This window comes from Kribbella solani (genome assembly GCF_014205295.1).
GTDB lineage: Bacteria > Actinomycetota > Actinomycetes > Propionibacteriales > Kribbellaceae > Kribbella > Kribbella solani.
Map to the genome: position 1 here is coordinate 6,680,984 of NZ_JACHNF010000001.1, position 113,708 is coordinate 6,794,691.

Below are 113,708 nucleotides of genomic sequence, written 5' to 3' on the forward strand. Positions count from 1 at the left end.
TGGGCCGAACCGGACACGTGTGAGATCGCAGCGGCCGGCTCTATCATCGAGATCCTCCTGTCGAGCAAGAGCACCAACCGCCCGGTGTTGTGGGGCAGCGGGATGTTCTGGGACTCCAGCGGCGTGGTCGCTGCCGACGAGTTCGAGATCACGGCGCTGCGCGGCAGTCTGACCAGGGCGCGAATCACCGACCTGGACACCGAGGTGGCTCTCGGCGACCCGGGGCTACTGGCGCATGCGCTGCTCAAGTCGGCCCCGCGCAAGCAGTACTCGCTCGGGATCGTCCCGCACTTCCTCGACGCGGATCGGCCGGCTGTTACGCAGCTGCGGACCTGGCCGGATGTGAAGATCATCGACGTCACCGATCCGGCGCCCGAGGTCGTGCGGGAGATCGCTGAGTGTCACTACATCCTGTCCTCCAGTCTGCATGGCCTGGTGGTCGCGGACAGTGTCGGTACGCCCAACGCTTATGTTGCCTTCAGCAATGACCATCGGATCGGCGGACCGAACAAGTTCCACGACTACTACTCGGTGTTCGCCGACCCCGGCCGGCAGCTGAGCGTGCCACTGGCCGGGGTGCTGTCCGGCGACACCCGGTCGGTGGCGGCCGAGGTGGAGCGGGGCTACCGCGCCCCGGACGACCTGACGACGATCACCGACCGTCTTGTGAAGGCATTTCCGCGGTAGTGCCGTCGTCAGGCCCGTGCATCAGTCCACCGCGCCGAGAGTCAGGCCGGCTCGCCAGTAGCGCTGCAAGGCGAGGAACGCCCCGATCAGCGGCGCGGTCGACACGAACGATCCGATCACGACGAGCAACTGCACATGAGGATCGAGTTGCGACTGCCCCTTCCAGGCGAACAACCCGAAGGTCGCGGGGTACAGGTCCTGGCTCTGCAGCATCAGCAGTGGAAGGAAGAAGTTGTTCCAGATCGCGACGAAACCGAACAGGTACACGGTCGCCAGACCGGGCAGCATCAGCCGTTGCGCGATCGTGGCGAAGATCCGGAACTCCCCGGCGCCGTCCACCCGGGCCGCTTCGATGATCTCGGTGGGTACGGAGGAGTCGGCGAAGATACGCGAGATGTACACGCCGAACGGGCTGACGATGCTGGGCAGCAGCACCGCCCAGTACGTGTCGACCAGGTGCGCTTTCGAGAAGACGAGGAACAGCGGCAGGGCAAGTACGGCCGCCGGAACCATCACCGCGCCCAGGATCAGCGAGAACAGGAAGCGCCGTCCGCGGAAGGAGAACTTGGCCAGATAGTACCCGGCCATCGACGACAGGACGGTGCCGATCAGCGCGCCGACGCCCGCGTACAGGGCGCTGTTCAGCAGCCATCTCGCGAAGATCCCATGGTCGTAGCCGAAAAGCGCGCGAAGGTTCTCCATCAGATGGAATCCGCTGAACCAGAACCCGTTGGTGGTGGCGAAGTCGCCCTGCAACTTGGTCGCCGTGACACTCAGCCACCACAGCGGCATCAGGAAGTAGGCCGCGAATACGGCGAGAACGATGCCTACGACAACTACCCAGAAGTGGCCGCGGATTCGATCGGCCGGAAGTACCGCGGTGCTCATCGGTCCGCCCTCCGCTGCAGGATCTTGAGAAAGCCGAACGACGCGGCGAACGTGATCACGGCCAGCGTCACCGACAGGGCCGCCGCGTACTGGTACTGGTCGGCCGAGGCGGAGTTGTAGGCCAGCATGTTCGGTGTGTATCCCGAGGTCACCTCGGAGGTGATGGTGCGGAAGATCATCGGTTCGGTGATCAGCTGGAGTACTCCGATCATGTTCAGAATGGCCGTGAACACAATCGCCGGCCGTACCAGCGGGATCTTGATCGACCACGCGATCCGCAGGTCTCCGGCGCCGTCGAGCCGGGCGGCCTCGAACAGTTGCGGCGGTACCGACTTGAGCGCTGCCAGCAGGATGATCGCGTTCGATCCCGCGTAGGTCCAGACCGCCACGTTGCCGATGCTTGGCAGCACGAGGCTTGGACCGAGGAAGTTCACATGCAGCCCGGCCTGGTAGAACGGCGAGGTGCTCGGGTCGAGCAGCGATCCCCACATGATGGCCGCGACCACGCCGGGCACGGCGAACGGCAGGAAGTAGGCCAGCCGGAAGAATCGGCCGAGCCGGACCCGCGGCGAGTCCAGCAGCAGGGCCAGCAACAGTGCGAGTGCTCCCATCAGCGGCACCTGGATCACTCCGAGCAGCGCGACCCGGCCCACGCTGGACCAGAAGTCAGGACTACTCAGCACCGCCGCGTACTGGGTCAGACCGCCGAACTTCGTCACCGTGGTCCCGAAGATTCCCCCCACGCGCTCGGTGACCTGCGTGCTCTGGATCGCCGCGTAGACGACAGGTCCGACGTAGAAGAGCAGGAACGGGACGAAGAAGGGCAACAGGAAGCCCAGGCCGATCAGCCAGGACCTCCGCTTGCCGGGTCGCTGCTCCGCGGCCGGCCGGACGCTGCGATCGAGCGACGGCCGGACGGCGGCGGTACGTTCCCCGCCATGGCGGGAGCGGTGCAAAGTGTCTTCGGCATCGGTCGCCGAGCTGGTTTCGATCATTACTGACCACCGCCCCGCGCATCCACGCCGCGCGCCTTCAGATCGTCGACCGCCTTACGTTGCGCGGTCTCGAGCCCGGCCTGCAAAGTGCCCGAACCTTTGAGCGTGCCGGCGATCGCGTCGCCGACTCCGTTCGCCACCGTGGTCATGTTGGGCGCCCACTGGAAGCTGGTGTCGACGGCCTTCGACGAGTCCCGGAACACCTGCCAGATCGGCTCCGAGCCGAAGTACGCGGGCTTGGCGCTCATCTCCGGCAGGGCGAGCGCGTCGGTCGACGGCGGTACGCTGCCGAGGGCGATCAGCTGCTTCTGTGCCTCCGTGCTGGTCGCGATCCAGGCCGCGAACTCGGCCGCCTCGGCCGGGTGCTTGCTGTCGGTGAAGACGACGTTCGCCGAGCCCCCGTAGTTGGCGCTGGCCGGCTTCGCGACGTCCCATTGCGGCAGCGGCGCCACCGCCCACTTGCCGGATGCGCCGGGCGCGTTGGCCTGCAGTACGCCGGTCTCCCAGCTCGCGCCGATCATCGTCGCCAGCGTCCCGTCGTTCATTCCCTTGAATTCGGCCGGAGTGAAGGGCTGCACGGTGGTTGTGACCAGGCGCTCGTCGACCAGCCGCTGCCAGTAGTCAGCCACTTGGCGTGCCTTGTTGCCGGTCAGATCGATGGTGAGGTGATTGTCCGCGTACTCGAACGGCCGGGCGCCGTTCTGCCACATCAGCCCGAGCAGGATGTACGAGTGACCGGCGGTGAAGTTGGTGAGGTGCGCCGCCGGGTCCGCGGCCTGCAGCCGCTTGCCGACCGCCTCGTACTCGGCCCAGGTCTTCGGCACCGTCAGGCCGTACTTGGCGAAGACGTCCTTGCGGTAGTAGAGCGCCATCGGGCCGGTGTCCTGGGGCATCCCGTAGACGCCACCGCCGCCGAAGGTGATCTGCTGCCAGGTCCACGGTACGAGTTTCGCCCGGGTGTCGGCGATGCCCGGACAGGCGGAGATGTCCTTGAGGCCGTTGATGAGCCGGAAGCCGGGCAGATCGGTGTAACCGATCATGCCGACATCGGGCGCGGTGCCGGCCTTGAGCGCGTTCGTCATCTGCTGGACGGTGTTGACCGAGACATCCTTCATCGTGACGTGGATGTTGGGATGCGACGCGTTGAACGCGGTCACGATCTTCTGCGCGTTGAGGCCGAAACCCCAGTAGGTCAGTTCGACCTTGCCCTGAGACGGTGCGCACGGATTACTGGAAGCGCCGGCAGCGGGACTGTTCCCGCTACTGCCGCAGGCGACAAGGGAGACCATCGCGAAGGTGCTCATCGCAACTGTGGTCAGAGAGAGGCGGCGGTTCATGTCTAGGCTCCTTTGAATGATGCCTGGCGTGGTACCCGGCTCAGGGGCTTTCCCCGGGGGCAACATCCGATGCACTGGACTCCGAGGCGAGTTTGGAGACGTGCCCGGCGGTAGCATCCAGCCGCCCGCGCCGTGAACACACGGTCGCGGGTACTGGCGCGGTGCGCGTCAACGCGCGGGTGGAGTCCCTGCGCTCGATGGTGTGAACGCGCCGATCACATCGAGTTCCGGCATGCTGCGCCGGACACGGTCGCGGTCCGTCATCGACCCACCTCCTCAGGGCTGGAGTTGGCACGGAGCGGTTCGACCCGGGGCCCTCGATCCGGAGCCGCGGCCCGGAAGGGGGCGCGGGAGATCAAGCCTCGTGGTTCATCAATTGAACTCCGTGTTTCATTCCAGTAAATGAATGCTGTCCTGAGCTGTCAAGGGCGGGGCCTGGATGCCCGGTCCTGGCCGGTCGGGGCAGCGACTCAGATCGCGTTGATGTCGCGGGCCGGAACGCCGGCGACACAAGCCCGGGGCGGAACGTCCGCGGTGACGACGGCACCTGCCCCGACCGTCGCGCCGGCGCCGATCACCCGCCGGGGCAGCACCACCGCGCCGGCGCCGATGAAAGCCGCGGCCTCGATCACGACGCCGCCGCCCAGCATCGCGAGCGGACTGAGTACGACGTGGTCGTGGATGTCGCAGTCGTGCCCGACGACCGCGTTCGCGTTCACCAGTACGTGCCGGCCGAGCCGGGCGTCCACCTGGATGCGGGCGCCGGGGAACGCGATCGTGCCGGCCCCAAGAGTCACGTCGTCGTCCAGCGTCGCGTCCGGGTGCCGGAGCGTCACGGGTTGCCGGCCCCAGCGGGTGGCGGACAGGTCGACCTGTCGCCGGACGAGAGGCTTGCCGACGGCAATCACATAGCCGGCATCGGTGCCGGCCAGTACTTCGTCGCCACCGAGGATCGGGACACAGCCGCTCGGTCGCGGCGACCGGGGCAGATCGAGATAGCCGAGGATCCGGTACGGGTCCCCGGCGAGCCCGGCGATCAACGACCGGATCTGCCGGGCGATGGCGCCCGCGCCGACGACGACGAGCGGCCGGGACTGGATTCGCGGGACAGCCATGGCTGTGATCGTGCCTATTGGCCGGACCGGGAACCAGTGGGTCTCTTTTCGCCACCGCCGTGTCCCACGCCCGGCCGCGCTTGCATGGGTCGCGGGGCCACCCTATTCTGCCAAATGAAACCGCGATTTCATTTTGACTGAAAGGTGATGCCATGGCTGACATCCAGGCCGACGGCGGTGAGGTGACCGAGATCCGGCTCGGACCGGTCGCGGACAGTGACGGCTTGGTCGATGTGTGGTTCACCGAACCGGACGGCCGGCGGCTGGTGGTGCCGGCGTTCGCGTCGGGCGGTGAGTGGAAAGTCCGCTACTCGTCGCTCGCGGCGGGGACACATCACTACGAGGTGGGAACCCCCACGGTGCCGAACCTGGCCGGCGTCGCCGGGACGATCGACGTGACCGCGCGGCCGGATCAGCAGAGACTCGCGGCGCGCGGGCCGCTGCGGATCGCACCGGACGGGCGGCATCTCGAACACTCCGACGGGACACCGTTCTTCTGGCTCGCCGACACCTGGTGGTACGGATTCGCCGAGCGGCTGCAGCTCACCGAGTTTCGTGAGTTCGCCGCTGCCCGCGCCGAGCAGGGTTTCTCGGTCATCCAGATCGTGGCCGGCCTCTATCCGGAAAGCCTGCCGCAGGCTGCCGCGGCGCGGAGCCGGAGCGGGTGGGTGTGGGACGAGGAGGCGGGTGCACCGAACCCCGAGTGGTTCGACGAGGCGGATCACCGGATCGCAGCGCTTGCCGACCAGGGCCTCGTACCGTGCATCGTGGGTGCTTGGGGGCACTACTACGAGCTGATGGACAGCGGCCAATTGGCCCGGCACTGGCGGGAGATGATCGCGCGCTGGGCGGCGTACCCGGTTGTCTGGTGCCTGGCCGGCGAAGCCTCGCTGACGCCGGCGGTCGACGTGGACGATCCGGAGCTGAGGTCGGCGCTGGAGGCCGAGACCACCGAGGAGGCCTTGCGGGACCTCGCCGCGCACGAGCACGCGACGATCGAGCATCAGTTGAAGACGCTCAACGATGTGGCTCGGACCGTCCGGTCCGCCGATCCGTTCGGCCGGCTGGTGACGATCCATTCGGTGCCGTTCGCCAAGCCGTGGGAGTTCCTGGAGGACGAGAGCGTGGTGGACTTCTGGCTGCTGCAGACCGGTCACCAGGGCCACCAGGCGCTCGCACCGGCCGTCGACCAGATGCAGGCCGCGCTGGATCACCGGCCGGCGAAACCGGTGATCAACGGAGAGCCGTCGTACGAGGGGATCGCCGGCTCCAGCTGGCAGGACATCCAGCGATTCATGTTCTGGAGCCATGTTCTCTCCGGAGCCGCGGGGCACAGCTACGGTGCGCACGGGATCTGGGGGTTCAACACCTCGAGCGTTCCGGGACTGTACTCCGGACTCGCGCCGCACTGGCGTGATGCCGCCGACCTGCCTGGAAGCCGGCAGCTCGGCCTGGGGCGGCGCATGCTGGCAGCGTTGCCCTGGCACGAGTTCGAGCCGCACCCCGAGTGGCTCTCGCCGTCGGCGCACCCCGGCGATCGACTGCTCCCGTACGCGGCCGGGCTGCGGGAAGGACCCCGGGTGTTCTACTTCCCTCCGAACGCCTACCTCACCAACTGCTTCCGGTACTCGGCCATCTGGTTCCACGAGCTGGGCGACCGCCGGTGGCGGGCCGAGTTGATCGATCCAGTCACCGGAGCCGTGGAACGGGAGTTCGTGGTCGAGCCGGAGCCCGACGGCTCGGCCCGCCTGGTCGGCGGCGCCGGCTTCCTGACGCCACTGCCGAGCTGGGCGGATTGGCTTGTGGTCCTGCACCCCGAGGGAGGGCCGCGATGACGAAGATCGTCGACGTGCGGTGCCGGCTGTTCGAGGCGCCGGGCGGGCCGTACCAGGTGATGTACGCGAATCCCCTGCGGGCCTGGGATGGAGCTCCGGCGGCGGAGGGGTCTTTCGGGTTCCACGAATGGATGACGGTCGAGGTCGAGCTGGCCACCGGCGAGATCGGTGTCGGCAATGCCGCGTTGAGTCCGCGGCTGGCGATCCAGGTGGTGTCCAGGCAGCTGGCACCGCTGGTACTCGGTCAGAGCTCGGCCGACCGGGAAGCGCTGTGGCAGCGGATGTACCGGACGATCGTGCCGTTCGGACGCCGAGGGGTGGGAATCGCGGCCTTGAGCGCGGTCGACATCGCGTTGTGGGACGTGGAGGGGAAGCGTCTCGGCGTACCTGTTTATGACCTTCTGGGTGGGCTGAAGGCGGCCAGGACCCAGGTGTACGCGAGCCAGCTGTACCCCACGGAGGACCTGGAGGCACTGGCCGCCGAGGCGAAGAGGTACGTGGATGCCGGTTTCGGCGCGATGAAACAGCGGTTCCTGTACGGGCCGAAGGACGGCCGATCCGGTCTCAGCCGGAATGTCGAACTGGTCCGCGCGGTCCGGGAGACGATCGGCTTCGACATCGACCTGGCCGCGGACGCGTACATGGGCTGGGATCGCGAGTACGCGTTGCGGATGGTGCGACTGCTCGAGCCCTACGACCTGCGCTGGCTGGAGGAGCCGCTGTTGCCCGACGACATCGCCGGCTACCAGGCAGTGCGGGCGGCGAGTCCTATCCCGATCGCGGCAGGCGAGCACGAGTCGACGCTGCCCGCCTTCTACCAGCTGATCACCAGCGGCGCGGTCGACATCGTCCAGCCTGATGTGAACCGGGTCGGTGGTCTGACGGCAGCGCGGAAGGTGAGCGCGCTCGCCGAGGCCGCGGGCATCCCACTCATGCCGCACGCCGGGCAGGTCCACAATTATCACTTGGTGGCATCGCAGCCCGCCTGTCCGATGGCGGAGTACTTCCCGGTGAATCCTGAACCGCTGGTCGGCAACGAGATGCCGCATCTGTTGTTCGAGGGGGAGCCGAAGGCGGTTGACGGGTACATCGAACTGAGCCGGGCTCCTGGGCTGGGGATCAGCATTGCGCCGCGGAGTCCGGTGCGGGAAGTGGAGTTGGGTGATCGGTCGGAGGATCTTGGATGAGTGGAGTGGCGGATCAGGGGCTTGGGTGTGAGGGGCTGCTTCGGGTTGGGGGTGAGGTTCTGGAAGGGCCTTGCTGGGATGGGCGTACGGGGCGGCTGTGGTTCGTGGACATTCCGCGCGGCACGATCTTTTCGTACGGGTGGGCGGACCGGCGGCTCGAGCGGGTTGATGCCGGGGAAGCGGTGAGTGCGGTGATTCCGCGGGTGGAGGGTGGTGCGGTCGTCGCGTGCCGGCGGGGGGTGGCGACGTTGGCGGGGGATGATCTTCGGCTGGGGATGTTGATCGACGAGGACATCTCCTGGATGCGGACCAACGACGCGAAGTGCGATCCGTACGGGCGGCTCTGGGTCGGCACGATGGCTGATGACGCGAGTCCGCGGACCGGCAGTCTGTACCGGATCTCGGCGGACTGGACGCGTACGACGGTGCTGACCGGGGTTTCGATCAGCAACGGGCTCGGCTGGAGTCCGGACGGCCGCCGGATGTACTACATCGACAGCCCGATCAAGACCGTCGACGTACTCGACTACGACCCGAGCACCGGAAACGCAGTGGCTCGACGAGTTCTGATCGACACGGCGGAGTACCCCGGGATGCCGGACGGGATGGCGGTGGACGCCGAGGGTTGTCTGTGGGTCGCGTTCTTCGGCGGTGGCGCTGTCCGCCGCTTCTCACCTGGAGGTTCCTTGCTCGCAACCATCGAAGTTCCCGATCGCTACGTGACCAGTTGCGCGTTCGCCGGTCCGGAGCTCGATCACCTGGTCATCACCACCGGGCAGGGGCCGGATTCCGCGGCCGGTGGCAACCTTTTCGTGGCTCGTCCGGGCGTACCCGGGTTGCCGACGGCGGCGTTCGCCGGATGACGCGTACGGCGCTGGTCACCGGTGGCTGCAGTGGGATCGGTCTCGCGGCCGCGAACAGATTGCGAGCGGACGGGATTCGGGTCCTGACCGCGGACCTGGCTCCGGATGCGGATGTCGCCGTTGACGTGTCGTCCGCCAAGGACGTCGCGGACGCGGCCGGCTCGATCGGCGCGGTCGACATCCTGGTCAACAGCGCGGGCATCGTCGGTCCGAACGCGCCGTTGTGGGAGATCACCGACGAGCAGTGGGACCGGGTCATCAGGGTCGATCTGACCGGGGTCTTCAACTGCTGCCGAGCGGTGATCCCGGGCATGATCGAGCGCGGCTGGGGCCGGATCGTGAACGTGGCAAGCATCGCCGGCAAGGAGGGCAACCCGAACCTGTCCGCGTACTCGGCGGCCAAGGCGGGCGTGATCGGGCTGACGAAATCACTCGGCAAGGAGCTGGCGACCAGCGGCGTACTCGTGCATGCGATCGCGCCGGCCGTGATCTCGACGCCGATGAATGCCGGTACGGCGCCGGAGACGTTGCGGTACATGATCGACCGGATCCCGATGGGCCGGCTCGGTGAACCGGATGAAGTTGCCGAACTGATCGCCTGGTTGTGCTCGGATCGGTGCACCTTCTCCACCGGATCCGTGCATGACATCAGCGGCGGCCGGGCCACGTACTGACCGAGTGGGGTGAGCTGATGCGAGCGTTCGTGATCGACGGTCCGGGGTCGGGATCGGTTCGCGACGTACCGGAACCGAAGGCGACCGGAAACCGCGTGGTCGTCGACGTCGAAACCGTGGGTCTGTGCGGAACGGACGTCGAGCTGTTCGCGGGGACGATGCCGTACTTCCGCCAAGGACTGCTGACGTACCCGGTCCGCCCCGGGCACGAGTGGGCCGGGACGGTTCGCGAGATCGGGCCCGAGGTGACGTCCGTCCAGCCCGGCGATCGCGTCACCGGCGACACGTTCGTCGGCTGCGGTACGTGCGAACTCTGCCGTACCGGTCGGCATCATCTTTGTCCGGTGCATGACGAGATCGGTGTACGGGACGGGTTGCCGGGCGCCTTGGCCGAGCGGATCGCCGTACCGGAAATCGCGGTGCACAAGCTGCCGCCGTCGATGTCGGCGGCGGTGGGGGCGTTCATCGAACCGGGCTCCTGCGCGTTGCGCGGGGTGCGGGCAGCGCGGGTGCGTGACGGCGCTGCGGTACTCGTTTGGGGTACGGGCACGCTCGGACTGCTCGCGGCGCAATTCGCCCGTGCTTTGGGTGCTTCGGTTTGCGTTGCCGGTGTTGTTGCCGAGCAGCTGGACCTGGCGCGGCGCCTTGGCTTCGACGATGTCGTACGGCCCGAGGACCTGGGTGGCCGTCAGTTCGTCAGCGTCATCGACGCGACCGGAAGCACGACGGTGCCTGGCCAAGCCATGAATCACATCGCTCCAGGCGGTGTACTCGCATTGCTCGGCGTCGCGCCGGAGCCGGGCGTGCTGGACGTGAATCGCCTTGTTCTCAACGACATCAGCGCGATCGGCGTCCTTGGTGGATCGGCCTGCATCGACGATGCGATCACCCTGCTCCAAAGCAATGGTGTCGATGTCCACCCGATGATCGCCGGCACCGTCGCGCTGGATCAGGTGGCCGAGATCCTTTGCAATGGTGGAAAAGTAGCCGGAACATGCGCTCCCAAGGTGCAGGTTGCCCCGTCCGCCTAAGGAGTGCGGTGTAACTAGCCCTGATGAGTTGACCCGCCGCATCGCCGTACGCTCCAGGCACCGTTGGGAAACTCGGGCAGGGGAGCGCCAATGCGAGTCCTGATCACCGGTGGAGCCGGCTTCATCGGTTCGCACTACGTCCGGCGGGTGATGGCCGGCGCGTATCCGGCGCTCCGCGATGCCGAGGTGATCGTGCTCGACAAACTCACCTACGCCGGGAATCTGACCAATCTCGCCCAGGTCGCGGGCAATCCGCGGTTGCGCTTCGTACGCGGCGACGTCTGCGACGCGAGCCTCGCGGCCGACGTGACGACCGGCGCCGACCTCGTCGTGCACTTCGCGGCCGAGTCCCACGTCGACCGCTCGATCCTCGGCTCGGCCGACTTCGTGCTGTCGAACGTGCTCGGCACGGCAACGATGCTGCGGGCCGCGCTCGACGCCGGGGTGGACAAGTTCGTCCATGTCTCCACCGACGAGGTCTACGGCTCGGTCGATTCCGGTGCGTCGACGGAGGAACAGACACTCGAACCCAACTCGCCGTACTCGGCGTCGAAAGCCGCTTCGGACCACCTCGCGCGCGCGTTTCATCGTACGTACGGGCTTCCGGTGTGCATCACCCGCTGCTCGAACAACTACGGCCCACACCAGTACCCGGAGAAGGCCATCCCGCTGTTCGTCACCAACCTGCTCGACGGGCGGCCGATCCCGTTGTACGGCGACGGCCGCAACGTCCGTGACTGGCTGCACGTCGACGACCACTGCCGCGGCATCCAGCTGGTCGCCGAACGCGGCCGCGCCGGCGAGATCTACAACATCGGCGGCGGCACGGAGCTGACGAACCACGCCCTCGTCGGCCGCCTCCTGGACGCTCTGAACCTCGATTGGTCAAGGGTGGAACACGTACCGGACCGCCAGGGCCACGACCGCCGCTACAGCGTCGACATCACCAAGATCAGCACCGAACTCGGCTACCGGCCAACCATCGACTTCACCACCGGCCTCGCCGAAACAGTCCGCTGGTACACAAACCACCGCTCCTGGTGGGAACCCCTCAAACACTCGGCGGATCTGGCGCGCTGATACCTGACAGGAGGCGCTCATGGTGCGCTGGCTGGTGACCGGATCGGGCGGCCGGCTGGGGCAGGAGTTGGTGCCGCTCTTGCCCGCGGCGAACACCTTGGCATTGCGGAGACACGAGCTTGATGTCACCGACAGGTCCGCGGTGCTGGATGCGGTGGCGGGGCAGGACATCGTCGTACACCTGGCAGCTTGGGTGAACGCCGATCGCGCCGAGACGGAGCCCGCGGCCGCGATGGCGGTCAACGTGGCTGGTGCCGCGAATGTCGCGTACGCATGTCAGGTGCACAAGGCGCGGATGATCCACCTTTCGAGCGACTATGTCTTCGACGGGAAGGCGACGGAACCGTACGCCGAAGACGCGCCGGTGCGGCCGATCTCCGTGTACGGCAAAGGGAAGGCACAAGCCGAGCGGGTTGTCATGGAGCAGCTGCCGCGAAGCGGGGTGATCTTGCGTACCGCCTGGTTGTTCGGTGCGTATAGCAACAACTTCGTCACCACCATGCAGCAGCTGGCCGAAGTACGCGACCAGGTGGACGTCGTGGTCGATCAGATCGGGCAGCCAACCTGGACCCGCGATCTCGCCGAGCGAATCGTCGAGGTCGCGCGGATCGATGCGCCGGCCGGCATCTACCATGCGACGAACGCCGGTTCGGCAAGCCGGTTCGAGCTCGCCCGGACCGTCTTCGCGGCCATCGGGCAGGATCCGGCCCGCGTCCGCCCCACCACCTCGGATCGCTTTCAAGGTGCGGCCAGACCCGCGTACTCGGTGCTGTCCCACGCCGGCTGGCAGCGCGCCGGACTGCCGCCGATGCGGCACTGGCGAACTGCTCTGGCCGCCGCGATGCCGGCGATCCGGACGCTACGACCGCCGCGCGCGCGGCACTGATTCGGTCGGCTGAATGCGACTCTGGCGGCGAAGGCGTCCGGAAGGCAGCATCGATAGCAAGGAAATCCGAGCCACGGAAGGCGATTCGCATGAAGGGCATCGTGCTGGCCGGTGGTAGCGGGACGCGTCTCTTCCCGGTGACTTCGGCCGTCTCGAAGCAACTACTGCCCGTCTACGACAAACCGATGATCTACTACCCGCTGTCCGTACTGATGCTGGCCGGCATCAGGGACATCCTGATCATTTCGACGCCGTCGGACCTGCCGAACTTCTGGCGGCTGCTCGGCTCCGGCGATCAGTTCGGAATCCGGCTCAGCTACGCCGAACAGCCCAGCCCGAACGGGCTCGCGGAAGCATTCCTGATCGGACGCGAGTTCATCGGCAACGACGACGTCGGCTTCGTACTCGGGGACAACATCTTCCACGGCCAGGGGTTCTCCGGCCTGATGCGGCGGGAGCTGACCGATCTCGATGGCTGCGTGCTGTTCGGCTACCCGGTCAACGACGCCCGCCGCTACGGAGTCGGCGAGGTCGACGCCGACGGGCGCCTGGTGTCGATCGAGGAGAAGCCGGCCGAGCCCAAGTCGAATCTCGCCATCACCGGGCTGTACTTCTACGACAACCAGGTCGTCGACATCGCGCGCGAACTCAAGCCGTCGGCGCGGGGCGAACTGGAGATCACCGACGTCAACTCCGCCTACCTGCGCAGTGATCGCGCGAAGCTGGTCAATCTCGGCCGTGGGTTCGCCTGGCTGGACACCGGAACGCACGAATCGTTGCTGGAGGCATCACAGTTCGTCCAGGTGCTCGAGCACCGGACCGGCGTACGCATCGCGTGCCTCGAAGAGATCGCGCTCGGGATGGGATACATCAGCGCGGAGGAGTGTCTGGCGCTCGGCCGGAAGCTGTCCACTTCGCAGTACGGCGACTACGTCGTCGCGGTTGCCTGTGCGGCATCGCCAGGGCTGGACCCGCTGGAGCCGATTCGATGAGGGTGCTGATGCTCACGCACTTCAGCCGTGGTGACGTGCAGCCGTTCGCCGCCTTGGCGAAGCTGCTCGAAGAGTCCGGGCACGAGGTGACCGTCGGTGCGCCGGGCACCTCGGACGCGCTGCTTCGGCCGTACACCACCAACCTGATTCCGTTCGCCGACCGCGCCCGTGACATGGCGGTCGCGCCCGATGTGCGGCGCCTGCACGGTATCGGTGTGCCGATGCAGTTCATCCCCAGCGCCAGGCGTGAGCTGGACGGCATGCTCGACGACTTCGCCCGCGCGCTCGACAGCCGGCCCGATGTGGTTCTGCATCATGCCGGCCTCCCCGGACACCAGATCGCGGAAGCACTGGGAGTTCCGTCGATCCCGGTGTGCATGCATCCGTCTTACGTACCGACGAACGCCTTCGCCAACCCGTACTTTCCGTTCCGGGCGCCGCGGGTGTGCAACCCCGCGACGTACGCCTGGACGGGCTTCTATCTGCGAACGCTGTTCCCCGGCATGGGTCGGTGGCGACGCCGGACGCTCGGCCTGGCGCGGCGACGGGATCATCGCGACTCCTTGGTGCGCCCGGACGGCCGACCGGCCACCGTGCTGCAGTGTTTCACCCGTCATGTCCTGCCGGAGCCGCTCGACTATCCGGACAACGTACACACCACGGGGCATTGGCTGCTGCCCGCTGCGGACGGTTGGCGTCCGCCCGAGGAGCTGACCGCCTTTCTCGACCGCGGCGACCCACCTGTCTACGTCGGCTTCGGTAGCTCCGGCTTGACCGACCCGCGCCGCCTGGGCAACCTCGTGGCGGAGGCGCTTCGTCGCGCCGGTGTGCGCGCCGTCGTCGTCGGCGGCTGGGGCGCGATCGATCCGGCCGTACTCGGGAACGACACTTTCTATTTGCCTGAGGCACCGTTCGACTGGCTGTTCCCGCGGATGGCGGCGATCGTGCATCACGGCGGCAACGGCACCATCGGGTACGCGCTCGCGGCCGGCCGGCCGCAGGTCGCCTGCCCGTTCATCTCACCGGACCAGTGGTTCTACGCCCGGCAACTGCACGCGCGTGGGGTCGCACCGCTCCCGCAGCCGCACCGGGACCTGACCGTCGAGGGCCTCACCGGCGCGATCTCGCGGGCGATCACCGATAGCCGGATGGCCGAGCGCGCGGACGAGCTCGGACAGCTGGTCCGGGCCGAGGACGGCACCGCCGGCGCGGTCAAGATCCTCGAATCGATCAGCTGATTCCGGATTTCCGTCCGGTACCCACGGAGGTCGCATGCGGGACGATCCGGCCGTCGAGCCGATGCTGATCAGCGGTGCCTGGAAGTTCATGCCACGGCGTTTCGACGATCAGCGCGGTACATTTCTGGTGCCTTTCCAGCAGGATCTGATGCGGGCCACCGTCGGGCATGAGATCGAGGTCGGGCAGGTCAATTGCGCCATTTCCGCGGCCGGCGTGATCCGTGGCATTCATTTCACCGGCACACCGCCCGGCCAGGCCAAGTACGTCACCTGCCTGGCCGGCGAGGTGCTGGATGTCGTCGTCGATCTGCGCGTTGGTTCGCCGACGTTCGGGCGCTGGGATTCGGCTGTTCTGCAAGGCGTCGGCCGCAGTGCGGTGTACCTCTCCGAAGGGCTCGGGCACGCGGTCATGTCACTGACCGAGAAGTCGGTCATCGCCTACTTGTGCTCAACTCAGTACGCCCCGGAACGCGAGCACGCGATCACCCCACTCGACCCGCGACTGGGAATCGACTGGCCGGCGAAAGGCCCGGCCGGAACCATTCTGAGAATCTGCCTCTCGGACCGCGACGCCGCCGCTCCGACACTCACAACCGCTTATGAACAAGGAATTCTTCCGGCATTCGTTTAGGTGAGGACACAATGCGTGTTGACGAGGTGCTTATCGATCGGCAGGATTCGATCCGTTCGGCGCTGCAGGCGATCGAACTGGCCGGTTCGTCGCGGGCGTTCATTGTCGACGCGGCCGGCCGGTTGCTGGGTGCGGTCAGCGAGAGCGACATCCGCCGGGCCCTGCTCGACGGCGCCGGCCTCGAGTCGTCGTCGTACCCGTTGATGCAGGACGCCGGGGTCTCGACCAAGCCGGGCACCGGCCGCGCGGAGGTACTCGATCTGATGCACGCGCTCGGGGTTCGCGAGTTGCCGGCGGTCGACGCGGACGGCCGCATCGTCCAGGTGCACACCGAACGCGCGGTCGCCGGCATCCGCCGGCGGTACAACAGCGCGGTCATCATGGCCGGCGGCCGTGGCACCAGGCTCGCGCCGCTGACCGACGACGTGCCGAAGCCGATGCTGCCGGTGGCCGGCCGGCCGATCCTCGAGCGGCTGGTACTGCACCTCGTCGGCTGGGGAATCAGCCGAATCTTCATCTCGGTCAACTATCTCGGTGAGCTGATCGAGCAGCACTTCGGTGACGGTTCGGCGTTCGGTTGCCGGATCGACTACCTCCGGGAGGAACGAACGGTCCCGCTCGGCACCGGTGGTTCGCTTCGGCTGCTGGAACAGTACGGCGAGATCACCGAGCCGCTGCTGGTGATGAACGGGGACCTGCTGACGGACTTCTCCGTCGGGGGACTGCTGGACGCACATTCGAGTGAAGACGTCGTTGCCACGGTCGCGACGACGCAGTACCGGCATCAGGTGCCGTTCGGCGTACTGGAGCAGGCGAACGGCCGGCTGGCCCGCATCCTGGAGAAGCCTGCCCCGTCGTGGCCGGTGAACGCGGGCATCTACGTGCTCGATCCGGACCTGATCTCGAAGATCCCGGATGACCGGCTGTTCCCCATCACCGAGTTGCTGGATCAGTGCCTCAAGCAGGGCTGGCCGGTCGGCCTCTGGCCGATACGGGAGCAGTGGCAGGACATCGGCCGGCCACTCGAACTTGCCCAGGCGCGGGGCGAGGGCTAGCCGCCGGAACGACAGGTTCCCGGATGCGTTGCTGACCCCTATATTGGAACGGGAGTTTCGTTTTCTCGTCCAACTGGAAGGGGTGGGAACTTGCCGGCTGTGGGTGAGGTTTGGTTGGGGCGTGAGGTGTTGGTGGGTGGGGCGGTGATGGTCACCCTGGAGGGGGGTGGCGAGGGGCCTACGGTGGCGTTGCTGGGGGGTGTGCACGGGGACGAGGACGAGGGGGTGCTCGCGGTTTGGCGGGTGCTTCGGGAGTTGGAGGGGGTGGGGTTTCGGGGGGTGGTACGGGCGGTCGCGCCGGCCAACCCGGCTGCCTGGGCGGCGCGTTGCCGGCGTACGCCGGAGGATGACGCGGATCTGGCTCGGTCCTTTCCGGGGGAGCGGGAAGGTGCGCCGACCGAGACGCTGGCCGACGGGATCACGGCGGCGGTGATCGAGGGGGCGGATCTGCTGATCGATCTGCACTCGGCGGGGGTGCGGTACAGCATGCCGCTGTTCTGTGGGGTGGGGCCGGACGAGCGCGGGCTGCGGGCCGCGCGGGCGTTCGGGGCGCCGACGATCTGGCTGCATGACACCTGGCCGCCGGGACGCAGTCTGACGGCCGCGAAGGAGCGCGGGATTCCGGCCATCTACGCCGAGTGCGGCGGCGGTGGCGGCGTCCGGAGCGCGGACCTCGACGCGTACGTGACTGGTGTCCTCGCCGTGCTGTCCGACCTGGACATGCTGCCGCCACGGGGTGAGCCGGTGGTGCCGCGGTGGGTTCGGGGATCGGGGGATCTGGATGCGGGGGTCACCTCGACCCGGGCCGGGTTGTTCTCGACCACCGCGGCCGCGGGTGATCTCGTCCCGGCCGGCGGCGAAGTGGGTCGCCTGTACGGGTACGACGGCCGGCTTCTCGAGGTGATCCGGGCCGCCCGCGCCGGCGTACTGATGTTCCTCCGGAGGCAGGCGCGGGTGATGCCCGGAGATGTCCTGTTCGTGTCCGCCGGCGAGTGTGAGGGACCATGACGTCTTGTGTGCTGAACCGATTCACGGGCGACCTGCCGGAGACGAGTGAAACCGTCTGTCTGGGCGAGGGAAATACGCCGGTCGTCGACCTGCCGGTGCTGGCGCGCCGGCTCGGCGTACGGTCGGTGGCCGCCAAGCTGGAGACGGCGAATCCGACTGGCTCGTACAAGGATCGGGTGGCGGCGTTGTCGATGTCGCTCGCGCGGAGCCGGGGGTATCGCGGCTGGGTCGCGACGTCGTCGGGCAACGCGGGGATGGCGATGGCGGCGTACGGCGCGCGGGCCGGGATTCCTGGGTTCCTGTGCTTGGCCGGATCGGTGCCGCCGGAGAAGTCGTTGCCGCTGCTGGCCTTCGGCGCCGGCGCGCTGCAGGTCGTACGCGTCGACGGGGCCGGGCGGCCGGAGGTCGATGGTGCGATGTTCGATCAGGTACGGGAGGCGGCGGCCAGGCACAAGCTCTACCTGGGCGTCACGCTGCACGCGTTCAATCCGGACGGCATGCGCGGCATCGACACGATCGCGTACGAGCTAGCGGAGCAACTGCCCGATGCAACCCATGTGTACGCGCCGGTGGGTGGCGGCGGATTGCTGGTAGCGCTGGCCCGTGGGATGGCCGATCGTGGTTTGGCGCCGCGGCTGATCGCATGTCAGCCGACGGGATGCGCGCCCGTCGTCAGGTACTTGGATGGGCAGCTCCCGGCGGTGACGGTCGAAGGCAGTACGACCGGTATCTCCGCCTTGCAGTTGCCGCGCCCGCCCGATGGCGAGGCGGCGGTCGAGGCGGTGGCCGGTTCGCAGGGCTGGGGGACCGCGATCGACGACGAGGACATTCTGGCCGCGCAGCGCTGGCTGGCGTCGGCGGAGGGCGTGTTCGTTGAGCCGGCGGCGGCCGCGACGGTCGCGGCGGCGCTCGCCGACGCGGACCGCGGCCGGCTGCGAGCGGACGCCCGCCCGCTGCTGATCCTCACCGGCGCCGGCTGGAAGGACCTCGGCCGCTTCGCCCCGGACGCGTCCCGCCTGCCGACCGTCGAAGTCGGCCGGGTCTCCCAGCACGTCGATGACTGGATCGACGCGGTGGGAGCTCGTGTCGCTGATTGACGGATCGGTCGTGCCGCTGCCAAGCTGACTTTGAAACGGCAGTTCCAAAGTCAGCCTTGCGGGCTGTCCTCGACCAGGACGCGTGACCAGTGGCGCAGCGTACGGCTCTTGTAACCGGTGGCTCGACCGGAATCGGCGGCGCGATCACCGATCGGTTGCTGGCCGACGGGATGAACGTGTACGTCGTCCAGCGCACCGAGGACGAAGTGGTCGCGGCCGAGCATCAGCTGCGACTGGCGTCACGGCTCGCGCGCCTTCGGATCGGCGCGCACGACCTGAGCGACGCGAAACAGTGCGCGCGGGCGGTCGAGGCGTGCGTCGCGGAGTTCGGCGCGTTGGATGTCCTGGTCAACAATGCCGGCGTGACCGGCCCTGCCGCCGTCGATGCCCTGGGCAAGTTCACCGACGAGCGGATCGACCAGGTCATCGATGTCAATCTCAAGGCGCCGCTGCGGCTGGTCCGCGAGGCACTGCCACAGTTGACGGGCCGCGGTGGCGTGGTCGTCAACATCGGTTCGATCGCGGGGCGCCAGGCGCAAGCCGACGCCGCGGCGTACGTGGCGAGCAAGGCGGGACTGGACGGCCTGACGCGAGCCCTGGCGTACGACCTGGCGCGCCTCGGCGTACGCGTTGTGTGCGTGGCCCCGGGCGACGTCGAGACGGAGACAAGCCGCGCGGCCGAATACCTGGCCGACCGGGCCGTGGCGTGGGGCAAGGTGACCCCCCTGCGGCGCCCGATCGTGCCGACCGATGTCGCGGCCACGGTCGCCTGGGTGGTGTCCGGCGAGGCCGGCGCCGTCACGGGCTCGACGATCTACGTCGACGGCGGCTTGACGGCCTACTGAGCCGACGCGACTCCACCGTCTCGCCCCTGCCTGCCCTGGCGCGACGGTGACTGAGGGTTTGTCGGTGTAACGCGCCGCCCTTGACCAGGGCTGCGTGCGACCGTAGCGTTGAAATTAATAGCACGGTCATTTCATTCAGTGAAACTGTTGGGGGATAGCTATGACGACAGAACAGCTCCGGCTCGATGTGGGTTCGGAGGGGTTGCGGGCTCGGGCGCTGGTGCGGGCTCCGGGTGGGGTGCACTCCAACGTTCGGCTTCGGGGGCCGCATCCGTTCATTCGGTCCGCGAAGGGGGCGTGGTTGTTCGGTGTCGACGGGCGTGACTATGTGGACTACCTGCTCGGTCAGGGGCCGAACTTTCTCGGGCATGCGCCGGATGCGGTGGTGCAGGCCGTTTCGGCCGCGTGTGAAGGCGGTTTGCTGTACGGGGGACAGCACGAGCTGGAGGTCCAGGCGGCCGAGTTGGTGTGTGAAGTGGCCGGCTGGCCGGAGATGGTGCGGTTCTCGACCAGTGGGACCGAGGCGGTTCAGGCGGCGTTGCGGGTTGCCAGGGCTGCTACCGGACGGACCGAGATCGTCCGTTTTCAAGGGCATTACCACGGCTGGGTCGACAACATCCTGGTCGGCGAGCGCGGTGGGGACTGGGGTGTCGCGAGTGACGGGCAGGTCGCCGACAACCTGCGGCCGTGCCACATCCTGCCGTGGAACGACGCGGAGCTGTTGACCGCGCAGTTCGAGCAGTACGGGTCGCGGCTGGCCGCGGTGATCATGGAACCGATCATGATCAACACCGGGGTGATCGAGCCGAAACCCGGTTACCTGGAGACCGTGCGGGAGCTGTGCAACCGGTACGGGGTGGTGCTGATCTTCGACGAGGTGATCTCCGGTTTCCGGGTCGGCCTCGGTGGCGCGGCGCAACGGTACGGCGTGACGCCTGACCTCGCTACGTACGGCAAGGCGTTCGCTGGTGGGTATCCGGTCGCCGCTCTGGTCGGTCGGTCCGATCTGATGAGTCAGCTCAGTACGGGCGCGGTCAACCACTCCGGTACGTTCAACGCGTCCGTGATGGCAATGGCAGCAGTCACGGCGACACTGACCACATTGCGCGACAGACCGCCGTACGCATCGGTGGAGGAACACGGGCTGGCGTTGATGGCCGGGCTGCGCGACATCGCTGCAAAACATGACGTACAGCTGCGGGTTGCCGGTCTGCCGGCGGCGTTCCACATGTCGTTCGGCGATGCGGATGTGACTGACTATCGTTCGCTGCAAAAGCTCGACCTGGCGCGGTACGAAAGGCTGGCGGCTGCCCTGGTGGACAATGGGATCTGGCTTGCGGGCCGTGGCATCTGGTACGTGTCCGGAGCGCATGGACCACGTGAGCTCGACGTTGCCTTGACCCGGTTCGACAAGACGCTCGGCGAGTGGGCGCTGAAGGTGGAGCGGTAGACGATGCGATTGGCACTCCTCGGGCTGTACCACGAAACCAACACGTTCTCCCCGGTCCGCGCCGATCGCGCGATGTTCCAGAACGGCGGCGTGTGGCGCGGCGGCGAGATCGTCGAGGCGTACGCGACCTCGTCCACCACCAACGGTGGTTTCCTGGCCGGCGCGGCGGAGCAGGGCGTCGAGGTCGTACCGCTGATGTTCGCGTTCGTGACACCGACCGGACGGATCGCCGCGGATGCCTTCGACTGGCTCGTCGACGAGATGATCGGGATGCTGCGCGACCAGGGCCCGTGGGACGGCGTACTGCTCAACCTGCACGGCGCGGCGGTCGCGGAGAACCACGCGGATGCGGACGCGGAGATCGCTGCTCGCGTACGCGCGGTGGTCGGCCCTGGTATACCAGTCGGAACTGTGCTCGACCTGCACGCGAACATCTCGCAGCGCCTGCTGGACGCGTTGACCGTCACGTTGGTATACCAAACGAATCCGCATGTCGACGCGAAGCAGCAGGCGATCCGGTGCACCGAGCTGGTGGTTCGTACGATCCGTGGCGAAATCCGGCCGGAGCAGGCGCTGGTGGCGTTGCCGCTGGTCTGCAACATCGCCTGCCAGGACACCAGCGAGCAGCCGATGGCCGGACTGCTCGAGAAGGCTCGCGAGATCGCCGGCCGGCCGGGCATCCTGTCCGCGAACGTGGTGGAAGGCTTCCCGTATGCGGATGTGCCGCAGGTCGGGATGTCCTGTGTGGTGATCCACGACGGTGACGCGGACCAGGCCAAGCGCGCCGCCGATGAGCTGGCCGGCAGTATCTGGGCGCGGCGGGACGCGCTTCAGACCACCGGGATGACGGTTGACGAGGCGCTCGACATCGCGGTCGCGAACCGGCACGGACCGGTCGTGCTGCTCGATGCCGGTGACAACATCGGCGGCGGTTCGCCGGGGGACTCGACGGTGATCCTTGAGGCCGCCGTCCGGCGCGGGCAGCGCTCGCTCGTACAGACCATCTGCGACCCGAAGGCCGCGCAACACTGCATCGAATCCGGGGTCAACTCGACCGTGAGCCTCGCGGTCGGCGCGTGGCAGTCGCACTCGGCGGGGCGCCCGGTACAGATCACCGGTCGGGTACGCGCCGTGTCGGACGGAAAGTACGAGGAGCCGACGCCGACGCACGGCGGATTCCGGTTCTTCGACATGGGGCCGACGGCCGTGGTCGACACCACCGCCGGGCACACGCTGGTGATCTCGTCGATCCCGGTGATGAGTACGAGCTCCCAGCAACTGTTGTCGGTCGGGGTGACGCCGTCGTCGTACCGGATCGTGGTGGCGAAGGGCGTCAACTCACCGCGGGCCGGGTACGCCCCGATCGCGACCCGGATGCTCGTCGTCGACACCGAGGGCGTCAGCGCGATGGGCCTCGACCGGTTCGACTACCGGCATCGGCGCAAACCTTTGTATCCGTTCGAGCCTGCATCCCTTTGAGGGCGGGGGTTTCACGCCGATGCCGTTCGCCTGATTCAGGCGGTTCCGGTCGGGCTGAGGGTGATCTGGCCGGCGACCTCGATCAGGGTTCGCGCGGTTTTCTCCACGTCCCGCATCGAGAACCGCGCCTCGGGGGCGCTCACGCTCAGGGCGGCCGGCAGCCGGGTGCCGAGGATCGGCACGGCGACGCACCGGCCGTCCGGCTCGTTTTCACGGTTGTCGACCGCGTACCCGAGCCGGCGCACCTTCGCCAGCTCGGCCAGGTAGTCGTCGACGCTGGTGATGGTCTCGGCGGTCCGGCTCGGCATCCCGGCCTCTGACAGCAGCTCGCGGACCCGGTCCTCGGGCAGGTGCGCGGCGATCGCCTTGCCCAGCGCGGTCGAGTGCAGCGGGTCGTGCGTACCCCGGCTGGCCGCCAGCCGGACGCTGCGGCGACTCTCGATGATCTCCAGGTAGATCACGTGGTGACCGTCGAGCAGCCCGAGGTTGGTGGTCTCGTCCAGATCGTCGCGAAGCCGTTCCAGCGAAGGGCGGACGCGTTCGCGCAGTACCTCGGTGTGGCGGGACTGCATGCCGAGGAAACCGAGGCCGATCCGGAACAGGCCGCTGTCGGTGTCGCGCTCGACGTAGCGGCTCTTCTCCAGCGTCCACAGGTAGCGGAACGCCGACGACTTGGGCAGATCCGCGGCGTCGGCGACCTCCTTGAGCGTGACGCCGTCGATCGATTCCTGCAGCAGGTTCAGCACCGAGACGACGCGTTCGATCGAGCGCACCGCGTACACCCGGCCTTCGTCCTCGATGGTCTCGCCGGGCTGCACCCTGTCCTTGGTAACGGCTTGCGGAGTCAGCGGACTCACCCTCTATCTACGTGGGCCCCCGTAAGCCCTCGGCGTGGAATTAGTTTGCTCGTTTCATCCTATGAAACGGCCAAGGGTGGGACAAGGGGCCAATTCCGCCGCCGAGGCCGGCCTGAGTCAGGCGTGTGTCAGGCCGGTACGGCCGCCGGAGCCCCTAGCCACTGGGAGATCTCGGCGAGCAGTGCCTGTTGCACGTCCGGCGGCGCGGTCGAGGCCAGCACCGAGCCGCGGGCCAGGTCGGCCAGCTCGGCGTCGGTGAAGCCGTGCACGCCGCGGGCGGTCTCGTACTGCTCGGCCAGCCGCGAGCCGAACAGGAGCGGGTCGTCGGCGCCGAGCGCGATCCGCGCGCCGGCCTCGTACAGCTCGCGGAGTGGGACGTCCTCGGGGCGGTGGTAGACGCCGAGCGAGACGTTGGACGCCGGGCAGACCTCGAGGGCGATCTGCGCCTCGACCACTCGCTTCAGCAGATCGGGGTCCTCGACCGCGCGGACGCCGTGGCCGATCCGGCCCGCCCCGAGCTCGTCCAGACAGGTGCGTACGGTGGCGGGGCCGCACAGTTCGCCACCATGTGGGGCCGCCAGCAGCCCGGCGTTCCGCGCGATCCGGAACGCCGGCGCGAACTCCGAGGTGGTGCCCCGGCGTTCGTCGTTCGACAGTCCGAAACCGACCACGCCCCGGCCGACGTACTGAGCGGCGAGCCGCGCCAGCGTCCGCGCGTCCAGCGGGTGGCGGGTGCGGTTCGCCGCGATGATGACCTGGACCTCGATCCCGGTCGACGCTGCGGCATCCCGGGCGGCGTCCAGGACCAGGTCGGTGAACTCGGTGATGCCGTGGAAACGGTTCGCGTACCCGGACGGGTCGACCTGGATCTCCAGCCAGCGCGACCCGTCGGCGCGATCGTCCTCGGCCGCTTCGCGGACCAGGCGGCGTACGTCGTCCTCGGTCCGCAGCACCGAACGGGCGATGTCGTACAGCCGCTGGAACCGGAACCAGCCGCGTTCGTCGGCCGCCGAGAGATCCGGTGGCCATTCGGTGCGCAGCGCGTCCGGCAGCCGGACGCCATGCTTGTCGGCCAGCTCGACCAGCGTCAGATGCCGCATCGACCCGGAGAAGTGCAGATGCAGGTGTGTTTTGGGCAGCACCCGCAGATCCCGCTGCGTCATTACCGAAGGTTACGACGCACCCCACCGAGAGAGAAATTGACCGGCGGACGCCCTCACCCCAGCAGCTTGGCGATCCGGCTCAGCCCTTCGGCCAGGTCCGCGTCGCCGAGGGCGTAGGACAGCCGCAGGTACCCGGGCGCGCCGAACGCCTCGCCGGGCACGACCGCCACTTCCGCCTCGTCCAGGATCAGAGCGGCCAGCTCGGCGGACGATTCCGGCGTACGCCCGGCGATCTGCTTGCCGAGTACGCCCTTCACCGACGGGTACGCGTAGAAGGCGCCGGTCGGCTCCGGGCACTCGACGCCGGGGATCTCGTTGAGCATCCGGACCATCGTCCGGCGCCGCCGGTCGAACGCCAGCTTCATCTCGTCGACCGCGCTCAGATCGCCGGACACCGCCGCCAGCGCGGCGCGTTGCGCGATGTTGCAGACGTTCGAGGTCTGGTGCGACTGCAGGTTGGTCGCCGCCTTGATCACGTCCTTGGGGCCGATCATCCAGCCGACCCGCCAGCCGGTCATCGCGTACGTCTTGGCGACACCGTTCAGTACGACGGTCCGGTCCGCGAGTTCCGGTACGGCGACCGGGATCGAAGTGAACGACGCGTCACCGTACGTGAGGTGCTCGTAGATCTCGTCCGTGATCACCCACAGATCGTGCTCGAGCGCCCAGCGGCCGATCGCCGTGATCGCCTCCGGGGCGTCCACCGCGCCGGTCGGGTTGCTCGGCGAACAGAACAGCAGCGCCTTGGTCCGGGGCGTACGAGCCGCCTCCAACTGCTCGACGGTGACGCTGTAGTTCTGCGTCTCGTCCGCGAGTACCTCGACCGGTACGCCGCCGGCCAGCCGGATCGCCTCCGGGTAGGTGGTCCAGTACGGCGCCGGCAGGAGTACCTCATCTCCTGGGTCGAGCAGGGTCGCGAACGCGTTGTACACGGCATGCTTGCCGCCGTTCGTGACCAGTACCTGGGACGGCTCGATCTCGTACCCGGAGTCGCGCTTGGTCTTCACGGCGATCGCCTGCTTGAGCTCCGGCAGGCCGCCGGCCGGGCTGTACCGGTGGTTCTTCGGATCCCGGGCCGCCGCGACCGCCGCGTCCACGATGTAGTCAGGCGTCGGGAAGTCCGGCTCGCCCGCGCCGAAACCGATCACCGGCCGCCCCGCCGCCTTGAGCGCCTTCGCTTTGCTGTCCACCGCCAGCGTCGCCGATTCACTGATGGCGCCGATCCGCGCCGAGATCCTGGAAGCCATACGCCCATCCTGGCACCACGGCGCCCGGTGACCGACCGCGGTTTCAGGAGGTGAACGAGGGAACACGGCAGGGGTGTGGTCCGTTGGGGACCGGTGAAGGCTGTATGGTTCTGACCGCGGTGCGGCGCCCGACCGAGATGGTCACAGCGGGTCGTACGGGTAAGGACCAGGTCGGAGGAAGCCAGGAGGCCGAATTCGATCAGGAGGCCGAATTCGATCAGAAGGTCGAGTTCGACCAGGTGGCTTCGACCCCGTACACTCATCTAGTCCGGGCGTTGATGGCCCTGATCCGGCATGCCCGAGATCAGGTCCGACGCGGCGTCCGGATGGATTGCAGAGGGCACTAGCTCAACTGGCAGAGCATCGGTCTCCAAAACCGAAGGTTGGGGGTTCAAGTCCCTCGTGCCCTGCAAATCCTGACCGGCGCAGGGCCGGTCAGGCCGCCGCTAGCGAAAGAGGTAGGTCGTGACGGAGACGCGCACCCCGGCACCGTCCGGCGCCGGCAAGCCTGCGGAAGGCAAGCAGGGCAGGGGCCTGCTGCGTTTCTACCGTCAGGTGGTCGCCGAGCTCCGCAAGGTGGTTTGGCCGACCCGCAAGCAGCTCTCCACCTACTTCGTGGTCGTCCTGACCTTCGTGGTGTTCGTCATCGCGATCGTCTCGGTCCTCGACCTGGCCTTCGGCTGGGCGATGTTCAAGATCTTCGGCTGAGGCCACCGCCACGACCGCACCCGCAGGTCCCGGGATTCCGGCCCGACCCAGACGCCAGCCACCACCCGATGCACAGATGACGGAGTACGACGTGTCCGAGCGCGACGACGAGGTCCTCGACTACGAGGACGAGTTCGACGTATCCGCCTCCGACGAGGATCTCGACTTCGACGAGAACGCCACCGACGACGACGACCTCTTCGCCGACGGCGATGACGATGACGACGACCCGTTCGCGGACCTCGACGACGAGGACGAGGGTGACGAGGACGACGACGAGTCCGAGGACGACGCGGAGTACGCCGCGGACGACGAGTCCGAGACGCCGCCGGCCGACGCCGACGACTCCGACGACGAGCCGGTGGTCGTGGTGGCCGCGGCTGACGACGCCGAGGCCGCCGAAGTGGTGACCGGGAGCGACGTCGAGGACGCCGCCGAGGAGCTGGCCGAAGAGACCGCGGAGACCGCGCCGGAAACCACCACCGAGCCGCCGGTCGCGGCCGACGAGGTCGTTTTCTCCAGCGACGACGCCGACGCCGCTGATTCGGCCGGCGACGAAGCTGACGACGACGCCGACGTGGATGCGCTGGCCGTCGCGGCCGCCGCCGCGACGGACGACGATGACGACGCGGCCGAGGAGGCGGAGCCGGAAGAGCCGGGCGACCCGCTCGAGGAGCTGCGCAGCCGGCTGCGGTCGCAGATCGGCGACTGGTACGTGGTGCACACGTACTCAGGGATGGAGAACCGGGTAAAGGGCAACCTGGAGAACCGGATCAACTCCCTGAACATGGAGGACTACATCTTCGAGATCATCGTGCCGACCGAAGAGGTCGCCGAGATCAAGAACGGTCAGCGCCGGATGGTCAAGCGCACCGTGCTCCCCGGTTACGTGCTGGTCCGGATGGACCTCACCGACGAGTCCTGGTCGACCGTACGGCACACGCCGTCGGTGACCGGTTTCGTCGGGAACAGCCAGAAGCCGGTCCCGCTCAGCCTCGAAGAGGTGGAGAAGATGCTCGCACCGGCCGTCGTGGCGGCGGCCGAGGCGGCGGCAGCCGAAGCCGGTGCCGCACCCGCCAAGACCGCGGCCAAGAAGAAGGTCGAGGTTGCCGACTTCGGTGTCGGTGACTCGGTCATGGTGGTCGACGGGCCGTTCGCGACCCTGCACGCCACAGTCACGGAGATCAACGCCGAGGCCCAGCGGATCAAGGCCCTGGTTGAGATCTTCGGCCGGGAGACCCCGGTGGAACTCAGCTTCAACCAGATCCAGAAAGTCTAAGGACCCGACAGAATGCCTCCCAAGAAGAAGATCGCTGCCCTGGTCAAGGTGCAGCTCCAGGCCGGTGCCGCGACGCCGGCCCCGCCGGTCGGTACCGCGCTCGGTCCGCACGGCGTCAACATCATGGAATTCTGCAAGGCGTACAACGCCCAGACCGAATCCATGCGCGGCAACGTCGTACCGGTCGAGATCACGATCTACGAAGACCGTTCCTTCACCTTCGTCACCAAGACGCCGCCGGCGCCGGAGATGATCAAGAAGGCCGCCGGTCTGCAGAAGGGCTCGGCCGTCCCGCAGCGGGACAAGGTCGGCAAGATCACCAAGGACCAGGTCCGCGAGATCGCCACCACCAAGATGCCGGATCTCAACGCCCGCGACATCGACGCCGCGATGAAGATCATCGAGGGTACGGCGCGCTCCATGGGCGTCGTCGTCGACAAGTAGGACATCCACCAGGTCCGCCATGGTGGATCAGCAGGTGTGGAAGGGCGCCATCATCGCCCGCCGAACCACAAACCGCGAACGACTCATCATCGTTCGTTGAAGGGAGCACAGCAGTAATGGCACAGCGCAGCAAGGCTTACCGCGCGATCGCGGAGAAGATCGACTTCGATCACCTGTACACGCCGTTGGAGGCGATCCGGCTCGCCAAGGAGGCCGCCGGTAGCAAGAAGTTCAACTCCACCGTGGACGTCGCGATGCGTCTCGGGGTCGACCCCCGTAAGGCCGACCAGATGGTGCGCGGCACCGTCAACCTTCCGCACGGTACCGGCAAGACGGCACGGGTCCTCGTCTTCGCCACCGGTGAGAAGGCCGAGGCCGCGAAGGCCGCCGGCGCCGACTTCATCGGCGACGACGACATGATCAAGAAGGTCACCGACGGCTGGCTCGACTTCGACGCCGTCGTCGCCACCCCCGACCTGATGGGCAAGGTCGGCCGCCTCGGCCGCGTCCTCGGCCCGCGTGGTCTGATGCCGAACCCGAAGACCGGTACGGTCACCCCGGACGTGGCCAAGGCCGTGTCCGACATCAAGGGCGGCAAGATCGAGTTCCGGGTCGACCGGCACGCGAACCTGCACTTCATCATCGGCAAGGCGTCGTTCGACGAGGCCCAGCTGGCGGAGAACTACAGCGCCGCGCTGGACGAGATCCTCCGGCTGAAGCCGGCCAGCTCGAAGGGCCGGTACATCAAGAAGACGGTCTTCTCGACCACCATGGGTCCCGGTGTCCAGGTTGACCCCAACCTGACCCGCAACCTGACCGAGGACCAGGCCGACGCCTGATCCTCACCTCGCACCACCAGCAAGCCCCCGGGACACGTTCCCGGGGGCTTGCTGCTTTCCATAACCTCCCACCGCGCTCACCAAGCTGGGTCTGCACCCGCCTCATCCGCCGGTGCTCACGGGGTGGTGATGGTGGTGATGAGGTCGGCGGTGAGGGAGCTGGGAGAGGTGTGGCCGCTCAGGCGGAGGGTGTGGGCCAGTTCTTCGGCCAGGTCGGTGAGTAGCCGGGTTACGCCGGGGGCGGAGTCCACGGTCAGCGCCCACAGCGCGGGGCGGCCGACGCAGACCGCCCGGGCGCCCAGGGCAAGCGCGGTGAGGATGTGTTCGCCACGGCGGATCCCACCGTCGACGTACACCTCGACCCCGTTGCTGCCGAGCGCCTCAGCCACCTCCGGCAACGCCCGCGCGGTGGAGATCGAGCCGTCGAGCTGCCGGCCGCCGTGGTTGGAGACGATGATCCCGCGTGCACCCGCGTCCGCGCAGCGCTTCGCGTCGTCCCCGCGGAGCACGCCCTTCACCACGATCGGCAGGCCCGTACGCTCGGCGAGCCAGCCGATCACGTCCGGGTTCAGGTCGTCGGCCTTCGCCAGATCGTCGTCGGTCCAGTCACCAGCAGGCAGGTTGGCGAGCAGTTGGCCGGGCTGCACCAGGTCCCAGACGGTGGCGCCCTCGTCCTCCTTGCGCCCGACGACCGGGGTGTCCACGGTCAGTACGATCGCCCGCGCGCCGGCCTCGACGGCGGCATCAAGCATCCGCCGGGTGATGTCCCGGTTCCGTACGACGTAGATCTGCAGCCACCACGGCACACCGGTCGCACCCAGCTCGGCGAACTTCGTACCCGCGTTGCTGGAAACCCCCAGCACCGAGTTGGCCGCGCTGACCCCACGCGCCATCGCGACCTCGCCGTCCGGGTCCGCCATTCGCTGCATGGTCGACGGCGCGACCAGGATCGGCGCATCGACGGGTACGCCGAGAACCGTGGTCTTCAGGTCGACGCTGGAAACATCGTTCAGCACCCGCGGCCGAAACCGGTACGCCGACCAGGCAGCGACGGCCTCACCCACGCTCACCCCCGCGGCCGACCCCTGCCGAAAGTACCGATGCACCGCCTCCGGCAACTTCTCCGCGGCGGCCCCCTCCAGCCCATCAATCCAGCGCATGCGCCCCATAGTCCCACCGCCCCCAACAACTCCGCGACGCCTTTCCCAACCAACCACATCCACCCCGCCACAAACCAACTCCCACTCACATTGACCCATGCCCACCCCCGCCACGTACGAGCAGACGCCCACCCCGGCCCGTACGATCTGATGCCCACCCGCGGTGCGAGCCGGCCGACGCCTGCCCGCGGTGGCGGCTGGGCAATGCAGATGGCCGGCGAGGCGGTCAGGATGACGGGCTGTTGGTCCGCTGTCGTGCTGCAACCCGCCATCGGTCACAAAGCCCGTCAACCATGGCCCCTGCCGTGGCTTCGCTCCGTGTACCCGCTGGCCTTGCGCGCCTTGGGAAGCTGCCGCGCAAGCAAGTCGGCGGCGGAATGGTCCGTGGTTCTCAAAGGCCGCCGCCATCCCTCCTTTGGGAAGCCACCGTGTGTTTTTCGGGCGTGGAAATGCGTGGTGGGTTCTCAAAGCGGGTTGGAGGGGGCGCGCGATCACCCCGGGGGGCGGTGAGGCGCTGTTTGTGGGGTGCTCGGCGGGTGTACTGCGTGGGCCGGTGTGGTGAGCGGTCGAACCCTCTGGCTGAGGGGTGTGCGGGCGGGCGAGCCTTGACCGGGGGTGGTCGGCTCTTCGGAGGTGGGTTTGTGTGTGGTGCCGGCGAAGTTCCGTTCAGGGCGGTGTCGAGCCGCTGCGCGCCGATGGAAGCCGGCTCCGAGTGACCCACACCTACGACACAAGAGCCGGTTAACCACTCGAAGGGCGCCGCCGAATGGAGCCGCCGTGCGAGGCGTTCAGCCACGCCGACGCAAGGCGCCTACCAGCTGACGCCCGCTCGCGGTGCGTACCGGTTGACGCTCGGCGGCAGCGTATACCGGCTGACGCCGACGCACCGCGCGTACCGGCTGACGCCCGCTCGCGGTGCGTACCGGCTGACGCTCGCCGCCCGTGCGGGGCGGTTCACTTTGGCGCTGTTGGGTGGTGAACCCCTCAAATGGTCCGTTCGCCACCTGCATGCGTGTGGTGAACGGGCAACCGGAGAGGTTCACTACTCAAATGGCGCCGGACGGAGCCGCGGCGAGGCGTTCGGCCTGGTGGGGCGGGCAGCGTGCTGCGTTGCTCTGGTCGGGCAGGGAGCCTGGTCGGGCGGAGGTGGAGTGCTTACTGGGTGCGGTTGGCGGCGGGTGGGTGATCGAGATCGTTCGGTTGGTGGGAGGTCATCGCGCTCGGTTGCGGGGGGAAGCGATTGCGTTCGGATGTGGCGGGGAGTTGGTGAGCGGGTACGCTGGTTGTATGACGCAGTACGGGCGGCGATTTCTGCGCCCCGGCCGGCACGACGGTGCCGACGGGGTGAGCTGCTGCTGCGCTCTCTCCTGAGGTGACCGCGGCCGACCGGGGTGGACCCCCGTCGAGACCGTCATCCTGGAGAAAACCATGTCTGCACTACCCGAACCCTCAGCACGACCCGCCGCTTCGGCACGGCCCACTGCTTCTACACACCTAACCGATCCCGCCTCACCCACCGAAGCCGCACCGCCCACCGATCCCGCGCGACCTACTGCCCCTGCACAGCACGGTGATCCCGCATTGCCTGCCGCATCTGCACGATCGAGCGCTTCAGCGTTGTCCGTGGATGCCGCGGGGGGTGGGGTTTCTGTGCTTGCGGTTGGGGAGCTGCATGCTGCTCTGGCGCTTCGTGATCTTAGTGATCCGGGGCAGGGAGGGCATGGGCTGCAGTTGGTTGTTGACTCGGTTGGCAGCGCGTTGCGGAAGGCATGGCCGTACACGGAGGTCTGGACCCGGCGGGATCATCCGGTCGTAACGCTGGCTGACAACTACGACAATCTCGGGTACGCCGCCGACGCGGTGACCCGGGAAGCCCGCTACACGCGCTATGTCTCGGACAACGAGGTGCTGCGGAGTCACACCTCGGCGATGATCCCGCCCGCGCTTCGGGAGCTCGCGCGGTCGGAGTCGTCGGACGTACTGATGATCTGCGCCGGCATTTGCTACCGCCGGGATTCGGTCGACTGGCAGCACACCGGGACTCCGCACCAGCTCGACCTCTGGCGGATCAGCCGCAACGTGACCCTGGGTGAGCCCGAGCTGGAGGACATGATCGCCCGGCTGGTCGACACCGTCCTGCCAGGGCAGACCTACCGCACGGTGCCCGCGGTTCACCCGTACACGATCCATGGGCGTCAGGTCGACGTGCTGCTCGACGACCAGTGGGTCGAGATCGGTGAGTGCGGGGTCGCTGCGCCGCATGTACTCCGCTTGGCCGGCCTGGACGACAGCTGGACCGGACTGGCGATGGGGTCCGGCCTCGACCGGTTGTTGATGCTGCGCAAGGGCATCCGCGACATCCGACTGCTCCGATCGACGGAACCACGGGTGGCGAACCAGATGCTGGATCTGTCGCCCTACAAGCCGGTGTCGGCGATGCCGCCGGTCCGACGGGACCTGTCGGTCGTCGTCGGTCCGGACGCGGACCTGTCGGCCGAGGTGCTGGGTGACAAGGTGCGAGCCGCGCTCGGTGCGGCGGCCGATGCCGCGGAGTCGCTGGAGGTGCTGGGCGAAACGTCGTATGACGACTTGCCGACGGCCGCCCGGGAGCGCCTCCAACTGACCCCGGGGCAACGGAACGTCCTGGTCAGGCTGATCCTGCGACCGGTGGATCGTACTCTCACCGATGCCGAGGCCAACACCTTGCGGGACCAGGTCTACCGAGCGCTTCATGAGGGTCCTGTCCTGGAACTGATCGGCTAGCGCCGGCCGAGCTCGCGGGCAGCGACGACGAACGCGCACACCGCCAGCGGGAGCTCGAGCACCAGGGCCTCGGTCAGCGAGAGCGTCCGGTCGAAGCCGGCCCCCGCCGTACTGACGTCGAACCAGGCGTCGGCGATCAGCAGCGTGCCGGCCGCCATCGCGGACAGAACGGCGTGCTTGTTGCCCTTGTGCAGCAGGTACGCCGTGAGGCCCGCGGCCACCGCCGTCGCGCAGTCCAGACCGATCCAGGTCAGCTTCCAGTTGCCGGCCTCGTAAGTACTCGGCAAAGTGACGGCGAGGATCAGGCACCACGGCAGCAGCACCGCGGCGACACCGGCGGCGACGATCGCCGCGATGCCACCGGGTGACCGCCGGGCGCGAACCCGCCCGTCCAGCCGGCCTTCGGCGATGTAGTCCTCCAGCGCGTCGGCGACGCGGTCGTCGATCGCGTCGCCTAGCTGCCCGTCCATCGCCCGGCCGAGATCGCCGGTCAGTCTGGTGCCGATCACTGTCGTCGTCATGTCATCGAGCATCCCGGGGACGGCCGTTCGGCACAGTCCGGTCAGCCCACGAACCGGGGTGGGGATAACCCCCCGGTGGGCTTCGTGGGATGGCCCCATGCCGGTCGGGTTCCCGGACGTCGTAAGTTGTGACGGCAAGCAGGCGCTGACACGGGGAGGTGATCCGGATGACGGTTGCTGCGACTCCGGTTCCCCGGGCGCCGTGGCGGCTCTGGCGCTCGCCGTACTTGTGGCTGGCAACGATCCATTTGCTCGGTGACGCGGTGGTCGTGCTGACCTCCGGCGTGCTGGTGCTGGCGGCGGTCATGCTGATGCTTCTCGCGTTCCCGCTCGCGATGATCCGCATTCCGCTCACCGTCTGGGCCAACCGCGCGGTGTACGGGATCGCCTCGTGGGAGCGGGCCAGGGCCCGGCTCACCCGTGGTCAGGAAGTGCAGGCACTGGTGCCGCCGCCGCGGACCGGCTCGTGGTCCGAGGACGCGCTGCTCGCGCTCGGTGACCCGGGCGTCTGGCGTCAGTTCACCTACTACTTGATGCTGTTGCCGCTGTCCTTCGCCTGGATCTTCGCGGTGGTGGCGGCCTGGTCCATCCCGCCGGTACTGATGGCCCTGCCGCTGTACTACTACCGGTTCGCGGCGGCGCAGGCACAGCTCGGCCCGTTCACCATCGACACCACGACGAAGGCAGTCGTGGTGGCAGTACTCGCTGCCTTGTTCCTGGCGCTGGTGTCGCCGCTGATGATGCGTTGGGCTTCGGCGTTCGACGGGTGGCTGGCGAAGATGCTGCTCGGGCCGTCCGAGACCGGGGTGCTGGCAGAGCGGGTCAGCCAGCTGGTCGCGAGCCGGCAGCAGGTGGTCGACTCGGTGGAGGTCGAGCGGCGCCGGATGGAGCGCGACCTGCATGACGGCGCCCAGCAGCGGCTGGTGTCGCTGGCGATGACACTCGGGCGGGCGAAGAACCGGCTCGGCGACCGGGAACCGTCGGTCCGGACGCTGATCGAGGAGGCGCATTCGGAGGCGATGCAGGCGATCGCCGAGATCCGCGACCTGACCCGGGGCCTGCATCCACCGGTGCTGACCGACCGCGGGCTGGACGCCGCGCTGTCGGCGGTCGCGGCCCGGTCACCGGTGCCGGTTCGGCTGAGCGTCGACGTCAAGCCACGGCCGTCGCTGACGATCGAGTCGATCGCGTACTTCGTGGTCACCGAAGCGCTGACGAACGTGGCCAAACACGCGGAAGCCGCGCAGGCCGAGGTGCGGGTGACGCGGAAGGGCGATGTGCTGCGGGTCGAGGTGCGCGACAACGGACGTGGCGGAGCGGACCCGGTCCGCGGGAGTGGCCTGCGGGGGCTGACCGACCGGGTGTCCGGTGTCGACGGACGGCTCAGCGTGGACAGCCCACCGGGTGGCGGCACCACGCTGACCGCGGAGGTGCCCTGTGGATGAATCGGCCGGACGGATCGGTGTGATGGAGGAGACTGAGCGGATGCGGGTCGTGATCGCCGAGGACTCGGTGCTGCTGCGTGAAGGCATCGTGCGGTTGCTGGAGGAACAGCGCTGCACGGTCGTCGCCGCGGTCGGCGACGGTGACAGCCTGCTGAAGGCCGTCGAGCTGCACCGGCCGGAGGTGTGCGTCGTCGATGTGCGGATGCCACCGACGTTCACCGACGAGGGGTTGCGGGCGGCGTTGGTGATCCGCGAGCAGTACGCGGACGTTGGCGTGCTGGTGCTGTCGCAGTATGTCGAAGAGCGCTACGCGAGCGAGCTGATCGGTGGGAACCCGGGCGGGGTCGGGTACCTGCTGAAGGACCGGGTCGCGGATGTGGACCAGTTCATCGACGGACTGCGCCGGGTCGCGGGCGGTGGCGCGGCGCTCGACCCGGAGGTGATCTCGCAGTTGCTGGTGCGGTCCAGGAAGGGCGATCCGCTGGCCGTACTGAGCCCGCGGGAACAGGACGTTCTCCGGTCGATGGCGGAAGGGAAGTCCAACGCCGGTATCGCGCAGGCGCTGGTTGTCGGTGAAGGTGCCGTGGAGAAGCACATCAGCAACATCTTCATGAAACTGCAGCTGGCTCCGACCGATGGCGAGCATCGCCGCGTGCTCGCCGTACTGAAGTACCTGGAGACCTGATGCCTGGGGCGGTGGGCGGCGTGCGGATGACCAAAGGGCGGGTGGCGATGCTGCTCGTCGGGGTGGTCCCGTTGCTGGCGGTGCTGGCCGGCGGCGGGCTGGTCACGGTCGGGATGATTCGGGGCAAGCTGCCGTACAACTACTCCGCCGCGTTCACGCCGGGGCCGGCCGGGGTACGGATCGTGGCTGACGTGGCGACGCAGGTCGAGGCGAGCATCGACGGGCAGGTGCACGTCACGGTTGACGGGACGTACGCGGCGGCGAAGCCGGATGTGCGGATCGCGACGACGGGGCAGGAGCTGGTCGTGCAGACCTACTGCCCCGACATACATTGCGCCGTCGATCTGACCGTTGAGGTGCCGGCGGTGAAGATGGTCAAGGCGAAGCTCGACGGGTCGTCGATCAACGTGGTCGGGGTGACGTCGCCGCTGGCGGTCGATGTCAAAAACGGCTCGGTTGATATGGCGCGCGTACGCAGCCCCAATGTGTCGGTGGATGCGCAGGGCGGGTCGGTGTGGATGCTCTTCGACAACCCGCCGAAGCAGGTGTCGGCGACATCCAGCGACGGTTCTATCACGGTGCAGGTGCCGCGTACGGAGAGCTACACCATCGACGCGGTCGCCGCCCAAGGCTCAACAAACGTGAGCGTTCCCAACGACATTACCGCCAGCAACCACCTCTACCTACGCTCCAGCTACGGCAGCATCACCGTCCAGTAGCCCCCTTCACCCCGACGCGGCGTCGCGTCAGGTGATGGTTCGGACGAACCTGCGGTGCTGGCAATTCACCAGCTCGGCACCGCACCTCGCCAACCTCGAGCCCGGTCGCGTCCCACCGGACCATCGATGACGTAGCAGCACCACCCCTGAGCGGTACTCACCAGTGAAGCAGCAGCTCGGCACCGCGCCCCCCGAGCGGTACTCACCAGTGAAGCAGCAGGTCGGCACCGCGCCCCCCGAGCGGTACTCACCAGTGAAGCAGCAGGTCGGCACCGCGCCCCCGCGCGTTATCCACCGGTGAAGCAGCTTGAGCAGAAGCTGGCATCCGGGCCGAGCAGGTCGCGGGCGTCTACAGTCGCTCGAGCAGATGCCCGCGACTGGTTGAGCGGCTGCCCGGCGTCGCGGTGGTTTGCGCGGAAGCTGGTGTGCAGTCGGACGTTGCCTGGTGTCGCGGCTGCTTGCGCAGGAGATGGAGCGTGCTCGCACGGCTGCCCGTGTACGTGCGCGTCCTGGTGGTTGGTTGAGCTGGAGTGGTTGCTGGAGTTGGGGCATGCGGTCGGCGGTAGGTGCCGCCTGAGACGGCTGGCCCCGTCATGCAGCCGACTCACCCAGGCAGTTCGTTCCCGGGGGACTGCTCGCCCAAGCAGCTGTTCCGCGCGGGGGACCGCTCGCCCAAACAACTGCTCCGCGCGAGGGACTGCTCGCTCAAGCGGCTGCTTGACGCGCGGGACTGGTTACCCAGGCAGTTGCTTCGCGCGGGGGAGTGCTCGCCTAAGTCGGGGCTCTTCGCGCGGCTGGCGTGCTTGGTTGGTCTGGGGGTGGTTGCCTGGTCAGATGGTGGGTTGCCTCGTGGAAATTTCAGGGGGGCAAGCCTTCGGGGCAGGGGGCAAGGTCGGTTGAGGGGCGGGTGCATGCACGGGTCGCACCGGCCGGGCGGGTGCGTGCTTGGGATGGATCGGCCGGCGGGTGGGCTTGGGTGGGTGCAGTCTTCCGGGCGGTGCTTGGTGCTCGGGTGCGTGGGTGCTTGGTGTCTGGGGGTTGGTGGTTGGTTGGGGTGGTCAGGGTTGGAGGGTGGCGCGGAAGGATTTGGCTTTGGTGGTGATGGTGGGCCAGTTGGCGGTGGCTACGTCGGTGGGGGAGACGACGTCGGTGCCGGCGCTGACGGCTAGGGCGCCGGCCTTGAGGAAGGCGTGGGCGTTGGTGAGGTTTACGCCGCCGGACGGGATCAAGGGGACGCCGGGGAAGGGGCCGTTCAGGTCCTTGAAGTACTTGGGACCTAGGTGGTGGGCCGGGAAGATCTTCACGGCGGTGGCGCCGAGGGCTAGTGCGGTCATCACCTCGGAGGGGGTGAAGGCGCCTAGTACGAGGGGGATGTCCGCCGTGCGCGCTGTGTCGGCGATCGCGGCGGCTTCGGGGCCCTGACCGGGGGTGACTAGGAACTGGGCGCCGGCGTTGATCGCCTGGGTGGCTTGAGCGGCGGTCTGGACGGTGCCGGCGCCGACGACCGCGCCGGTTTCGGTGGCGGTGGAGGCGGCGCGTTCCAGGTGGCGGGGGAGGTCGGGCGTTGTGTAGGTGAGTTCGACGACGTGGATGCCGCCGGCAACCAGTGCGGCGCAGAGGTCGCGGGCGTCGGAGATCTCCGGTGCGCGGACGACGGTCAGTACACGGTCGGCACGAAGTAGCTCCAGGGTGTTCACAACAGGTTCCTCTCGGGTGGTACGCGGATCGGCGGCGGGGCCGGGGGTTGTCAGGGGGTGCGGCGGAGGGGGTGGCCGGGGAGGGAGGGGGTTCGGTGGGTGTTGTCTATTACGGGGGTGCCGTTGACCAGGACGTACGGGATGCCGGTTGCTGGTTGGCGGGGGCTGGTGAAGGTGGCGGTGTCCTGGATGGTGGTGGGGTCGAAGAGGACCAGGTCGGCGGCGTAGCCGAGTTGGATCTGGCCTCGGTCGGGTAGGCGGAGGCGGCGGGCGGGGCGGCCGGTCAGGTGGTGGATGCAGTCAGGGAGGTCCAGTACGCCGAGCTCGCGGACGTACTGGGCCAGGTAGCGCGGGAACGTGCCCCACGAGCGCGGGTGTGGTTTGCCGCCGACCAGGATGCCGTCGGACCCGCCGGTGTGGCTGGGATGCCGCATGATCGCGCGGACGTTCTCCTCGTGCCCGACGTGCTGCAGGATCGACGTGGCGAGGTCGTCGGCGAGTAGAAGTTCGAAGAAGACGTCAGCTGCCGCCCGGCCGGAGCGTGCGGCGAGCGCGGCGACCGTGTGCCCGACCACGTCGGTCAGCGCCGGATTGCGTACGCCGCCGATCTCGATCGTGTCCCATTCGACGACGCAGCCGTGGCACCCGTCGGTCCCGACCTGTTCCAGCTCGTGCGTGATCCGGGCCCGCGCGGCCGGGTCGCGCAACCGGTCGAGCTGCGCGTCCGGCCCGCCCTCGGCGGTCCAGCTCGGCAGGATCGCCGCCAATGTTGTTGCTCCAGGCAAATAGGGGTACGTGTCGGTGGTGATGTCGACGCCGGACGCGAGCCCGGCGTCGATCATCGCGACCAGGTCCGCGCCGCGGCCGGCGTTCGGCCGGAAGTTCATCACCGCGTGGGTGAGGTGCAACGGGCAGCCGGCGCGGCGGGCCACCTCGATCATTTCCGCGTACGCCTCCAGCGCGCCTTTCCCGTACGAGCGTTGATGCGGCGCGTAGTACCCGCCGTACCGCGCGACGACCTCGCAGAGCGCGACCAGTTCGTCCGTGCTCGCGAACATGCCGGGCGTGTAGGTCAGCCCGCTGCTCATCCCGACCGCGCCGTCACGCAGTCCATCGGCGAGCAGCCGTTGCATCCGGGCCAGTTCGGCATCGGTCGCGGGGCGGTTGGACGTACCAACGACCATCATCCGCAAAGTGCCTTGCGGTACGAGGTACGCGGCGTTGCAGGCGATGCCCTGCCCGAGCCGGTCCAGGTACCCGGCGACCGTCGACCAGGAGAAGTCGAAGTCGTCCGGCTCACCGTTCCAGCCGGCGATCTGGCGGCGTACGACCGCCCGCGTCGGCTCGTCGATCGGCGCGAACGAGAGACCGTCCTGCCCGAGCACCTCGAGCGTGACGCCCTGACTGACCTTCGCGGTGTGCTCCGGGTTGACCAGGATCTGCAGGTCGGAGTGCGAGTGCATGTCGATGAAGCCGGGTGACAGCACCAGTCCGTCGGCGTCGATCGTCCGGTACGCGGCCGGGAGGTCGTTGCCGATGGCGACGATCCGGCCGGCCTCGACCGCGACGTCGGCGTGGTACCCGGGTGCGCCGGTACCGTCGACGACCAGCGCGTCAGTGATGAGTAGATCGATCATTTCAGAAGAACGTCCGGACCAGGTCGACGACGACGGGATCGGCGGCGTCCGGGTCGTCGACGACCGGGATCAGCCCCCACTTGTCGAACGCGGTGCACGGGTGGGACAGGCCGACGCGCAGCTCGTCGCCGATCACCACCGACTGCTCGTCGCCGAACTCCAGGTACCCGTGCTGGTCGTTCAGCTTTGTCACGGTCATCCCGGTGGCCGGCAGGGTCGGCCCGCCGTCGGTCCGCGGCCGGATCAGCTGCGGCTCGGGCAGGTCCTGGTCGAACGGGAAGTCGCGCCGGCCGGCGTCGAAGATCGCCAGGCCGGGCTCGGGCTGGGAGGTGATCCGCATCCAGCCGTGCATCGCGGGTACGAGCTGCTCGCCGTCGGTGCGCGGATTCGCGCCGAGCGGCGACACGCGGCGGTACAGCCCGTCGTCGTGGGTGACGTACGCGCCGGACCGCAGCACGACGCGCGCGCCGTCGCCCGCCTCGGCGGCAAGGACCTTCGCGACCTGCTCGAAGTACTGGCTTCCGCCCGCGCTGACGATCGGTTGCACGTCCGCGTCGTACTGGTCGCGCAGCCGGTGATGCACCGCGGCCAGGTCCCGCAGGTACGCGCGAACCTCTTCGAGATCGGCCTCGTCGACGCCGTGCCCGATCGCACCTTCGTACCCGGCGACGCCGACGAGCCGGAGCGTCGGTGCCGCGGCGATCGCGGCGCCGACGGCCAGCGCGGTCTCGGCGTCCCGGGCGCCGGTCCGGCCGCCGATCCCGCCGACCTCGACCATCACGTCCAGCGGGCGCGCGTCCGGTCCGACGTACGCCGACCGGGCGGCCTCCATCAGCTCGACGGTACGGACCGAGTCCGCCCAGACCATCACCTCGAAGGACGGATCGGCGGCGAGTTCGTCGGCGATCCAGCGCAGTTGCAGCGGGGAGATCACCGCGTTCGCGAGCAGCACCCGCTGTACGCCATAGGCGCGCGCGACGCCGAGCTGGAAGGCGTTGGCCAGCGTGATCGCCCAGGCGCCGGCGTCGAGCTGCATCGCCCAGAGCGCGGGCGCCATCGTGGTCTTGCCGTGCGGCGCGAGCTCGACCCCGTGGCGGGTGCACCAGGTCGCGAGGGTGTCGACGTTGTGCCGCAGGCCGGGCGCGGACAGCGTCATCAGCGGCGTCGGCAACTGTGACAGCCGCGGTCGCGACGCCAGTACGTCGGCGACCGTGCGGCCCCAGAACGCCGGCGGCAGCGCCTTGTCCTGCCAGCTCACCGGCTGATCGGCAAGCGTGGCGACAGCGTTGGCATCGTATCCGGGCATCTGACCCCCTGGGTCTCATAGATTGCAAAATACGCAACGCTCATTGCGCATTCTGACGCGTCGGTTGTAACATCACGGCCGAAGTCGCGTCAACGTACGCCTATCTCATCACCGCCCAGCCGAGGAGTCGCGATGCCTGAACCGCTCCCTGAGACGGCGCCTGGCCCAGAAGCTCTCTGTCTGGGTGAGGCGATGATCATGTTCGCGGGCGGTCCAGGGCCGTTGGCGGACGTGGAGGTGTTCCGGCGGTCGGTCGGTGGGGCCGAGTGCAACGTGGCTGGCGGACTGGCTGCGCTGGGCGTTCCGACCGGCTGGCTCTCTCGGCTCGGCGACGACGGCTTCGGGCAGCACGTGCTGCGGGACCTGCGGGCGCGTGGTGTGGACGTCGGCGGGGTGGAGCTGGATGCGGTCCGGCCGACTGCGCTGTACGTCAAGGAGTCGCATGACGGGCGCTCGCGGATGCACTACTACCGATCCGGTTCGGCAGCGGCGGCCATGGACGAGCAGTTCCTGCAGCGGCCCGAGGTACGGGACCGGCTTGCGCGGGCGCGACTGGTACACACGACTGGTATCACTGCCGCTATCTCCACGACCAGTGCGGACATGCTGGAGCGGCTGGCGAGTGAGCCGCGCGAGTTCCTGCTGAGTGTCGACCTGAACTGGCGGCCGGCGCTCTGGCGCGACAAGGACCCGGAGTCGCTCTGGCGGCTGTTGAAGGCGGCCGACATCGTACTGATCGGTGCGGACGAGGCGGAGGTCTTTGCCGGGACCAGGAACCCTGACGAGCTGTACGAGCGGCTGGGCGCCAAGACGCTGGTAGTGAAGGACGACGCGCACACTGCGCTGGTGATTGAGCCGGGCGGTCGCACTGAGGTTCCAGCTCTGTCGGTTGAGGTGGTTGAGACAGTCGGAGCCGGGGACGCGTTTGCCGCCGGTTTCCTGGCTGCGACGCTGCAGGGACTGCCGATGGTGCAGCGGCTGCGGCTGGGGCATCTGACAGCTGCGGCTGTCCTGACTGCGCCAGAGGACCATGCGCCGCCGCCGGCAGCAGAGGTACGTGAGCGGCTGCTCGCCGCGACTGATGAGGAGTGGGCCGCGACGAAGGTCGGTCCGGCATGAGTCAGAGCCTGGCCAGGGCGCTGCAGATCCTCACCAGCCTTGGTGAGGGCGATCGGACGCTTGACCAGCTCGCTGGTGAGCTGAACGTGCACAAGACCACCGTGCTGCGGTTGCTGCGCACGATGGAAGCAGATCGCTTCGTGCGGCGCGACGACTCGCACCGGTACCGGCTGGGCTCGCGCCTGTTCGCCCTCGCGGACGTTGCCCGCGAGCAGTACGTCGTACGCGAGGTCGCTGCGCCGCATCTGCGCGAGCTGAACCAGAAGACCGGGCAGACGGTCCACCTGGCGGCGTGGGAGAACGGTGAGGTCGTCTACGTCGACAAGCTGGACAGTGTGCGTTCGGTACGGATGTACTCGCAGGTCGGCGTACCGGCCGCATTGCACTGCACAGCCGTTGGCAAGGTGCTACTGGCCGCTCAGCCGAGGCGCTTGCAGGAGGCGATGCTGGCGTCGCTGGACTATCACTCGTACACGCCGAACACGATCACCGACGCGGACCGGTTACGGACCGAGCTGGCGACCACCAAGGAGCGCGGCTGGGCGCAGGACAAGGCCGAGCACGAGGCGTTCATCAACTGCATCGGCGCGCCGTTGAAGGACCGCACCGGTCGCGTAGTGGGGGCCGTGTCGTTGTCTGTTCCGGACGTACTGCTGAACTATGACCAGGTGCTCGAGTTGCTCCCTGATCTGCTCGCCACCGCAGCCGCGATCACAACCGACTACAACTGAGAGGTGTCAGACCTGATGTCCGACAAGACCGCAGTCTCCACCACCGACGCGCCGCCGCCGTTGCCCGTGTTCTCGCAGGGCGTCCGGAAGGGCAACATCCTGCAGGTGTCCGGCCAAGGTTCGGTCGACCCGGCCAGTGGCGAGTTCGTGTTCACCGGTGACGTGAAGGCCCAGACCACCCGGGTGCTGCAGAACATCGAGGCGATTCTGAAGGCCGGCGGCGGGAGCCTTGACGACGTGGTGATGCTCCGCGTCTACCTGACCAAGCGTGAGGACTTCGCCGCGATGAACGAGGCCTACGCCGACTTCGTCACGACCCGCACCCCGAGCGGCGTCCTCCCGTCCCGTACGACCGTCTTCACCGGCCTCCCGCTTCCCGAGATGCTGGTCGAGATCGACGCCCTCGCCGTCCTGAGCTGAGTCTTTCCGGAGCCCGGGCCCTAGGTGGTCCGGGCTTTGGACTGCCTGGAGCGCTTCCCGGATTGTGGGATAGGGTTTCGGGATGCAGGAAACGCGGGATGAGGTACGCCGGGGGTCGGTGCAGTCCATCGATCGGGCCGTGGCGATCTTGCGGTGCTTCGACGTGCGGACGCCGGATCTCGGGATCAGTGACTTGGCGCGGGCGACCGGGTTGTCGACCAGTACGGTGCACCGGTTGTTGCTGGCGATGCAGGAGAACGGCCTGGTTCGGCAGACGGCCCACCGGCGGTACGCGATCGGGCCGCTGGTTGCGCAGTTGGCGCACAGCGGTGGGATACCGGCGGGGCTGCGGGACGCTGCGATGCCGGTACTGCGGGGGCTCCGGGACGACACGGGGGAGACCGCGGCAGTGCATGAGCTGCTCCCGTCGGGGCAGCGGGTAGTGCTGGATCAGGTCGAGAGCCACCACCAACTCCGCCGGACGTACACCGAGTTCGGGCTGCCGGTCGCGTTGCCGCTGGGTGCCCCGGGGAAGGCGCTGCTCGCGTTCCTACCGTTCGAGCAGCAGCAGGAAGTGCTGGCAGGGCCGCTGGAGCAGGTGCTACCAGCCACGATCACCGACCCGGTAGTACTCGCGGAGCAGTTCGCGGAGATCCGCCGGCGCGGGTACGCGATGTCGCGGACCGAGCGGACGCCGGGGATCTGCAGTGTCGCGGCGCCGGTGTTCGGCTACACCGGTCAGGTCGCCGGCTGTCTGAGTGTGTCCGGACCCGAGATGCGGATGCCGGTGGAGCAGTTGGAGGCGTACGGGATGCGGGTGGCTGCTGGTGCCTGGTCGGTGTCCGAGTTGCTGGGAGCCACTCCAGCCGCCCGGGATCGCGGTACGGCGCTGGCCGGCGGCCGGTGATGTCGCAGGCGCGAAGTCTGTGGAAGATCGCACCAGCCGTCTACCTACCTGCCCTGCTCTACGGCATCGGCCAGGGCGCTATCGCTCCTGTAGTGGCCTTGTCGGCTACGCAACGAGGCGCGTCGGTAGCTGTCGCCGGTCTGGTCGTCGCAGCTGCCGGGCTGGGCCAGGTGATCGGTGACATCCCCGCGGGTGCGCTGACGAACCGCATCGGGGAGCGCAGCGCGATGCTGTACGCCACGGTGTTCGTTTCACTCGCACTGGCTGCCTGTCTGGTCGTACCGAACGTCTGGGGCCTGGCCATCGCCATCGGCTGCACCGGACTGGCTGGTGCGGTCTGGGGCCTTGCCCGCCAGGCGTACCTGAGTGAGGCCGTACCAATCGAGCTGCGTGCCCGCGCCCTGTCCACACTGGGTGGCGTACAGCGGATCGGCTCCTTCATCGGCCCGTTCCTCGGCGCCGGTGCGATGAAGTTCTTCGGTACGGACGGCGCGTACTGGGTGCACCTGGTCGCCGCAGTACTTGCGTGTGGCGTACTGGTCAGCCTGCCCAATGTCACACACGCCCGCGGCCGCGGACCAGTCGCTGCACAATCCACCTGGGGTGTCATCCGCGACCACCTGCCTGTACTACGTACGCTCGGCGTCGGTGCACTTCTGGTAGGAGCAGTACGTGCGTCGCGGCAGGTTGTGATTCCGCTGTGGGCACTGCACATCGGACTGGATGCACAGACGACCAGCATCATCTTCGGTCTGTCCGGTGCGGTCGACATGCTGCTGTTCTATCCAGCAGGTTCGGTGATGGACCGCCTCGGCCGGAAGTGGGTCGCCGTACCGTCCATGTTCGTACTGGGCCTGGCGCACTTGTTGCTGCCGCTCACTCACACGACTGCCACGCTGACCGCTGTCGCACTGCTGATGGGCATCGGGAACGGTCTGGGCGCCGGGGTGATCATGACACTCGGCGCGGACGCGTCACCAGCGGTCGGTAGAGCACAGTTCCTCGGGGCGTTCCGCCTCTTCGCCGACACAGGAAACGGCGCCGGACCGCTGTTACTGGCCGGCGCCACTGCCCTGCTGGGGCTGGGCCCAGCGATCGTCATCATGGCCGGCACCGGCTGGGCCGCTGCCACCGCAATGCACCGCTGGATACCCCCACACCCACGTACTACTGCTGTTTGAAGTACCACCGCTGGCAGGGGCCCCCGTGGTAGAACCACGTGATCACTTCCGCGCCGGCTGCCGAGCTACATCCAGCAACATCCAGTGAAAGGCCGGAGCTCACCGCGATCACGCTGTAGCTCCCGTCCGGTGTCGGTTCGATCCGCCAGCGTTCACAGGGCGACGCGTTGCTGGGGAACGCGAAGACGGTCGCACGTGGCAGTTTGGAACAGCCCTGGACCTCCAGTGCGTTCCCGGAGTTCGGGTCGATGATCTTGTACACGTCGTCGCCCAGGCTCTCCAGCTTCCACTTCTGGCACGGACTACCGGTCACCCAGTCCCACATCCGTACCTGCGATCCCGGCTCCTTGTGGCAGTCGGTGATGTCCAGTACGCGCTGGTTGCTGGTCGCCGCCTCAGTCCGGTACCGCCCTGCGCCGCCGGCACCTAGCTGGTCGGCGTTGAACGCAGGCCGCAGGATCCACTGCTGGTTGGTGCTCTGGCCACACGTCTGCTGCACTACCGGCGCAGTGTCATCCAGCCGTGCATCCGCCACCGCCACGCACTTCCCACTGTGCGCCAGCTTCAGCTGTACGACAGTGTCGTACGCAGCCCCATCCACATACGTGAAAGTGACCTGCTGCCAAGCGAACGGTTCACCTGTACCACCGCCGCACGCGTACTGGATCATCTTCGTGTTGTCTTCAGTACTACCGTTCAACGTGTCGAGGCACTTGACCGGACCGTCGCCAACCGCGGTGTGCGCCGGCCGCACGCTGTACTGGTCCGTCCCTGGAACCGGCATCAACCGGAACCGCGCGTTCAGATCCACCGGCAGGCACTGGTACTGGACGAACTCCTGTCCGTCGTTCGGATCGGCGAAATGGACGTTGAGGCACTTCCCGCTGTTCTTGTTGACCAGCTCGTACTGCCGGTGCTCCAGACTGAACTTCGGACCAGTAACCGCGTCCACTGCTCCGCTCCAGGCCAGTGACCTGTCCGCGAACGCAGTACCGGTCGAGCGGAACTCGTACACCTGCCGGCTGCCGTTGTCACCGGCGTACAGGATGGCAGCGTCCTCCTTGTGGTCGCCGTCGTAGTCCCCAGCTACCAGCGTGGCCTTGGCCAGTTCCAGACCGGACGTACGACCCCAGTCCGTCTTGGTGAGTGCAGTGCCGTTCGACTTCAGTACGACCAGGCTGGCGTCGGTGGGTGCGTTCTCGTACAACGCGACGATGTCGTCACGCCCGTCGCCGTCCGGGTCAGCCACTACCGCCCTGCTCTTGTCCCAGCAGTACCCACCCGCACCAGAGTCGTAGATCGTCGTCGGTGCGGCAAACGCAGTACCGGTTGACTTGTACAGGTCAACCGTCGTTCGGCAGCCAGTCTGGTTCCGCATGCTCAACAGGTCCGCTTTGCCGTCACCGTCGATGTCAGCCAGCAGCGGTGTGCTCTGCGACCAGGTGTTGCCAGCCGCAGCCTGCACCCAGCTGACCGGGCTCTTGAACCCGTTGGCGGCCAGGAACACCAGCGCCTGCCAGTTGTCTCCAGTACCTGCCTTCTGCACGACGATGTCGTCCTTCCCGTCACCGTCGACATCAGCAGCGATCGGCCGGGCAGTGTTCAACGGCCAGCCGTTCGGTCCGCTGGTCCACGCGGCAGCCGGTGCCACGTACTCGTTGCCGTCCGACGGGAACGGGTACAGCCAGACCTGCCGCCCGGCGCCTTCGCGGAAGACAGCCATGTCAGTACGCCCGTCGCCGTCCAGATCGCCCTGCACCGGCTTGATGTTCGACAGCGCGAACCCAGTGCCCTCACCGGTGTCCAGAGCCATCACACCGGACGCGAAGCTGTTGTCCTTCGAGGTGATGTTCCAGATCGCCGTCCGGCCGAACCCATGGTCGAGTACGGCGGTCACATCGGCTTTCCCGTCGCCGTTCGCATCGGCGCGTACGTGCGGTGGGGTCGTACCAGGCGCGGGGAACTTCGCGGACAACTCCCACGCCTGCCTGGTCTGGCTGTAGTTGCCCGCTTTGTCGACGGCACGCACGTACAACCGCAGCGCCGGTACGCCAGTCTCCGGATCGGGATGCACGGTGATCGGAATCGTGGCGGTGCCGTCGGCGTTCGCCTTCACCCGCGCGGTCAGCGTGTCGCCCTGGAACCCGTAGTTGTACTCGGCCACGTCCGTGTCAGCCGGTGTACCTCCCGGCTTGAAGGTGACGTTGCCCGCGACCCGCGCCTCCGTCACCGGGTCCTGGCCGTCCGGGAAGTCTGTCGAGACGATCACGGGTACGTTCGGGGACGTGGAGTCGATGACGAAATAGCAGTCGGACGTACTCGGGCTGGTCGCGATCGCATCGTCCGCGAACGCGCGATAGCTGTACACGACACCGGCGGTGAGCTTCCCGGCCGGCACCTCCGGCCAGGAGAACGCCGCGCCACTGACAGTCGGGCCGACCTTGCTCTCGTACGCCACCGCACCGGCGGCGTTGCGGATCTGCAGCGTGGTGGTGACCGAGTCGCCGATGTCCGGATCGTTCGCGACCGCCGCCCACTGCGGGGTCGTGGTCGGGATCCGAGTCGGTGCCGCCCCCGTACCGCACGGGCGCGGCCGGGTCATCGTCAGTCCTTTCGGCACCCGCGGCGTGGTGTTGTAGCGGATCGCGAGCACGGCGGTGTTCGGGTGGAACTTCTTCCACTGCCACTGGGCCGCCGCGCTGGTGCTCTCGTCCGGTGCCTTCAGTCCGAGGGACACCGTCGTCCGCCGCGCGTCGGCAACACCCTGCAGTACGGAGCTCAGCGCGCTCGGACCGTTCGGATCGCCGAACTCCATCGGGTTGTCCTCGGTCCACGGGTACGCCTCGCCGGAGCGGGTGTCCAACCGGGTCTTCCAGAAGCCGGCGGTGGTGGTCCAGTTCAGGTTGTGGTCGGCGGTGTTCAGGTCGTTCACCTGCCACAGTTCGACCGGCTCCGGCGTACCGTGCGGGGTCTTGTTCAGCGTGATCCGGAACTGGGCGCTGAGGATCGTGCTGCCACCGATCGTCATCGCGCCGCTGGTGGTGTTGAGCAGGAACATCGAGCGGTACAGGTTGGCGGTGTCCTGGTACGCGCGGCCGACCTTCGCGCCTTCGTCGTTGCGGTCGTACGTCCAACCGTCGACGCCGCCGGAGCGTTCGTTGACGTGCAACCAGTTGACCAGCGTGCCGGACATGGACGGATCGATCGAGACCGGGAACTTGACGGCCGGATCGGCGAGCAGCTTCAGATCCGGGGTCAGTACGAGCTCCCGGGCGGTCTTCCGGATGCCGAGCCGGGCGTGCCGGGGTTTCGTCGTACTGGACGCGTCCCACATCGTCGGCGGATCAGCCGAGTACACGACCTCGCCGTCGTTGCCGGTAGCAACTGTTGAGCCGTCGGCCGCGACCCGGAGACGGACGCCCTCGCCACGGATCGGGTAGTGCAGGCGGCGCAGCGCGGGGTTCGCCGCGGCGGCGCGGTTTTTCACCACGAGCAGGTGCGAGAAGCGGTCCACGCCGACCTTGAGCTGCAGATCGATGCCTGGGAGGACCTCCGGGTACGTCGCGGTATCGCCGGAGAGCACGGGCTTCGGCAAGGTGCCTGGCCAGCCGAGGTGTACGCGGGCGTTCGGCTTGCCGATCGTCAGCAAGTCACTGGAGCCACCGCCGGACAGGATGATCGGGGAGACCGTGGCGATCGGACGGACCGTTCCGTCGGGCTGGCGCCGCAAGGTCGGATCGGGAGCGGTCCAGCCGGTTCCCTTTCGGACCCGTACCGGCGTGGCGTGCTGTTCCATTGTCTTGGTGCCGTCCGGGTTCGCGAACACCTGGCCGGTCTCGGTTCGCATCGACACGAGTTCCTGGGGTTTGCCGGTCCGGCGCGCGGTCAGCACCGCGCGGGCGTCCGGGGACGCCATCAGCGCCTGCTCGGCAGCGCTCTGCCGCGGCTCCGCGACGCCGGCGGCCGCGCCGGAACCCGCGCCGGCGGCTGCGGTGGAACCCGCTGCAGCGGCGTCGGCAGACCCCGCGGACGTGGTCGCGGCTGCCGCTAGCGGTACGGCCAGCGCGAACGCCGACACGTACGCCGTGAACCGCCTCCTGACACCCCACATGATGGTCACCTCACCGTCGGACGGGCGGAGTACGCGAGCACGATCGCACGCCCCGGCGGGTGTCCGCGCACCTTTCCAGCACCGTCGAAAGGTGCTGCCAGGACTGCTCAGAAACAGGCAACCGAGCAGGCCATTCGACCGGGTTTGAATGGCTTCCGCGGCGTTTTCCGGCGTGTGACACTCGGTTCGCCGATCTCCCCGCCCAGGAGGTACCACGTGATGTCCTCACGGTTGCGTAGAGCAACTATCTTCCGAACGCTGACCGCGGCCGTGGTCGCGGCCGCGATGCTCCTCGGTGACCAGCAGAGCGGGCTGTCCGCCGCCGCGGCCACCAAACGCGACCCGAAGTTCAACCCGACCGAGTTCAAGTCGCTCGGCGGCCGGACCGCGAAGGCGGCCGCGCGTCCCGCCGATCCGTCGGCCGGCAAGGTGCTGAGCGGTACGCCGACGGTGACCTGGCCCGCGGCCGGGAGCGTGGAGGTCACGGTCCCCGTGCCCGGCGGTACCAACGCTTGGGCGCTCGGCCTGAACGGCGGTCGAGTGGCCCAGCGCGCCCGGGCCGGCAACCTTCCGGTCTGGGTCGCGCCCACCGCGGCGGCCGCCAAGGAACGGCTCCGTACCGGCGTTGCCGCAAGCTCACCGGCGAAGGTGCAGGTCGATCTGGTCGGCCGGCGCGGCGACGCGCTCGAGCTGAAGGTCAGTCGCGCCGACGGCGTGGCCAAAGCCGGCAAAGTCACGCTCGGACTGGATTACCGGGCCTTCCGTGATGCCTTCGGCGGTGACTGGGCGACCCGGTTGCGCTTCACCACCCAGAACGGCGATCGCCGGACCGTCGTACCGAGTCTGAACAACGGATCGGGTGAGGTGATCGCCGACGTCCCGGTCGGCGCGCGGCCGCAGACGTTGATGGTCGCGGCCGGCGACAGCAGCGGCGCGGGTGACTACAAGAAGCCGGACCAGAGTGCCGGTGCGGCGACCTGGAGCATCGGCGGATCGTCAGGCGACTTCGAGTGGTCGCTGCCGATCACCACGCCGCCCTCCATCGGCGGTCCGGCGCCGTCCGTCGGTCTGCAGTACTCCTCGGGCGCGCTGGACGGCCTGTCGTCCGCGACGAACAACCAGACGTCGCTGATCGGGCAGGGGTTCTCGCTGAGCGGCGGCGGTTCGATCGAGCGCCGGTTCCGGTCGTGCTCGAAGGACAGGTCCGGCAACAACGGTGACAAGAACACCGGCGACCTGTGCTTCGCCGGTGACAGCCTGAACATCGCGGTGAACGGCAAGTCCGGTTCGCTGGTGCTCGACCACAAGGACGCCGGCGGCGAGGTCTGGCGGATGCGCGGCGACGACGGTTCGGTGATCGAGCGGCTGAGCGGCGCGGCCAACGGTGACGACGGCGTACTGGCCGCGGACAAGGGCGAGTACTGGCGGATGACGTCGCCGGAGGGAACGAAGTACTACTTCGGCCTGAACCGGTTGCCGGGCTGGACCAGCGGCAAGGACGAGACCAAATCAGCGTGGACCGTGCCCGCGTACGGCAACAACGCCGGTGAACAGTGCAACAAGGCCGCCTTCGCCGACTCGTGGTGCCAGCAGGCGTACCAATGGAACCTGGACTACGTCGTGGACCGCTTCGGCAACACGATGAGCCTGTACTACGACACCGAGCTGGGCAACTACGCCCGGATGGTGACGAAGACGGCGGTCAGCCCGTACGTACGCGCCGGCAACCTGAAGCGGATCGAGTACGGCCAGGCCGACGGGCAGGTGTACAACCAGAAGCCGGTGGCGCAGATGCAGTTCACCACGGCCGAGCGGTGTACGCCGGAGCCATGTGGTCCGAGCCAGACCAGCACCTACCCGGACACCCCGTGGGACCTGAACTGCGCGAGCACTACCAACTGCGAGAACCACTACACACCGACGTTCTGGAGCCAGCGCCGGCTGACCAAGGTCACGTCACAGGTATGGCGAGCCGCGAGCAACAAGTTCGATGACGTGCAGTCCGTGGCGTTCCGGCAGGAGTACCTGCGTGGTGACAACAGCAGTCCGTCCTTGTGGCTGCGCGAAGTCACACCAACCGGACTGGTCGGATCGAACCCACAGCAACTGCAGGCGACCAGCTTCGACGGTGTGGCGATGGGGAACCGCGTCGACACCGGTAGCGATGCAGTACCGCCGTTGGAGTGGTTCCGGATCAGTGCAGTGCACAACGGGTCAGGCGGCGACCTCACTGTCGCGTACGACGGGGTGGACTGCACTCCGTCGGACCTGCCCCAGCCCGACCACAACGACCGCCGGTGCCGTCCGCAGAAGTGGACGCCGGAGGGGTCAGCCGAACGACAGGACTGGTACCACAAGTACGTCGTGAAGCAGGTCGTCGAGACGGACCGGACGGCGGCGGCGAACGACCCGTGGCAGGCACCTGTCCCGAACGTGACGACGGTGTCGTACCAGGACAAGCCGGCCTGGCGGTTCTCCGAGCAGGACGCCGGTACCGACCTGAAGGAGTCGACCTGGTCGCAGTGGCGTGGCTACAGCGACATCAAGGTGGCCAAGGGACGTGCGGACGAGCCGCAGTCAGTCACCGAGACGCTGTACTACCGCGGCATGGACGGCGACCGCACGACCGCCGGACCGGTCAAGGACGTCAAGATCACGGACTCCACTGGTACGCAGGTCAAGGACACCAACGAGCTGGCCGGTCAGTCCCGCGAACAGACGACGTTCAACGGCGCCGCAGTGGTGAACCGGAGCATCTCCGACTACTACCTCGGTGATCCGACCGCGACCATGACACAGCCGTGGGGCACGCTGACCGCACGGCGCTCCGGCCAGAAGCAGGTCACGCAGTACCTTCCGACGCCCACTGGCGATCTGAAACTGGGTACTGCGAACACGTACGACACGCAGGGCCGACTGACCAGCAAGGACGAGTCGAACGACGTCTCCACTCCAGCTGACGACACCTGCACGCGGTACTACTACAACGAGAACAGCACGACCAACCTGCGGGAGCTGCCGTCCCGTCAGCAGCTCGTCGACAAGAGCTGCGGTTCCGCCTTCACCAACGCCGACGTGATCCGGGACGACCGGATGTACTACGACGGCGCCACCGATCTCACTACGCCACCCACCAAGGGCCTGCTCACCCGCGCCGAGCGGTTGTCCGGTTTCGACGCGGCCGGCAAGCCGACGTACGAGCTGGCGTTCACCGCGGCGTACGACTCGATCGGCCGGCAGATCCGTAAGACGGACGGGCTGAACCGCACCGTACGCAGCATCTACAACCCGGACTACGGGCCGATCACCAAGATCACCGAGGTCGCCGCGAACGGGCTGGAGAGCGTCACGGACTACGAGCCGGCCTTCGGTGCGGCGATCGGGATGACCACTCCGGACGGCCGACGTGCCGACAAAGAGCTGGACGCGTTCGGCCGGGTGACCAAGACCTGGAGCGCCGGTCACCCGAAGAGCGGACCGCCGGACATCGAGACCGAGTACTCGGTACGCGACGACGGACCGTCCGTACGCACCACCAAACGGCTACTCAAGCCAGGTGTGTACGACACCAGCTACGAGCTGTACGACGGGCTGCAGCGGCTGCGGCAGACCCAGGAGAAGACACCGAACGGCGGCTGGCTGGTCACGGACCACCGGTACGACTCGCGCAACAACGAGGTCAAGGTCAACGGTCCGTACTTCACCCGGGTGCTGGCCGAGAAGGAGCTCAACCTGGTCGACGAGGCGACGCTGCCGAAGCAGACCGTCAACGTGTACGACGAGGCGGCCCGGCCGAAGCAGCAACTGTTCAAGTCACTCGGCCAGACCAAGTGGTCCATCGACCACGAAGTGGGTACGAACGTCCAGACCATCGACCCACCGGACGGGCAGACGCCTACTACCCGGATCACCGACTCGCAGGGCCGGCTGATCGAGCTGCGTCAGTACCAGGGCAACAGCCCGACCGGCGCGTACGACAAGACCACCTACACCTACTGGCCGTCCGGACAGCTCAAGACGACCACTGACCCGGCCGGCAACGTCTGGAGCTACAAGTACGACGTCCAGGGCCGCAAGGTCGAGGAGAACGACCCGGACAAGGGCATCACCACGTTCACGTACGACGTGGGTGACCAGATCACGTCGTCGACCGACGCACGCGGCGTGAAGCTCTTCTACGACTACGACAGCGTCGGCCGCAAGACGGCGATCCACCAGAACGCGGCGGACGGTCCGTTGCTCAGCTCGTGGAAGTACGACACGGTCGCGCCAGGGCGTCCGGCCTCGGCTACCAAGTACGTGGGGACCGACGAGTACACGACTGCGATCACCGGGTACGACCCGTCCGGGCAGCCGACCGGTACGTCGCTGACACTGCCCGCGTCGGAGGGGAAGCTGGCCGGGACGTACACGGTCGGCCAGACCTTCAACGACGACGGGGCGCTGGCGACGCGGACGCTGCCCAAGGTCGGTGACTCCGCTGCCGGTGGACTCGACGCCGAGACGCTGACGTACGACTACAACGACCAGGGCCTGCTGAAGTCGCTGCGCGGTCAAGACACGTACGTACGCCAGCTGACGTACACGCCGTTCGAGGACGCGGACGTACTGACACTCGGCACCGCATCCGGTCCGTTCGTGCAGCAGAAGTTCGAGTACGACCCGGTAACCCGTCGGGTGAACCGGATCGTCATCGACAAGCAACTGTCGCCGACGCGGGTGTCCGACACGCAGTACCAGTACGACCCGGGCGGCAACGTCACCAAGGCCACTGACATCGCACCGGCTGCTTCTGGTGAAGCTACTGACACCCAGTGCTTCAACTACGACTACCTGCGCCGACTGACAAAGGCGTGGACACCAAAGCCGGGAGCGGACAACTCCGCCGGTGACTGCACGGCGGCGCCGTCAGTGGCTGGACTGGGCGGTCCGGCGCCGTACTGGCAGCAGTGGACGTTCGACAAGACAGGCAACCGCAAGAGCGAGCAGTCGTTCTCGGCAGCCGGTACTACGACCAGCACCTACGAGTACGGCAGTACGAAGCCGCACGCACTGACTGCGGTCAACACGACCGGACCGGCCGGTGCGACCAGCAAGACGTACGGCTATGACGCCATCGGCAACACGAACAAGCGCACCGCTGACGGCGTGGACGAGATCCTCAACTGGAACGCCGAAGGGCAGCTGGCCGACACCACCAAGGGCAGCGTCAAGTCGTCGGCTGTCTATGACACCGAGGGCAACCGACTGATCCGCCGGGACAGCTCAGGCACCACTCTGTACCTCGGTGAAACGGAGCTGCACCTCGACAAGGCCGGCAACACCGTCACCGGTACGCGCTACTACACCTTCGGTGACCGGCTGGTCGGCGTCCGGACCGGTGGCAAGCTGACGTGGCTGTTCTCGGACCTGCACGGCAGTCCGACCACAGCCATCGACGCGACCACGCAGGTAGTACAGCGCCGCCGGAACACTCCGTACGGGGAGTCGCGTGGCGCCGCGGCGGCCAACTGGCCGGGGCAGCGTGACTTCCATGGCGGTACCAGCGATCCGGACACCGGGCTGGTGCACATGGGCGCCCGCGAGTACGACAAGTCGACCGGGCGGTTCCTGTCGGTCGATCCAGTGGTGGACAACACCGATCCACAACAGATGAACGGCTACTCGTACGCGAACAACAACCCGGTCAGTTTCGACGACTCGGACGGCAAGTTCGCCCAGGCGATCGTCGTACCGGTGGTGCTGATCGTCCTGATCGTGGTCGCGTTCTACTACGCGTACCAGCAGGCGTACAGCCAGCCGGTGACGATGGTCGACACCCGCGAGGTCACCGACTCGGTCTGGGACTTCCTCGACTTCCTGTGGAAGAAGATCGTCAAGTTCGTCACCTTCGTCTGGACCGCGATCGTGATCCTCTGGCGACTGATCCAGGTCCTGGTCACGTACGTGGTCCAGCAGACCCAGACGATCCTGAAGACGATCATCAGACAGGTACCGGACAAGGTGGCACCGCGGCAGCCACCGCCGCGGAAGGACCCGCCGAAACCCGCGCCGCCGCCGAAGCCGGCCCCGCCGAAGAAGGACCCGACGCCGCGGGTACCGAAACCCGCGCCGACCCCGAAGGCGGAACCGAAGGGCCGGCTGAAGGACAAGTACGACGAGGACGAGGGCAAGCTGTACCGCGGCGCGAAGCCGGGCGACGCGCCGACGCTGCGCCCGGACGCCAAGGACTATCAGGTGGACAAGGACGGGTTCGTCAAGCCGCAGTTCGGGCCCTCGACGAACACCGATCCGAACCAGATCCGCAAGTACAACCGGGTACCTTGGGAAGTCATCGTGGAAAGCGTGCCGCCGCAGCTGCGGATCATGCGGACCGCCGGCACCCACTACGAGGTGGTCCCGGCGGAGGGGGTCAAGCTGAGACCGCAGGAGTTCTCGGACCTGCTCGGCCAGATCAGGTTCGGGCCACCGGCGAGGAGATGAGATGGCAGCCGACGAGACCGGCTGGGTGCTGGTCCTGGCCCAGGAGATGGACGACTACGACTGGGCCGAGGCCGAGAGCCGTGGCGTCCTGCTGAACGCCCGGCTCGAGCGCCGGGAACAAGGCGCGGGATCCGGCCGGCAGTTCCCGGTGATCTTCTTCGACCCGGAGCGGATCCAGGGCGCGGCCGCGATCGGGACCGAGGCCGGCGAGCCGTACTACGAACCGAACGTGATCATGCTGCCCGCGCTGTCGAGGACCGCGGTCGAGGCGGCGGTCGAGAAGCTGGCCCGGAACGGCGAGTTCGACTGGCTGCTGGGCCCCAGCAGAACTGAACAGCAGAGCTGAACAGCAGAGCTGACCGGGACCGGCTCCGGGAACCGATTTGGTTTCCGGAGCCGGGTCAGGCAAACTGTTGGTTGCCGAAGACCGCTGGTTGCTGCCCTAGGTAGCTGAAGGTCCCACTCAGGTGGGCGTCCCGCGCAGGTGACTTGGAAGTGACAGATTGTATGTTCACACCCTTGCGCCGGCGCAGGGGTGTTCTTCTTTTTCCGGGGTCGAGGCGTGGAAGCCGATAGAAGGAGACCCCCATGGCGAGGCCGGACAAGGCAGCCGCCGTCGCGGAGCTGACGGACGAGTTCCGTAGCTCCAACGGCGCCGTGCTGACCGAGTACCGCGGTCTCACCGTCGCGCAGCTCAAGCAACTTCGAGTTTCGCTCGGTGACGACGTGAACTACGCCGTGGTGAAGAACACGCTGACCAAGATCGCGGCCAAGGACGCCGGCGTCGACTCGTTCGACAGCCTGCTCGAAGGCCCCTCGGCAATCGCCTTCATCAAGGGCGATGCGGTGGTTGCGGCCAAGGGTCTGCGTGACTTCGCCAAGGCGAATCCCCTTCTCGTCATCAAGGGCGGCGTGCTCGAGGGCAAGTCGCTCAGCTCTGACGAGATCAGCAAGCTCGCTGACCTGGAGTCGCGTGAGGTTCTCCTCGCGAAGCTCGCAGGTGCGATGAAGGCGGCCCCGCAGCAAGCGGTGTCGCTGTTCGCTGCTCCGCTGTCGCAGGCCGCGCGCCTGTTCGCGGCGCTGCAGGACAAGCTACCGGCCGACGCTGCTCCGGCAGCGGTCCAGGACGAGGTCCAGGACACGGTCGAGGCACCTGCCGAGGCGAGCACCGAGGAGACCGCCGCAGCGGACAGCTGAGGCATCTCACCGCAACACCCCATCAGTGATCACAAGCACCATCTGTCAGGAAGGACCGCCATCATGGCGAAGCTCAGCACCGAAGAGCTCCTCGGCCAGTTCAAGGAACTGACCCTGCTGGAGCTGTCGGAGTTCGTAAAGGCGTTCGAGGAGGAGTTCGGCGTCACCGCCGCCGCCCCGGTCGCCGTTGCCGCCGCCGCGGGCGCGCCGGGTGCCCCGGCCGCCGAGGAAGCCGCCGAGCAGGACGAGTTCGACGTCGTCCTCGAGAGCGCCGGCGACAAGAAGATCCAGGTCATCAAGGAGGTGCGCGGTCTCACCAGCCTTGGGCTGAAGGAGGCCAAGGACCTGGTGGAGTCGGCCCCGAAGCCGATCCTGGAGAAGGTCGACAAGGCTGCCGCGGAGAAGGCCAAGGAGGCCCTCGAGGGCGCCGGGGCCACCGTCACGCTGAAGTGACTCCAGTTACGTTCCGCAACGGGACGTAACGAATGTGTTGAGAAGGGCGGTCCCCGCGAAGGGACCGCCCTTCTTGCATTTCCAGATCGCTACGATCGCAACCGCTTGACTTCTAGGGGTTACGCAAAACCGTACTCGTGCGTAACCTAGGCCACTGCCCTGTCGTTGGGCAGCAGCAGACATATCCGTGAGGAGGGCCGGTGGGCGTAGAGGTCCGCGTCGAAGGTCTGACCAAGTCCTTCGGCAGCCAGCTCATCTGGGGTGACGTGTCACTGACGCTGCCCGCCGGTGAGATCTGCGTGATGCTCGGCCCGTCCGGTACCGGCAAGTCGGTGTTCCTGAAGACGCTGATCGGGCTGATCAAGCCCGAGCGCGGGCATGTCTGGATCGAAGGCACGGACATCGCCACCTGCAGCGAGCGCGAGCTGTACGAAGTACGCCGGCTGTTCGGCGTACTGTTCCAGGACGGCGCGATGTTCGGTTCGATGAACCTCTACGACAACGTCGCCTTCCCGCTCCGGGAGCACACCAAGAAGTCCGAGTCCGACATCCGCTCCATCGTGATGGAGAAGATGGAGATGGTCGGCCTGGTCGGCGCGGAGAAGAAGCTGCCCGGCGAGATCTCCGGCGGGATGCGGAAACGGGCCGGCCTGGCCCGCGCGCTGGTGCTGGACCCGCAGATCCTGCTGGTGGACGAGCCCGACTCCGGCCTGGACCCGGTGCGTACGTCGTTCCTGAACCAGGTGATGATCGACCTGAACGAGGCGTTCGGCGCGACCTTCCTGATCGTCACCCACGACGTGAACACCGCGCGGACGGTCCCGGACAACATCGGCATGCTGTACCACCGGCACCTGGCCATGTTCGGCCCGCGGGAGATGCTGCTGTCCAGTGAGGAGCCGGTGATCCGCCAGTTCCTGAACGCGCAGATGATCGGCCCGATCGGGATGTCCGAGGAGAAGGACGCCGAGGAACTCGCCGCCGAGGCCGGCCAGGAACTGCCGCCGCTGCCGCCGATCCCGATCCAGCAACTGCCCAGCAGTGGCATGCTCCGCCCGACCCAGCGCCCACCGGGCGATTGGTGCCGCGAGAACGGCGTCGTCCCACCACCGGGCTCCTTCGAAACAAGCACGGTGGGGGCGCGGTGACCGTTAGCGCGACCGCGCCCCTGAAGCACGCCGGTTCGCTGTTCGCTTTCGCGCTGGACACCGGTCGCGCCATGTTCCGGCGGCCGTTCCAGTTGAAGGAGTTCCTGCAGCAGGCCTGGTTCGTCGCGAGCGTGACGATCATCCCGACCGCGCTGGTCGCGATCCCGTTCGGCGCGGTGATCGCGCTGCAGGTCGGTGGGCTGATCAAGCAGTTCGGCGCGCAGGCCTTCACCGGTTCGGCGGCCGTACTGGCCGTGGTGCGGGAGGCGTCCCCGATCGCGACCGCGCTGCTGATCGCCGGCGCCGGCGGTTCCGCGATCTGCGCGGACCTCGGCTCCCGGAAGATCCGCGAGGAGCTGGACGCGATGATGGTGCTGGGCATCGACCCGATCCAGCGCCTGGTGGTACCCCGGGTGCTGGCCACCATGCTGGTCGCGTTCTTCCTGAACGGGTTCGTCAGCGTCGTCGGCGTGATGGGCGGCTACGTCTTCAACGTGGTCCTCCAGGACGGTACGCCCGGCAGCTACATCGCGTCCTTCACCGCGCTCGCGCATCTGCCCGACCTGTGGCAGGGGCAGGCGAAGGCCCTGGTCTTCGGGGCGATCGCGGCGATCGTTGCGGCGTACAAGGGCGTGAACGCGGGCGGCGGCCCGAAGGGCGTCGGCGACGCGGTGAACCAGTCCGTGGTGATCACCTTCATGCTGCTGTTCGTCGCGAACTTCTCGATGACCGCCATCTACTTCCAGCTCGTCCCGCCGAAGGGGGCCTGAGCGACATGGCAGGGTCGGCCCTCGATGTTCTGGTCAAGAAGCCGCTGAACTCGCTCGACAAACTCGGTGAGCAGCTGGCCTTCTACCTCAAGGCGCTGGCCTGGTCCGGCAAGTCGGTCACCCGGTACCGCAAGGAGATCCTCCGGCTGCTGGCCGAGGTCACGCTCGGCACCGGCGCGCTCGCGGTGATCGGCGGCACCGTCGGCGTGATCACCTTCCTGGCCTTCTTCACCGGCACCGAGGTCGGTCTGCAGGGGTACTCGGCGCTGAACCAGATCGGTACCTCGGCGTTCGCCGGATTCGTGTCCGCTTACATCAACACCCGCGAGATCGGCCCGCTGATCGCCGGGATCGCGCTCGCCGCGACCGTCGGCTGCGGGTTCACCGCGCAGCTCGGCGCGATGCGGATCAGCGAGGAGATCGACGCCCTCGAAGTGATGGCGATCCCGTCGCTGCCGTTCCTGGTCACCACCCGGATCATCGCCGGCCTGGTCGCGGTCATCCCGCTGTACGTGGTCGGTCTGCTCTCGTCGTACTTCGCGACCAGGCTCACCGTCACCACGTTCTACGGTCAGAGCACCGGCACGTACGACCATTATTTCCATCTGTTCCTGCCACCCGGCGACGTGCTCTGGTCGTTCGGCAAGGTGCTGGTGTTCTCGGTGCTGGTGATCCTGGTGCACTGCTACCACGGGTACCACGCGACCGGGGGGCCGGCCGGCGTCGGCGTCGCGGTCGGCCGCGCGGTTCGTACGTCGATCGTGGTGATCAACGTGGTCGACCTGCTGCTGTCGATGGCCATCTGGGGTACGACGACCACCGTCCGGCTGGCAGGCTGACGTGACCAAGCTGATCTCGCACAAGGTGCTCGGTGTCGCGTTCATCGGCGTGCTGTGCTTCCTGCTCTGGCTGACGTACGCGTTCTACGCCAAGGTCTTCGTCAAGACCGTCGATGTCGAGCTGAAGACCAGCCACATCGGCCTGCAGCTGAACGAGCACGCGGACGTGAAACTGCGCGGGATCATCGTCGGCGAGGTGCGCAAGGTGTCCACCGACGGTGACGAGGCGACCGTCCAGCTGGCGCTCAAACCCGACCAGATCAGCGAGATCTCCAGCGCGGTCAGCGCGCGGATTCTGCCGAAGACGCTGTTCGGCGAGAAGTACGTCGCGCTTGTCCCACCGAAAGGACCCGAGGGCCCGCACATCGAGGCGGGAGACGTGATCAGCCGGGACAAGACAGCCGTCGGTATCGAGATCGAGAAGGTGCTGAACGACGCGCTGCCGCTGCTCCAGGCGGTCGACCCGGCCGATCTGAACGCCACCCTGAACACGCTCGCCACCGCGCTCGAAGGCCGTGGGGCCGAGATCGCCGGCACGCTGACCCAGCTGGACGGGTACCTGAAGAAGCTGAACCCGAGCGTTCCGAAGCTGATGGACGCGCTGGCCAAACTCACCCAGGTCTCGAACCTGTACGGCGACGCGACCCCCGACCTGGTCCGCGCGCTGCGCAACCTGACCATCACCGGCAACACCGTGGTGGAGAAGGAACAGCAACTGCAGACGTTCTTCGTCGACGTGCAGAAGTTGTCGACCACCGGGAACACGTTCCTGCAGCAGAACGAGGACCGGGTGATCCGGCTCGGCCAGGTCAGCCGCCCGGTGCTCGACCTGCTGGAGCGGTACTCGCCGGAGGTGCCGTGCTTCCTCAAGGTGCTGAGCGACACCGCCCCGATCCTGAACGACACGTTCCGCGACGGGCGGCTGAACATCAACCTGGAGCTGATCACCAACCAGCCGACGCCGTACGAGCCGAACGAGCTGCCGGCGTACAAGGACCATCGCGGCCCGACCTGTGTCGGCAAGAACTACAGCGTCCCGGGGGAGAAGCCCGGCCCGTACAACCAGGAGAACCCGGCGCCGTACGTGACCGGTGACGACGGCGTGATCGGCGACCACAACAAGAACCAGCGCTTCCCGCTGGACCTGAAACTGAACCGCGCGATGCCCGGCTTCGCGATGGACACCCAGGGCGTCGGCACCCCGGCCGAACAGAAGGTGATCGACTCGGTCGTCGGCCCGGCGATGGGCGTACCCGCGACCGACGTACCGGACCTGACCACCCTGATGGTCGGCCCACTGCTCCGCGGCGGGCAGGTGGATCTGAAATGAGCTTCTTCGACCGGAAAACGACCTTCGACACGGTTCGGCTCGGGATCTTCGTGGTGGTGACGACGATCGCGACCGCGTTGCTGGCGGTGACGATCGGCAACATCACCTTCAACACGACCACCAAGTACCGGGCCGTGTTCACCGACGCGGTCGGGCTGAACCAGGGTGACGACATCCGGATCGCGGGCGTGAAGGTCGGCCAGGTCGACAAGATCGCGCTGTACCAGGACAAGTACGCGATGGTGACCTTCAGCGTCGACTCGGATCAGGTCCTGGACGCCTCGACGCACGCGACCTTGCGGTACCGGAACCTGGTCGGCAACCGGTACGTCGCGCTCACCGACGGGGTCGGCGGCGGGCCGCGGCTGGGGGAGAACGGCCTGATCCCGAAGGAGCGTACGTCGCCCGCGCTCGACCTGTCGGTGCTGTTCAACGGGTTCAAACCGCTGTTCACCGCGCTCACCCCGGCGGACGTGAACCAGTTCGCGTTCGAGGTGATCAAGGTGCTGCAGGGCGAGGGCGGCACGATCGAGTCGCTGCTGGCCAAGACCGCGTCGCTGACCACCACGCTGGCCGACGCCGACAAGGTGATCGGCGACCTGATCACGAACCTGACCGGGACCTTGCAGATCGTCTCGCAACGGCAGCAGAACTTCTCCCAGTTGCTGGTGAACCTGCAGCAGTTCATCACCGGCCTGAGTCAGGACGTCACCCCGATCCTGAACTCGCTCGGCTCGATCAACTCGCTGAACAACAAGACCGCCGGCCTGCTGCAGCAGACCCGGGTGCCGATCAAGGCCGACCTGGACAAGCTGCGGATCACCGCGGCCACGCTGGACGACACCCAGGCGATCTGGGTGAAGACGCTGCAGACGATGCCCGGCAAGCTGAACACGATGACCCGGACCGCCTCGTACGGCTCCTGGTTCAACTTCTACCTGTGCAACTTCGACGGCAACATCACGCTGCCCACGGGTACCCGGATCCCGGTCGCGTACGACCTGAACTCGGCGAGGTGCAAGAAGTGAAGCCGTTCCGGGAGCAGAACCAGGTGACGATCGGCGTGATCGGGCTGACCGTGATCGGCCTGATCATGCTGGCCGCGTTCAAGGCGCAGGACCTGCCGCTGATCGGTGGTGGCACCAAGTACTCGGCGCAGTTCTCCGAGGCCGGTGGGCTGAAGGCGAACGACGAGATCCGGGTGGCCGGCGTCCGGGTCGGCAAGGTCCGTGGCGTCGAGCTGGAGGGTACGCACGTCCGGGTCGACTTCGTCGTCGATCAGGGCGTGAAGCTCGGTGACCAGACCGGCGCGGAGATGAAGATCAAGACGTTGCTCGGGCAGAAGTACCTGAAGCTGGATCCGGCCGGTTCGGGGCAGCTCAAGCCCGGTGCGGAGATCCCGCTGGCGCGGACGACGTCGGCGTACGACGTGGTGGACGCCTTCACCGACCTGGCGAACACCACCGACCGGATCAACACCGCCCAGCTGGCGAAGGCCCTGGACACGTTGTCGGCGACCTTCAAGAACACGCCGGACGAGGTACGCGCGTCGCTGACCGGACTGTCCCGGCTGTCGCAGAACGTGGCGAAGCGCGACGAGCAACTGAAGCTGCTGCTGCAGAACTCGAACGTCGTCACCAAGATCCTTGCCGACCGCAACCAGCAGCTGATCAAGCTGATGAAGGACGGCAACACCGTGTTCCAGGCGGTGCAGGCGCGGCGCGCGCTGATCCACCAGTTGCTGGTGTCGACGCAGGCGCTGTCGGCGCAGATCACCGCGCTGGTCCGGGAGAACCGCAAGGACCTGGCGCCGACCCTGCAGAAGGTGAACGCGGTGCTCGCCGTACTGCTGAAGAACCAGAACGACCTGGACGCCAGCATCAAGGGCCTGGCGCCGTTCGTCCGGGTCTTCACCAACACGCTCGGCACCGGTCCTTGGTTCGACACGTACCTGCAGAACCTGGCACCGGTCCCGGAGATCCCACTGCCCAGGCTGCTGCCGCCCGGGCTGCCGCCGATCCTCGGGGGTGGCGGCTGATGAAGGTGAACGCGCTGTCCCGGCTGATCGCGATCGCGGTGGTCGTGGTGATCGTCGCGGTCGGACTCGTCACGCTGTGGCCGAAACCCGAACGGGTGACCGCGACGGCGTACTTCCCGCGCGCGGTCTCGGTGTACCCGGGTTCGGACGTCCGCATCCTCGGCATCAAGGTCGGCGAGGTGGAGAGCATCACGCCGGCCGGGCGTACCGTCCGGGTGAAGTTCTGGTGGGACGCCAAGCACAAGGTGCCGGCCGACGCCAAGGCCGTGATCGCCTCGCCGTCGATCGTGGCCGACCGGTACGTGCAGCTCACGCCCGCGTACTCGAAGGGTGCCGCGATGGCGGACGGCGCGCAGATCCCGATCGAGCGCACCGCCGTACCGCTGGAGCTCGACCAGATCTACCAGAGCCTGAACGACCTGTCGGTGGCGCTCGGTCCGAAGGGCGCGAACGACCAGGGCGCACTGGCCCGGTTGCTGGACGTCTCGGCGAAGAACCTGAACGGTCAGGGTGCCAAGCTGAACCAGACGATCACGGACGTGTCCAAGCTGACCAGCACGTTGTCGGGGAACTCGTCGGCGCTGTTCAACACGATCCGGCAGCTGCAGACGTTCGTGTCCGCGCTGGCGGCGAACGATCAGCTGGTCCGGCAGTTCAACACCAACTTCTCCGCCGTCTCGACCACGCTGGCCGGTGAGCGGAAGGACCTAAGTACGGCGCTGTCCTTGCTGGCGACCGCGCTCGGCGAGGTGGCGACGTTCGTCAAGGACAACCGGACGCTGGTGAAGACGACTGTCACCAGCGCGGCCGCCCTGTCGCAGATCCTGGTCAAGGAGAAGGCCGCGCTGGCCGAGATCCTCGACACCGCACCGCTCGGTCTGGGCAACCTGGCGCGGATCTACAACCCGCAGTTCGGCACGCTGGACCAGCGGCTCAACCTGGGCCAGCTGGACGACCCGGCGACGTTCGTCTGCTCGCTCCTGCTGCAGGCGAACCAGGGCATGTCGTCCTGCTCGGCGCTGAAGCCGGTACTGGACGCGCTGGCCAAACTGCCGTTGCTGACCTCCCTGACCGGAAACGCACCGTCGAGCGGCGGCCCGGCCGGTACGCCCTGGGCGCCGGCGCCGACGGCCCCGCTGAACAGCCCGGACCCGGTCGACCCGACGCTCGGGGGGCTGGTCAAATGAAGCGGCGGATCGCCATAGTCGCGGGCGTTGCCGCGCTGGCCACGCTGCTGACCGGCTGCGACTTCAGCGTGTACTCGCTGCCGCTGCCGGGTGGCGCGAAGATCAAGGGGCCGGCGTACACGGTCACGGTCGAGTTCACCGACGTACTGGACCTGGTCCCGAAATCGTCGGTGAAGGTCGACGACGTCACCGTCGGTACGGTCGAGAAGGTCTGGCTGGACGGGTACGTCGCCAAGGTACGGATCAAGCTGCCGAAGAGTCTGGACCTACCGGACAACACCCACGCCACGATCCGGCAGACCAGCTTGCTCGGCGAGAAGTTCGTTTCGCTGTCCCGGCCGACCGGGTCCGAGCAGCCACGCGGCCACCTGGAGAACGGCGAAGTTATCCCGCTGTCCAGGACCACCAGCAACGTCGAGGTGGAAGAAGTACTGTCCGCACTCTCGCTGCTGCTGAACGGTGGTGGCGTAGCTCAGCTCCAGATCATCACCCAGGAGCTGAACAAGGCGCTGACCGGCAACGAACCGGCCATCCGGGACGTGCTGACTCAGCTGAACATCTTCGTCGGCACACTGGATCAGAACAAGCAGCGGATCGTCACGGCAATCACTGCCGTTGACCAGCTGGCGAAGAAGCTGAACGCGCAGAAGGCCACGCTGGCAACCGCTATCGACTCGCTGCCGAAGTCGATCGCCGTACTGGACAAGCAGCGGGCCGCTTTGGTCAAGACGCTGCAGGCGCTGGCGACACTGGGCAACACCGCGACCCGGGTGATCACTTCGGCGCAGAAGGACCTGGTCGCCAACCTGCAGTCGCTGTACCCGATCCTGACCAACCTGGCGAAGGCCGGCGCGGATCTGCCGAAGTCACTCGAGCTGCTGTTCACGTACCCGTTCCCGGACAACGCGGCGAAGGCGGCGAAGGGCGACTTCACCAACCTCGGGATCACCCTCGACGTGAACACCCAGAAGGCGCTCAAGGGCCTGATCAACCTGAACCTGCCGACCGTCGGCCCGACCGGGCTGCCGACCGCGCGGATCAGCCTGCCGCTGCACCTGCCGACCAGTCCGGGCCAGGGCACCGGGCTGCCGAAGCTGCCGGTCCCGACCGGTACCGCGACGACCTGCATCACGCTGCTCGGTCTGCCGGTCTGTACACCGAAGCTGAACCGGTCCGGGTTCGATCCCGATCTGGCTCGCGCACTGATGCCAGGAGCGGTCTCATGATCACCAAAGCGGTCCGGATCCAGCTGATGGTGTTCCTGCTGATCACTGTCGTCGGCGTGGCCTTCGTCGGCGCCCGGTACGCGCAGGTGGACCAGCTGGTGGTGAACAAGAACTACACGGTCAGCGCCAGCTTCGCGGAGTCCGGCGGCATCTTCTCCGGCGCCGAGGTGACATACCGCGGGCAGCCGGTCGGGCGGGTCGGTCAGCTCAAGCTGCTGCCCGACGGCGTCGACGTGGACCTGGAGATCGAGAAGAAGTTCAAGATCCCGAACGACCTGATGGCGGTGGTCGCGAACCGGTCCGCGATCGGCGAGCAGTACGTCGACCTGCAACCGCGCCGCGACGGGTCGCCGTACCTGCGGAACAACTCCAAGATCGCCCGCGAGGACACCGCGATCCCGATCGACACCACCGAACTGCTGCTGAACCTGGACCAGCTGGTGAACTCGGTCGACAAGAACAGCCTGCGGACCACCGTCCGCGAGCTCGGCGCGGCGCTCAAGGGCAAGGGCGGCGACCTGCAGAAGATCATCGACAGCTCCGGCAAGCTGATCGACAACGCGGACGCGAACGTACTGCAGACGATCAAGCTGATCAACGACGGCGACACCGTGCTCGCCACCCAGGTTGCCAGCGGCGACGCGATCAAGACCTGGGCGAAGAACCTCGCGCTGCTGTCCGACACCCTGGTCAGCTCGGACGCGAACCTGCGCAAGGTGATCGACCAGGGCTCGGCCGCGTCCAGCCAGCTGACCGGCCTGATCCAGGACAACAGCGCGGACATCGCGGTGCTGCTCGGTAACCTGCTGACGGTGAGCGAACTGACAGCGGTCCGGCTGGACGCCGTCGAGCAGCTGCTGGTGGTGTACCCGGCGGTCTCGATGGGTGGGTACGTCGTACCGGCCAAGGACCCGGGCACCGGGCACTACGACGCGCACTTCGGGCTGGTCCTCGGGCTGACCCCGCCGGCCTGCCGGCCCGGGTACGGCGGTACCGACAAGCGCGTACCGCAGGAGCTCGGCAACACGCCGGCCAACACCAAGGCCGGGTGTACGGCGAACCCGTCGACCGGGATCAACGTCCGCGGCTCGCAGAACAAGCCCGCGCCGTCCTCGCGCAATCTGAACCGGACCGGCTACGGGATCGGCTACGACCCGGCCACCGGCGCGGCCGGCGGCACCGGCGGGATGCCGGAAATGGTGCTCGGGTCGACCGGCGGCCAGGAAGAGCTGCTCGGCAGTGACTCCTGGAAGGCCCTGATCCTCGGACCGGTGACCAGCAAGTGAGTACTACGTCCCGACTGAAGAGCCGCCTGAGCGGTCGGCTGGTGCTGGCTTGGGCGCTGAGCGTACTGCTGGTGGTCGCGCTGGCCGGCCTGACCCTCTCGGTGGTCGCGCTGAGCAAACAGCGGGCCGCCGACTCGGCCCGCGACGGCGCGATGAAGTCGGCGCGGCAGCTCGCGCTGGACTTCACCACGTACGACTACCAGACCTGGGACGCGGACTCGAAGCGGGTCCTGGACGACTCCACCGGGCAGTTCAAGCAGGAGTTCCAGTCCGGGATCGACGCGGTGAAGACCGACGTGGTGGCCAACAAGGCGACCTCGAAGGGGGACGTGAAGGAGGCCGGGGTGGTCTCGAACGACAAGGACTCCGCGCAGGTACTGGTGATCGTGAACGCCGTCGTGACGAACACGGCCTCCGCCCAGGGGGTCGAGCGCCGGTACCGGATCAAGCTGGACCTGGTCCGGGAGAAGGACCGCTGGCTGACCGCCGACCTGCAGGTGGTGGGCTGATGCCCGGCCGTACCCCGAACCGTCCGCGCATCGCCGGCCAGCGGCGTACGCCCGCCGCGCCGGATGTGACGCCAGCCACACCAGAGGCCCCTGAGGCCGAAGTGAAGGCGGCTCAGCAACCACCGGCGACTACACAAGGTGAGCAATCCAAGCAGCCCAAGCAAGCTCCGGCCGCTACCGGCAAGCAGGGCCTCGGGAATCTGCTCACGGTCGCGCTGGCGATCGTGGTGGCGCTGACGCTGGGCGTCGCGGTCCTGCTCGGGATCAAGGCCTGGCACGGCAGCCAGGCCGAGGACGCCCGGGGCCAGGCCGCCGCGGCCGGCCGGAAAGCGGCCGAGACCGCGCTCAGCTACGACTACCGGGACCTGGACAAGAGCTTCGCCGCCGCCCGGGCGACAATGACCCCGGACTTCGCCGCCAAGTTCGACGAGACCGCCAAGGTGGCCGGGGAGCTGGCCACCAAGACCAAGGCGACGGTGAAGGCCGACGTCCGCGAGGTCGGGGTCCGCGACGGCGACGCCGACCGGGTCACGCTGATCATCTTCGTCAACCAGACCACCACCAGCACGATCACGCAGGGTAAGCCCCGGGTGGATCTGAACCGGACCCGGTTCACGATGGTCCGAAACGGCGGCCGATGGCTGGTCCAGGAGATCGCCGGACTGTAACCTCTAGGTGACTCCGCACCAAGAGGACGCCGGCTGGCTCGTGGGTGATCTGCCCACTGGAGACTCCGGGTCGGTCCTTGACGGAGAGGGTGGTCCGACGGCAAACTGTTGGACCCCATTGGACAGGCTTGCCTGGATCGGGTAACCTATTGCTTTGCGCTGCCTTTTCCCTCGCCCTCGCTCGGGTCTCTGACTTGACTGGGGCGGCTTGGCGTGCGCTCCCAGCACCGAAGTGATTTTTTGCGAGCCCGTGGAAGGACGCCCCTTGGTCGCCTCGCGCAACCCCCAGTCCGACAGCATTTCCAACGTCTCCGGCCCCCGCCGCATCTCCTTCGCGAAGATCTCCGAGCCTCTTCAGGTTCCGGATCTCCTTGCCCTGCAGGTGGACAGTTTCGACTGGCTGGTCGGAAACGAAACGTGGCAGGCCCGGGTGGCCGCCGCCGAGGCCGAGGGGCGGTCGGACCTGTCCGGCCCCAGCGGCCTGGAAGAGATTTTCGAGGAGATCTCCCCGATCGAGGACTTCAGCGGCACCATGTCGCTGTCGTTCCGCGACCACCGCTTCGAGCCGCCGAAGAACACGGTCGACGAGTGCAAGGAGCGCGACGTCACGTACTCGGCTCCGCTGTTCGTCACGGCCGAGTTCATGAACAACGAGACCGGCGAGATCAAGAGCCAGACCGTGTTCATGGGCGACTTCCCGCTGATGACGCGCAAGGGCACGTTCGTGATCAACGGCACCGAGCGGGTCGTCGTTTCCCAGCTGGTCCGGTCGCCCGGCGTGTACTTCGAGCGCACCCCGGACAAGACGTCCGACAAGGACATCTTCACCGCCAAGATCATCCCGTCGCGCGGCGCGTGGCTGGAGTTCGAGGTGGACAAGCGCGACATGGTCGGCGTCCGCCTGGACCGCAAGCGCAAGCAGAACGTCACCGTCCTGCTGAAGGCGCTGGGCTGGACCGACGCGCAGATCCTCGAGGAGTTCGGCGACTACGAGTCGATCCGGCTGACCCTGGAGAAGGACCACACCTCCGGGCAGGACGACGCGCTGCTGGACATCTACCGCAAGCTGCGTCCGGGTGAACCGCCGACCCGCGAGGCCGCGCAGGCGCTGCTGGAGAACTACTACTTCAACGGCAAGCGCTACGACCTGGCCAAGGTCGGCCGCTACAAGATCAACAAGAAGCTCGGCCGGGACGAGGCGCACGACCAGGCGGTGCTGACCGTCGACGACATCGTCGCCACGATCAAGTACCTGGTCGCGCTGCACGAGGGCAAGACCGAGCTGCCGGCGCCGCGCGGCGAGATCGTGGTCGAAGAGGACGACATCGACCACTTCGGCAACCGCCGGCTGCGTACCGTCGGTGAACTGATCCAGAACCAGCTCCGGACCGGCCTGGCCCGGATGGAGCGGGTGGTCCGGGAGCGGATGACGACCCAGGACGTCGAGGCGATCACGCCGCAGACCCTGATCAACATCCGGCCGGTGGTGGCGGCGCTGAAGGAGTTCTTCGGCACCTCGCAGCTGTCCCAGTTCATGGACCAGACCAACCCGGTCGCGGGCCTGACCCACAAGCGCCGGCTGAACGCGCTCGGCCCGGGTGGTCTGAGCCGTGAGCGGGCCGGCTTCGAGGTCCGTGACGTGCACCCGTCGCACTACGGCCGGATGTGCCCGATCGAGACGCCGGAAGGCCCGAACATCGGCCTGATCGGTTCGCTCGCGTCGTACGGCCGGGTGAACGCGTTCGGTTTCGTCGAGACCCCGTACCGCAAGGTCGTCGACGGCGCCGTCACCGACCAGGTGGACTACCTGACCGCCGACGAGGAGGACCGCTTCGTCATCGCGCAGGCGAACGCCGCGCTGACCGACGACAACCGGTTCGCCGAGGAGCGGGTGCTGGTCCGCCGGCGGCACGGTGAGGTCGAGCTCGTCCCGGTCGAGGACGTGGACTACATGGACGTCTCGCCGCGCCAGATGGTGTCGGTGGCGACCGCGCTGATCCCGTTCCTCGAGCACGACGACGCGAACCGCGCGCTGATGGGTTCGAACATGCAGCGCCAGGCGGTGCCGCTGATCACCTCGGACGCCCCGCTGGTTGGTACCGGCATGGAGTTCCGGGGCGCGGTCGACGCCGGCGACGTGGTCGTGTCCGACAAGGCGGGCGTGGTCAAGGAGGTCTCGGCCGACCTGATCGAGATCGCCGCCGACGACGGCACGTACCAGACCTACCGGATGGCGAAGTTCCGCCGCTCGAACCAGGGCACCTGCATCAACCAGCGCCCGCTGGTCGACGCCGGGCAGCGGGTCGAGATCGGTACGCCGCTGGCCGACGGTCCGTGCACCGACGAGGGCGAGATGGCCCTCGGCCGGAACATGCTGGTCGCCTTCATGACGTGGGAGGGCTACAACTACGAGGACGCGATCATCCTCAGCCAGCGCGTCGTGCAGCAGGACCTGCTGACCTCGATCCACATCGAGGAGCACGAGGTCGACGCCCGCGACACCAAGCTGGGCCCGGAGGAGATCACCCGGGACATCCCGAACGTCTCCGACGAGATGCTGTCGGACCTGGACGAGCGTGGCATCATCCGGATCGGCGCCGAGGTCACCACCGGTGACATCCTGGTCGGCAAGGTCACCCCGAAGGGCGAGACCGAGCTGACCCCGGAGGAGCGGCTGCTGCGCGCGATCTTCGGTGAGAAGGCGCGCGAGGTGCGCGACACCTCGCTGAAGGTGCCGCACGGCGAGGAGGGCACCGTCATCGGCGTCCGTGTCTTCGACCGTGACAACGGCGACGAGCTGCCGCCGGGCGTCAACCAGCTGGTCCGGGTGTACGTGGCCCAGAAGCGGAAGATCTCGGTCGGCGACAAGCTGGCCGGCCGGCACGGCAACAAGGGCGTCATCTCGAAGATCCTGCCGGTCGAGGACATGCCGTTCCTGGAGGACGGCACCCACGTCGACGTGATCCTGAACCCGCTGGGCGTGCCCGGCCGGATGAACGTCGGCCAGGTGCTGGAGACCCACCTCGGCTGGATCGCCTCCCGCGGCTGGGAGGTCGACCCGGAGAACGAGGAGGAGTGGGCGCAGCGGCTGATCAAGATCGGCGCCGGCTCGGCCGAGCCGATGACGAACGTCGCCACCCCGGTGTTCGACGGCGCGACCGAGGACGAGGTCACCGGCCTGCTCAGCTCCACGCTGCCGAACCGTGACGGCGTCCGGATGGTCAACGGCCAGGGCAAGGCCCAGCTGTTCGACGGTCGTTCGGGTGAGCCGTTCCCGGACCCGATCGGCGTCGGCTACATGTACATCCTGAAGCTGCACCACCTGGTCGACGACAAGATCCACGCCCGTTCGACCGGCCCGTACTCGATGATCACGCAGCAGCCGCTGGGTGGTAAGGCGCAGTTCGGTGGTCAGCGGTTCGGCGAGATGGAGGTGTGGGCCCTGGAGGCCTACGGTGCCGCCTTCGCGCTGCAGGAACTGCTGACGATCAAGTCCGACGACGTCGTCGGACGGGTCAAGGTGTACGAGGCGATCGTCAAGGGCGAGAACATTCCGGAGCCGGGTATCCCGGAGTCGTTCAAGGTTCTGGTCAAGGAAATGCAGTCCCTCTGCCTCAATGTCGAGGTGCTCTCGTCCGACGGAAGCCGGGTCGAGATGCGCGACAGCGAGGAGGACGTCTTCCGGGCGGCGGAGGAACTGGGAATCGACCTGTCCCGGCGCGAGCCGAACAGCGTCGAGGAGGTCTGAGCGGGTTGCCGTTCGACATCAACAACCAACTCACTCAGACCACTCTTAGCAACGGGAGATAACACATCGTGCTCGACGTGAACTTCTTCGACGAGCTTCGGATCGGCCTGGCCACCGCGGACGAGATCCGCCAGTGGTCGCACGGCGAGGTCAAGAAGCCGGAGACGATCAACTACCGGACGCTCAAGCCCGAGCGTGACGGTCTGTTCTGCGAGAAGATCTTCGGTCCCACCCGGGACTGGGAGTGCTACTGCGGCAAGTACAAGCGCGTTCGCTTCAAGGGCATCATCTGCGAGCGGTGTGGCGTCGAGGTCACCCGCTCCAAGGTGCGCCGGGAGCGGATGGGCCACATCGAGCTGGCCGCGCCGGTCACCCACATCTGGTACTTCAAGGGTGTCCCGTCGCGGCTCGGCTACCTGCTCGACCTCGCTCCGAAGGACCTGGAGAAGGTCATCTACTTCGCGGCGTACATGATCACCGACGTCGACGAGGAGTCGCGGCACCGCGACCTGTCCTCGCTCGAGGGCCGGGTGGACGTGGAGCGCAAGCAGCTCGAGAACCGTCGTGACAACGACATCGAGACGCGGATGAAGAAGCTCGAGGAGGACCTGGCGCAGCTCGAGGCCGAGGGCGCCAAGGCCGACGTCCGCCGCAAGGTGAAGGAAGGCGCCGAGCGTGAGGTCAAGCAGCTGCGCGACCGCGCGCAGCGCGAGATCGACCGCCTCGACGAGGTCTGGACCCGGTTCAAGAACCTGAAGGTCCAGGACCTGGAGGGCGACGAGATCCTCTACCGCGCCATGAAGGAGCGGTTCGGCAAGTACTTCGAGGGCGCGATGGGCGCGGCCGCGATCCAGCGCCGGCTGGAGACCTTCGACCTGAAGGCCGAGGCGGCCAACCTGCGCGAGACGATCAAGACCGGCAAGGGGCAGCGCAAGACCCGCGCCCTGAAGCGGCTCAAGGTCGTGACCGCGTTCCTGGCCACCAACAACAGCCCGATGGGCATGGTGCTGGACTGCGTCCCGGTGATCCCGCCGGACCTGCGCCCGATGGTGCAGCTCGACGGTGGCCGGTTCGCCACCTCGGACCTGAACGACCTGTACCGCCGGGTGATCAACCGGAACAACCGGCTCAAGCGGCTGCTTGACCTCGGCGCGCCGGAGATCATCGTCAACAACGAGAAGCGGATGCTGCAGGAGGCCGTCGACGCGCTGTTCGACAACGGCCGCCGTGGCCGTCCGGTCACCGGCCCGGGCAACCGGCCGCTGAAGTCGCTGTCCGACATGCTCAAGGGCAAGCAGGGCCGCTTCCGGCAGAACCTGCTCGGCAAGCGCGTCGACTACTCCGGCCGTTCGGTCATCGTGGTCGGCCCGCAGCTGAAGCTGCACCAGTGCGGTCTGCCGAAGGCGATGGCGCTGGAGCTGTTCAAGCCGTTCGTGATGAAGCGGCTGGTCGACCTCAACCACGCGCAGAACATCAAGTCCGCCAAGCGGATGGTCGAGCGTCAGCGCGCCCAGGTCTGGGACGTACTGGAAGAGGTCATCACCGAGCACCCGGTGCTGCTGAACCGTGCACCAACCCTGCACCGGCTCGGCATCCAGGCGTTCGAGCCGCAGCTGATCGAGGGCAAGGCGATCCAGATCCACCCGCTCGTCTGCTCCGCGTTCAACGCGGACTTCGACGGTGACCAGATGGCGGTGCACCTGCCGCTGTCGGCCGAGGCGCAGGCCGAGGCGCGGATCCTGATGCTGTCGACGAACAACATCCTGAAGCCGGCCGACGGCCGTCCGGTCACGATGCCGACCCAGGACATGATCATCGGCATCTACTTCCTGACCATGCTGAAGGAAGGCGCCAAGGGCGAGGGCCGGGCGTTCAGCTCGGTGGCGGAGGCGCTGATGGCCTTCGACCGCAAGGAGCTGTCGCTGCAGGCCAAGATCACCATCCGGCTGAGCGGCTCCGGCGCTCCGGCGGACGCGATCGAGCTGGCCGACGGCGGATTCGCGCTGGAGACCACGCTGGGCCGGGCGCTGTTCAACGAGGCGCTGCCGTCGGACTACACGTTCGTCGACACCGAGGTGGGCAAGAAGCAGCTCGGTGGGATCGTCAACGACCTGGCCGAGCGGTACACCAAGGTCGAGGTCGCGCACGCGCTGGACGCGCTCAAGGACCTGGGCTACTACTGGTCCACCCGGTCCGGTGTCACGGTGTCGATCGACGACTTCAGCACGCCGCCGAGCAAGCCCGAGATCATGGCCCGGTACGAGTCGCAGGCCGAGAAGGTCCAGAAGCAGTTCGAGCGGGGTCTGATCACCTCGTCCGAGCGGCGGCAGGAGCTGATCGAGATCTGGACCGGCGCCAACGCCGAGGTCGGTAAGGCGATGGAAGAGAACTTCGCCAAGGACAACCCGATCTGGATGATGGTGCACTCCGGTGCCCGAGGCAACATGATGCAGATCCGGCAGATCTCCGGTATGCGTGGCCTGGTGGCGAACCCGAAGGGCGAGATCATCGCCCGGCCGATCAAGTCCAACTTCCGTGAGGGCCTGTCGGTGGTCGAGTACTTCATCGCCACCCACGGTGCCCGGAAGGGCCTGGCCGACACCGCGCTGCGGACCGCCGACTCCGGGTACCTGACCCGTCGTCTGGTGGACGTCTCGCAGGACGTGATCATCCGCGAGGAGGACTGCGGCACCGAGCGTGGTCTGCCGAAGCAGATCGGCGAGAAGGACCCGTCCGGCAAGGTCGTCCACGCCGAGAACGTGGAGACCAGCGCGTACGCCCGGACGCTGGCCACCGACGCCCTCGATGCCGAAGGCAACGTGGTGCTGGCCGGCGGCGCCGACCTGGGCGACGTGTCGATCGCGCAGCTGGTCGCGGCCGGGATCGAAGAGGTGAAGGTCCGGTCGGTGCTCACCTGTGACGCCAAGACCGGTACCTGCGCGAAGTGCTACGGCCGTTCGCTGGCGACCGGCAAGCCGGTCGACATCGGCGAGGCGGTCGGCATCATCGCGGCCCAGTCCATCGGTGAGCCGGGTACGCAGCTGACGATGCGTACCTTCCACACCGGTGGTGTCGCGGGTGATGACATCACCCACGGTCTGCCGCGTGTGGTCGAGCTGTTCGAGGCCCGCCAGCCCAAGGGCAAGGCGCCGATCTCGGAGGCCGCCGGCCGGATCTCGATCGAGGACACCGACAAGACCCGGAAGCTGGTGCTGACGCCGGACGACGGGTCCGAGGAGGTCGCCTACCCGGTCTCCAAGCGTGGCCGCCTGCTGATCGAGGAAGGTCAGCACGTCGAGGTCGGTCAGCAGCTGACGCAGGGTACGCCGGACCCGCAGGAGGTACTGCGGATCCTGGGTGTCCGGAAGGCGCAGGAGCACCTGGTGGACGAGGTCCAGGAGGTGTACCGGTCGCAGGGTGTGGCCATCCACGACAAGCACATCGAGATCATCGTCCGGCAGATGCTGCGCCGGGTCACGGTGATCGAGTCCGGCGAGGCGAACCTGCTGCCGGGTGAGCTTGCCGACCGGATCATGTTCGAGGCGGAGAACCGCCGCGTCGTGGCCGAGGGTGGTACGCCGGCTTCCGGCCGTCCGGTGCTGATGGGTATCACCAAGGCGTCGCTGGCGACCGAGTCGTGGCTGTCGGCCGCCTCCTTCCAGGAGACGACCCGCGTCCTCACCGAGGCCGCGATCCACGGCAAGTCCGACTCGCTGGTCGGTCTGAAGGAGAACGTCATCATCGGCAAGCTGATCCCGGCCGGTACGGGCATGGACCGGTACCGCAACATCCGGGTCGAGCCCACCGAGGAGGCGAAGGCCGCGATGTACTCGATGGTCGGCTACGAGTCGTACGACTACGACTTCGGTCCGTCGTCCGGCCAGTCGGTCCCGCTCGACGACTTCGACCTCGGTTCGTACCAGAACTGAGCCGAGTCACCGCTCACAAGGGCGGCACTTCCCAACCGGGAGGTGCCGCCCTTGTGGCGCTCCCGACGCCTACGCAGCCGGCGGCACGCCCACATCTAATGACGGCATGCCCGCGCTGCTCGTCTACGTGTCACGGGCGGCTCGGCCTGCGCTGCTCGCCCGCATCTCACAGCGGCACGCCCATCCCGCACGCCCCAGCCCACTCTCACCCACCCCCCCCAAACCGGTTTGGGGAGCGGCGCTGCCCAACCCGGGGGGACTACGCTCCCCGAACCGGTTTGGGGAAGTAGTGGCGAGTGGCTTGGCAGGTGGGGGAGCAGGGGCGAGGGCGCCCGGCCCAACCTCGGAGGTTGAGGGCGGCAGCCACCTGAGTGGCCGCGATGCACGGTTCGTCGACCAGTTGGTACCCGAAACGCAAGGTGAGTTTGCCGCTGACTGTCGCGGCGTTGTCGCGATGCATATCGCGCCAGCTCGACTCGGTGTCCGAATGTCCGCGCCGTCCGTCCAGCTCGACGATCAGCCCATACGGCGTGTACTCGGAGTCCCGGTACACCACATGTTTCCTGGAGCCGGTCGCCGATTGGAAACGGACCTGCCTCTCGGCGATCGGCAGAGCATGAGCCCGCTCGACTCGGTGCAGGTACTGCTGCTCCAGGAACGACTGCGCTCCGTCCGCCGCGTCCAGCACGATTCGCCGGAGGGTTTGGCGACCAGGCAGTCTGATCAGTGAATCGAGCTCTGCGAGCAAGCGCGCGGGGGTCGTGGCGCGCTGCCGGCAGACCTCGAGCAGCAGGGCGGCTTGTCGGGACAGGTCGGGTTCGGCGCTCGCTCGCACCAGAGCCGCGACTTCCAGGCGCATGATCGGAGGTGTCCGGGAGCCGTACAGCTGCGCCGAGTAGCCGCGATGGCGGGTAACCAGTACGCTCGGTCGCCCGATGACCCGGCGCGCATGAGGTACAGCGAGGTGGATGCGATCATCGCTCCACTCACCTTTGACACCGTACTGGCGCAGCGCCGTCTCACCGGTGAGCGCTGCATCCGGGGCGTACGCCAGCCAGGCCGCCCAGACTCTGGTTTCAAATGGCAGTGGCCCGGTGAAGTCCACGTACACGCCGCGATGGATCTGTTGAATCTGACGCGCTCGGCGTCGCTGCGAAAGCACTTTGTCGGTGATTCCGTGTTCGGTTGCCTGCGCTCTGCTGAATGCGCCCAGTTGGCGGCCGCTCACCTGCTCGAACAGCTCACCCAGCCGCCCGCCTGTCTCGTCGCGCGGGCCCTCGCCGCACGCCTCGACGTTTCGCATTCGGCATCTCCTTTCGACAAGCCGCCCGCTGCCCCGCTGCCAAAGAAGATGCACCACTCACACCGCCGTACGTCCAACCAATCTCTGCCCTGTGCGTAACCGCCACCCTTCCCCTCTGGCTCGGTGGACCCCGGCCGAGCTCCCCAAACCGGTTTGGGGAGCTGAGCCGCCCAAATCGGGCGTACTGGGCTCCCCGGTTCGGGCTTCTGTACGACCCGAACCGGTTTGGGGAGGATTGTTTTGGTTGTGAGGGTGGTGGGGTTGGAAGGGGTGTTGGTTGGCCGGCGTTGTGAGGTGTTGCCGGGGGCCTTTCGGGTGATGTGGAGCGCGGGTGGTGGCGTGCGTTGTGGTGAGGTGGCGTGACGGGCGGGTGGTATGTCGCGGGGCGGGTGCTGTGGGGCGGTGGTGTGGTGGGTGTTGGGAAGTGCCGCCCTTGCGGCTTTTACCAGCCGGTACGGTGCGCGCCGGCGAAGACACTCGGGGTGGCGGCTGAAACTGGGGGCGGGATGCGCCAAGATTGGTCCATGACGGATCTGCCGGCCTACTTGCGGCCTTTCGTCTTGGGGGTTCTGGAAGGTTCCGATGTCCGGGTCGATCGCTTGGGGGAGCTCGACCTGTATCGCCCGCCCGGTACCGCTCGAGGCGGCGCGATTCTTTTCGTGCACGGGGGACCAGGCCCGGACGGGCTCGAGGTAATGCCTCGGGACTGGCCGGTCTACAAGGGTTATGCGACCGCTGCCGCCAGGCTTGGCGTGGTGTCAGCGGTGGTCGACCACAGTCTGATTCGCGGTCTCGACCAGTTGGTCGCGGCCGCGGACGAGGTGGAGGCTGCGGTCGGCGTGCTGCGCTCCGATCCACGGGTCGACCCTGATCGGGTCGGGCTGTGGTTCTTCTCGGGTGCGGGCCTGCTGGCCGGGGAGTGGCTGGACAGCCGCCCCGACTGGTTGCGGTTCGTTGCCCTGACCTACCCCCGGCTCGCCACCCCGCCCGGTGTCGACGAGTTGGTTAGTGCCGCTGAAGTGATTGGAAAACACGACCGGGGCGGTGGGGCGGGGAAAGTATCAAGTAAGGACCTGCCGGTATTGCTGACCAAGGCTGGACTCGAGTCTGAGGAGCTCGCTGGTCCGGTCGCGGAGTTCGTATCCGCGGGAGGCGCCGCGCTGGACATCATCGACGTACCGAAAGGGCACCACGGGTTCGACATGCTCGACCACACCGAAGAATCACGCGCCGCCGTCACCAAGGCTCTCGACTGGGCGATCGCCCACCTCGGCGAGGAGCCCGGTGACGAAGGCAAACTCCTCGTCCCACCACCCCCGGCCAAGAAGAAGACCACGACCACCACCCGCCGTACGCCCGCCGCGGCCAGGACCGCCGTCGCGGAGCGGCCGGCGGCGCCTGCCGAACCCGCTACTCGGCCGGCGCCCTCGGCAACTCCCTCGGCAACTCGTACGGCAACTCCCTCAGCGGCTCCTGCAGCTGTTCCTGTGGCCGCTCCGGAGCCGGTCGCCCCAGTGGTCGCCCCGGCGCCTGCCCAGCCCACACTGGCCGATCTGGGCCTGGCTACGGTGGCTGCCGTCAGCACCGAGACGCCGGCCGCGCGGATCGTCGCCCGGGAACACGCGGCGTACGCGGCGCACGACCTGGAAGCGTTCCTCGCGACGTACTCGCCGACGGCCCGGATCCAGCGCGCCGACGGTTCCGAGCTGAAGGGCCGCCGGTTCCTGCGCGAGTACCACCGGCCGCGCTTCGAGGCCGGCCGCTGCAAGACCGAGATCGTCGAGCGGCTGATGCTGGGGGAGTGGGTGGTCGAGCACGTGATCAGCCACGACGACGGCGAAGCGGTGCCGCAGCTGGCGCTCTACCGGGTGGTCGACGGCCAGATCACCGACGTCGAGTTCCGCGCCTGACAAGCGCCCAGGAAAACGCCCGGGAAACGCCCGTAGCGGGGCCTCTGGAAGCGCTTGCCAAGCGCTCCGCCGGAGGCCCTGTACACTGAGATCGCGGAAGGGTCTCGTTCGCGGTCTGTTAGTCATTTTGACCGTGCTTGAGGCACCCGCTAGTCTTAACGATCGTGCCCGGGGTCTTTCCTGGGCCGTCATGCGTGCCCCTCGTCCAACGGGTCGGGCCGCGTGGCACGGGACTCCTGCCGACAGTCTGGAAGATTACGGCTTCGGTCTGCTCGTGCGCACGCGACACACCCGACCGCGGGGGTCAGGTAACAGCAGCAAACCCAGCCGGACGACAGAAAGAGCTACGCGGTGCCCACCATTCAGCAGCTGGTCCGCAAGGGCCGCCAGGACAAGGTGTCGAAGAACAAGACGCCGGCCCTGAAGGGTTCTCCTCAGCGTCGTGGTGTGTGCACGCGCGTCTACACGACCACGCCGAAGAAGCCGAACTCGGCCCTTCGTAAGGTCGCACGTGTCCGCCTGACCAGTGGCATCGAGGTCACCGCGTACATCCCCGGTGTCGGCCACAACCTGCAGGAGCACTCGATCGTGCTCGTCCGCGGTGGCCGGGTGAAGGACCTCCCGGGTGTCCGGTACAAGATCATCCGCGGTTCGCTCGACACCCAGGGTGTGAAGAACCGGAAGCAGGCTCGCAGCCTCTACGGCGCGAAGAAGGAGAAGAGCTAATGCCGCGCAAGGGTCCGGCCCCGAAGCGCCCGGTCATCATCGACCCGGTCTACAGTTCGCCGCTCGTCACCCAGTTGATCTCGAAGATCCTGGTCGACGGCAAGAAGCAGATCGCGCAGAGCATCGTCTACAGCGCGCTCGAGGGCACCCGTACCAAGACCGGCACCGACCCGGTGATCACGCTGAAGCGTGCGCTGGACAACGTGAAGCCGAGCATCGAGGTGAAGAGCCGCCGCGTCGGTGGTGCCACCTACCAGGTGCCGATCGAGGTCAAGCCGGGCCGGTCGACCACGCTGGCGCTGCGCTGGCTGACGTCGTACTCGCGGGCCCGCCGCGAGAAGACCATGTCCGAGCGGCTGATGAACGAGATCCTGGACGCGTCCAACGGTCTCGGCGCGTCGGTGAAGCGCCGCGAGGACACGCACAAGATGGCCGAAGCCAACAAGGCTTTCGCCCACTACCGCTGGTGATCCCGGGTCCGATCCGGACCCAGCGTTCACCCCTTTGACGCAGTACAGAATCGAGAGGCAGACCACCGAGGTGGCCGTACAAATCACCACCGACCTGGCCAAGGTCCGCAACATCGGGATCATGGCCCACATCGACGCCGGTAAGACGACGACGACCGAGCGGATCCTCTTCTACACCGGTATCACTTACAAGATCGGTGAGGTCCACGACGGCGCCGCCACGATGGACTGGATGGAGCAGGAGCAGGAGCGCGGCATCACGATCACGTCCGCCGCGACGACCTGCACCTGGAAAGACCACACCATCAACATCATCGACACCCCCGGACACGTCGACTTCACCGTCGAGGTGGAGCGCTCGCTGCGCGTGCTGGACGGCGCGGTCGCGGTGTTCGACGGCGTGGCCGGCGTGGAGCCGCAGTCCGAGACCGTGTGGCGTCAGGCCGACCGGTACGGCGTGCCCCGGATCTGCTTCGTGAACAAGCTGGACCGGACCGGCGCCGAGTTCATGCGCTGTGTCGACATGATCGTCGACCGGCTGGCCGCGACGCCGCTGGTGCTGCAGCTGCCGATCGGGTCCGAGGCCGACTTCATCGGCGTCGTCGACCTGATCGGGATGCGCGCGCTGACCTGGCGCGGCGAGACCACGATGGGTGAGGACTACACCGTCGAGGAGATCCCGGCGTCGCACACCGAGATCGCCGCCGAGTGGCGCGACAAGCTGATCGAGACGCTGGCCGAGGCCGACGACGAGATCATGGAGCAGTACCTCGAGGGCGAGCAGCCGACCGAGGAGCAGCTCGTCGCGGGCATCCGGCGAGCCACCCTGGCGAGCAAGCTGACCCCGGTACTGACCGGAACGGCGTTCAAGAACAAGGGCGTTCAGCCGCTGCTGGACGCGATCAACGCCTACCTGCCGAGCCCGATCGACGTCCCGGCCATCGAGGGCCACGACGTCAAGGACCCGGAGCAGGTCGTGCTGCGCAAGCCGGCCGACGACGAGCCGTTCTCGGCGCTGGCGTTCAAGATCGCGGCCGACCCGCACCTGGGCAAGCTGACCTTCATCCGGGTGTACTCGGGCAAGCTCGAGACCGGCACCCAGGTGCTGAACCCGACCAAGGGCCGCAAGGAGCGGATCGGCAAGATCTACCGCATGCACGCGAACAAGCGTGAGGAGATCGCCTCGATCGGCGCCGGTCACATCGTCGCGGTGATGGGTCTGAAGGACACCACCACCGGTGAGACGCTGTGCGACCCGGCCAAGCAGGTCGTACTGGAGTCGATGCAGTTCCCGGCCCCGGTCATCTCGGTCGCGATCGAGCCGAAGTCGAAGGCCGACCAGGAGAAGCTCGGCGTCGCCATCCAGCGGCTCGCCGAGGAGGACCCGACCTTCCAGGTCCGGACCGACGACGACACCGGCCAGACCATCATCGCCGGGATGGGCGAGCTGCACCTCGAGGTGCTGGTCGACCGGATGAAGCGTGAGTTCCGGGTCGAGGCGAACGTCGGCAAGCCGCAGGTCGCGTACCGCGAGACGATCAAGAAGAAGGTCGAGAAGGTCGACTACACGCACAAGAAGCAGACCGGTGGTTCGGGTCAGTTCGCGCGTGTGATCATCAACATCGAGCCGACTTCGGCCGAGGCCGGTGGCGAGGGCGGGTACGAGTTCGTCAACGCCGTCACCGGTGGCCGGATCCCCCGCGAGTACATCCCGTCGGTGGACGAGGGCGCCCAGGAGGCGATGGAGTTCGGCGTACTGGCCGGCTACCCGATGGTCGACGTCAAGGTCACGCTGACCGACGGCGCCTACCACGACGTCGACTCCTCCGAGCTCGCGTTCAAGATCGCCGGTTCGATGGCCTTCAAGGACGCCGCCCGCCGGGCGACTCCGGTCATCCTGGAGCCGATGTTCGCGGTCGAGGTCACCACCCCCGAGGACTACATGGGTGAAGTGATCGGCGACCTCAACTCACGCCGTGGCCAGATCCAGTCGATGGACGAAGGCCCCGGTGGCAGCCGGGCGATCAAGGCCCTGGTGCCGCTGTCGGAGATGTTCGGGTATGTCGGTGACCTGCGTTCCAAGACGCAGGGCCGCGCGTCCTACTCGATGCAGTTCGATTCCTACGCCGAGGTTCCGAAGAACGTGGCGGAAGAGATCATCAAGAAGGCCCGGGGCGAGTAACACACTCGTTCCTGGCCACCACACCCAAAGCGCGTCGGCGTACGGCGTAGTCAACATTTATCCAGGAGGGCCCCAGTGGCGAAGGCGAAGTTCGAGCGGACCAAGCCGCACGTCAACATCGGTACCATCGGTCACATCGACCACGGTAAGACCACGCTTACCGCGGCGATCACCAAGGTGCTGCACGACAAGTACCCGGACCTGAACGAGGCGTCGGCCTTCGATCAGATCGACAAGGCGCCGGAAGAGCGTCAGCGCGGTATCACCATCTCGATCGCGCACGTCGAGTACCAGACCGAGGCCCGGCACTACGCCCACGTCGACTGCCCGGGTCACGCGGACTACATCAAGAACATGATCACCGGTGCGGCGCAGATGGACGGCGCGATCCTGGTCGTCGCCGCCACCGACGGCCCGATGCCGCAGACGCGTGAGCACGTGCTGCTCGCCCGTCAGGTCGGCGTTCCGGCGATGGTCGTCGCGCTGAACAAGTGCGACATGGTCGACGACGAGGAGATCCTGGAGCTCGTCGAGCTCGAGGTCCGGGAGCTGCTCTCGGAGCAGGAGTTCGACGGCGACAACGCGCCGATCGTCCGCGTCGCGGCCCACCCGGCCCTGACCGGCGACGCCAAGTGGGGCGAGTCGATCCTCGAGCTGATGAACGCGGTCGACGAGTACATCCCGCAGCCGGAGCGCGAGATCGACAAGCCGTTCCTGATGCCGGTGGAGGACGTCTTCACCATCACGGGTCGCGGCACCGTCATCACCGGCCGGATCGAGCGCGGTGTCGTCAAGGTCAACGAGACCGTCGACATCGTCGGTATCCGTCCGCAGAAGCAGACCACCACGGTCACCGGTATCGAGATGTTCCGGAAGCTGCTGGACGAGGGCCAGGCCGGTGAGAACGTCGGTCTGCTGCTGCGTGGTACGAAGCGCGAGGACGTCGAGCGCGGCATGGTCGTGATCAAGCCGGGTACGACCACCCCGCACACGAACTTCGAGGCCTCGGTCTACATCCTCTCCAAGGAGGAGGGCGGCCGTCACACGCCGTTCTTCCAGAACTACCGCCCGCAGTTCTACTTCCGTACCACCGACGTCACCGGTGTCGTCACGCTGCCCGAGGGCACCGAGATGGTCATGCCGGGCGACAACACCGACATGGCGGTCGAGCTGATCCAGCCGATCGCGATGGAGGACGGTCTGAAGTTCGCGATCCGTGAAGGTGGCCGCACCGTCGGCGCCGGCCGGGTCACCAAGATCCTCAAGTGATCTGACGAGGTCCGCGAGGGCTCAGAACATCGAGCCCCCGCGGACCTCTGCTTTGCGCCCGGTCCGGCGCTCAGGTGGTACCGGATCGGGCCGTGAGGCCCCGATTGGCGTTTCGGCGCCAATCTCTGGCACACTATTCAGGTTGCTCAGGCGAGGCCGCCGGGGTGCGCCCCAGGTCTTCTTGATCTGGCTGGTGCGCCGGACCGGAGACCTCGCCGAGGTTCCGGTCCGAGACCGGGCCCCGATCTCCACCCAGGTCGACGAAGCGGTGAGTCACGCGCGTGCCGTAGATTTTTAGGCACACGGCGACACACCCGACCGCGGGGGTCGGAGCGACACAGACGTTGACGAAAGAGAAGGACGAAGCGAAGCGATGGCGGGACAGAAGATCCGCATCCGGCTGAAGGCCTACGACCACGAGGTCATCGACAGCTCGGCACGCAAGATTGTCGACACGGTGACGCGTACTGGTGCGAAGGTTGCTGGCCCGGTGCCGTTGCCGACGGAAAAGAACGTGTTCTGCGTCATCCGCTCGCCGCACAAGTACAAGGACAGCCGCGAGCACTTCGAGATGCGCACCCACAAGCGGCTCATCGACATCATCGACCCCACGCCGAAGACCGTCGACTCGCTGATGCGTCTCGACCTGCCGGCCGGTGTCGACATCGAGATCAAGCTCTGAGGGACGCGTACAGCCAATGAGCACTGCTACCAAGAACACGCGCGGTCTGCTGGGCACCAAGCTCGGCATGACCCAGACCTGGGACGAGAACAACCGTGTCGTCCCCGTCACCGTGATCCAGGCCGGGCCCTGCGTCGTCACCGGTGTCCGCACCGCGGACCGGGACGGCTACGACGGCGTCCAGATCGCCTTCGGCGACATCGACCCGCGCAAGGTGACCAAGCCCCTGCGCGGCCACTTCGACAAGGCCGGCGTGACGCCGCGGCGGCACCTGCTGGAGCTGCGCACCGCCGACGCCAGCGAGTACACGCTGGGCCAGGAGATCAAGGCCGAGGCGTTCGAGGCCGGTGAGCGGGTGGACGTTTCCGCCACCAGCAAGGGCAAGGGCTTCGCCGGTGTGATGAAGCGGCACGGCTTCCACGGCCTGCGCGCGACCCACGGTGTGCACAAGAAGCACCGCTCGCCGGGTTCCATCGGCGGCTGCGCCACCCCCGGCCGGGTCTTCAAGGGCCTGCGGATGGCGGGCCGGATGGGCGCCGAGCAGGTCACCACGCAGAACATCAGCGTGCACGCGGTGGACACCGAGCGCGGCCTGATCCTGCTGAAGGGCGCGGTCCCCGGCCCCAAGGGCGGCCTGGTGCTGATCCGCAACGCCGCGAAGGGAGCCCAGAAGTGAGCACCGTCGACGTCGTCGCCGTGAAGGGCGACAAGGTCACCAAGAAGGGTTCCGCCGAGCTTCCGGCCGAGCTGTTCGACGTCCAGGTCAACATCCCGCTGATCCACCAGGTAGTGGTGGCCCAGCTGGCCGCGGCCCGCCAGGGTACGCACAAGGCGAAGACCCGGGGCGAGGTGTCCGGCGGTGGCGCCAAGCCGTACCGCCAGAAGGGCACCGGCCGGGCCCGTCAGGGTTCGACCCGGGCGCCGCAGTTCACCGGCGGTGGCGTCGTCCACGGCCCGACACCGCGCGACTACAGCCAGCGGACCCCGAAGAAGATGATCGCCGCCGCGCTCCGCGGCGCGCTGTCGGACCGGGCCCGCGACGGCCGCGTGTTCGTGGTCGAGAGCTTCGTGGACGGCGACAAGCCCTCCACCAAGGCAGCGCTGAACGTACTCGGCCAGATCACCGACCCGGGCAAGGCCCTGGTCGTCGTGGACCGCGCCGACGAGCTCACCTGGCTGAGCCTGCGCAACGTGCAGCACGTGCACCTGATCGCGGCCGACCAGCTGAACGCGTACGACGTTCTCTGCAGCGACGCGGTCGTGTTCACCCAGGCCGCTCTCGACTCGTTCGTCGCGGGTGCGCCCAAGGGCAAGTCCGTCAAGGCCGTCGCCACGTCGACTGAAGCCGAGGAGGTAGAAGCATGAGCCACGGAATCAACAAGGACCCGCGGGACGTGCTGCTCCGGCCGGTCGTGAGCGAGAAGAGCTACGGCCTGCTGGACGAGCAGAAGTACACGTTCGAGGTCGCGCCGGACGCCAACAAGACCGAGATCAAGCTCGCGGTCGAGAAGGTGTTCAAGGTCAAGGTCAGCGACGTCAACACTCTCAACCGCAAGGGCAAGCGCCGCCGGACCCGGTCCGGTTTCGGCAAGCGCCCGGACACCAAGCGGGCGATCGTGACCCTCAAGGGCGACGACCGCATCGACATCTTCGGAGGCCAGTCGTAATGGGAATCCGCAAGTACAAGCCGACGACGCCGGGCCGCCGTGGCTCGAGCGTGGCCGACTTCGTCGAGCTCACCCGTTCGACCCCGGAGAAGTCGCTGCTGCGTCCGCTGCCGAAGAAGGGCGGCCGGAACAGCTCGGGCAAGATCACCACCCGGCACCACGGTGGCGGTCACAAGCGGGCGTACCGGCTGATCGACTTCAAGCGGTACGACAAGGACGGCGTGCCGGCCAAGGTCGCGCACATCGAGTACGACCCGAACCGCACCGCCCGGATCGCGCTGCTGCACTACGTGGACGGCGAGAAGCGGTACATCCTCGCCCCGGCGAACCTGAAGCAGGGCACGGTCGTGGAGAACGGCCCGGCCGCTGACATCAAGGTCGGCAACAACCTGCCGCTGCGCAACATCCCGGTCGGTTCCACCATCCACGCGGTCGAGCTGCGGCCGGGCGGTGGCGCCAAAATGGGCCGCTCCGCCGGTGCCAGCATCCAGCTGGTCGCGAAGGAAGGCCGGATGGCCACCCTGCGGATGCCGTCCGGCGAGGTCCGGATGGTCGACGTACGCTGCCGCGCCACCCTCGGTGAGGTCGGCAACGGCGAGCAGTCGAACATCAACTGGGGCAAGGCGGGCCGGATGCGCTGGAAGGGCAAGCGCCCGACCGTCCGTGGTGTCGCGATGAACCCGGTCGACCACCCGCACGGTGGTGGTGAGGGCAAGACCTCGGGTGGACGCCACCCGGTGTCCCCGTGGGGCCAGCCGGAAGGCCGGACCCGCACCCGCAAGGAAAGCGACCGCATGATCGTCCGGCGCCGCAAGGCCGGCAAGAAGCGCTGATAGGGAGAGCCGGCCAGAATGCCACGCAGCCTGAAGAAGGGCCCGTTCGTCGACCACCACCTGATGAAGAAGGTGGAGGTGCAGAACGAGAAGGGCACCAAGAACGTCATCAAGACCTGGTCCCGCCGATCGATGATCGTGCCGGACATGATCGGCCACACGCTGGCGGTGCACGACGGCCGCAAGCACGTACCGGTGTTCGTGACGGACGCGATGGTCGGGCACAAGCTCGGCGAGTTCGCGCCGACCCGCACGTTCAAGGGTCACGAGAAGGACGACCGGAAGTCACGGCGTCGCTGACCCATGGTCAGTGACGAAGCGAAAGCAACCTACGGAGAGATTCGAACATCATGAGCGTTCAAGAGCGTAGGGCGGTCAGCGCCCGTCGCGAGAGCCTGCTGGGCGAGCAGCCCGGGGCCTTCGCGGTCGCGCGCTTCGTCCGCGTGACGCCGATGAAGGCGCGCCGCGTGGGTGATCTGGTGCGCGGTCTGGGCGTCGACGACGCACTCGCCACTCTGAAGTTCGCCCCGCAGGCCGCTGCCGCGACCGTGTACAAGGTCGTCGACAGCGCCGCGGCGAACGCCGAGGGCACCGAGCACCTGAGCCGGACCGACCTGGTCGTGTCCAAGGTTCTGGTCGACGAGGGACCGACGCTGAAGCGTCACCGTCCCCGCGCCCAGGGCCGGGCCACCCGGATCGACAAGCGGACCAGCCACATCACCGTCGTGGTCGAGCCGTCACCGAGGAGGCGGCTCCGAAGGCACCGGCCAAGAAGGCCGCGGCCAAGAAGACCGCTGATTCGGCGGCGAAGTCCCCGGCGAAGAAGGCTGCCAAGAAGGCTGCCGACAAGCCGGTCAAGGACGAGGCCACCGAGAAGCCGGCCAAGAAGGCGACCGCGAAGAAGGCCGCCAAGAAGGCCACCGCTGAGAAGAAGGAGTCCTGACGTGGGACAGAAGGTAAACCCGCACGGGTTCCGTCTCGGCATCAGCACCGACCACAAGAGCCGTTGGTACGCCGACAAGCTGTACAAGGACTACGTGGGCGAGGACGTCAAGATCCGCCGCCTGCTGAGCAAGGGCATGGAGCGCGCCGGCATCTCCCGCGTGGAGATCGAGCGCACCCGTGACCGGGTCCGGGTCGACATCCACACCGCTCGTCCGGGCATCGTGATCGGTCGCCGCGGCGCCGAGGCGGACCGGATTCGGGGCAGCCTGGAGGAGCTCACCGGCAAGCAGGTGCAGCTGAACATCCACATCCTCGAGGTGAAGAACTCCGAGGTGGACGCGCAGCTGGTCGCCCAGGGTGTGGCCGAGCAGCTGTCCGGCCGCGTGGCGTTCCGCCGCGCGATGCGCAAGGCGATGCAGACCACCATGCGTGGCGGCGCCCTGGGCATCCGGATCCAGTGCTCCGGCCGGCTCGGTGGCGCGGAAATGTCGCGGTCGGAGTTCTACCGCGAGGGCCGCGTCCCGCTGCACACGCTGCGGGCCGACATCGACTACGGCTTCTACGAGGCCCGGACGACCTTCGGCCGGATCGGCGTGAAGGTCTGGATCTACAAGGGTGACGTGGCCGGCTCCCGCGCCGAGCGCGAGGCGCAGGCGGCGGCCCGGGCTGCCAACCAGCAGCGCCGGCCGGCTCGCCGCGACGACCGCGGTGGCCGTGGTGGCGACCGGGGTGGCCGTGGTGGCGACCGCGGCGGCCGTGGTGGCGACAACCGCCGCGACGCCCGCAACGACAACGCCGCGACGGCCGACAAGGCCGCCGAGAGCGCGCCGGCAGCCAAGGCCGCCGAGACGACCGGAACGGAGAGCTGAACCATGCTCATCCCCCGCAAGGTCAAGCACCGCAAGCAGCACCACCCGAAGCGCAGCGGTGCTGCCAAGGGTGGTACCACGCTGGCCTTCGGTGACTTCGGCATCCAGGCGCTGGAGAGCCACTACGTCACCAACCGGCAGATCGAGTCCGCGCGTATCGCGATGACCCGGCACATCAAGCGTGGCGGAAAGGTCTGGATCAACATCTACCCGGACCGCCCGCTGACCAAGAAGCCGGCCGAAACCCGGATGGGTTCCGGTAAGGGTTCGCCGGAGTGGTGGATCGCGAACGTGAAGGCCGGCCGAGTGCTGTTCGAGCTGTCCGGTGTTCCCGAGGACATCGCTCGCGAGGCGATGCGCCGCGCGATCCACAAGTTGCCGATGAAGTGCCGCTTCATCACCCGAGAGGCAGGTGAGAACTGATGGCTACCCTGACCGCCGCCGAGCTGCGGAACCTGGGCCGGGACGAGCTGATGACCAAGCTCGGTGAAGCCAAGGAGGAGCTGTTCAACCTCCGGTTCCAGGCTGCCACCGGACAGCTGGAGTCCCACGGCCGGCTGCGCGCCGTCCGCAAGGACATCGCCCGCATCTACACGGTGCTGTCCGAGCGCGCGCTCGGTATCACCGAGGAGGTGGACGCCCCGGCCGAGGCCGCGGCCGTCGCCGACGAAGCTGCGGACGACAGTGAGAAGGCGAACGCATGACCGAGAACACGAAGGACGAGACCGTGAGCACGACCACCGAGGCGCGAGGCCGCCGGAAGACCCGTGAGGGCCTGGTGCTGAGCGACAAGATGGACAAGACCGTCACCGTCGAGGTCGAGGACCGGGTCAAGCACAAGCTCTACGGCAAGGTCATCCGGCGTACCAGCAAGCTGAAGGCGCACGACGAGCAGAACGCCGCCGGGATCGGCGACCGCGTCCTCCTGATGGAGACCCGGCCGCTGTCGGCGACCAAGCGCTGGCGCGTCGTCGAGATTCTCGAGAAGGCCAAGTAGTTCCCGGCCCGGTGCTTCGGCACCGTCCGGAAACCATTCGAATTTATTCGTTCCGCAAGGCTCACCACGGTGAGAACCAGCGAGACAACCAGGAGATCAACAGATGATCCAGCAGGAGTCGCGACTGAAGGTCGCCGACAACACGGGCGCGAAGGAGATCCTTTGCATCCGCGTTCTCGGTGGCTCCGGTCGGCGCTACGCCGGTGTCGGTGACACGATCGTCGCCACCGTCAAGGACGCGATCCCCGGCGGTGGTGTGAAGAAGGGTGACGTCGTCAAGGCGGTCGTCGTGCGGACCGTGAAGGAGCGCCGGCGTCCGGACGGCTCCTACATCCGCTTCGACGAGAACGCCGCGGTGATCCTGAAGGCCGACGGCGAGCCGCGCGGTACCCGTATCTTCGGCCCGGTCGGCCGGGAGCTGCGGGAGAAGCGCTTCATGAAGATCATCTCGCTCGCGCCGGAGGTGCTCTGAGATGGCCCAGCAGAAGAAGCTGCACGTGAAGAAGGGCGATCAGGTTCGTGTGATCGCCGGTAAGTCCAAGGGCCTCGAGGGCAAGATCATCCAGGTCTTCCCGGACGACGAGAAGGTCATCGTCGAGGGCGTCAACCGGGTGAAGAAGCACACCAAGGTGCAGCAGGCCCAGCGCGGCGGCACCACCGGTGGCATCGTCACCCAGGAAGCCCCGATCCACGTCTCGAACGTGGCGCTTGTCGTCGAGGTCGAGAAGGACGGCAAGAAGCAGAAGGTAACCACCCGCGTCGGCTACAACCGCGTCGAGGTGCAGAAGCGCCGTCCCGACGGTTCGACGTACACCGGTTACCGGAGCGTCCGGATCGCCGTGAAGACCGGCGAGGAGATCTGATGACCACCGCAGTGACCGAGAACAAGACGCAGCCGCGGCTGAAGACGAAGTACCGCGAGGAGATCGTCGGCAAGCTGCACGACGAGTTCAAGTACGCGAACGTGATGCAGGTGCCCGGGCTCACCAAGATCGTGGTGAACATGGGCGTCGGCGAGGCGGCGCGGGACTCGAAGCTGATCGAGGGCGCGGTGAAGGACCTGGCCGCGATCACCGGTCAGAAGCCGCAGGTGACCAAGGCTCGCAAGTCGATCGCGCAGTTCAAGCTGCGTGAGGGGATGCCGATCGGCGCCCACGTGACGCTGCGCGGCGACCGGATGTGGGAGTTCCTGGACCGGCTGCTGGCGCTCGCGCTGCCCCGGATTCGCGACTTCCGCGGTCTGTCGGCCAAGCAGTTCGACGGCACCGGGAACTACACCTTCGGTCTGACCGAGCAGGTGATGTTCCACGAGATCAACCAGGACCGCATCGACCGGGTCCGGGGCATGGACATCACCGTGGTGACCACCGCGAAGAACGACGACGAGGGCCGGGCCCTGCTGCGGGCGCTCGGCTTCCCGTTCAAGGAGAACTGACGTGGCGAAGACAGCACTCAAGGTCAAGCAGGCCCGGAAGCCGAAGTTCGCGGTTCGCGGTTACACCCGCTGCCAGCGCTGCGGCCGGCCGAAGGCGGTCTTCCGCAAGTTCGGCCTGTGCCGGATCTGCCTGCGGGAGATGGCACACCGGGGCGAGCTGCCCGGCGTGACCAAGTCCAGCTGGTGACCGAGTCCCACCCAGAACTTCTCCCCATTCACCACCATCTAGTCACCGTAGGTCGCCGAACGGCGAAACCACGGCGGGAAAGAGGCCCCAGGCCATGACGATGACCGACCCGATCGCAGACATGTTGACGCGTCTGCGGAACGCCAACCAGGCGTACCACGAGTCGACCACGATGCCGTACAGCAAGATCAAGCAGGGCATCGCCGACATCCTTCAGCAGGAGGGCTACATCGCCTCCTACAAGGTCGAGGACCCCGCGGAGGGTGCCGTCGGCAAGACCCTGACGGTCGACCTGAAGTTCGGCCCGAGCCGGGAGCGCTCCATCGCGGGCGTCCGCCGGATCAGCAAGCCGGGCCTGCGGGTCTACGCGAAGTCGACCAACCTGCCCAAGGTCCTCGGCGGCCTGGGCGTCGCGATCATCTCGACGTCCCAGGGACTGCTGACCGACCGTCAGGCGAAGAACAAGGGCGTTGGCGGGGAAGTCCTCGCCTACGTCTGGTGACGAAGAACCGGAAGGAGGACCACTGAAATGTCTCGCATCGGAAAGCTCCCGGTCTCGGTCCCGTCCGGCGTCGACGTCACGATCGACGGCCAGACGGTCACCGTCAAGGGTCCCAAGGGTCAGCTCTCGCACGTAGTCGCTGAGCCCATCGTGGTCAACCGGGACGAGGACGGCGCCATTGCCGTGACCCGCCCGGACGACCTGCGCAAGAGCAAGGAACTGCACGGCCTCTCCCGCACCCTGATCGCCAACCTGGTCACCGGTGTCACCGAGGGCTACGAGAAGAAGCTCGAGATCGTCGGCGTCGGGTACCGCGTCCTGGCCAAGGGACCGACCCAGCTGGAGTTCTCCCTCGGCTACAGCCACACCATCACGGTGGACGCGCCGGAGGGGATCACCTTCAACGTCGAGGCCCCGACCAAGTTCTCGGTGCTCGGCATCGACAAGCAGTCGGTCGGCGAGGTCGCCGCGAACATCCGCAAGCTGCGCAAGCCCGAGCCGTACAAGGGCAAGGGCGTGCGGTATGCCGGCGAGGTAGTGCGCCGCAAGGTCGGAAAGGCTGGTAAGTAACCATGGCGATCGGACTGCGGCACAACAAGCACTCCGCCAAGAAGACGGCCTCGCGTCTGCGTCGCCAGATTCGCGTCCGGAAGAAGATCAACGGCACGGCCGTCCGGCCGCGGCTGGTGGTCACCAAGTCGTCGCGGCACCTGTTCGTTCAGGTGATCGACGACGTGGCCGGCAAGACGCTGGTCTCCGCCTCCACCATGGAGGCCGACCTGCGCGGCGCGTCGGACAACAAGACCGACAAGGCCAAGACGGTCGGCGGCCTGATCGCCGACCGGGCCAAGGCCGCCGGCATCGACTCGGTCGTCTTCGACCGGGCCGGGAACAAGTACCACGGCCGTATCGCGGCCCTAGCGGATGCTGCCCGTGAGGGCGGCCTCGGCTTCTGACAGGCGATCAAGGGAAGAGGGTAGTTCGAAATGAGCGGAGGCCAGCAGCGTCGCGGAGGCGGCGCCGGTGGTGAGCGCCGTGGCCGCGACGGTGGTCGCGGTCAGCAGGCGGACAAGACCGCCTACATCGAGCGCGTGGTAGCCATCAACCGGGTCGCCAAGGTCGTGAAGGGTGGTCGTCGCTTCAGCTTCACCGCCCTCGTGGTCGTCGGCGACGGTGAAGGCACCGTCGGTGTGGGTTACGGAAAGGCCAAGGAGGTGCCCGCGGCGATCGCCAAGGGCGTCGAGGAGGCCAAGAAGGCGTTCTTCAAGGTGCCGCGGATTCAGGGCACCATCCCGCACCCGGTGCAGGGCGAGAAGGCCGCGGGCGTAGTGATGCTGCGTCCGGCCGCTCCCGGTACCGGTGTGATCGCGGGTGGCTCGGCGCGCGCCGTGCTGGAGTGCGCCGGTATCCACGACATCCTCAGCAAGTCGCTGGGTTCCTCGAACTCCATCAACGTGGTGCACGCCACGGTGGAGGCGCTGCGGAGCCTGGAGACCCCGGAGGCCGTGGCCGCGCGCCGTGGCCTGCCGGTCGAGGACGTCGCGCCCGCCGCGCTGCTGAAGGCGCGGGCGGAGGTGGCTTCCTGATGGCACGCCTGAAGGTGACCCAGACCCGTTCGGGCATCGGTGGCAAGCAGAACCAGCGCGACACGCTGCGTACGCTCGGAGTCAAGCGGATCGGCGACACCGCCGTCCACGAGGACAAGCCCGAGGTCCGCGGCATGGTGCGGGCGGTTCGCCACCTCATCACCGTCGAGGAGGTCGACTGATATGACGCTCAAGGTTCACCACCTGCGTCCGGCGCCCGGTGCCAAGACCGCCAAGACCCGCGTGGGTCGCGGTGAGGGCAGCAAGGGCAAGACGGCCGGCCGCGGTACCAAGGGCAGCAAGGCGCGGAACAACATCCCCGAGTGGTTCGAGGGTGGCCAGATGCCGCTGCACATGCGGCTCCCGAAGCTGAAGGGCTTCAAGAGCAGGAACCGGGTGGAGTTCCAGGTCGTTAACCTGGACAAGCTCGGACAACTGTTTCCCGAAGGTGGCGAGGTCGGCGTGGCCGAACTGGTCGCCAAGGGCGCGGTCCGTCGTGGTCAGCCGGTGAAGGTGCTGGGTGACGGCGAACTGACCGTGGCACTGCAGGTCTCGGCACACAAGTTCTCGAAGTCCGCCACGGACAAGATCCAGGCGGCCGGAGGAACCACGACCGAGGTGTGACACGAGGTCCAGGGCTCGTAACGATCGGTGCTTGATATCCTGCGCCGGTCGGACGAGCCCTGGTTCGTCTCTTGCCCAGCGGTTCAGCTAGGCCCTGCCGTGCCCGCGGCAAGGGAAACTTGTGGGAGGACAGGGTGTTAGGCGCCTTCGCCAACGCGTTCAAGACTCCGGACCTGCGCCGGAAGATCTTGTTCGTGCTCTTCATCGTCGTGATCTTCCGGATCGGCTCCGTCGTACCGGCACCCGGCGTCAACGTTCAGTCTCTGCACACGTGTATCAAGATCTCCCAGGGCGGCCAGAACGCCAACCTGTACAACTTGATCAACCTGTTCTCCGGTGGGGCACTGCTGCAGCTCGCGATCTTCGCGCTCGGCATCATGCCGTACATCACCGCCAGCATCATCCTGCAGCTGCTCACCGTGGTGATCCCGCGGCTGGAGTCGCTGAAGAAGGAAGGCCAGGCGGGCCAGGCGAAGATCACCCAGTACACCCGGTTCCTCACCGTCGGGCTGGCGATCCTGCAGTCCACCGCGTTCGTGGCGCTGGCCCGGACGCCGGGCCGGCTGTTCCAGGGCTGCACCGAGCCGCTGCTGTACAAGGACGACTGGTTCGCCGTCTCGGTGATGGTGCTGACCATGACCGCCGGTACCGGCATCATCATGTGGCTCGGTGAGCTGATCACCGACCGTGGCGTCGGCAACGGTATGTCGATCCTGATCTTCACCCAGATCGTCGCCACCTTCCCGACCCAGCTGTGGAGCATCCGCAAGCAGAAGGGCGTCACCACCTTCGTCGTGGTGATCGCGATCGGCCTCGTGATCATGGCCGCGGTCATCTTCATCGAGCAGGCCCAGCGCCGGATCCCGGTCCAGTACGCGAAGCGGATGGTCGGCCGGAAGATGTTCGGCGGGACCTCCACCTACATTCCGCTGAAGGTGAACCAGGCCGGTGTCATCCCGGTCATCTTCGCCTCCAGTCTGCTGTATCTCCCCGTTCTGGTCAGTCAGTTCCAGCAGGGCAAACCCTGGGCGAACTGGATCCAGGGGAACTTGGTCAAGGGCGACCACCCGATCTACATGGTGACGTACGTCGCCCTGATCATCTTCTTCACGTACTTCTACGTCTCGATCACCTTCAACCCGAAGGAGGTCGCCGACAACATGAAGAAGTACGGCGGCTTCATCCCGGGCATCCGGGCCGGGCGGCCGACCGAGGAATACCTGAAGTACGTGCTGGACCGCATCACGCTGCCAGGAGCGCTCTATCTCGCGGTGATCTCGATGATCCCGCTGGTCGCCCTCGTCCTGCTGAACGCCAACCAGAACTTCCCCTTCGGTGGTACGTCGATCCTGATCATGGTCGGGGTCGGGCTGGACACGGTGAAGCAGATCGAGAGTCAGCTGCAGCAGCGTAACTACGAAGGGTTCCTGCGCTGATGAGAATGTTGCTGATGGGTCCGCCCGGGGCGGGCAAGGGCACGCAGGCAAAGGTGCTTGCGGAACGCCTCAATATCCCGGCCGTGTCCACCGGCGACATCTTCCGTGCGAACGTGAAGGACGAGACGCCGCTCGGTGTCGAGGCGAAGCGCTACATGGACGCCGGCGACTACGTCCCGGACGAGGTCACCAACTCGATGGTCCGGGACCGGCTGTCGGAGGCCGACGCGGGCGAGGGCTTCCTGCTCGACGGGTACCCGCGGACGCTGGCCCAGGTCGGCACCCTCGACGACATCCTGGCCGAGCACGGGCACAAGCTGGACGCCGTGGTCGCGCTGGTGGCCGACATCGAGGTGCTGGTCGAGCGGATGACCAAGCGGGCGCACATCGAGGGCCGGACCGACGACTCCGAAGAGGTGGTCCGGCACCGGCAGGACGTCTACACCGCCGAGACCAAGCCGCTGCTGCAGGTGTACGCGCAGCGCGGCCTGCTGGTCGAGGTGAACGGCGTCGGCGAGATCGACGAGGTCAGCGAGCGCGTACTCGCGGCGCTGAAGCCCGTCACCGAGTAACCGGACGTGATGTACGGCCATGTTTAGAGATCGCGGTATCGAGATCAAGACCCGCGAGCAGATCCTGGCGATGCGCAAGGCCGGCCTGGTGGTCGGCCGCACGCTGGAACTGCTCCGCGGCGCGGTCCGGGCCGGAATCAGTACGGGTGAGCTGGACGCGATCGCGGAGGACAACATCCGCTCGTCCGGCGCGACGCCCTCGTTCAAGGGGTACCACGGGTTCACCGGCTCGATCTGCGCGTCGGTGAACGAGGAGATCGTGCACGGCATCCCCGGTGAGCGGGTGCTCGCCGCCGGTGACCTGATCTCGATCGACTGCGGCGCGATCGTCGACGGCTGGCACGGCGACGCGGCGATCACGGTGCCGGTCGGTGGACCGGACGCGGTCGATGCCGAGCTGCTGGAGCTGGCCCGGGTCTGCGAAGAGTCGATGTGGCGTGGGTTCGCCGCCGCGAAGCTCGGTGGGCGGCTGACGGACATCTCGGCGGCAGTCGAGGCGTACGTGCGGGCGAACTCGTCGTACGGCATCGTCGAGGACTTCGTCGGGCACGGGATCGGTTCGGCGATGCACCAGCCGCCGAACGTACCCAACTTCGGCCGGCCGGGTCGCGGTCCGAAGCTGGTCGAGGGGTTGGCGCTGGCGGTCGAGCCGATGCTCACTCTCGGCAAGCAGGACAACCACACGCTCGAGGATGACTGGACGGTCGTCACCGACGATGGCAAGTCCGCCGCTCACACCGAGCACACGTTCACTCTCACTCCGCATGGGCCGTGGGTGCTGACCGCGCTCGACGGCGGCGAGGCCAAGCTGGCCGAGCTCGGCGTCACCTTCGGCGCGCTGGCCGACTAGACCTACTGGCCGGCGGAGCAGTCGGCGGCCGATCGGCGGACACCCGGGGTCCACCCGTTGGGGGACGCGGTGGGCCTGGCGCTGAGGCACACTTGAACCATGCCTCAGTACCAGCCGTACCAGCGTTTCACCGAAGCCGACCGGGACAAGATCGCCGGCCGGTTGCGGGACGCGTACGCGGACGGCCGGCTGGATCAGCCGGAGTTCTCGTCCCGGCTCGATCAGCTGTACACGGTTCAGACGTACGGGGAGCTGGAGCCGCTGGTCCGCGACCTGCCGCCGGTGCGGACGTACCAGACACCCGAGGTGGTCAAGGACACCAGGCCCGCGCCGGAGCCGGGCAGCTTCCCGGAGCGGAAGAAGGAGAACCAGCCGAACCGCCGGAACGCGATCGGTGGGTTCACCGGTGTCGTCCTGATCAACGTGGTGATCTGGTTCGTGGTCGGCCTCGGCAACGGTGGCCACTGGCCGCACTTCTGGCCGGTCTGGATGTTGATCCCGTGGGCGATCATCGCCCTCGGCGGTCTCGGCAGGCGCCGTTGACGGCGGCCCCGGCCGCTCGCCGAGTGGCCCGGCTGCGACCGGACTGGGCCTGGCAGCTGCACCAAGGGGCCGCGATCGTCTACGTGATCTGGTTCGCGGTCGCCGTACCGTTGGCGATCGTCGGACTGCTGCTGGAGCCGCGCTGGGTCGGCTGGATGGTGCTGGCCTGGTTCCTGGTGCTGCTCGGCTGCACGCTGGGGCTGCGGATCGCCGACAACCGCCGGCGGCGCGCTTGGGCCGCCGCGGCCGGGCAGCTCGGCTGGCGGGTCAGCGCGTCCGGGGCGGAGCTGCTTGATCGTTGGCCGTTCCCACCATTCAATAGCGATCCGCGGGCTGAGGTGGTCGACGTGACCACCGGCCGGCATCGTGGCCGCGAGCTGTGGACCGGGCGGTTCCGGCACAAGGCCGGGCGGCGGGAGCTCGGCTTCGACTTCCTTGATCTGCAGGTGGATCGGCCGTTGCCGCCACTGCAGGTGCTGCCGGCCGAGCTGGCGCCGGTCGCGGCGGCCAGCCTGCTGCCGCTGCGGTTCACGGTCGACGGACTGCCGGCGCGGTGGCAGTTGTTCAACGGGCGTGAGGATCATGCGCTCGCGATCCTGCATCCGCGCGCGGTCGAGGCGCTGGCCGACGTGCCGCCGTTCGGGTTCAGCTGCGAGGGGCGGCGGTTCGTCGCGATCTTTCCGGCGTACCGTGACGCGACGGCCGCCCTCGCCCAGCTCGATGCGGCGTGCGACCTACTGGACCTGATGCCCGAACAACTCTGGCGCGCGGGCGAACAGTGGGCAGCTAGTCAGCAGTCCTGAGCAGTTGCACGGCCGCTGACAGATCCGCATCGCCATGACCGGCCTCGACTGCTTTACGCAGCAGTTCGCCCATCGGTACGAGCATCGCGGGATCGACACCCTGCGCTACCGACGCCTCGATCAGGTTGCCGTACGCGGCCGACTGCATGGCGAGGTTCGATCCGGCCGCGCCAGGTGCCGGGCCGTCGTCCAGGTCCTTCGCCATCCGGGGCAGCAGGCTGCCGAGCATCGCGGTCAGCCAGGGCATCAGGAACTCGTTGGTGAAGCCCACGGCCGGTAGCTGCTCACTGCCGGCCAGCGCCAGCGCGTGCTGCGTGCCACCGATCATCCCGTACATCGCGCTCAGCAGGGCGATGTCGTGCAACGCGGCGAGCCCGGGATCGGCGCCGACGAACGCGGGCCGGCCGAGTACGGACAGATCGGCGGTGTGCTGTTCGAAGGCGGCCTGCGCGCCGCTGTAGAAGATGAAGGCCGCCGGGCCGCCGATCATCACGGGTACGGCCATGATGCCGCCGTCGAGGTACCGGGCTCCCGCCGCGCTGATCCGGTCAGCGGTGGCGCGGGCCTGGCCGGGGGTGCTGTTGGTCAGGTTGACGATCGTCCGGCCGGTCAGGTCGAGGCCGTCCAGGGTGGTGCGGACGGTGTCGTCGACGAGCAGGCAGACGACGACGAGCTCCGCGGCGGCGACTGCCTCGCCGGCGGTGGCGGCGCGGGTGGCGCCGAGTGAGTCGAGTTCGGGGGAGCGGCCGGGGGTGCGGTTCCAGACGGTGGTCGGGTGGCCGGCGGCCAGGAAGGCGCGGGCGAGGGCGGTACCCATCGCGCCGAGCCCGAGGACGGTCACTGGTGTCTTCATGTGGTCCAGCCTGGAGCCGCGCTTTATGATGGACAAGTACCCACTAAATAGTCAGGTACTGACGGAAAGGTAAGCATGCGCCCGTACACCTGTGGTCTGGATGCCGCCTCCGACGTGATCGGTGGGAAGTGGAAGCCGGCCATCCTGTGGGCGCTGCACCACGGGCCGATGCGGTTCGGTGAACTACGCCGGGAGATCCAAGGGGTCACCGAGAAGATGCTGATCCAGCAGTTGCGCGAGATGGAGGCGCGCGGGATCGTGCATCGGGAGGTGTTCCACCAGGTGCCGCCGAAGGTGGAGTACTCGCTGACCGAGCTCGGAATGTCACTCAATGTAGCGCTGATGCCACTGGACGAGTGGGGCGCTAAGCACATCGACGTGCTGGAAGCCAGCCGCTGAGGCCGGGCTCCGCTGGTCCAGCGGGCTCGATTGGGTTTCACGCACGTCCTTGGCGTAGACTCTCTCCTTGGCTCTTTGTAGCCATAGCCAGTCACGTCTACAGAAGTGCGAGGACATGCCCAAAAAAGAGGGAGTTATCGAACTCGAGGGCACCATCGTCGAGGCCCTGCCGAACGCGATGTTCCGTGTTGAGCTGTCCAACGGGCACAAGGTGCTCGCGCACATCAGCGGCAAGATGAGGCAGCACTACATCCGGATCCTCCCCGAGGACCGGGTCGTCGTGGAGCTGTCGCCGTACGACCTCACCCGGGGTCGCATCGTCTATCGGTACAAGTAACACCACCAACACCTGTCGAAGAAAGTAGCTCGATGAAGGTCAACCCGAGCGTCAAGAAGATCTGCGACAAGTGCAAGGTGATCCGCCGGCACGGCCGGGTCATGGTGATCTGCGAGAACCCGCGGCACAAGCAGCGGCAGGGCTGACAAAGCCTTTCACGCAGTAGCACGGCACTTTCGCACCACAGCGCGCACGCTCATCCGGCTCCGGCCGGATGTTGCCCCCGGAACAGAGGCCGGGGCCCTGCCGGTGAAGTCTCTGCTCGAGAAGCAGGCTCACCGAGGCGGGCGGGGACGCGGCGCGCCACCACACCTCTGCTGACGAAAGGAACACCGCCAGATGGCACGCCTCGTAGGAGTCGACCTGCCGCGCGACAAGCGCATCGAGGTCGCTCTCACCTACATCTTCGGCGTGGGCCGCACGCGCGCCCACGAAACGCTGAAGAACACCGGGGTCTCCCCGGACAAGCGCGTCCACGAGCTGGGCGACGACGAGCTGGTCAAGCTCCGGGACTGGATCGAAGGCAACTACAAGATCGAAGGTGACCTCCGTCGCGAGGTGACCGCGGACATCCGCCGCAAGATCGAGATCGGGTCGTACCAGGGTCGCCGGCACCGCAGCGGGCTGCCGGTGCGCGGTCAGCGCACCCGGACCAACGCCCGAAGCCGCAAGGGCCGCCGTAAGGCGATCGCCGGCAAGAAGAAGAAGTGACCCGGATGCCTGCAAACGATTCCGTCGACCACCCCAGGAGCAACTGAATGCCTCCCAAGAGCCGCAGTGCGGCCGGCGCGAAGAAGGTGCGCCGCAAGGAGAAGAAGAACGTGGCCGCCGGCCACGCGCACATCAAGAGCACGTTCAACAACACGATCGTGACGATCACCGACCCGACCGGCGCGGTCATCTCGTGGGCCTCCGCGGGCACCGTCGGCTTCAAGGGCTCGCGTAAGTCCACTCCGTTCGCCGCGCAGATGGCCGCCGAGGCCGCCGGGCGCCGGGCGATGGAGCACGGCATGCGCAAGATCGACGTCTTCGTCAAGGGTCCCGGCTCCGGCCGGGAGACCGCGATCCGTTCGCTGGGTGCGGTCGGCCTCGAGGTCGGCACCATCCAGGACGTCACCCCTGTTGCCCACAACGGCTGCCGCCCGCCCAAGCGGCGCCGGGTCTGACCTTTCGAGAGGAGCGAGAACAACCATGGCCCGTTACACCGGACCTATGACCAAGAAGTCGCGCCGTCTCGGGGTCGACCTCGTCGGTGGCGACAAGGCGTTCGAGCGTCGTCCGTACCCGCCGGGTATGCACGGCCGCGGCCGCCCGAAGGAGAGCGAGTACCTGCTCCAGCTGCGCGAGAAGCAGAAGGCGCGTTACTCGTACGGCGTCCTCGAGAAGCAGTTCCGCCGGTACTACGAGGAGGCCTCGCGGCGCTCCGGCAAGACCGGTGACAACCTGCTGCAGATCCTCGAGTCGCGGCTGGACAACGTTGTGTACCGCAGCGGTCTGGCCCGTACCCGCCGGCAGGCCCGTCAGCTCGTCGTACACGGTCACTTCACCGTGAACGGCGTCAAGGTGAACATCCCGTCGTACCGGGTTTCGGCGCACGACATCATCGATGTCAAGCAGAAGTCGGCCGAGACGACGCCGTTCATCATCGCCCGGGAGACGCACGCCGAGCGTGTCGTCCCGGCCTGGCTCGAGGTGATGCCGGAGCGGTTGCGGATCCTCGTCCACCAGCTGCCCACCCGGCAGCAGATCGACACTCAGGTCGCCGAGCACCTGATCGTCGAGCTCTACTCGAAGAACTGACCCGGTTCCGGCCGGCCGCCTCCGGGTGGCCGGCCGGATCGGTGCGTTCTTCACCTCTCGCGGCCTCAAATAGTGGTCGTCGCGACGAAAGAAGGAACCCACAGTGCTGATCGCACAGCGCCCCACCCTGACCGAAGAGGTCGTCGGCGAGTACCGCTCCCGGTTCGTGATCGAGCCGCTGGAGCCGGGCTTCGGCTACACCCTCGGCAACTCGATCCGCCGTACCCTGCTGTCCTCCATCCCGGGGGCCGCCGTCACCAGCATCAAGATCGATGGCGTCCTGCACGAGTTCTCCACCGTGGCCGGGGTCAAGGAGGACGCCACCCAGCTGATCCTGAACCTGAAGGACCTGGTCGTCTCCTCCGAGCACGACGAGCCGGTCACCATGTACCTGCGCAAGCAGGGCCCCGGTGACGTCACTGCCGCGGACATCGCGCCGCCGGCCGGTGTCGAGGTGCACAACCCGGACCTGAAGATCGCCACCCTGAACGAGAAGGGCCGGCTCGAGATGGAGCTGGTCGTCGAGCGTGGCCGTGGCTACGTCTCCGCCGTTCAGAACAAGTCCGCGGACGCCGAGATCGGCCGGATGCCGGTCGACTCGATCTACTCCCCGGTCCTCAAGGTCACCTACAAGGTCGAGGCGACCCGGGTCGAGCAGCGCACCGACTTCGACCGGCTGGTCGTCGACGTCGAGACCAAGCCGTCGATGCTGCCCCGCGACGCCGTCGCGTCGGCCGGTAAGACCCTGGTCGAGCTGTTCGGCCTGGCCCGCGAGCTGAACGTCGAGGCCGAGGGCATCGACATCGGCCCGTCGCCGGTGGACGAGCAGATGGCCGCCGACCTGGCGCTGCCGGTCGAGGACCTGCAGCTGACCGTCCGGTCGTACAACTGCCTGAAGCGCGAGGGCATCCACACCGTGGGTGAGCTGATCTCGCGCAGCGAGCAGGACCTGCTGGACATCCGGAACTTCGGCTCCAAGTCGATCGACGAGGTCAAGCTGAAGCTGGCCGAGATGGGCCTGTCGCTGAAGGACTCCCCGCCCGGGTTCGACCTCCGCGCCGCGTCCGGTGCCTATGGCAACGAGGCGGACGACGAGGACGAGAGCTTCGCCGAGACCGAGCAGTACTGAGCTGACCAAGGCCCGTCGGGCCCTACATCCCTTCGGCCCGACGGGCCTTAGATTCCTGGAGTTACGAGATGCCAACCCCCACCAAGGGTGCCCGCCTGGGCGGCAGCCCGGCGCACGAGAAGCTGATCCTCAGCAACCTCGCGACGTCGCTGTTCGAGCACGGCGCGATCACCACCACCGCGGCCAAGGCGAAGCGCCTGCAGCCGCTGGCGGAGCAGATGATCACCAAGGCGAAGCGCGGTGACCTGAACTCCCGCCGCCAGGTGATGAAGCGGATCAAGGACAAGAGCGTCGTGCACGTGCTCTTCACCGAGATCGGCGAGCGGTACGCGGACCGTCCGGGCGGCTACACCCGGATCACCAAGCTGGGCCCGCGCAAGGGCGACAACGCCCCGATGGCGCGGATCGAGCTCGTCGAGGCGCTGTCCGACTCGCCGAAGGCGAAGAAGGCGCCGGCGAAGAAGGCCGCCGCTGCCGAGACCAAGGCCGACGCCAAGGTTGAGGACAAGGTCGAGGACGCCGCGCCGGTACAGGACGTGGTGGCCGGCAAGTTCGAGAACTCCGCTGCCCCGAACGCCGACGGCTCCGCGCCGGAGGGCTTCAGCATCAAGGGCAACGAGGACTCGATGAAGTACCACACCACCGAGTCGCCGTGGTACGAGCAGACCGTCGCCGAGGTCTGGTTCAAGACCGAGGCCGACGCCGAGGCGGCCGGTTTCGCCAAGGCCGGCGGTTCGGACGACGACAAGTAGTTCTTCAGTAGCTCGACAGGGCCCCCGCACCTAACGGTGTGGGGGCCCTGTTGGGTTAGATTGCCGTGTGCGTTGGCGGATCGATCTCAGGTACGACGGGACGGCTTTTCACGGCTGGGCCCGGCAGACAGGTCTCCGTACCGTGCAAGGCACGCTGGAAGAGGCGATCCGGGTCGTGCTGCGGCTTCCGGAGCCGGTCACAGTCACCTGCGCCGGCCGGACCGACACCGGCGTACACGCCCGTGGTCAGGTCACGCATGTCGACGTGGAAGCCGCTGTGGACCCGCTGAGGCTGCTGAGAGGGCTGAACGGCGTCCTGCCCGAAGATGTGGCTGTCACGGCCGTCACGGCGGCTCCAGAGGGCTTTGACGCCCGGTTCTCCGCTCTGGCCCGCCGCTACGTGTACCGGTTGTGCGACGACCCGGCCGGCTGGGATCCGCTGACCCGCGGTCACGTACTCCGAGTCGGGCGGCCGATGGATGTGGAGCGGATGAACACGGCTGCGGCCGCGCTGCTCGGTGAGCACGACTTCGCGGCGTTCTGCAAGAAGCGCGAAGGTGCAAGTACGGTGCGGGCGCTGCTGGAGTTCTCGTGGCAGCGGACCGGTACTGGGCAGCTGGAGGGCACTGTGATCGCGGATGCGTTCTGTCACTCGATGGTGCGCGCACTGGTCGGTTCGATGCTCCCAGTTGGTGATGGGCGCCGCGACGTGGCGTGGCCGGGCGCAGTACTGGCCGAGAAGGTGCGGGACTCGGCTGTTTCGGTGCTGCCCGCGCACGGCCTGACACTGGAGGAAGTGCGCTACCCGGCAGACGATGAGCTGGCCGCGCGGGCACTGCAGGCCCGTCAGGTCAGGGGAGAGGTACACCAGCGTGGCTGATCACTACTTTTCCGCGGAGCCCGGCTCCGCGGACGTACGCCGGACCGTCGAGGCACGGATCTGGGGCAAGCCGTACACGTTCACCACGGCAACCGGAGTGTTCTCCCGGGACCGGTTGGACATCGGTACGGCCGTGCTGCTGCGTGAGGTGGAGCCGCCGACCGGATCGGGCACGTTCCTCGACCTGGGATGCGGGTACGGGCCGATCGCCTGCGCGCTGGCGGTGGAGACGGATGCGACCGTGTGGGCAGTCGACGTGAACACTCGCGCGCTGGAGCTCACCGGAGTGAACGCAAAGGCTGCTGGTGTTGCTGACCGAGTACATGCGGTGCTGCCGGACGGCGTACCTGACGAGCTGCGCTTCGACGCGATCTGGTCGAACCCGGCGATCCACATCGGCAAGCCGGAGCTGCACAAGATGCTGCTGCGCTGGCTGGCTCGACTAGCTCCCGGTGGGGACGCCTGGCTCGTTGTCGGCAAGAACCTCGGCGGGGACTCGCTACAGCGCTGGATGACCGACCAGGGCTACCCATGCGAACGAGTAGGCAGCGCAAAGGGCTTCCGAGTCCTCCACGCCACCACTCCCTAAACACTGCAGTGTGTTATCCGCGGCCGGAGCTCGGGCCGCGGGTGTCGTGGCTGGTCTGCTGCTGGCGGGTGGTGGCACCCTGCGTGCCCGGACGGGAGCCTCCAGGCGGAGCCTGTCCCGCGGTCGCCGCCAGGATCGTCCGCTGCAAGTCGTCCTTGTTCGCGACCGGACCGGCCAGTGCCTTCCGAGCCTTCTCGACCGCCGCGTCGACCTTCTGACTCAGCTCCTCCCCGCCAGTAGATCGAGGCCAGAAACGCATCCTGGACTTACCACCCTGGTCAGCATCCACAGCGCTGTCGAGCACCGACCGCAGATCGGCGTTCAGCGTCTGCGTGACCTGTTCGCGTACCTCACGACCGACCGCGGACTCGACGCCATCGAGGCTCATCGCAACAGCCCGGTCCAGACGTTCGTTCGGTGCCGTGGTGAGGAGATGCGTCGCGGCTTCGTGTGGCTCCAGCCCAAGCCCGCGTCCCGCATTCGCCGTCACCGCGGCCACGACCTGAGCCGTCGTGGTCGGAGCTTCCGGATTACCTACGCCGGCCAGCTGTTCCGGGCCGTACCCGAGTGCCGCCAGCAGCTGCGGTTCTTGGCGGGTGGCGAAGTCATTGGTCAGCTGGTCGTCCAGAGCCTGGCCAACCGAGTCCAGCTCGGTCCTGCCGGGCTCCTCCGGGTTACACAGCCGTGCGGCTTGTACGCCGACCGTGTGCACCGCGGACCTGACCTCCGCCGAGGGCGGCGTGGACGTGTCCGCGGCCTCCAGCACGTCGATGACCTGGTTCTGGTCGAAGGTCAGCGACCGATCGGAACCAGCCGCCCCGGCACCCTCGCCCGCGGACCCATGGAGTTCACCGCTCCAGTACTCGGTGTTGAACTTCAGGTGCAGAGTCGCCACACCGATACCGGGTGCTCTGGTCTGCGACAGCTCGGACTGCACGGCGGACATCAGGCTCGTTACCTGTTGGTAGGCGGGCTGCTCGGTCCGCACCGGCTCCCGCAGGAACCCGGCCACGTTCTGCATCGCCCCCTCGACCATGCGCTCGCCGCGATCCCGGCGGTTCTGCGGGTCGAGCCGGCCCAGTTCGTCGAACGCGGCTTCGAGGTCCGCGGCGACGATGTCCTTCAGCCGGTCCGTGTGGTCGCGCGGCAGGTGCCGCGGGCTGCCGTCCGGAAGCCGGCGCTGCCGAATATCTCCCTCGACCACCAATGTGGCGAGTGCTTTGAATCGCCCGGCCGGAGGTACCGTCCGGAGCAGTCTGTCGACCTGGCCCGGCCGCATGCCCACCCGATGGCTGACCCGCTCGGTGAGCTCTGCCGCCGCGCCCTGAAGTAGCGGATGGCGGTCCGGGCCGGTCTGGCTCTCGATGCCACCGGCTTCCAGATAGTTCTCCGGCAGGTTGTGCATCCCGGTGAGGATCGAGGTGATGTCGACCGTGTTCGCGCGAACGCCGAGGTCGAGCGCCCGCGCCGCGCGACCGAGCGTGGTGTCCGCCGGCTGCACAAGCTCCAGGTAGGTGTCGCCGAAGTCGGCGACCGCGGCCCGCAGATCCTGGAGATCATCGGCGGTGTTGACCGGGAGCGGGTTCCGGCTCGTCTCCCCGGGGTCATGGCCGGGGGAGTTGTAGTGCGCGGCAGCGACGACGGCCATGGTCTGCGCCGTCCGCGCCCGCAAGGTGATCGAACGGTCGTCATTGACGACGCTGCCCGGGCCGGAGTCCGTCCATCGGTACAGCGCCGGTACATCACCTGCCGGCAGGCCCAGCGCGTGGTCCAGCCGATGCATCCAGTCGTACGCCAACTGGACGGAGCTGTCCTTCCTGCCGTCGATCCGCACCCGCTTCGCTGCCATCGAGATCCCAGCCCTTCACTCTCAACTAACAGTCAGCCGCGGCCGGAGGGACCTTGGCCGGATCGGTCCTGGCCGGGGTGTTGCCGGCGGTTGGTGGGGTTCTGTGCGTCCTGTTGGGGGCGCCCCGGAGGAGCCTGGCCGGAGGTTGCCGCTGTGACGGCCTGCTGCCAGTCATTGCTCGCGGGTCTTGTGGCGCCTAGCGAGCGCTGGGTGCTGCCGATCGCTTTGGTGACCTTCTGGCTGAGAGCATCGCCGGCGGAGGCTTGGCTCCAGAGGTGCAGTCGGGTTTTGCCGGCGTGGTCGGCGGCAGCCGCGTCCGTGAGGACGGAGCGCACTTCGGCACCGAGCGCCTGCTTGGCTTGGTCCAGTCGCGGGCCGGCTGGTTCGCCCTCGAGGACCAGGGCAACTGCTCGGTCGACGCGTTCGGCAGGTGGGGTGGTGAGCAGCCGTGCGGTGACCTCGTGAGGCTCCAGACCGAGCCGCCGTCCGGCCTCGGCCGAGAGCGTCGCCACGACCTGGGCGGTGGTCGTCTGGGTGTTGTCGTAGTGGCTCAACTGGTACGGGATGTATCGGAGCTTGCCGAAGAGCTGGCTCTCGTGGCGGCTGACGAACTCTTCCGTCAGCCCGCTCTCCAGAGCCTGATCAGCGGCATTCAGAGGGGTTGCGCCAGGGCCCTCCGGGTTACACAGCCGAGCGGCCTGAGTTCCAACTGCCCGGACGGCGGCTCTGAGCTCCGTCGACGGCCAGTACTCGGTGTGGTCGCCCGCGAGGACCTCGATGACGCGATCGCGGTCGAAGGTCAGCGAGCGGTCCGTACCGGCGGCACCCAGCTCGCCGGTGGATTCAGTCGACTCGTGCAGTTCGCCGCTCCAGTAGTCGGTATTGGCCTTGAGCTGCTGGGCGTACACCCCGGAGTTGCGGTCGGCGGCGGTCAACCCCCGGCCGATGGCCAACTCGGACTGCACCGCCGAGACCAGCCCGGCGACCTCCCGGTAGCCGCGCTGGCTGGTGTGGATCGAGTCCCGGTACTGCCTGAGGTGCACCGACGCGGCGCGCAGTCCGTTGTCGGCGATTTGCTCGCCTCTCGCCCGCGATCCCGTCTGGTCCGCAAAGCTCACTTGAGCAAACGTTTCCCGCAGGTCCTTGGACAGATCGCTTTTCAGCCGATCCAGGTGATCCGCCGGAAGCCGGCGTCGCGAACCGTCCGGCAGCCGGTTCTGCAGGGAGTCCCGTTCGGCCAGCTGGGCGGCCAGTACGTCGAAGCGCTGGGCAGGCGGCGTCTGCCGGAGCAGTGCGTCGATCTCGCCGGGGCGCAGGCCCGTCCGGCGGCTGGCCCAGGCGGTGAGGACTGCCGCGGCGCCTTGGTGCAGCGGGGAGCGGTCGGGACCTTGCACGCTGTCGATTCCACCGAGGTGTTCGAAGTGGTGGGCGTAACCGTGCATCCCGTGCAGGATCGAGGAGACGTCGACCATGTTCCCGCGGACGCCGATGTCCAGCGCTTGGTCGGCACCCGTCAGCTCCGCGCGCGGCAGCACGGATTCGACGTAGGCCGCGCAGAAATCGGAAGCCGCTGCCCGTACCCGCCGAAGGTCCGCCATGGTCCGGGGCGGCTCAGGCCGTTCGGGGTCGTGGTTCCTGGCGTCGTGGCGATCGTGACCGACGTCTGCCATGGTGTCAGCCGTCTGCCGGCTCAAGGTGATCGAACCGTCCGGATGCGCCCTGGTGCGCTGCGTTGCGTCCGACCATCGGTAGAGGCGCGGCCGGTCCAGTGGCAGCACCCCGGGCATCGTTTTGGTCAATCTCGTGATCCAGTCCATGGCCAGCGACCCGGTCCGAACGAAGATGTCGTCGATGTACGTGCGTTCGTCTGCCACCAGACCGCCTCTCGCCCTCACCCACCAGTGGGGGGTGAGCGTAACGGGCTGAGGGGCGAACCAGGCGTTTGACCTGGGCATCGTCATAATTGGGCGGGCGGCGGCCGGCTGCAACGGATCGGTTGCCCGGGGCGTCCTGAGGGCATGGAGGCAGCCTTGGCGGCAGCGGAGGCACGGAGTGGGCAGCTGGAGTTCGAGGCTTGGGTGGCCGAGAAGGCGGACGCCCTGCTGCGGTTCGCCTATGTGCTGACCGGGGACACCAACCTGGCGGAGGACGCGGTGCAGGACGCGCTGACGACCGCGTGCGCGCGCTGGGGCCGGGTCAGCCGTGCCGACGACCCCGAGGCGTACGTGAAGCGGATGGTGGTGAACGCGCACATCTCCTGGTGGCGGCGGTTTCGGCGCCGGGAGGCACCGGTCGACGATCCCGTCCGGACTGCCAACGCCGTTCCGGACGGTACGGCCGCCCGGGCCGAGTCGGCAGCGGTCTGGGCGTTGTGCGCGACCTTGCCGGACAAGCAACGTGCGGCTGTCGTGCTGCGGTTCTACGAAGAGCTGTCGTACGCGGAGATCGCCCAGCTGCTGCACTGCGCGGAGGCGACCGCCCGTTCGCACGTACACCGTGCACTGGCGGCGCTGAAGACCACATTGGTTGCGGATGAGAGTACGAAAGGAGCCGAGGATGCCTGAGCACGACCCTGAGCAGGAGCTCGGCCCCAAGATCACCTCGGCACTGCACAACCAGGCACACAACCAGTCCGGGATGCAGCGGAACGGCCTGGCCACGGAGGCGCGTCGGCGCGTACACCGTCGTCGGCAGGGCTGGTTGGCGGTAGCCGGTGCGGTAGCGGTCATCGCGGTGGGTGCCTTCGGGGCGAACCTACTGACCAGCACCGCACCAGTCGCCACCAGTAGCAGTGACAGCGCAGGGAAAGCGGAGCCGAGGCGGTCCGGGAACGCGCTGGCGCCGACACCGGAAGCTGCGCCGGCCGGATGTCCGACCGATCACCCGATCCTCCGGGCAGCTGGTCCCAGTGCGCTGCAGGCAAGTACCGGGCTCGACCTGAACACGCCAGTGACCGGGATGCGTGCCTGCCGGTACGGGTTCGCCGAGGGCGGCACTGGTCTGCTGGGGCAGGAGAACTTCGACGCGGCGGTCGCACAGCAGGTCGTGGACGCGATCAAGGTGCTCCCGGAACGCAACCCGGACCTGCCGGTGTTCAAGTGCGCTCCACCAACCGCAAAGCCGTCGGAGGCGATCGTGCTGCGCTTCGAGACCGCCGCGGGTGTCCGGGAGATCTGGGTCGAGTACGACGGCTGCCAGTCGGCCGGCTTCTTCACCGGGTCGCACACCTACGGCCTGTACGCCGCACCGCTGAAGCTGTTCATGACCGGTTCGGTCCGTCCGTCCGGCAGCACCTACCTGAACGCCCTGAAGGGCTGGTAGCCCACTCCGGTCACCTAGCAGCCTGATCCGGCGGCCGCGGCCGCCGGAGAGCACGATTGCGATCCGAAACCGGCGCACCCGCCCAGCTCCGCGGCTCTGGGTAGTGCCAGCCCTTACTCGGCGACCAATTACCTGCTCTTTCGTCGTCCAGAAGCTCGCGCAGGCGGGAGACTTCCAAACCGGCGTCGGACCCGCCGTAGTACGACTCGATGCGTCGCAGCAGTTCCACCTCTGGCGTGTTCATCGGCATCCGCGGCGCATTGTCGCCGTGCCGGAGGTAATGCTGTTCGACAATCTGTAGTTCTTGCTCCAATCGCTCGACGGCCTTGGCTCCGGTCTCGTGCCCGCGCTCGGCAAGCACAGCCGGTACGACCTGGACCAGGTCGTACTCCGCGAGCGACCCGAGCTCCTCGCGCAACGGCTGGGCCAGTACGAGCCGGATCTGCGACCGGTGCTCCTCCGGCATCAGCTCCGCTAGCCGGCTGTCGATCACCACGTCCACCATCGCCTCGTACCCGTGCACGTACGGCGCTGAATTGACAGCAGCGTGCACCTCCTCAAGCGGTAGCCCGCTGATCCGGTGCAAGCCCTCCAGAACGCCCTCGACGCCCGCCTGATATCCGGCGCGGTGTGTTGCCGCGTGGTACTGGTGGATCTGTGGGATCACCTTGTCGAGGCCGATGTCAGCTATGACTGCTTCGAAGATCCGCTCCCGGTTGACCTCGGCGAGCCCTTCGACCAGCGGCTCGAACTCCATCGAGTCGACGCTGATCGCATCCGGCGCGTTCTGATCACCTGTCTGGTGCTGCTGGCGATCGGTCTCGCGGACCACGGTCGCGACGGCAGCCCGGGCCGCGGCGGCCTCCCAGTCACCCGGCGGCTCGGTCGATTCGTACAGGTTCATCACCGGCTCGAGCACGCTCCGATGGATAGTCATCGGACCGTTCTCCTCCGCCGTGGCGCTGGTGATCAGCTCCTCGTACAGCCGCCGGTTCCACGACGACTCCAGACCGGTCCGTCCCTCGACCGCGGCAACCACCCGCGCGACCCATTGGTACTCACGAGTGCCGGGCAAGATCTCCGGCCCCATCAAGCGACGCGTCGGCACCGGGTCACGATAACTGTTCGCTCGGGTTGGGTGGGTGCGGTCAGACTGGGGGGATGGGTCATGTGGAGGTTGCCGGTGTCGGGTACGAGTTGCCGGACGGGCGGGTGTTGCTGGACGACATCACGTTTCGGGTCGGGGACGGGGCGAAGGTCGCGCTGGTGGGGGCGAACGGGTCCGGCAAGACGACGCTGACCCGGATCATCGCCGGTGATCTGAAGGCGCACGGTGGGAGCATCGCCCGGTCCGGTGGGCTCGGGGTGATGCGGCAGTTCGTCGGGTCGGTGCGGGACGAGTCGACCGTACGGGACCTGCTGCTGGGGGTCGCGCCGGACGCGATCCGGGAGGTGGCGGCCCGGCTGGACAAGGCCGAGCTGGCGATGATGGAGGCCGACGACGAGAAGACCCAGCTCAAGTACGCGCAGGCGGTCGCGGACTGGGGCGAGGTCGGCGGGTACGACGCGGAGGTGCTCTGGGACGTGTGTACGTCGGCGGCGCTCGGCGTACCGTACGACCGCTGTCGCTGGCGTGAGGTGAAGACGCTGTCCGGTGGTGAGCAGAAGCGGCTCGTACTGGAAGCGCTGCTGCGCGGTCCGGACGAGGTGCTGCTGCTGGACGAGCCGGACAACTACCTGGACGTACCCGGGAAGCGCTGGCTCGAGGATCAGCTTCGCAGCTCCGACAAGACCGTGCTGTACATCAGCCACGACCGGGAGCTGCTGGCGAACACAGCCACCCGCATCGTCACTGTCGAGCTCGGTGCGGCCGGCAACAACGCGTGGACGCACGGCGGCGGCTTCGGGACGTACCACGAGGCCAGGCAGCACCGGTTCGAGCGGTTCGAGGAGCTGCGCAAGCGCTGGGACGAGGAGCACGCGAAACTGCGCGCACAGATGCTGATGTACAAGCAGAAGGCCGCGTACAACTCAGACATGGCGTCGCGCTACCGGGCGGCGCAGACCCGGTTGCGCAAGTTCGAGGAGGCCGGTCCGCCGCAGGCGCTGCCGCGTGAGCAGAAGGTCAGCATGCGGCTGACCGGCGGGCGTACGGGCAAACGTGCGGTTGTCTGCACTGAGCTGGAGCTGACCGGTCTGATGAAGCCGTTCGACCTGGAGGTCTGGTACGGCGAACGGGTGGCTGTGCTTGGGTCGAACGGCTCCGGCAAGTCGCACTTCCTCCGGCTGCTCGCCAACGGCGGATCTGATCCCGATGTGGAGCACCGGCCGATCGGCGAAGTACCGATCGCACCCGTGGCCCACACCGGCAACGCCAAGCTCGGTGCGCGCGTACGGCCGGGCTGGTTCGCGCAGACGCATGAGCACCCGGAGCTGGTCGGCCGTACGCTGCTGGAGATCCTGCACCGCGGTGACGACCACCGGGAGGGCATGGGCCGCGAGCTGGCGTCCAGGAAGCTGGACCGGTACGAGCTGGCGCACGCTGCCGAGCAGACGTTCGACAGCCTGTCCGGTGGGCAGCAGGCCCGGTTCCAGATCCTGCTGCTGGAGCTGTCCGGTGCGACGCTGCTGTTGCTAGACGAGCCCACCGACAACCTGGACGTGGAGTCGGCCGAGGCGCTGGAGGAGGGCCTGGACAGCTTCGACGGCACCGTACTGGCAGTCACCCACGACCGCTGGTTCGCCCGCGGCTTCGACCGCTACCTGGTGTTCGGCTCCGACGGCTCGGTGTACGAGCCGGACGAGCCGGTCTGGGACGAAGGACGCGTCGAGCGAGCCCGCTAAGAGGGTGTTTGGGACCAGCCCATGAGCAGGTCGGTCGTCGGGGGAGTGACCTCCAGCGCCAGCTTGGTCTGCTTGGCGACATACCCGCCGTACAGGGACTCCAGCGGCATAGCGGTGTCGTACGACATGACAGCGATCTGGTTGACCCGCTCGGCGACCTGGCGGAAGTAGTCCTGCGACCACCACTTTTCGATCGGAACCGAGTGCAGGTACCAGAGCGGGTCGATCTGGGCCGCCGCGACGGACAAGGTCGTACCGAGCGCCCGCGTCTCGTCCAGCACCGCCAGGTAGCCCTTGCTGCCGGACTGCACCGGCTCGAAGTCGTAGTGGATGCCCTGGAACCCCTGCTGCAGTACGGCCGCGGCGGACGCGACGACCCGTTGCCGGACCGTGGCGTCCTCCAGGTCCATCCCGGGGTTCTTGCCGGGCCGCACCACGTCG

At 67.5% G+C, this 113,708-nt stretch carries 110 protein-coding genes, 1 tRNA gene and 1 pseudogene (2 of these 112 running past the window's edge); 92 read left to right on the forward strand and 20 right to left on the reverse strand.

Translation table 11 applies throughout. The features are described from left to right. On the forward strand, nucleotides 1-687 hold the 3' portion of the coding sequence (locus HDA44_RS30890) for a polysaccharide pyruvyl transferase family protein (RefSeq protein WP_184840443.1). The gene continues 129 nt to the left of window position 1, outside the view; the window shows 687 of its 816 coding nt (coding positions 130-816); the start codon falls outside the window, past its left edge; it ends in the stop codon at nucleotides 685-687. Between the two features lie 21 nt (nucleotides 688-708). Here HDA44_RS30890 and HDA44_RS30895 read toward each other — a convergent pair whose 3' ends face one another. From HDA44_RS30895 to HDA44_RS30910, 4 genes are all read right to left on the reverse strand, one after another. Beyond that, nucleotides 709-1,575 carry a carbohydrate ABC transporter permease gene (locus HDA44_RS30895; RefSeq protein WP_184840446.1) on the reverse strand — a complete coding sequence of 289 codons (867 nt, stop codon included), beginning with the start codon at nucleotides 1,573-1,575 and terminating at the stop codon, nucleotides 709-711. Continuing rightward, nucleotides 1,572-2,570, reverse strand: coding sequence for a carbohydrate ABC transporter permease (locus tag HDA44_RS30900; RefSeq protein WP_184840448.1), 999 nt, complete (start codon nucleotides 2,568-2,570; stop codon nucleotides 1,572-1,574). The genes HDA44_RS30895 and HDA44_RS30900 overlap by 4 nt, the downstream gene beginning before the upstream one ends. After that, nucleotides 2,570-3,907 (reverse strand): ABC transporter substrate-binding protein, encoded by a 1,338-nt coding sequence (locus HDA44_RS30905; RefSeq protein ID WP_184840450.1) that lies wholly within the window; start codon nucleotides 3,905-3,907, stop codon nucleotides 2,570-2,572. The genes HDA44_RS30900 and HDA44_RS30905 overlap by 1 nt, the downstream gene beginning before the upstream one ends. 470 nt (nucleotides 3,908-4,377) lie before the next feature. Next, nucleotides 4,378-5,022 (reverse strand): NeuD/PglB/VioB family sugar acetyltransferase, encoded by a 645-nt coding sequence (locus tag HDA44_RS30910; RefSeq protein ID WP_184840452.1) that lies wholly within the window; start codon nucleotides 5,020-5,022, stop codon nucleotides 4,378-4,380. Between the two features lie 152 nt (nucleotides 5,023-5,174). Here HDA44_RS30910 and HDA44_RS30915 point away from each other — a divergent pair, with 152 nt between their 5' ends. From HDA44_RS30915 to HDA44_RS30990, 16 genes are all read left to right on the forward strand, one after another. Next, a complete protein-coding gene (locus HDA44_RS30915) occupies nucleotides 5,175-6,857 on the forward strand; it encodes an apiosidase-like domain-containing protein (RefSeq protein WP_184840454.1) in 1,683 nt (560 codons plus the stop codon). Next, the gene (locus HDA44_RS30920) at nucleotides 6,854-8,044 is read left to right on the forward strand and encodes an enolase C-terminal domain-like protein (RefSeq protein WP_184840456.1); all 1,191 of its coding nucleotides are present in this window, start codon (nucleotides 6,854-6,856) and stop codon (nucleotides 8,042-8,044) included. The genes HDA44_RS30915 and HDA44_RS30920 overlap by 4 nt, the downstream gene beginning before the upstream one ends. After that, entirely contained in the window at nucleotides 8,041-8,907 is an 867-nt protein-coding gene (locus HDA44_RS30925; protein ID WP_184840458.1) for an SMP-30/gluconolactonase/LRE family protein, read from the forward strand. The genes HDA44_RS30920 and HDA44_RS30925 overlap by 4 nt, the downstream gene beginning before the upstream one ends. Next, a complete protein-coding gene (locus tag HDA44_RS30930; protein ID WP_184840460.1) occupies nucleotides 8,904-9,581 on the forward strand; it encodes an SDR family NAD(P)-dependent oxidoreductase in 678 nt (225 codons plus the stop codon). Before HDA44_RS30925 ends, HDA44_RS30930 begins: the two co-directional genes overlap by 4 nt. A 17-nt stretch (nucleotides 9,582-9,598) precedes the next feature. Beyond that, nucleotides 9,599-10,612 carry a zinc-dependent alcohol dehydrogenase gene (locus HDA44_RS30935; RefSeq protein WP_184840461.1) on the forward strand — a complete coding sequence of 338 codons (1,014 nt, stop codon included), beginning with the start codon at nucleotides 9,599-9,601 and terminating at the stop codon, nucleotides 10,610-10,612. 90 nt (nucleotides 10,613-10,702) lie between these two features. After that, a complete protein-coding gene (rfbB, locus tag HDA44_RS30940; protein WP_184840463.1) occupies nucleotides 10,703-11,692 on the forward strand; it encodes a dTDP-glucose 4,6-dehydratase in 990 nt (329 codons plus the stop codon). Nucleotides 11,693-11,711: 19 nt separating this feature from the next. Continuing rightward, complete coding sequence (gene rfbD, locus HDA44_RS30945; protein WP_184840465.1) at nucleotides 11,712-12,578, forward strand: dTDP-4-dehydrorhamnose reductase; 867 nt, start codon at nucleotides 11,712-11,714, stop codon at nucleotides 12,576-12,578. Nucleotides 12,579-12,667: 89 nt separating this feature from the next. Then, nucleotides 12,668-13,570: a glucose-1-phosphate thymidylyltransferase RfbA gene (rfbA, locus tag HDA44_RS30950; RefSeq protein WP_184840467.1), complete on the forward strand. Its 903-nt coding sequence runs from the start codon at nucleotides 12,668-12,670 to the stop codon at nucleotides 13,568-13,570. After that, a complete protein-coding gene (locus HDA44_RS30955) occupies nucleotides 13,567-14,808 on the forward strand; it encodes a glycosyltransferase (RefSeq protein ID WP_184840469.1) in 1,242 nt (413 codons plus the stop codon). The genes rfbA and HDA44_RS30955 overlap by 4 nt, the downstream gene beginning before the upstream one ends. Before the next feature lie 34 nt (nucleotides 14,809-14,842). After that, complete coding sequence (locus tag HDA44_RS30960; RefSeq protein WP_238352590.1) at nucleotides 14,843-15,439, forward strand: dTDP-4-dehydrorhamnose 3,5-epimerase family protein; 597 nt, start codon at nucleotides 14,843-14,845, stop codon at nucleotides 15,437-15,439. An 11-nt stretch (nucleotides 15,440-15,450) separates the two neighbouring features. After that, nucleotides 15,451-16,494 (forward strand): nucleotidyltransferase family protein, encoded by a 1,044-nt coding sequence (locus HDA44_RS30965; RefSeq protein ID WP_184840471.1) that lies wholly within the window; start codon nucleotides 15,451-15,453, stop codon nucleotides 16,492-16,494. A gap of 183 nt (nucleotides 16,495-16,677) precedes the next feature. Continuing rightward, entirely contained in the window at nucleotides 16,678-17,502 is an 825-nt protein-coding gene (locus tag HDA44_RS30970) for a succinylglutamate desuccinylase/aspartoacylase domain-containing protein (protein ID WP_184840473.1), read from the forward strand. Then, on the forward strand, nucleotides 17,499-18,599 hold the full coding sequence (locus HDA44_RS30975) for a pyridoxal-phosphate dependent enzyme (protein ID WP_184840475.1): 1,101 nt from the start codon (nucleotides 17,499-17,501) through the stop codon (nucleotides 18,597-18,599). The genes HDA44_RS30970 and HDA44_RS30975 overlap by 4 nt, the downstream gene beginning before the upstream one ends. Before the next feature lie 89 nt (nucleotides 18,600-18,688). Next, complete coding sequence (locus HDA44_RS30980) at nucleotides 18,689-19,444, forward strand: SDR family oxidoreductase (protein WP_184840478.1); 756 nt, start codon at nucleotides 18,689-18,691, stop codon at nucleotides 19,442-19,444. 160 nt (nucleotides 19,445-19,604) lie between these two features. After that, entirely contained in the window at nucleotides 19,605-20,894 is a 1,290-nt protein-coding gene (locus HDA44_RS30985) for an aspartate aminotransferase family protein (RefSeq protein WP_184840480.1), read from the forward strand. Nucleotides 20,895-20,897: 3 nt separating this feature from the next. Then, on the forward strand, nucleotides 20,898-22,373 hold the full coding sequence (locus tag HDA44_RS30990; RefSeq protein ID WP_184840482.1) for a M81 family metallopeptidase: 1,476 nt from the start codon (nucleotides 20,898-20,900) through the stop codon (nucleotides 22,371-22,373). Between the two features lie 35 nt (nucleotides 22,374-22,408). On the opposite strand, the gene HDA44_RS30995 is transcribed toward HDA44_RS30990, so the two are convergent. The 3 genes from HDA44_RS30995 to HDA44_RS31005 all read right to left on the reverse strand — a co-directional run bounded on the left by HDA44_RS30995 (nucleotide 22,409) and on the right by HDA44_RS31005 (nucleotide 25,640). Continuing rightward, nucleotides 22,409-23,230, reverse strand: coding sequence for an IclR family transcriptional regulator (locus tag HDA44_RS30995; protein ID WP_337906628.1), 822 nt, complete (start codon nucleotides 23,228-23,230; stop codon nucleotides 22,409-22,411). A gap of 128 nt (nucleotides 23,231-23,358) precedes the next feature. Further along, the gene (locus HDA44_RS31000) at nucleotides 23,359-24,393 is read right to left on the reverse strand and encodes an adenosine deaminase (protein ID WP_184840484.1); all 1,035 of its coding nucleotides are present in this window, start codon (nucleotides 24,391-24,393) and stop codon (nucleotides 23,359-23,361) included. Between the two features lie 53 nt (nucleotides 24,394-24,446). Then, the gene (locus HDA44_RS31005; protein WP_184840486.1) at nucleotides 24,447-25,640 is read right to left on the reverse strand and encodes a pyridoxal phosphate-dependent aminotransferase; all 1,194 of its coding nucleotides are present in this window, start codon (nucleotides 25,638-25,640) and stop codon (nucleotides 24,447-24,449) included. 337 nt (nucleotides 25,641-25,977) lie between these two features. Between HDA44_RS31005 and HDA44_RS31010 the strand changes: the two genes are divergently transcribed. From HDA44_RS31010 to rplA, 5 genes are all read left to right on the forward strand, one after another. After that, nucleotides 25,978-26,050: transfer RNA gene (locus HDA44_RS31010), tRNA-Trp, on the forward strand. A gap of 55 nt (nucleotides 26,051-26,105) precedes the next feature. Continuing rightward, on the forward strand, nucleotides 26,106-26,348 hold the full coding sequence (gene secE / locus HDA44_RS31015) for a preprotein translocase subunit SecE (protein WP_130384685.1): 243 nt from the start codon (nucleotides 26,106-26,108) through the stop codon (nucleotides 26,346-26,348). Between the two features lie 361 nt (nucleotides 26,349-26,709). Next, nucleotides 26,710-27,627: a transcription termination/antitermination protein NusG gene (gene nusG / locus HDA44_RS31020; RefSeq protein WP_420488557.1), complete on the forward strand. Its 918-nt coding sequence runs from the start codon at nucleotides 26,710-26,712 to the stop codon at nucleotides 27,625-27,627. A 12-nt stretch (nucleotides 27,628-27,639) separates the two neighbouring features. Continuing rightward, the gene (gene rplK / locus HDA44_RS31025) at nucleotides 27,640-28,071 is read left to right on the forward strand and encodes a 50S ribosomal protein L11 (protein ID WP_130441571.1); all 432 of its coding nucleotides are present in this window, start codon (nucleotides 27,640-27,642) and stop codon (nucleotides 28,069-28,071) included. 116 nt (nucleotides 28,072-28,187) lie between these two features. After that, nucleotides 28,188-28,910, forward strand: a complete 723-nt coding sequence (rplA, locus tag HDA44_RS31030; RefSeq protein ID WP_184840488.1) for a 50S ribosomal protein L1 — start codon at nucleotides 28,188-28,190, stop codon at nucleotides 28,908-28,910. A gap of 116 nt (nucleotides 28,911-29,026) precedes the next feature. On the opposite strand, the gene HDA44_RS31035 is transcribed toward rplA, so the two are convergent. Continuing rightward, nucleotides 29,027-30,070 (reverse strand): alpha-hydroxy acid oxidase, encoded by a 1,044-nt coding sequence (locus HDA44_RS31035; RefSeq protein ID WP_184840490.1) that lies wholly within the window; start codon nucleotides 30,068-30,070, stop codon nucleotides 29,027-29,029. A 1,650-nt stretch (nucleotides 30,071-31,720) separates the two neighbouring features. Here HDA44_RS31035 and srmL point away from each other — a divergent pair. After that, nucleotides 31,721-32,833, forward strand: a complete 1,113-nt coding sequence (srmL, locus tag HDA44_RS31040; RefSeq protein ID WP_475584081.1) for a PheS-related mystery ligase SrmL — start codon at nucleotides 31,721-31,723, stop codon at nucleotides 32,831-32,833. Here the strand turns inward: srmL and HDA44_RS31045 are convergent. Next, nucleotides 32,830-33,354 (reverse strand): hypothetical protein, encoded by a 525-nt coding sequence (locus HDA44_RS31045; RefSeq protein WP_184840495.1) that lies wholly within the window; start codon nucleotides 33,352-33,354, stop codon nucleotides 32,830-32,832. The genes srmL and HDA44_RS31045 overlap by 4 nt on opposite strands. A 167-nt stretch (nucleotides 33,355-33,521) precedes the next feature. Between HDA44_RS31045 and HDA44_RS31050 the strand changes: the two genes are divergently transcribed. From HDA44_RS31050 to HDA44_RS31060, 3 genes are read left to right on the forward strand one after another with little or no spacing between them, the layout of a single operon-like run. Further along, entirely contained in the window at nucleotides 33,522-34,799 is a 1,278-nt protein-coding gene (locus HDA44_RS31050; RefSeq protein WP_202887664.1) for a sensor histidine kinase, read from the forward strand. A gap of 40 nt (nucleotides 34,800-34,839) precedes the next feature. Further along, nucleotides 34,840-35,484: a response regulator transcription factor gene (locus tag HDA44_RS31055; RefSeq protein ID WP_184844577.1), complete on the forward strand. Its 645-nt coding sequence runs from the start codon at nucleotides 34,840-34,842 to the stop codon at nucleotides 35,482-35,484. Beyond that, on the forward strand, nucleotides 35,484-36,203 hold the full coding sequence (locus HDA44_RS31060) for a DUF4097 family beta strand repeat-containing protein (protein WP_184840498.1): 720 nt from the start codon (nucleotides 35,484-35,486) through the stop codon (nucleotides 36,201-36,203). The genes HDA44_RS31055 and HDA44_RS31060 overlap by 1 nt, the downstream gene beginning before the upstream one ends. A 1,058-nt stretch (nucleotides 36,204-37,261) precedes the next feature. On the opposite strand, the gene HDA44_RS31065 is transcribed toward HDA44_RS31060, so the two are convergent. Genes HDA44_RS31065 through HDA44_RS31075 form a run of 3 tightly spaced genes read right to left on the reverse strand, consistent with a single transcriptional unit; the run spans nucleotide 37,262 to nucleotide 40,843 of the window. Beyond that, complete coding sequence (locus tag HDA44_RS31065; protein ID WP_184840500.1) at nucleotides 37,262-37,900, reverse strand: bifunctional 4-hydroxy-2-oxoglutarate aldolase/2-dehydro-3-deoxy-phosphogluconate aldolase; 639 nt, start codon at nucleotides 37,898-37,900, stop codon at nucleotides 37,262-37,264. 50 nt (nucleotides 37,901-37,950) lie between these two features. Then, complete coding sequence (locus HDA44_RS31070; protein WP_184840502.1) at nucleotides 37,951-39,537, reverse strand: N-acyl-D-amino-acid deacylase family protein; 1,587 nt, start codon at nucleotides 39,535-39,537, stop codon at nucleotides 37,951-37,953. A 1-nt stretch (nucleotide 39,538) separates the two neighbouring features. Continuing rightward, nucleotides 39,539-40,843 carry a type III PLP-dependent enzyme domain-containing protein gene (locus HDA44_RS31075; RefSeq protein ID WP_184840505.1) on the reverse strand — a complete coding sequence of 435 codons (1,305 nt, stop codon included), beginning with the start codon at nucleotides 40,841-40,843 and terminating at the stop codon, nucleotides 39,539-39,541. Between the two features lie 132 nt (nucleotides 40,844-40,975). Here HDA44_RS31075 and HDA44_RS31080 point away from each other — a divergent pair, with 132 nt between their 5' ends. The 5 genes from HDA44_RS31080 (at nucleotide 40,976) to HDA44_RS31100 (ending at nucleotide 45,201) form a co-directional block, all read left to right on the forward strand. After that, a complete protein-coding gene (locus tag HDA44_RS31080; protein ID WP_184840507.1) occupies nucleotides 40,976-41,962 on the forward strand; it encodes a sugar kinase in 987 nt (328 codons plus the stop codon). Then, complete coding sequence (locus HDA44_RS31085; RefSeq protein WP_184840509.1) at nucleotides 41,959-42,693, forward strand: IclR family transcriptional regulator; 735 nt, start codon at nucleotides 41,959-41,961, stop codon at nucleotides 42,691-42,693. Before HDA44_RS31080 ends, HDA44_RS31085 begins: the two co-directional genes overlap by 4 nt. Before the next feature lie 15 nt (nucleotides 42,694-42,708). Beyond that, nucleotides 42,709-43,113, forward strand: coding sequence for a RidA family protein (locus HDA44_RS31090; RefSeq protein WP_184840511.1), 405 nt, complete (start codon nucleotides 42,709-42,711; stop codon nucleotides 43,111-43,113). 82 nt (nucleotides 43,114-43,195) lie between these two features. Continuing rightward, entirely contained in the window at nucleotides 43,196-44,020 is an 825-nt protein-coding gene (locus HDA44_RS31095; RefSeq protein WP_184840513.1) for an IclR family transcriptional regulator, read from the forward strand. Further along, the gene (locus HDA44_RS31100; RefSeq protein WP_184840515.1) at nucleotides 44,020-45,201 is read left to right on the forward strand and encodes an MFS transporter; all 1,182 of its coding nucleotides are present in this window, start codon (nucleotides 44,020-44,022) and stop codon (nucleotides 45,199-45,201) included. The genes HDA44_RS31095 and HDA44_RS31100 overlap by 1 nt, the downstream gene beginning before the upstream one ends. Here HDA44_RS31100 and HDA44_RS31105 read toward each other — a convergent pair. Next, entirely contained in the window at nucleotides 45,188-49,312 is a 4,125-nt protein-coding gene (locus tag HDA44_RS31105; RefSeq protein ID WP_184840517.1) for an RICIN domain-containing protein, read from the reverse strand. The two genes, HDA44_RS31100 and HDA44_RS31105, sit on opposite strands and share 14 nt — an antisense overlap. 219 nt (nucleotides 49,313-49,531) lie before the next feature. Between HDA44_RS31105 and HDA44_RS31110 the strand changes: the two genes are divergently transcribed. The 17 genes from HDA44_RS31110 (at nucleotide 49,532) to HDA44_RS31190 (ending at nucleotide 76,123) form a co-directional block, all read left to right on the forward strand. Next, complete coding sequence (locus HDA44_RS31110) at nucleotides 49,532-55,795, forward strand: RHS repeat domain-containing protein (protein WP_184840519.1); 6,264 nt, start codon at nucleotides 49,532-49,534, stop codon at nucleotides 55,793-55,795. A 1-nt stretch (nucleotide 55,796) separates the two neighbouring features. Further along, on the forward strand, nucleotides 55,797-56,141 hold the full coding sequence (locus HDA44_RS31115; RefSeq protein WP_184840522.1) for a hypothetical protein: 345 nt from the start codon (nucleotides 55,797-55,799) through the stop codon (nucleotides 56,139-56,141). A 242-nt stretch (nucleotides 56,142-56,383) separates the two neighbouring features. After that, nucleotides 56,384-56,992 carry a 50S ribosomal protein L10 gene (rplJ, locus tag HDA44_RS31120; RefSeq protein WP_184840524.1) on the forward strand — a complete coding sequence of 203 codons (609 nt, stop codon included), beginning with the start codon at nucleotides 56,384-56,386 and terminating at the stop codon, nucleotides 56,990-56,992. 63 nt (nucleotides 56,993-57,055) lie between these two features. Then, nucleotides 57,056-57,445 carry a 50S ribosomal protein L7/L12 gene (gene rplL, locus HDA44_RS31125; protein ID WP_184840526.1) on the forward strand — a complete coding sequence of 130 codons (390 nt, stop codon included), beginning with the start codon at nucleotides 57,056-57,058 and terminating at the stop codon, nucleotides 57,443-57,445. A 200-nt stretch (nucleotides 57,446-57,645) separates the two neighbouring features. Further along, on the forward strand, nucleotides 57,646-58,593 hold the full coding sequence (locus HDA44_RS31130) for an ATP-binding cassette domain-containing protein (RefSeq protein WP_184840529.1): 948 nt from the start codon (nucleotides 57,646-57,648) through the stop codon (nucleotides 58,591-58,593). Further along, on the forward strand, nucleotides 58,590-59,363 hold the full coding sequence (locus HDA44_RS31135; protein WP_184840531.1) for an MlaE family ABC transporter permease: 774 nt from the start codon (nucleotides 58,590-58,592) through the stop codon (nucleotides 59,361-59,363). Before HDA44_RS31130 ends, HDA44_RS31135 begins: the two co-directional genes overlap by 4 nt. Nucleotides 59,364-59,368: 5 nt before the next feature. Further along, nucleotides 59,369-60,202, forward strand: a complete 834-nt coding sequence (locus HDA44_RS31140) for an MlaE family ABC transporter permease (protein WP_184840533.1) — start codon at nucleotides 59,369-59,371, stop codon at nucleotides 60,200-60,202. 1 nt (nucleotide 60,203) lies between these two features. Further along, on the forward strand, nucleotides 60,204-61,532 hold the full coding sequence (locus HDA44_RS31145) for an MCE family protein (protein WP_337906634.1): 1,329 nt from the start codon (nucleotides 60,204-60,206) through the stop codon (nucleotides 61,530-61,532). Then, nucleotides 61,529-62,560 (forward strand): MCE family protein, encoded by a 1,032-nt coding sequence (locus tag HDA44_RS31150; RefSeq protein ID WP_184840535.1) that lies wholly within the window; start codon nucleotides 61,529-61,531, stop codon nucleotides 62,558-62,560. The genes HDA44_RS31145 and HDA44_RS31150 overlap by 4 nt, the downstream gene beginning before the upstream one ends. Next, nucleotides 62,557-63,570, forward strand: a complete 1,014-nt coding sequence (locus HDA44_RS31155; RefSeq protein ID WP_184840537.1) for an MCE family protein — start codon at nucleotides 62,557-62,559, stop codon at nucleotides 63,568-63,570. Before HDA44_RS31150 ends, HDA44_RS31155 begins: the two co-directional genes overlap by 4 nt. Further along, entirely contained in the window at nucleotides 63,570-64,757 is a 1,188-nt protein-coding gene (locus HDA44_RS31160; RefSeq protein WP_184840539.1) for an MCE family protein, read from the forward strand. Before HDA44_RS31155 ends, HDA44_RS31160 begins: the two co-directional genes overlap by 1 nt. Further along, complete coding sequence (locus tag HDA44_RS31165; protein WP_184840541.1) at nucleotides 64,754-65,983, forward strand: MCE family protein; 1,230 nt, start codon at nucleotides 64,754-64,756, stop codon at nucleotides 65,981-65,983. Before HDA44_RS31160 ends, HDA44_RS31165 begins: the two co-directional genes overlap by 4 nt. Then, nucleotides 65,980-67,269 carry an MCE family protein gene (locus HDA44_RS31170; RefSeq protein ID WP_184840543.1) on the forward strand — a complete coding sequence of 430 codons (1,290 nt, stop codon included), beginning with the start codon at nucleotides 65,980-65,982 and terminating at the stop codon, nucleotides 67,267-67,269. Before HDA44_RS31165 ends, HDA44_RS31170 begins: the two co-directional genes overlap by 4 nt. Then, on the forward strand, nucleotides 67,266-67,778 hold the full coding sequence (locus tag HDA44_RS31175; RefSeq protein WP_319036149.1) for a hypothetical protein: 513 nt from the start codon (nucleotides 67,266-67,268) through the stop codon (nucleotides 67,776-67,778). Before HDA44_RS31170 ends, HDA44_RS31175 begins: the two co-directional genes overlap by 4 nt. Further along, entirely contained in the window at nucleotides 67,778-68,446 is a 669-nt protein-coding gene (locus tag HDA44_RS31180; protein ID WP_184840544.1) for a hypothetical protein, read from the forward strand. The genes HDA44_RS31175 and HDA44_RS31180 overlap by 1 nt, the downstream gene beginning before the upstream one ends. Nucleotides 68,447-68,711: 265 nt before the next feature. Further along, nucleotides 68,712-72,194, forward strand: a complete 3,483-nt coding sequence (gene rpoB / locus HDA44_RS31185; protein ID WP_184840547.1) for a DNA-directed RNA polymerase subunit beta — start codon at nucleotides 68,712-68,714, stop codon at nucleotides 72,192-72,194. A gap of 68 nt (nucleotides 72,195-72,262) precedes the next feature. Continuing rightward, nucleotides 72,263-76,123, forward strand: coding sequence for a DNA-directed RNA polymerase subunit beta' (locus HDA44_RS31190; RefSeq protein WP_184840549.1), 3,861 nt, complete (start codon nucleotides 72,263-72,265; stop codon nucleotides 76,121-76,123). A 259-nt stretch (nucleotides 76,124-76,382) separates the two neighbouring features. Here HDA44_RS31190 and HDA44_RS31195 read toward each other — a convergent pair whose 3' ends face one another. Continuing rightward, nucleotides 76,383-77,426, reverse strand: a complete 1,044-nt coding sequence (locus HDA44_RS31195) for a type IV toxin-antitoxin system AbiEi family antitoxin domain-containing protein (RefSeq protein WP_184840551.1) — start codon at nucleotides 77,424-77,426, stop codon at nucleotides 76,383-76,385. A 524-nt stretch (nucleotides 77,427-77,950) separates the two neighbouring features. Between HDA44_RS31195 and HDA44_RS31200 the strand changes: the two genes are divergently transcribed. From HDA44_RS31200 to rplV, 12 genes and pseudogenes are all read left to right on the forward strand, one after another. Next, the gene (locus HDA44_RS31200) at nucleotides 77,951-79,336 is read left to right on the forward strand and encodes a nuclear transport factor 2 family protein (protein WP_184840553.1); all 1,386 of its coding nucleotides are present in this window, start codon (nucleotides 77,951-77,953) and stop codon (nucleotides 79,334-79,336) included. 351 nt (nucleotides 79,337-79,687) lie between these two features. Then, entirely contained in the window at nucleotides 79,688-80,062 is a 375-nt protein-coding gene (gene rpsL, locus HDA44_RS31205) for a 30S ribosomal protein S12 (protein WP_141854829.1), read from the forward strand. Next, nucleotides 80,062-80,532: a 30S ribosomal protein S7 gene (rpsG, locus tag HDA44_RS31210; protein ID WP_184840555.1), complete on the forward strand. Its 471-nt coding sequence runs from the start codon at nucleotides 80,062-80,064 to the stop codon at nucleotides 80,530-80,532. The genes rpsL and rpsG overlap by 1 nt, the downstream gene beginning before the upstream one ends. Nucleotides 80,533-80,602: 70 nt before the next feature. Then, nucleotides 80,603-82,714, forward strand: a complete 2,112-nt coding sequence (gene fusA, locus HDA44_RS31215; RefSeq protein WP_184844585.1) for an elongation factor G — start codon at nucleotides 80,603-80,605, stop codon at nucleotides 82,712-82,714. A 75-nt stretch (nucleotides 82,715-82,789) separates the two neighbouring features. Then, a complete protein-coding gene (gene tuf / locus HDA44_RS31220; protein ID WP_184840557.1) occupies nucleotides 82,790-83,983 on the forward strand; it encodes an elongation factor Tu in 1,194 nt (397 codons plus the stop codon). 373 nt (nucleotides 83,984-84,356) lie between these two features. Next, complete coding sequence (rpsJ, locus tag HDA44_RS31225) at nucleotides 84,357-84,665, forward strand: 30S ribosomal protein S10 (protein ID WP_012923688.1); 309 nt, start codon at nucleotides 84,357-84,359, stop codon at nucleotides 84,663-84,665. Nucleotides 84,666-84,681: 16 nt separating this feature from the next. Beyond that, the gene (gene rplC, locus HDA44_RS31230; RefSeq protein WP_184840559.1) at nucleotides 84,682-85,341 is read left to right on the forward strand and encodes a 50S ribosomal protein L3; all 660 of its coding nucleotides are present in this window, start codon (nucleotides 84,682-84,684) and stop codon (nucleotides 85,339-85,341) included. Beyond that, on the forward strand, nucleotides 85,338-86,030 hold the full coding sequence (gene rplD / locus HDA44_RS31235) for a 50S ribosomal protein L4 (protein WP_184840561.1): 693 nt from the start codon (nucleotides 85,338-85,340) through the stop codon (nucleotides 86,028-86,030). The genes rplC and rplD overlap by 4 nt, the downstream gene beginning before the upstream one ends. Beyond that, nucleotides 86,027-86,332: a 50S ribosomal protein L23 gene (gene rplW, locus HDA44_RS31240; protein WP_184840563.1), complete on the forward strand. Its 306-nt coding sequence runs from the start codon at nucleotides 86,027-86,029 to the stop codon at nucleotides 86,330-86,332. Before rplD ends, rplW begins: the two co-directional genes overlap by 4 nt. Then, nucleotides 86,332-87,165 (forward strand): 50S ribosomal protein L2, encoded by an 834-nt coding sequence (gene rplB, locus HDA44_RS31245; protein WP_184840565.1) that lies wholly within the window; start codon nucleotides 86,332-86,334, stop codon nucleotides 87,163-87,165. The genes rplW and rplB overlap by 1 nt, the downstream gene beginning before the upstream one ends. Nucleotides 87,166-87,183: 18 nt before the next feature. Beyond that, complete coding sequence (rpsS, locus tag HDA44_RS31250; protein WP_131361012.1) at nucleotides 87,184-87,465, forward strand: 30S ribosomal protein S19; 282 nt, start codon at nucleotides 87,184-87,186, stop codon at nucleotides 87,463-87,465. 152 nt (nucleotides 87,466-87,617) lie between these two features. After that, a pseudogene (rplV, locus tag HDA44_RS39025) lies at nucleotides 87,618-87,839 on the forward strand (50S ribosomal protein L22); the annotation flags it as partial. A 43-nt stretch (nucleotides 87,840-87,882) separates the two neighbouring features. Here rplV and HDA44_RS36835 read toward each other — a convergent pair. Continuing rightward, nucleotides 87,883-88,086, reverse strand: a complete 204-nt coding sequence (locus HDA44_RS36835) for a hypothetical protein (protein ID WP_202888813.1) — start codon at nucleotides 88,084-88,086, stop codon at nucleotides 87,883-87,885. Nucleotides 88,087-88,109: 23 nt separating this feature from the next. Between HDA44_RS36835 and rpsC the strand changes: the two genes are divergently transcribed. From rpsC to HDA44_RS31345, 19 genes are all read left to right on the forward strand, one after another. Next, nucleotides 88,110-88,979, forward strand: coding sequence for a 30S ribosomal protein S3 (gene rpsC, locus HDA44_RS36840; protein WP_337906834.1), 870 nt, complete (start codon nucleotides 88,110-88,112; stop codon nucleotides 88,977-88,979). Between the two features lie 3 nt (nucleotides 88,980-88,982). Continuing rightward, nucleotides 88,983-89,402: a 50S ribosomal protein L16 gene (gene rplP, locus HDA44_RS31260; protein ID WP_184840569.1), complete on the forward strand. Its 420-nt coding sequence runs from the start codon at nucleotides 88,983-88,985 to the stop codon at nucleotides 89,400-89,402. After that, nucleotides 89,402-89,683, forward strand: coding sequence for a 50S ribosomal protein L29 (gene rpmC / locus HDA44_RS31265; RefSeq protein ID WP_184840571.1), 282 nt, complete (start codon nucleotides 89,402-89,404; stop codon nucleotides 89,681-89,683). The genes rplP and rpmC overlap by 1 nt, the downstream gene beginning before the upstream one ends. Further along, complete coding sequence (gene rpsQ / locus HDA44_RS31270) at nucleotides 89,680-89,976, forward strand: 30S ribosomal protein S17 (protein ID WP_184840574.1); 297 nt, start codon at nucleotides 89,680-89,682, stop codon at nucleotides 89,974-89,976. The genes rpmC and rpsQ overlap by 4 nt, the downstream gene beginning before the upstream one ends. 103 nt (nucleotides 89,977-90,079) lie before the next feature. Beyond that, nucleotides 90,080-90,448, forward strand: coding sequence for a 50S ribosomal protein L14 (gene rplN, locus HDA44_RS31275; RefSeq protein ID WP_012923677.1), 369 nt, complete (start codon nucleotides 90,080-90,082; stop codon nucleotides 90,446-90,448). Between the two features lies 1 nt (nucleotide 90,449). Next, entirely contained in the window at nucleotides 90,450-90,839 is a 390-nt protein-coding gene (gene rplX / locus HDA44_RS31280; protein ID WP_184840583.1) for a 50S ribosomal protein L24, read from the forward strand. After that, nucleotides 90,839-91,411, forward strand: coding sequence for a 50S ribosomal protein L5 (gene rplE, locus HDA44_RS31285; RefSeq protein ID WP_184840585.1), 573 nt, complete (start codon nucleotides 90,839-90,841; stop codon nucleotides 91,409-91,411). Before rplX ends, rplE begins: the two co-directional genes overlap by 1 nt. 1 nt (nucleotide 91,412) lies before the next feature. Beyond that, entirely contained in the window at nucleotides 91,413-91,598 is a 186-nt protein-coding gene (locus HDA44_RS31290) for a type Z 30S ribosomal protein S14 (protein WP_012923674.1), read from the forward strand. A 94-nt stretch (nucleotides 91,599-91,692) separates the two neighbouring features. Further along, nucleotides 91,693-92,100: a 30S ribosomal protein S8 gene (gene rpsH, locus HDA44_RS31295; protein ID WP_184840587.1), complete on the forward strand. Its 408-nt coding sequence runs from the start codon at nucleotides 91,693-91,695 to the stop codon at nucleotides 92,098-92,100. 27 nt (nucleotides 92,101-92,127) lie between these two features. Next, a complete protein-coding gene (gene rplF / locus HDA44_RS31300) occupies nucleotides 92,128-92,670 on the forward strand; it encodes a 50S ribosomal protein L6 (RefSeq protein WP_184840589.1) in 543 nt (180 codons plus the stop codon). Between the two features lie 2 nt (nucleotides 92,671-92,672). Continuing rightward, nucleotides 92,673-93,056: a 50S ribosomal protein L18 gene (rplR, locus tag HDA44_RS31305; RefSeq protein WP_184840591.1), complete on the forward strand. Its 384-nt coding sequence runs from the start codon at nucleotides 92,673-92,675 to the stop codon at nucleotides 93,054-93,056. A gap of 30 nt (nucleotides 93,057-93,086) precedes the next feature. Beyond that, nucleotides 93,087-93,686 carry a 30S ribosomal protein S5 gene (gene rpsE / locus HDA44_RS31310; RefSeq protein WP_141854793.1) on the forward strand — a complete coding sequence of 200 codons (600 nt, stop codon included), beginning with the start codon at nucleotides 93,087-93,089 and terminating at the stop codon, nucleotides 93,684-93,686. Continuing rightward, nucleotides 93,686-93,868: a 50S ribosomal protein L30 gene (gene rpmD / locus HDA44_RS31315; protein WP_020388092.1), complete on the forward strand. Its 183-nt coding sequence runs from the start codon at nucleotides 93,686-93,688 to the stop codon at nucleotides 93,866-93,868. The genes rpsE and rpmD overlap by 1 nt, the downstream gene beginning before the upstream one ends. 1 nt (nucleotide 93,869) lies before the next feature. Further along, the gene (rplO, locus tag HDA44_RS31320; RefSeq protein WP_184840593.1) at nucleotides 93,870-94,310 is read left to right on the forward strand and encodes a 50S ribosomal protein L15; all 441 of its coding nucleotides are present in this window, start codon (nucleotides 93,870-93,872) and stop codon (nucleotides 94,308-94,310) included. Nucleotides 94,311-94,444: 134 nt separating this feature from the next. Then, a complete protein-coding gene (secY, locus tag HDA44_RS31325; protein ID WP_184840595.1) occupies nucleotides 94,445-95,746 on the forward strand; it encodes a preprotein translocase subunit SecY in 1,302 nt (433 codons plus the stop codon). Continuing rightward, nucleotides 95,746-96,318: an adenylate kinase gene (locus HDA44_RS31330; protein ID WP_184840597.1), complete on the forward strand. Its 573-nt coding sequence runs from the start codon at nucleotides 95,746-95,748 to the stop codon at nucleotides 96,316-96,318. Before secY ends, HDA44_RS31330 begins: the two co-directional genes overlap by 1 nt. Before the next feature lie 19 nt (nucleotides 96,319-96,337). Next, nucleotides 96,338-97,168 carry a type I methionyl aminopeptidase gene (map, locus tag HDA44_RS31335; RefSeq protein WP_184840599.1) on the forward strand — a complete coding sequence of 277 codons (831 nt, stop codon included), beginning with the start codon at nucleotides 96,338-96,340 and terminating at the stop codon, nucleotides 97,166-97,168. A 99-nt stretch (nucleotides 97,169-97,267) separates the two neighbouring features. After that, on the forward strand, nucleotides 97,268-97,711 hold the full coding sequence (locus tag HDA44_RS31340) for a DUF1707 SHOCT-like domain-containing protein (RefSeq protein WP_184840601.1): 444 nt from the start codon (nucleotides 97,268-97,270) through the stop codon (nucleotides 97,709-97,711). Between the two features lie 23 nt (nucleotides 97,712-97,734). Continuing rightward, nucleotides 97,735-98,514, forward strand: a complete 780-nt coding sequence (locus HDA44_RS31345; protein WP_337906637.1) for a hypothetical protein — start codon at nucleotides 97,735-97,737, stop codon at nucleotides 98,512-98,514. On the opposite strand, the gene HDA44_RS31350 is transcribed toward HDA44_RS31345, so the two are convergent. Further along, nucleotides 98,498-99,367: an NAD(P)-dependent oxidoreductase gene (locus HDA44_RS31350; RefSeq protein WP_184840605.1), complete on the reverse strand. Its 870-nt coding sequence runs from the start codon at nucleotides 99,365-99,367 to the stop codon at nucleotides 98,498-98,500. The genes HDA44_RS31345 and HDA44_RS31350 overlap by 17 nt on opposite strands. A gap of 75 nt (nucleotides 99,368-99,442) precedes the next feature. Between HDA44_RS31350 and HDA44_RS31355 the strand changes: the two genes are divergently transcribed. The 10 genes from HDA44_RS31355 (at nucleotide 99,443) to HDA44_RS31400 (ending at nucleotide 105,253) form a co-directional block, all read left to right on the forward strand. Further along, nucleotides 99,443-99,766, forward strand: coding sequence for a winged helix-turn-helix transcriptional regulator (locus HDA44_RS31355; RefSeq protein WP_184840607.1), 324 nt, complete (start codon nucleotides 99,443-99,445; stop codon nucleotides 99,764-99,766). Between the two features lie 115 nt (nucleotides 99,767-99,881). Continuing rightward, entirely contained in the window at nucleotides 99,882-100,103 is a 222-nt protein-coding gene (gene infA, locus HDA44_RS31360) for a translation initiation factor IF-1 (protein ID WP_012923661.1), read from the forward strand. A gap of 32 nt (nucleotides 100,104-100,135) precedes the next feature. Then, complete coding sequence (rpmJ, locus tag HDA44_RS31365) at nucleotides 100,136-100,249, forward strand: 50S ribosomal protein L36 (RefSeq protein ID WP_008361054.1); 114 nt, start codon at nucleotides 100,136-100,138, stop codon at nucleotides 100,247-100,249. A gap of 193 nt (nucleotides 100,250-100,442) precedes the next feature. Next, nucleotides 100,443-100,814: a 30S ribosomal protein S13 gene (gene rpsM, locus HDA44_RS31370; RefSeq protein ID WP_184840609.1), complete on the forward strand. Its 372-nt coding sequence runs from the start codon at nucleotides 100,443-100,445 to the stop codon at nucleotides 100,812-100,814. Between the two features lie 47 nt (nucleotides 100,815-100,861). Next, nucleotides 100,862-101,269 carry a 30S ribosomal protein S11 gene (gene rpsK / locus HDA44_RS31375; protein ID WP_130384622.1) on the forward strand — a complete coding sequence of 136 codons (408 nt, stop codon included), beginning with the start codon at nucleotides 100,862-100,864 and terminating at the stop codon, nucleotides 101,267-101,269. A 25-nt stretch (nucleotides 101,270-101,294) separates the two neighbouring features. After that, nucleotides 101,295-101,903 carry a 30S ribosomal protein S4 gene (rpsD, locus tag HDA44_RS31380; RefSeq protein ID WP_184840619.1) on the forward strand — a complete coding sequence of 203 codons (609 nt, stop codon included), beginning with the start codon at nucleotides 101,295-101,297 and terminating at the stop codon, nucleotides 101,901-101,903. Between the two features lie 103 nt (nucleotides 101,904-102,006). Next, the gene (locus HDA44_RS31385) at nucleotides 102,007-103,032 is read left to right on the forward strand and encodes a DNA-directed RNA polymerase subunit alpha (RefSeq protein ID WP_184840622.1); all 1,026 of its coding nucleotides are present in this window, start codon (nucleotides 102,007-102,009) and stop codon (nucleotides 103,030-103,032) included. A gap of 68 nt (nucleotides 103,033-103,100) precedes the next feature. Beyond that, entirely contained in the window at nucleotides 103,101-103,784 is a 684-nt protein-coding gene (gene rplQ / locus HDA44_RS39105) for a 50S ribosomal protein L17, sunset domain variant (RefSeq protein ID WP_184840624.1), read from the forward strand. Between the two features lie 67 nt (nucleotides 103,785-103,851). Next, nucleotides 103,852-104,664 carry a tRNA pseudouridine(38-40) synthase TruA gene (gene truA / locus HDA44_RS31395; RefSeq protein WP_184840626.1) on the forward strand — a complete coding sequence of 271 codons (813 nt, stop codon included), beginning with the start codon at nucleotides 103,852-103,854 and terminating at the stop codon, nucleotides 104,662-104,664. Next, nucleotides 104,657-105,253, forward strand: a complete 597-nt coding sequence (locus HDA44_RS31400; RefSeq protein WP_420488547.1) for a class I SAM-dependent methyltransferase — start codon at nucleotides 104,657-104,659, stop codon at nucleotides 105,251-105,253. The genes truA and HDA44_RS31400 overlap by 8 nt, the downstream gene beginning before the upstream one ends. 13 nt (nucleotides 105,254-105,266) lie before the next feature. Here HDA44_RS31400 and HDA44_RS31405 read toward each other — a convergent pair whose 3' ends face one another. Continuing rightward, a complete protein-coding gene (locus HDA44_RS31405; protein WP_184840630.1) occupies nucleotides 105,267-107,102 on the reverse strand; it encodes a hypothetical protein in 1,836 nt (611 codons plus the stop codon). A 32-nt stretch (nucleotides 107,103-107,134) separates the two neighbouring features. After that, nucleotides 107,135-108,976: a hypothetical protein gene (locus HDA44_RS31410; protein WP_184840632.1), complete on the reverse strand. Its 1,842-nt coding sequence runs from the start codon at nucleotides 108,974-108,976 to the stop codon at nucleotides 107,135-107,137. A gap of 144 nt (nucleotides 108,977-109,120) precedes the next feature. On the opposite strand from HDA44_RS31410, the gene HDA44_RS31415 reads away from it, so the two are divergent. Next, the gene (locus HDA44_RS31415) at nucleotides 109,121-109,666 is read left to right on the forward strand and encodes a SigE family RNA polymerase sigma factor (protein ID WP_184840634.1); all 546 of its coding nucleotides are present in this window, start codon (nucleotides 109,121-109,123) and stop codon (nucleotides 109,664-109,666) included. Further along, nucleotides 109,659-110,423, forward strand: a complete 765-nt coding sequence (locus tag HDA44_RS31420; RefSeq protein ID WP_184840636.1) for a hypothetical protein — start codon at nucleotides 109,659-109,661, stop codon at nucleotides 110,421-110,423. The genes HDA44_RS31415 and HDA44_RS31420 overlap by 8 nt, the downstream gene beginning before the upstream one ends. A 10-nt stretch (nucleotides 110,424-110,433) precedes the next feature. On the opposite strand, the gene HDA44_RS31425 is transcribed toward HDA44_RS31420, so the two are convergent. Next, a complete protein-coding gene (locus tag HDA44_RS31425) occupies nucleotides 110,434-111,531 on the reverse strand; it encodes a ferredoxin reductase domain-containing protein (RefSeq protein ID WP_184840639.1) in 1,098 nt (365 codons plus the stop codon). Nucleotides 111,532-111,584: 53 nt separating this feature from the next. Between HDA44_RS31425 and HDA44_RS31430 the strand changes: the two genes are divergently transcribed. Further along, complete coding sequence (locus tag HDA44_RS31430) at nucleotides 111,585-113,267, forward strand: ABC-F family ATP-binding cassette domain-containing protein (RefSeq protein ID WP_184840641.1); 1,683 nt, start codon at nucleotides 111,585-111,587, stop codon at nucleotides 113,265-113,267. On the opposite strand, the gene HDA44_RS31435 is transcribed toward HDA44_RS31430, so the two are convergent. After that, a protein-coding gene (locus HDA44_RS31435) for a glycoside hydrolase family 18 protein (RefSeq protein WP_184840643.1) crosses the window boundary here: on the reverse strand, nucleotides 113,264-113,708 show its 3' portion. Its footprint extends 386 nt past the window's final position; only the last 445 of its 831 coding nucleotides appear in the window; its start codon lies off the right edge, out of view; the stop codon is at nucleotides 113,264-113,266. The genes HDA44_RS31430 and HDA44_RS31435 overlap by 4 nt on opposite strands.

Coding starts and splice junctions, on each gene's coding strand:
- HDA44_RS30895 (WP_184840446.1), bottom strand. CDS start 1,575: ATGAGCACCGCGGTACTTCCGGCCGATCGAATCCGCGGCCACTTCTGG.
- HDA44_RS30900 (WP_184840448.1), bottom strand. CDS start 2,570: ATGATCGAAACCAGCTCGGCGACCGATGCCGAAGACACTTTGCACCGC.
- HDA44_RS30905 (WP_184840450.1), bottom strand. CDS start 3,907: ATGAACCGCCGCCTCTCTCTGACCACAGTTGCGATGAGCACCTTCGCG.
- HDA44_RS30910 (WP_184840452.1), bottom strand. CDS start 5,022: ATGGCTGTCCCGCGAATCCAGTCCCGGCCGCTCGTCGTCGTCGGCGCG.
- HDA44_RS30915 (WP_184840454.1), top strand. CDS start 5,175: ATGGCTGACATCCAGGCCGACGGCGGTGAGGTGACCGAGATCCGGCTC.
- HDA44_RS30920 (WP_184840456.1), top strand. CDS start 6,854: ATGACGAAGATCGTCGACGTGCGGTGCCGGCTGTTCGAGGCGCCGGGC.
- HDA44_RS30925 (WP_184840458.1), top strand. CDS start 8,041: ATGAGTGGAGTGGCGGATCAGGGGCTTGGGTGTGAGGGGCTGCTTCGG.
- HDA44_RS30930 (WP_184840460.1), top strand. CDS start 8,904: ATGACGCGTACGGCGCTGGTCACCGGTGGCTGCAGTGGGATCGGTCTC.
- HDA44_RS30935 (WP_184840461.1), top strand. CDS start 9,599: ATGCGAGCGTTCGTGATCGACGGTCCGGGGTCGGGATCGGTTCGCGAC.
- rfbB (WP_184840463.1), top strand. CDS start 10,703: ATGCGAGTCCTGATCACCGGTGGAGCCGGCTTCATCGGTTCGCACTAC.
- rfbD (WP_184840465.1), top strand. CDS start 11,712: ATGGTGCGCTGGCTGGTGACCGGATCGGGCGGCCGGCTGGGGCAGGAG.
- rfbA (WP_184840467.1), top strand. CDS start 12,668: ATGAAGGGCATCGTGCTGGCCGGTGGTAGCGGGACGCGTCTCTTCCCG.
- HDA44_RS30955 (WP_184840469.1), top strand. CDS start 13,567: ATGAGGGTGCTGATGCTCACGCACTTCAGCCGTGGTGACGTGCAGCCG.
- HDA44_RS30960 (WP_238352590.1), top strand. CDS start 14,843: ATGCGGGACGATCCGGCCGTCGAGCCGATGCTGATCAGCGGTGCCTGG.
- HDA44_RS30965 (WP_184840471.1), top strand. CDS start 15,451: ATGCGTGTTGACGAGGTGCTTATCGATCGGCAGGATTCGATCCGTTCG.
- HDA44_RS30975 (WP_184840475.1), top strand. CDS start 17,499: ATGACGTCTTGTGTGCTGAACCGATTCACGGGCGACCTGCCGGAGACG.
- HDA44_RS30985 (WP_184840480.1), top strand. CDS start 19,605: ATGACGACAGAACAGCTCCGGCTCGATGTGGGTTCGGAGGGGTTGCGG.
- HDA44_RS30990 (WP_184840482.1), top strand. CDS start 20,898: ATGCGATTGGCACTCCTCGGGCTGTACCACGAAACCAACACGTTCTCC.
- HDA44_RS31000 (WP_184840484.1), bottom strand. CDS start 24,393: ATGACGCAGCGGGATCTGCGGGTGCTGCCCAAAACACACCTGCATCTG.
- HDA44_RS31005 (WP_184840486.1), bottom strand. CDS start 25,640: ATGGCTTCCAGGATCTCGGCGCGGATCGGCGCCATCAGTGAATCGGCG.
- rplK (WP_130441571.1), top strand. CDS start 27,640: ATGCCTCCCAAGAAGAAGATCGCTGCCCTGGTCAAGGTGCAGCTCCAG.
- rplA (WP_184840488.1), top strand. CDS start 28,188: ATGGCACAGCGCAGCAAGGCTTACCGCGCGATCGCGGAGAAGATCGAC.
- HDA44_RS31035 (WP_184840490.1), bottom strand. CDS start 30,070: ATGCGCTGGATTGATGGGCTGGAGGGGGCCGCCGCGGAGAAGTTGCCG.
- HDA44_RS31045 (WP_184840495.1), bottom strand. CDS start 33,354: ATGACGACGACAGTGATCGGCACCAGACTGACCGGCGATCTCGGCCGG.
- HDA44_RS31050 (WP_202887664.1), top strand. CDS start 33,522: ATGACGGTTGCTGCGACTCCGGTTCCCCGGGCGCCGTGGCGGCTCTGG.
- HDA44_RS31055 (WP_184844577.1), top strand. CDS start 34,840: ATGCGGGTCGTGATCGCCGAGGACTCGGTGCTGCTGCGTGAAGGCATC.
- HDA44_RS31060 (WP_184840498.1), top strand. CDS start 35,484: ATGCCTGGGGCGGTGGGCGGCGTGCGGATGACCAAAGGGCGGGTGGCG.
- HDA44_RS31070 (WP_184840502.1), bottom strand. CDS start 39,537: ATGATCGATCTACTCATCACTGACGCGCTGGTCGTCGACGGTACCGGC.
- HDA44_RS31075 (WP_184840505.1), bottom strand. CDS start 40,843: ATGCCCGGATACGATGCCAACGCTGTCGCCACGCTTGCCGATCAGCCG.
- HDA44_RS31080 (WP_184840507.1), top strand. CDS start 40,976: ATGCCTGAACCGCTCCCTGAGACGGCGCCTGGCCCAGAAGCTCTCTGT.
- HDA44_RS31085 (WP_184840509.1), top strand. CDS start 41,959: ATGAGTCAGAGCCTGGCCAGGGCGCTGCAGATCCTCACCAGCCTTGGT.
- HDA44_RS31090 (WP_184840511.1), top strand. CDS start 42,709: ATGTCCGACAAGACCGCAGTCTCCACCACCGACGCGCCGCCGCCGTTG.
- HDA44_RS31095 (WP_184840513.1), top strand. CDS start 43,196: ATGCAGGAAACGCGGGATGAGGTACGCCGGGGGTCGGTGCAGTCCATC.
- HDA44_RS31100 (WP_184840515.1), top strand. CDS start 44,020: ATGTCGCAGGCGCGAAGTCTGTGGAAGATCGCACCAGCCGTCTACCTA.
- HDA44_RS31105 (WP_184840517.1), bottom strand. CDS start 49,312: ATGTGGGGTGTCAGGAGGCGGTTCACGGCGTACGTGTCGGCGTTCGCG.
- HDA44_RS31110 (WP_184840519.1), top strand. CDS start 49,532: ATGTCCTCACGGTTGCGTAGAGCAACTATCTTCCGAACGCTGACCGCG.
- HDA44_RS31115 (WP_184840522.1), top strand. CDS start 55,797: ATGGCAGCCGACGAGACCGGCTGGGTGCTGGTCCTGGCCCAGGAGATG.
- rplJ (WP_184840524.1), top strand. CDS start 56,384: ATGGCGAGGCCGGACAAGGCAGCCGCCGTCGCGGAGCTGACGGACGAG.
- rplL (WP_184840526.1), top strand. CDS start 57,056: ATGGCGAAGCTCAGCACCGAAGAGCTCCTCGGCCAGTTCAAGGAACTG.
- HDA44_RS31140 (WP_184840533.1), top strand. CDS start 59,369: ATGGCAGGGTCGGCCCTCGATGTTCTGGTCAAGAAGCCGCTGAACTCG.
- HDA44_RS31150 (WP_184840535.1), top strand. CDS start 61,529: ATGAGCTTCTTCGACCGGAAAACGACCTTCGACACGGTTCGGCTCGGG.
- HDA44_RS31160 (WP_184840539.1), top strand. CDS start 63,570: ATGAAGGTGAACGCGCTGTCCCGGCTGATCGCGATCGCGGTGGTCGTG.
- HDA44_RS31165 (WP_184840541.1), top strand. CDS start 64,754: ATGAAGCGGCGGATCGCCATAGTCGCGGGCGTTGCCGCGCTGGCCACG.
- HDA44_RS31170 (WP_184840543.1), top strand. CDS start 65,980: ATGATCACCAAAGCGGTCCGGATCCAGCTGATGGTGTTCCTGCTGATC.
- HDA44_RS31180 (WP_184840544.1), top strand. CDS start 67,778: ATGCCCGGCCGTACCCCGAACCGTCCGCGCATCGCCGGCCAGCGGCGT.
- HDA44_RS31195 (WP_184840551.1), bottom strand. CDS start 77,426: ATGCGAAACGTCGAGGCGTGCGGCGAGGGCCCGCGCGACGAGACAGGC.
- HDA44_RS31200 (WP_184840553.1), top strand. CDS start 77,951: ATGACGGATCTGCCGGCCTACTTGCGGCCTTTCGTCTTGGGGGTTCTG.
- rpsG (WP_184840555.1), top strand. CDS start 80,062: ATGCCGCGCAAGGGTCCGGCCCCGAAGCGCCCGGTCATCATCGACCCG.
- rpsJ (WP_012923688.1), top strand. CDS start 84,357: ATGGCGGGACAGAAGATCCGCATCCGGCTGAAGGCCTACGACCACGAG.
- rplC (WP_184840559.1), top strand. CDS start 84,682: ATGAGCACTGCTACCAAGAACACGCGCGGTCTGCTGGGCACCAAGCTC.
- rplW (WP_184840563.1), top strand. CDS start 86,027: ATGAGCCACGGAATCAACAAGGACCCGCGGGACGTGCTGCTCCGGCCG.
- rplB (WP_184840565.1), top strand. CDS start 86,332: ATGGGAATCCGCAAGTACAAGCCGACGACGCCGGGCCGCCGTGGCTCG.
- rpsS (WP_131361012.1), top strand. CDS start 87,184: ATGCCACGCAGCCTGAAGAAGGGCCCGTTCGTCGACCACCACCTGATG.
- rplP (WP_184840569.1), top strand. CDS start 88,983: ATGCTCATCCCCCGCAAGGTCAAGCACCGCAAGCAGCACCACCCGAAG.
- rpmC (WP_184840571.1), top strand. CDS start 89,402: ATGGCTACCCTGACCGCCGCCGAGCTGCGGAACCTGGGCCGGGACGAG.
- rpsQ (WP_184840574.1), top strand. CDS start 89,680: ATGACCGAGAACACGAAGGACGAGACCGTGAGCACGACCACCGAGGCG.
- rplN (WP_012923677.1), top strand. CDS start 90,080: ATGATCCAGCAGGAGTCGCGACTGAAGGTCGCCGACAACACGGGCGCG.
- rplX (WP_184840583.1), top strand. CDS start 90,450: ATGGCCCAGCAGAAGAAGCTGCACGTGAAGAAGGGCGATCAGGTTCGT.
- rplE (WP_184840585.1), top strand. CDS start 90,839: ATGACCACCGCAGTGACCGAGAACAAGACGCAGCCGCGGCTGAAGACG.
- rpsH (WP_184840587.1), top strand. CDS start 91,693: ATGACGATGACCGACCCGATCGCAGACATGTTGACGCGTCTGCGGAAC.
- rplF (WP_184840589.1), top strand. CDS start 92,128: ATGTCTCGCATCGGAAAGCTCCCGGTCTCGGTCCCGTCCGGCGTCGAC.
- rplR (WP_184840591.1), top strand. CDS start 92,673: ATGGCGATCGGACTGCGGCACAACAAGCACTCCGCCAAGAAGACGGCC.
- rpsE (WP_141854793.1), top strand. CDS start 93,087: ATGAGCGGAGGCCAGCAGCGTCGCGGAGGCGGCGCCGGTGGTGAGCGC.
- rpmD (WP_020388092.1), top strand. CDS start 93,686: ATGGCACGCCTGAAGGTGACCCAGACCCGTTCGGGCATCGGTGGCAAG.
- rplO (WP_184840593.1), top strand. CDS start 93,870: ATGACGCTCAAGGTTCACCACCTGCGTCCGGCGCCCGGTGCCAAGACC.
- HDA44_RS31330 (WP_184840597.1), top strand. CDS start 95,746: ATGAGAATGTTGCTGATGGGTCCGCCCGGGGCGGGCAAGGGCACGCAG.
- map (WP_184840599.1), top strand. CDS start 96,338: ATGTTTAGAGATCGCGGTATCGAGATCAAGACCCGCGAGCAGATCCTG.
- HDA44_RS31340 (WP_184840601.1), top strand. CDS start 97,268: ATGCCTCAGTACCAGCCGTACCAGCGTTTCACCGAAGCCGACCGGGAC.
- HDA44_RS31350 (WP_184840605.1), bottom strand. CDS start 99,367: ATGAAGACACCAGTGACCGTCCTCGGGCTCGGCGCGATGGGTACCGCC.
- HDA44_RS31355 (WP_184840607.1), top strand. CDS start 99,443: ATGCGCCCGTACACCTGTGGTCTGGATGCCGCCTCCGACGTGATCGGT.
- infA (WP_012923661.1), top strand. CDS start 99,882: ATGCCCAAAAAAGAGGGAGTTATCGAACTCGAGGGCACCATCGTCGAG.
- rpmJ (WP_008361054.1), top strand. CDS start 100,136: ATGAAGGTCAACCCGAGCGTCAAGAAGATCTGCGACAAGTGCAAGGTG.
- rpsM (WP_184840609.1), top strand. CDS start 100,443: ATGGCACGCCTCGTAGGAGTCGACCTGCCGCGCGACAAGCGCATCGAG.
- rpsK (WP_130384622.1), top strand. CDS start 100,862: ATGCCTCCCAAGAGCCGCAGTGCGGCCGGCGCGAAGAAGGTGCGCCGC.
- rpsD (WP_184840619.1), top strand. CDS start 101,295: ATGGCCCGTTACACCGGACCTATGACCAAGAAGTCGCGCCGTCTCGGG.
- rplQ (WP_184840624.1), top strand. CDS start 103,101: ATGCCAACCCCCACCAAGGGTGCCCGCCTGGGCGGCAGCCCGGCGCAC.
- HDA44_RS31405 (WP_184840630.1), bottom strand. CDS start 107,102: ATGGCAGCGAAGCGGGTGCGGATCGACGGCAGGAAGGACAGCTCCGTC.
- HDA44_RS31415 (WP_184840634.1), top strand. CDS start 109,121: ATGGAGGCAGCCTTGGCGGCAGCGGAGGCACGGAGTGGGCAGCTGGAG.
- HDA44_RS31420 (WP_184840636.1), top strand. CDS start 109,659: ATGCCTGAGCACGACCCTGAGCAGGAGCTCGGCCCCAAGATCACCTCG.
- HDA44_RS31430 (WP_184840641.1), top strand. CDS start 111,585: ATGGGTCATGTGGAGGTTGCCGGTGTCGGGTACGAGTTGCCGGACGGG.